Source organism: Pseudoalteromonas sp. S3785 (assembly GCF_005887365.1).
In the GTDB taxonomy this organism is placed as follows: Bacteria; Pseudomonadota; Gammaproteobacteria; order Enterobacterales; family Alteromonadaceae; genus Pseudoalteromonas.
In genome coordinates, this window is sequence record NZ_PNCT01000011.1 from 1 (window position 1) to 93,807 (window position 93,807).

The 93,807-nt window shown below is 41.9% G+C and carries 72 protein-coding genes, 1 tRNA gene, 2 pseudogenes and 1 riboswitch; of the genes and pseudogenes, 28 read left to right on the top strand and 47 right to left on the bottom strand.

Annotation, left to right across the window (positions count from 1 at the left end; all coding sequences use genetic code 11):
• The 13 genes from CWC17_RS03490 to CWC17_RS03550 form a co-directional block, all read right to left on the bottom strand.
• On the bottom strand, positions 1 to 103 hold a 103-nt coding region (locus CWC17_RS03490), incomplete at its 3' end, for a GTP-binding protein (RefSeq protein ID WP_046354627.1).
• Positions 104 to 165: 62 nt separating this feature from the next.
• Entirely contained in the window at positions 166 to 2,280 is a 2,115-nt protein-coding gene (gene fusA / locus CWC17_RS03495; RefSeq protein ID WP_138541477.1) for an elongation factor G, read from the bottom strand.
• A gap of 27 nt (positions 2,281 to 2,307) precedes the next feature.
• Positions 2,308 to 2,778, bottom strand: coding sequence for a 30S ribosomal protein S7 (gene rpsG, locus CWC17_RS03500; protein ID WP_004588211.1), 471 nt, complete (start codon positions 2,776 to 2,778; stop codon positions 2,308 to 2,310).
• A 97-nt stretch (positions 2,779 to 2,875) separates the two neighbouring features.
• Positions 2,876 to 3,250: a 30S ribosomal protein S12 gene (gene rpsL, locus CWC17_RS03505; protein ID WP_002958885.1), complete on the bottom strand. Its 375-nt coding sequence runs from the start codon at positions 3,248 to 3,250 to the stop codon at positions 2,876 to 2,878.
• A 193-nt stretch (positions 3,251 to 3,443) separates the two neighbouring features.
• Positions 3,444 to 7,616 carry a DNA-directed RNA polymerase subunit beta' gene (gene rpoC / locus CWC17_RS03510; protein ID WP_055015584.1) on the bottom strand — a complete coding sequence of 1,391 codons (4,173 nt, stop codon included), beginning with the start codon at positions 7,614 to 7,616 and terminating at the stop codon, positions 3,444 to 3,446.
• Between the two features lie 104 nt (positions 7,617 to 7,720).
• Complete coding sequence (rpoB, locus tag CWC17_RS03515; RefSeq protein ID WP_138612091.1) at positions 7,721 to 11,746, bottom strand: DNA-directed RNA polymerase subunit beta; 4,026 nt, start codon at positions 11,744 to 11,746, stop codon at positions 7,721 to 7,723.
• A 272-nt stretch (positions 11,747 to 12,018) separates the two neighbouring features.
• Positions 12,019 to 12,381 carry a 50S ribosomal protein L7/L12 gene (rplL, locus tag CWC17_RS03520; protein ID WP_004588208.1) on the bottom strand — a complete coding sequence of 121 codons (363 nt, stop codon included), beginning with the start codon at positions 12,379 to 12,381 and terminating at the stop codon, positions 12,019 to 12,021.
• Positions 12,382 to 12,457: 76 nt separating this feature from the next.
• Positions 12,458 to 12,952, bottom strand: a complete 495-nt coding sequence (gene rplJ, locus CWC17_RS03525; protein WP_055015586.1) for a 50S ribosomal protein L10 — start codon at positions 12,950 to 12,952, stop codon at positions 12,458 to 12,460.
• Between the two features lie 321 nt (positions 12,953 to 13,273).
• On the bottom strand, positions 13,274 to 13,978 hold the full coding sequence (gene rplA / locus CWC17_RS03530) for a 50S ribosomal protein L1 (protein ID WP_055015587.1): 705 nt from the start codon (positions 13,976 to 13,978) through the stop codon (positions 13,274 to 13,276).
• A 3-nt stretch (positions 13,979 to 13,981) separates the two neighbouring features.
• Complete coding sequence (gene rplK, locus CWC17_RS03535) at positions 13,982 to 14,410, bottom strand: 50S ribosomal protein L11 (RefSeq protein ID WP_004588205.1); 429 nt, start codon at positions 14,408 to 14,410, stop codon at positions 13,982 to 13,984.
• A 213-nt stretch (positions 14,411 to 14,623) separates the two neighbouring features.
• Entirely contained in the window at positions 14,624 to 15,181 is a 558-nt protein-coding gene (nusG, locus tag CWC17_RS03540; RefSeq protein ID WP_024032045.1) for a transcription termination/antitermination protein NusG, read from the bottom strand.
• A gap of 4 nt (positions 15,182 to 15,185) precedes the next feature.
• A complete protein-coding gene (gene secE / locus CWC17_RS03545) occupies positions 15,186 to 15,563 on the bottom strand; it encodes a preprotein translocase subunit SecE (RefSeq protein WP_004588203.1) in 378 nt (125 codons plus the stop codon).
• Between the two features lie 132 nt (positions 15,564 to 15,695).
• A tRNA-Trp gene (locus CWC17_RS03550) sits at positions 15,696 to 15,772 on the bottom strand.
• Between the two features lie 164 nt (positions 15,773 to 15,936).
• On the opposite strand from CWC17_RS03550, the gene CWC17_RS03555 reads away from it, so the two are divergent.
• Together CWC17_RS03555 and CWC17_RS03560 are read left to right on the top strand one after the other, a co-directional pair.
• A complete protein-coding gene (locus tag CWC17_RS03555; RefSeq protein WP_138612092.1) occupies positions 15,937 to 19,923 on the top strand; it encodes a hybrid sensor histidine kinase/response regulator transcription factor in 3,987 nt (1,328 codons plus the stop codon).
• Between the two features lie 114 nt (positions 19,924 to 20,037).
• Positions 20,038 to 21,171 (top strand): CsgG/HfaB family protein, encoded by a 1,134-nt coding sequence (locus CWC17_RS03560; protein ID WP_138612093.1) that lies wholly within the window; start codon positions 20,038 to 20,040, stop codon positions 21,169 to 21,171.
• A gap of 47 nt (positions 21,172 to 21,218) precedes the next feature.
• Here the strand turns inward: CWC17_RS03560 and CWC17_RS03565 are convergent.
• The 3 genes and pseudogenes from CWC17_RS03565 to deoC all read right to left on the bottom strand — a co-directional run.
• Positions 21,219 to 21,809: pseudogene (locus tag CWC17_RS03565) on the bottom strand (SPFH domain-containing protein); the annotation flags it as partial.
• A gap of 153 nt (positions 21,810 to 21,962) precedes the next feature.
• Positions 21,963 to 22,328, bottom strand: coding sequence for a hypothetical protein (locus CWC17_RS03570; RefSeq protein ID WP_249935882.1), 366 nt, complete (start codon positions 22,326 to 22,328; stop codon positions 21,963 to 21,965).
• Positions 22,329 to 22,341: 13 nt separating this feature from the next.
• Positions 22,342 to 23,085: a deoxyribose-phosphate aldolase gene (gene deoC / locus CWC17_RS03575; protein WP_138612094.1), complete on the bottom strand. Its 744-nt coding sequence runs from the start codon at positions 23,083 to 23,085 to the stop codon at positions 22,342 to 22,344.
• Positions 23,086 to 23,366: 281 nt separating this feature from the next.
• Here deoC and cysG point away from each other — a divergent pair, with 281 nt between their 5' ends.
• The 6 genes from cysG to cysQ are packed head-to-tail and all read left to right on the top strand — an operon-like array spanning position 23,367 to position 30,329.
• Complete coding sequence (gene cysG / locus CWC17_RS03580; RefSeq protein ID WP_138612095.1) at positions 23,367 to 24,794, top strand: siroheme synthase CysG; 1,428 nt, start codon at positions 23,367 to 23,369, stop codon at positions 24,792 to 24,794.
• A gap of 48 nt (positions 24,795 to 24,842) precedes the next feature.
• Positions 24,843 to 25,742: a sulfate adenylyltransferase subunit CysD gene (gene cysD / locus CWC17_RS03585; RefSeq protein ID WP_138612096.1), complete on the top strand. Its 900-nt coding sequence runs from the start codon at positions 24,843 to 24,845 to the stop codon at positions 25,740 to 25,742.
• On the top strand, positions 25,742 to 27,166 hold the full coding sequence (gene cysN, locus CWC17_RS03590) for a sulfate adenylyltransferase subunit CysN (protein WP_138612097.1): 1,425 nt from the start codon (positions 25,742 to 25,744) through the stop codon (positions 27,164 to 27,166). The genes cysD and cysN overlap by 1 nt, the downstream gene beginning before the upstream one ends.
• Before the next feature lie 32 nt (positions 27,167 to 27,198).
• Positions 27,199 to 28,923 carry an SLC13 family permease gene (locus CWC17_RS03595; RefSeq protein WP_138612098.1) on the top strand — a complete coding sequence of 575 codons (1,725 nt, stop codon included), beginning with the start codon at positions 27,199 to 27,201 and terminating at the stop codon, positions 28,921 to 28,923.
• A 33-nt stretch (positions 28,924 to 28,956) separates the two neighbouring features.
• Positions 28,957 to 29,553 carry an adenylyl-sulfate kinase gene (gene cysC, locus CWC17_RS03600; RefSeq protein WP_138612099.1) on the top strand — a complete coding sequence of 199 codons (597 nt, stop codon included), beginning with the start codon at positions 28,957 to 28,959 and terminating at the stop codon, positions 29,551 to 29,553.
• Between the two features lie 5 nt (positions 29,554 to 29,558).
• Positions 29,559 to 30,329 carry a 3'(2'),5'-bisphosphate nucleotidase CysQ gene (gene cysQ / locus CWC17_RS03605; RefSeq protein ID WP_138612100.1) on the top strand — a complete coding sequence of 257 codons (771 nt, stop codon included), beginning with the start codon at positions 29,559 to 29,561 and terminating at the stop codon, positions 30,327 to 30,329.
• A gap of 130 nt (positions 30,330 to 30,459) precedes the next feature.
• Here cysQ and CWC17_RS03610 read toward each other — a convergent pair whose 3' ends face one another.
• A complete protein-coding gene (locus CWC17_RS03610; protein ID WP_138612101.1) occupies positions 30,460 to 30,939 on the bottom strand; it encodes a hypothetical protein in 480 nt (159 codons plus the stop codon).
• Between the two features lie 420 nt (positions 30,940 to 31,359).
• Positions 31,360 to 32,157, bottom strand: coding sequence for an alpha/beta fold hydrolase (locus tag CWC17_RS03615; protein ID WP_138612133.1), 798 nt, complete (start codon positions 32,155 to 32,157; stop codon positions 31,360 to 31,362).
• Positions 32,158 to 32,585: 428 nt separating this feature from the next.
• On the opposite strand from CWC17_RS03615, the gene CWC17_RS03620 reads away from it, so the two are divergent.
• Complete coding sequence (locus CWC17_RS03620) at positions 32,586 to 33,857, top strand: aromatic amino acid transport family protein (RefSeq protein WP_055019520.1); 1,272 nt, start codon at positions 32,586 to 32,588, stop codon at positions 33,855 to 33,857.
• 80 nt (positions 33,858 to 33,937) lie between these two features.
• On the opposite strand, the gene speD is transcribed toward CWC17_RS03620, so the two are convergent.
• The 9 genes and pseudogenes from speD to CWC17_RS03665 form a co-directional block, all read right to left on the bottom strand.
• Positions 33,938 to 34,750, bottom strand: a complete 813-nt coding sequence (speD, locus tag CWC17_RS03625; protein WP_004588193.1) for an adenosylmethionine decarboxylase — start codon at positions 34,748 to 34,750, stop codon at positions 33,938 to 33,940.
• 88 nt (positions 34,751 to 34,838) lie between these two features.
• The gene (locus tag CWC17_RS03630; RefSeq protein WP_138612102.1) at positions 34,839 to 35,252 is read right to left on the bottom strand and encodes an OsmC family protein; all 414 of its coding nucleotides are present in this window, start codon (positions 35,250 to 35,252) and stop codon (positions 34,839 to 34,841) included.
• Positions 35,253 to 35,402: 150 nt separating this feature from the next.
• A complete protein-coding gene (locus tag CWC17_RS03635; protein ID WP_055015599.1) occupies positions 35,403 to 35,750 on the bottom strand; it encodes a DUF3802 family protein in 348 nt (115 codons plus the stop codon).
• A gap of 140 nt (positions 35,751 to 35,890) precedes the next feature.
• Positions 35,891 to 37,360, bottom strand: coding sequence for a succinylglutamate-semialdehyde dehydrogenase (gene astD / locus CWC17_RS03640; RefSeq protein ID WP_138541491.1), 1,470 nt, complete (start codon positions 37,358 to 37,360; stop codon positions 35,891 to 35,893).
• Positions 37,361 to 37,376: 16 nt separating this feature from the next.
• The gene (gene astA / locus CWC17_RS03645) at positions 37,377 to 38,393 is read right to left on the bottom strand and encodes an arginine N-succinyltransferase (RefSeq protein ID WP_055015601.1); all 1,017 of its coding nucleotides are present in this window, start codon (positions 38,391 to 38,393) and stop codon (positions 37,377 to 37,379) included.
• Positions 38,394 to 38,477: 84 nt separating this feature from the next.
• Entirely contained in the window at positions 38,478 to 39,683 is a 1,206-nt protein-coding gene (locus CWC17_RS03650) for an aspartate aminotransferase family protein (RefSeq protein WP_055015602.1), read from the bottom strand.
• Positions 39,684 to 40,127: 444 nt separating this feature from the next.
• Positions 40,128 to 41,288 carry an HDOD domain-containing protein gene (locus tag CWC17_RS03655; RefSeq protein ID WP_055015603.1) on the bottom strand — a complete coding sequence of 387 codons (1,161 nt, stop codon included), beginning with the start codon at positions 41,286 to 41,288 and terminating at the stop codon, positions 40,128 to 40,130.
• Positions 41,289 to 41,334: 46 nt separating this feature from the next.
• Entirely contained in the window at positions 41,335 to 41,916 is a 582-nt protein-coding gene (locus tag CWC17_RS03660) for an anthranilate synthase component II (protein ID WP_138612103.1), read from the bottom strand.
• Positions 41,917 to 42,186: 270 nt separating this feature from the next.
• Positions 42,187 to 43,175 (bottom strand): annotated as a pseudogene (locus CWC17_RS03665) (zinc-dependent alcohol dehydrogenase family protein).
• A gap of 299 nt (positions 43,176 to 43,474) precedes the next feature.
• On the opposite strand from CWC17_RS03665, the gene CWC17_RS03670 reads away from it, so the two are divergent.
• Positions 43,475 to 43,714, top strand: coding sequence for an HP1242/YdcH family protein (locus CWC17_RS03670; RefSeq protein WP_138541493.1), 240 nt, complete (start codon positions 43,475 to 43,477; stop codon positions 43,712 to 43,714).
• A 305-nt stretch (positions 43,715 to 44,019) separates the two neighbouring features.
• Here the strand turns inward: CWC17_RS03670 and CWC17_RS03680 are convergent, their stop codons facing one another.
• A complete protein-coding gene (locus CWC17_RS03680) occupies positions 44,020 to 44,847 on the bottom strand; it encodes an SDR family NAD(P)-dependent oxidoreductase (protein WP_138612104.1) in 828 nt (275 codons plus the stop codon).
• Positions 44,848 to 45,151: 304 nt separating this feature from the next.
• Between CWC17_RS03680 and galE the strand changes: the two genes are divergently transcribed.
• The 7 genes from galE to glpD all read left to right on the top strand — a co-directional run bounded on the left by galE (position 45,152) and on the right by glpD (position 54,164).
• Positions 45,152 to 46,165 carry a UDP-glucose 4-epimerase GalE gene (galE, locus tag CWC17_RS03685; protein WP_138612105.1) on the top strand — a complete coding sequence of 338 codons (1,014 nt, stop codon included), beginning with the start codon at positions 45,152 to 45,154 and terminating at the stop codon, positions 46,163 to 46,165.
• 1 nt (position 46,166) lies between these two features.
• The gene (locus CWC17_RS03690) at positions 46,167 to 47,231 is read left to right on the top strand and encodes a UDP-glucose--hexose-1-phosphate uridylyltransferase (protein ID WP_138612106.1); all 1,065 of its coding nucleotides are present in this window, start codon (positions 46,167 to 46,169) and stop codon (positions 47,229 to 47,231) included.
• Positions 47,221 to 48,369 carry a galactokinase gene (gene galK / locus CWC17_RS03695; protein ID WP_138612107.1) on the top strand — a complete coding sequence of 383 codons (1,149 nt, stop codon included), beginning with the start codon at positions 47,221 to 47,223 and terminating at the stop codon, positions 48,367 to 48,369. The genes CWC17_RS03690 and galK overlap by 11 nt, the downstream gene beginning before the upstream one ends.
• Positions 48,370 to 48,388: 19 nt before the next feature.
• Complete coding sequence (locus CWC17_RS03700; protein ID WP_138612108.1) at positions 48,389 to 49,390, top strand: Gfo/Idh/MocA family protein; 1,002 nt, start codon at positions 48,389 to 48,391, stop codon at positions 49,388 to 49,390.
• A 31-nt stretch (positions 49,391 to 49,421) separates the two neighbouring features.
• Positions 49,422 to 50,750: an alpha/beta hydrolase family protein gene (locus tag CWC17_RS03705; protein WP_138612109.1), complete on the top strand. Its 1,329-nt coding sequence runs from the start codon at positions 49,422 to 49,424 to the stop codon at positions 50,748 to 50,750.
• A 207-nt stretch (positions 50,751 to 50,957) separates the two neighbouring features.
• A complete protein-coding gene (glpK, locus tag CWC17_RS03710) occupies positions 50,958 to 52,460 on the top strand; it encodes a glycerol kinase GlpK (RefSeq protein WP_138612110.1) in 1,503 nt (500 codons plus the stop codon).
• 198 nt (positions 52,461 to 52,658) lie between these two features.
• Positions 52,659 to 54,164, top strand: a complete 1,506-nt coding sequence (glpD, locus tag CWC17_RS03715; RefSeq protein WP_138612111.1) for a glycerol-3-phosphate dehydrogenase — start codon at positions 52,659 to 52,661, stop codon at positions 54,162 to 54,164.
• A gap of 87 nt (positions 54,165 to 54,251) precedes the next feature.
• On the opposite strand, the gene CWC17_RS03720 is transcribed toward glpD, so the two are convergent.
• Together CWC17_RS03720 and CWC17_RS03725 are read right to left on the bottom strand one after the other, a co-directional pair.
• Entirely contained in the window at positions 54,252 to 55,202 is a 951-nt protein-coding gene (locus CWC17_RS03720) for a 2-dehydro-3-deoxygalactonokinase (RefSeq protein WP_055015616.1), read from the bottom strand.
• Position 55,203: 1 nt separating this feature from the next.
• Entirely contained in the window at positions 55,204 to 55,962 is a 759-nt protein-coding gene (locus CWC17_RS03725) for an SDR family NAD(P)-dependent oxidoreductase (RefSeq protein ID WP_055015617.1), read from the bottom strand.
• 177 nt (positions 55,963 to 56,139) lie between these two features.
• On the opposite strand from CWC17_RS03725, the gene CWC17_RS03730 reads away from it, so the two are divergent.
• The gene (locus CWC17_RS03730; RefSeq protein ID WP_138541501.1) at positions 56,140 to 56,841 is read left to right on the top strand and encodes a FadR/GntR family transcriptional regulator; all 702 of its coding nucleotides are present in this window, start codon (positions 56,140 to 56,142) and stop codon (positions 56,839 to 56,841) included.
• A 53-nt stretch (positions 56,842 to 56,894) separates the two neighbouring features.
• Here CWC17_RS03730 and CWC17_RS03735 read toward each other — a convergent pair whose 3' ends face one another.
• The 7 genes from CWC17_RS03735 to CWC17_RS03765 all read right to left on the bottom strand — a co-directional run bounded on the left by CWC17_RS03735 (position 56,895) and on the right by CWC17_RS03765 (position 67,976).
• The gene (locus CWC17_RS03735; RefSeq protein ID WP_138612112.1) at positions 56,895 to 59,027 is read right to left on the bottom strand and encodes an alpha-galactosidase; all 2,133 of its coding nucleotides are present in this window, start codon (positions 59,025 to 59,027) and stop codon (positions 56,895 to 56,897) included.
• A gap of 431 nt (positions 59,028 to 59,458) precedes the next feature.
• On the bottom strand, positions 59,459 to 60,937 hold the full coding sequence (locus CWC17_RS03740) for an SLC5 family protein (RefSeq protein ID WP_138612113.1): 1,479 nt from the start codon (positions 60,935 to 60,937) through the stop codon (positions 59,459 to 59,461).
• 81 nt (positions 60,938 to 61,018) lie between these two features.
• Positions 61,019 to 61,780, bottom strand: coding sequence for a SapC family protein (locus CWC17_RS03745; RefSeq protein ID WP_138541504.1), 762 nt, complete (start codon positions 61,778 to 61,780; stop codon positions 61,019 to 61,021).
• A 12-nt stretch (positions 61,781 to 61,792) separates the two neighbouring features.
• Positions 61,793 to 63,319, bottom strand: a complete 1,527-nt coding sequence (locus CWC17_RS03750; protein ID WP_138612114.1) for a tryptophan halogenase family protein — start codon at positions 63,317 to 63,319, stop codon at positions 61,793 to 61,795.
• A 173-nt stretch (positions 63,320 to 63,492) separates the two neighbouring features.
• On the bottom strand, positions 63,493 to 66,237 hold the full coding sequence (locus CWC17_RS03755) for a TonB-dependent receptor (RefSeq protein ID WP_138612115.1): 2,745 nt from the start codon (positions 66,235 to 66,237) through the stop codon (positions 63,493 to 63,495).
• 186 nt (positions 66,238 to 66,423) lie between these two features.
• Positions 66,424 to 67,398, bottom strand: a complete 975-nt coding sequence (locus CWC17_RS03760; RefSeq protein ID WP_249935884.1) for an aldose epimerase family protein — start codon at positions 67,396 to 67,398, stop codon at positions 66,424 to 66,426.
• A 188-nt stretch (positions 67,399 to 67,586) separates the two neighbouring features.
• Positions 67,587 to 67,976, bottom strand: coding sequence for an acyl-CoA thioesterase (locus CWC17_RS03765; protein WP_055015625.1), 390 nt, complete (start codon positions 67,974 to 67,976; stop codon positions 67,587 to 67,589).
• A gap of 36 nt (positions 67,977 to 68,012) precedes the next feature.
• Between CWC17_RS03765 and CWC17_RS03770 the strand changes: the two genes are divergently transcribed.
• Positions 68,013 to 68,717 (top strand): 2OG-Fe(II) oxygenase, encoded by a 705-nt coding sequence (locus CWC17_RS03770; RefSeq protein ID WP_138612117.1) that lies wholly within the window; start codon positions 68,013 to 68,015, stop codon positions 68,715 to 68,717.
• 75 nt (positions 68,718 to 68,792) lie between these two features.
• Here CWC17_RS03770 and CWC17_RS03775 read toward each other — a convergent pair whose 3' ends face one another.
• The 7 genes from CWC17_RS03775 to CWC17_RS03805 all read right to left on the bottom strand — a co-directional run bounded on the left by CWC17_RS03775 (position 68,793) and on the right by CWC17_RS03805 (position 81,715).
• Positions 68,793 to 70,028, bottom strand: coding sequence for a cysteine desulfurase-like protein (locus CWC17_RS03775; protein WP_138612118.1), 1,236 nt, complete (start codon positions 70,026 to 70,028; stop codon positions 68,793 to 68,795).
• A 9-nt stretch (positions 70,029 to 70,037) separates the two neighbouring features.
• The gene (locus tag CWC17_RS03780) at positions 70,038 to 70,670 is read right to left on the bottom strand and encodes a 2OG-Fe dioxygenase family protein (RefSeq protein ID WP_055015628.1); all 633 of its coding nucleotides are present in this window, start codon (positions 70,668 to 70,670) and stop codon (positions 70,038 to 70,040) included.
• A 220-nt stretch (positions 70,671 to 70,890) separates the two neighbouring features.
• Positions 70,891 to 75,069 (bottom strand): PKD domain-containing protein, encoded by a 4,179-nt coding sequence (locus CWC17_RS03785; protein ID WP_138612119.1) that lies wholly within the window; start codon positions 75,067 to 75,069, stop codon positions 70,891 to 70,893.
• 234 nt (positions 75,070 to 75,303) lie between these two features.
• Positions 75,304 to 77,901 (bottom strand): bifunctional aconitate hydratase 2/2-methylisocitrate dehydratase, encoded by a 2,598-nt coding sequence (gene acnB, locus CWC17_RS03790; RefSeq protein WP_055017734.1) that lies wholly within the window; start codon positions 77,899 to 77,901, stop codon positions 75,304 to 75,306.
• Positions 77,902 to 78,208: 307 nt separating this feature from the next.
• A complete protein-coding gene (locus CWC17_RS03795; RefSeq protein WP_055017733.1) occupies positions 78,209 to 79,267 on the bottom strand; it encodes an OmpA family protein in 1,059 nt (352 codons plus the stop codon).
• Between the two features lie 334 nt (positions 79,268 to 79,601).
• Complete coding sequence (locus CWC17_RS03800) at positions 79,602 to 81,008, bottom strand: protein adenylyltransferase SelO (protein WP_138612120.1); 1,407 nt, start codon at positions 81,006 to 81,008, stop codon at positions 79,602 to 79,604.
• A gap of 2 nt (positions 81,009 to 81,010) precedes the next feature.
• Complete coding sequence (locus CWC17_RS03805) at positions 81,011 to 81,715, bottom strand: DNA-3-methyladenine glycosylase I (RefSeq protein WP_138612121.1); 705 nt, start codon at positions 81,713 to 81,715, stop codon at positions 81,011 to 81,013.
• A gap of 194 nt (positions 81,716 to 81,909) precedes the next feature.
• Positions 81,910 to 82,106: riboswitch (Lysine riboswitch) on the top strand.
• A 128-nt stretch (positions 82,107 to 82,234) separates the two neighbouring features.
• Between CWC17_RS03805 and dapA the strand changes: the two genes are divergently transcribed.
• The 5 genes from dapA (at position 82,235) to CWC17_RS03830 (ending at position 87,451) form a co-directional block, all read left to right on the top strand.
• On the top strand, positions 82,235 to 83,119 hold the full coding sequence (gene dapA / locus CWC17_RS03810) for a 4-hydroxy-tetrahydrodipicolinate synthase (RefSeq protein WP_138612122.1): 885 nt from the start codon (positions 82,235 to 82,237) through the stop codon (positions 83,117 to 83,119).
• 15 nt (positions 83,120 to 83,134) lie between these two features.
• A complete protein-coding gene (locus tag CWC17_RS03815; RefSeq protein WP_138612123.1) occupies positions 83,135 to 83,875 on the top strand; it encodes a 2,3,4,5-tetrahydropyridine-2,6-dicarboxylate N-succinyltransferase in 741 nt (246 codons plus the stop codon).
• Positions 83,875 to 85,080 (top strand): PLP-dependent decarboxylase, encoded by a 1,206-nt coding sequence (locus CWC17_RS03820; protein WP_138612124.1) that lies wholly within the window; start codon positions 83,875 to 83,877, stop codon positions 85,078 to 85,080. Before CWC17_RS03815 ends, CWC17_RS03820 begins: the two co-directional genes overlap by 1 nt.
• A gap of 5 nt (positions 85,081 to 85,085) precedes the next feature.
• Positions 85,086 to 86,207, top strand: a complete 1,122-nt coding sequence (locus tag CWC17_RS03825) for a succinylglutamate desuccinylase/aspartoacylase family protein (protein WP_138612125.1) — start codon at positions 85,086 to 85,088, stop codon at positions 86,205 to 86,207.
• Between the two features lie 209 nt (positions 86,208 to 86,416).
• Positions 86,417 to 87,451 (top strand): phospholipase A, encoded by a 1,035-nt coding sequence (locus CWC17_RS03830; RefSeq protein ID WP_138612126.1) that lies wholly within the window; start codon positions 86,417 to 86,419, stop codon positions 87,449 to 87,451.
• 69 nt (positions 87,452 to 87,520) lie between these two features.
• Here CWC17_RS03830 and CWC17_RS03835 read toward each other — a convergent pair whose 3' ends face one another.
• The gene (locus tag CWC17_RS03835; RefSeq protein WP_138612127.1) at positions 87,521 to 88,414 is read right to left on the bottom strand and encodes a bifunctional GNAT family N-acetyltransferase/hotdog fold thioesterase; all 894 of its coding nucleotides are present in this window, start codon (positions 88,412 to 88,414) and stop codon (positions 87,521 to 87,523) included.
• A 431-nt stretch (positions 88,415 to 88,845) separates the two neighbouring features.
• Between CWC17_RS03835 and CWC17_RS03840 the strand changes: the two genes are divergently transcribed.
• Positions 88,846 to 89,547: a spermidine synthase gene (locus CWC17_RS03840; RefSeq protein ID WP_138612128.1), complete on the top strand. Its 702-nt coding sequence runs from the start codon at positions 88,846 to 88,848 to the stop codon at positions 89,545 to 89,547.
• On the opposite strand, the gene dtd is transcribed toward CWC17_RS03840, so the two are convergent.
• Together dtd and CWC17_RS03850 are read right to left on the bottom strand one after the other, a co-directional pair.
• Positions 89,544 to 89,981: a D-aminoacyl-tRNA deacylase gene (gene dtd, locus CWC17_RS03845; RefSeq protein ID WP_138612129.1), complete on the bottom strand. Its 438-nt coding sequence runs from the start codon at positions 89,979 to 89,981 to the stop codon at positions 89,544 to 89,546. The two genes, CWC17_RS03840 and dtd, sit on opposite strands and share 4 nt — an antisense overlap.
• The gene (locus CWC17_RS03850) at positions 89,982 to 90,884 is read right to left on the bottom strand and encodes a virulence factor BrkB family protein (RefSeq protein WP_138612130.1); all 903 of its coding nucleotides are present in this window, start codon (positions 90,882 to 90,884) and stop codon (positions 89,982 to 89,984) included.
• Between the two features lie 85 nt (positions 90,885 to 90,969).
• On the opposite strand from CWC17_RS03850, the gene CWC17_RS03855 reads away from it, so the two are divergent.
• From CWC17_RS03855 to CWC17_RS03865, 3 genes are all read left to right on the top strand, one after another.
• On the top strand, positions 90,970 to 91,626 hold the full coding sequence (locus tag CWC17_RS03855; RefSeq protein ID WP_138541523.1) for a DUF2959 domain-containing protein: 657 nt from the start codon (positions 90,970 to 90,972) through the stop codon (positions 91,624 to 91,626).
• A 126-nt stretch (positions 91,627 to 91,752) separates the two neighbouring features.
• Positions 91,753 to 92,844: an MBL fold metallo-hydrolase gene (locus tag CWC17_RS03860; protein ID WP_138612131.1), complete on the top strand. Its 1,092-nt coding sequence runs from the start codon at positions 91,753 to 91,755 to the stop codon at positions 92,842 to 92,844.
• A 63-nt stretch (positions 92,845 to 92,907) separates the two neighbouring features.
• Complete coding sequence (locus CWC17_RS03865; RefSeq protein ID WP_138612132.1) at positions 92,908 to 93,639, top strand: CBM9 family sugar-binding protein; 732 nt, start codon at positions 92,908 to 92,910, stop codon at positions 93,637 to 93,639.
• Positions 93,640 to 93,807 lie beyond the last annotated feature (168 nt).

Below are 93,807 nucleotides of genomic sequence, written 5' to 3' on the forward strand. Positions count from 1 at the left end.
CGTTAGTGATTGCTGCAGTTAATGTAGTTTTACCGTGGTCAACGTGGCCGATTGTACCAACGTTTACGTGCGGTTTTACGCGTTCAAACTTTTCTTTTGCCATCTTAAAAAATTCCTAATTAAGAAATTAAAGCCTGACTCACTATTGAGCCAGACGAGCTAAAATCATATAACAGCGCGAGCTGAAATTATTGTATCTGCAACCTGTTTAGAGGCTTCAGCATACTTCAAAAACTCCATAGAGTAAGAAGCACGGCCCTGTGTTGCAGATCGTAAAGCAGTTGCATAACCAAACATTTCAGAAAGAGGAACTTGGGCATTAACTTGCTTAAGTCCACCTATTGCATCTTCCATGCCTTCGATTATGCCGCGACGACGGTTAAGGTCGCCAACTACATCACCCATGTTTGAGTCAGGAGTGATTACTTCAACCTTCATCATTGGCTCTAAAAGTACAGGGTCAGCTTTAAGCGCCCCCGCTTTCATTGCCATTGAACCTGCAATCTTAAATGCCATTTCATTCGAGTCTACATCATGGAATGAACCATCATATAGAGTCGCTTTAACGCCAAGTAAAGGGTAGCCAGCCAGTACACCCTGAGACATTTGCTCTTGGATACCTTTGTCTACCGCAGGGATAAATTCTTTAGGAACCGAACCACCTACAGTTTCGTTAACGAACTCATACGTCGGCGCTTCATCTTCCGAAATATCCATCGGTTCAAGTTTAACCCAGACGTGACCATACTGACCACGACCACCTGATTGACGTACAAACTTCCCTTCAACTTCAACAGTTGAACGGATAGCTTCTCGGTATGCAACCTGCGGCTTACCAACGTTACATTCAACACTGAATTCACGTTTCATACGGTCGACAATGATATCAAGGTGAAGTTCACCCATACCAGAGATTATAGTCTGGCCTGATTCTTCGTCAGTTTGTACACGAAAAGACGGATCCTCTGCCGCTAGTTTACCTAGTGCAATACCCATCTTATCTTGGTCAGCGATTGTGCGAGGCTCAACCGCAACAGAGATAACTGGCTCTGGGAACTCCATACGCTCTAGCGTAATAATAGAGTTCGGATCACACAGTGTCTCACCTGTTGTTACGTCTTTGAGACCAATAGCTGCCGCAATATCGCCTGCGTGCACTTCTTTGATCTCTTCACGTGAGTTTGAATGCATCTGTACGATACGACCAAATCGCTCACGCTTACTTTTAACTGGGTTATAAACCGCGTCACCCTGTTTAACAGTACCAGAGTAAACACGGAAAAAGGTTAAAGTGCCAACAAACGGGTCTGTTGCAATTTTAAATGCAAGTGCAGCAAACGGCGCTTTATCATCAGCTGGACGTTCTTCCTCAGTTCCATTTTCTAGGATACCTTGGATTTGTTTCACTTGTGTTGGTGCAGGCATGTATTCAACAACGCCATCAAGCACAGCTTGAACGCCTTTGTTTTTAAATGCACTACCACACGTAATGGGAACAATTTCGTTCGCTAATGTGCGTTGACGTAAGGCAGATTTAATTTCTGCTTCACTTAACTCTTCACCTTCTAAGTACTTATCCATTAGTTCTTCAGAGGCTTCAGCTGCACTTTCAACTAAATGAGAGTGCCACTCTTGAGCGAGCTCTTGAAGTTCTGCCGGTATTGCCTCATAAGAGAAAGTCATACCCTGGTCCGCTTCGTTCCAGTTAATGGCTTTCATTTTTATAAGGTCAATAACACCTTTAAAGTCGTCTTCAGCGCCAATAGGCAACTGGATTGGAACAGGCGTTGCTCCAAGACGAGATTTCACCTGGTCAACAACCGTTAAGAAGTCAGCGCCAGTGCGATCCATTTTATTTACGAAGATCATTCTCGGAACTTCGTATTTGTTCGCTTGGCGCCAAACTGTCTCAGTTTGCGGCTGTACACCTGATGAAGCACAAAGAACAACTACCGCACCATCAAGTACACGTAAAGAACGCTCTACTTCGATAGTGAAATCTACGTGTCCTGGCGTATCAATAATATTGATTCGATGGTCGTCAAATTGCGCGTCCATCCCTTTCCAGAAACACGTTGTTGCAGCAGAAGTGATTGTGATACCACGCTCTTGTTCCTGCTCCATCCAATCCATAGTTGCGGCGCCATCATGTACTTCACCGATCTTATGGGAAAGACCTGTGTAGAACAGAACACGTTCTGTTGTGGTGGTTTTGCCTGCATCTACGTGAGCTACTATGCCGATATTGCGGTAGCGCTCAAGTGGAGTTGTACGTGCCATATGATCCTCTTAAAGGTTAAGGACAGATTACCAACGGTAATGTGCGAATGCTTTATTCGCTTCAGCCATACGGTGAACGTCTTCACGTTTCTTAACCGCAGTGCCTTTGTTGTCAGCAGCGTCAACGATTTCTTGAGCTAAACGTAAGCCCATAGATTTTTCGCCACGCTTACGTGCAGCGTCTACTAACCAACGCATACCTAATGCGTTGCGACGTACTGGACGTACTTCAACTGGAACTTGATAAGTTGAACCACCAACACGGCGAGATTTAACCTCTACCTGTGGACGGATGTTATCAAGTGCAGATTCAAAGATTTCTAGGTGCGACTTGCCTGATTTCTCAGCAGCCACGTCTAGCGCACCATAAACAATTTTTTCAGCAGTAGATTTCTTGCCGTCTAACATTACGATGTTAACGAATTTAGCAAGAAGTTCCGATCCGAACTTAGGATCTGGAAGAATTTTACGTTGACCTATTACGCGTCTTCTAGGCATTTTGTATCTCCGGTTTATTCAGGTTTGTCCTTTTGGAACAATCACCCAAAACAATAATTAATAATATTTAGTGCTTGGCCTTACTAACGGAAAACAATTAGCCTTTAGGGCGTTTTGCACCGTATTTAGAACGAGCTTGACGACGGTCGCTAACGCCTGCACAGTCAAGTGCACCACGTACAGTGTGAAAACGCACACCTGGTAAATCTTTAACACGACCACCACGGATTAGGATTACACTGTGCTCTTGAAGGTTATGACCTTCACCACCGATGTATGATGTTACTTCGAAACCGTTAGTTAAACGTACACGAGCTACTTTACGTAACGCTGAGTTTGGTTTCTTAGGTGTAGTTGTATATACGCGAGTACATACACCACGCTTTTGCGGACACGCTTTAAGCGCAGCTGAGTTACTTTTAGTAACCTTGCTACGACGTGGCTTACGCACTAGCTGGTTAATAGTTGCCATTTAAATAGCTCCTGAAATTAAAATTACTACTGAAAAAAATAAAAAAATCCGCCCTTTTTACAAGCTTGTAACATACATGCAAGTAAATGGGTGGCGGAATTTTAATGAGCAAAGTTTAACCTGTCAACCTAAACTCATCGTAAGACAGTAGATAACTGTCTTACGATTTATTAATCTGTTGATTAATAAGAGTTTATTGATTTCCAGATAAATCTGCGTTCAGAGCATCTGTTAGTGCTTGAGTTGCCTCTTCTGCACTTACTGTTTGCTCTTCAACAACTTCACCCTGCTTGCGGCGAGCCATACGGTCTTGGTGATACGCAAAGCCAGTACCGGCTGGGATCAGACGACCCACAATTACGTTTTCTTTCAGACCACGAAGCTCATCGCTCTTACCATTCACGGCGGCATCTGTAAGAACACGTGTTGTTTCTTGGAAAGACGCTGCTGAGATGAAAGATTCTGTTGCAAGTGATGCTTTCGTGATACCCATAAGTTGTATTTCAAACTTCGCTGGGATCTTACCTTGTTTTTCAAGGTCACGATTAGCGATATTAACGCGAGCTACTTCAATTTGCTCACCCGCTAAGAACTCAGTATCACCGCCGTCAAGGATGGTACATTTACGTAGCATCTGACGAATAATTGTTTCAATGTGCTTATCATTGATCTTAACGCCCTGCAAACGGTAAACCTCTTGCACTTCGTTAACAATGTAGTTAGCAACATGAGTCACACCACGTAGGCGTAAGATGTCATGTGGTGATTCAGGACCATCGGCGATAACTTCACCTTTAGACACTTGCTCACCTTCAAACACGTTAAGTTGACGCCACTTAGGAATCATTTCTTCGTAATGATCGCCTTCAGCAGGTGTAATAACTAAACGTTTCTTACCTTTAGTCTCTTTACCGAAGCTAATTGTACCTGTGATTTCAGCTAAGATAGCTGGATCTTTTGGCTTACGTGCTTCAAATAAGTCGGCTACGCGTGGTAGACCACCCGTGATATCACGAGTTTTCGAACCTTCTTGCGGAATACGTGCAAGTACGTCACCTGGGTTTGCTGTAACGCCATCTGTCACTTCAATCGTAGTGAATGAAGGTAGACGTGTTTCCTGCAAGCCGCGCTCTTCACTTTCGATGATAAGCTTAGGCTCTTTCGCATTTACTTTAGCAAGGTCTTTAACAACTACACGGGTTAAGCCGGTTAGTTCATCAGTTTGTGCTTCCGTATTTGAGTCATCAACATCGCTGAACGAGATTTTTGACTTATGCTCAAGAACGATTGGGTGACTATGCGGGTCCCAAGTAGCAACGATGTCGTTACCTTGAACTTCTGCATTGTCTTGTACTGTTAGTACCGCACCGTAAGGTACTTTATAACGCTCTTTTTCACGACCGAAGCTATCAATGATAGTGATTTCAGTTGAACGTGAAGTAATTACAATCTTACCGTCGGTATTAAGTACATACTTAGCGTTATGTAATTTTAACGTACCGTCAGTTTTAACTTGTACATTGTTTTCAGCTGATGCTCTTGATGCCGCACCACCGATGTGGAATGTACGCATCGTAAGCTGTGTACCCGGCTCACCGATTGATTGTGCCGCGATAACACCTACTGATTCACCTGCGTTGATGATATGACCACGTGCAAGGTCACGACCATAACACTTAGCACATACACCAAAGTCGTTATCACATGTGATAACAGAACGTACGCGAACTTCATCTACTGAGTGCTCTTCTAAAAGGTCACACAGTTTTTCATCAAGCATTACATTACGCTCTACTAATACAGTGTCTGTATTAGGAATAAGCACAGGCTCAGCAACAACACGACCTAGTACACGTTCACGAAGCGCTTCTACAACGTCACCACCTTCAATAAGCGGTTTCATTGTTAAGCCATCTTCTGTGCCACAGTCATCTTCGTTGATTACCAAATCTTGTGCAACGTCTACTAGACGACGCGTTAGGTAACCTGAGTTAGCTGTTTTAAGTGCTGTATCGGCAAGACCTTTACGCGCACCGTGCGTTGAGATGAAGTACTGTAGTACGTTTAGACCTTCACGGAAGTTAGCCGTGATTGGCGTCTCGATGATTGAACCATCTGGACGTGCCATTAGACCACGCATACCTGCTAGCTGACGGATCTGAGCGGCACTACCACGAGCACCTGAGTCGGCCATCATAAACACTGAGTTAAATGACGGTTGCTCTTCTTCTTCACCTTTAGCATTGATAACCGTGTCTTTTGACAAGTTGGCCATCATTTCACGTGATAAGTTTTCATTTACACGTGACCAGATATCGATAACTTTGTTGTACTTTTCACCAGCCGTTACAAGACCTGATTGGAATTGTTGGTTGATTTCAGTTACTTCAGCTTCAGCTGATTCAATGATTGATGCTTTAACTGGTGGGATAACTAAGTCATCGATACCAATTGAAACACCTGACTTCATTGCGTAGTGGAAACCGGTGTACATAACTTGGTCAGCAAACACAACAGTGTCTTTAAGACCTAGACGACGGTAACACTCGTTTAATAAGCCAGAAATCTGCTTTTTACCTAATGCTTGGTTGATTGACTCAAACGGCATACCTTTAGGTAAAATTAGAGACAGAATTGCACGACCAACAGTAGTGTCGATAAGCGTTACAGTGTCTTCAACAACACCTGCTTCGTTAGTGATTGACTGACTAATACGCACTTTAACGCGTGCGTGAAGTTCTGCGTTACCACTACGGTATGCTTTTTCTGCTTCTTTAGGATCTTTAAATACAATGCCTTCGCCTTTCGCATTAATGCGATCGCGCGTCATGTAGTAAAGACCTAATACAACATCCTGTGAAGGAACGATGATTGGCTCACCATTCGCTGGAGATAGAATGTTGTTAGTAGACATCATTAGTGCACGAGCTTCTAACTGAGCTTCAAGCGTTAACGGTACGTGTACCGCCATTTGGTCACCATCGAAGTCGGCGTTGTAAGCCGCACAAACTAATGGGTGTAAATGGATTGCTTTACCTTCAATTAGTACAGGTTCGAACGCTTGGATACCTAAACGGTGAAGTGTAGGTGCACGGTTAAGTAGTACTGGATGTTCACGAATTACCTCGTCTAGTACATCCCATACTTCCGCTACTTCGCGCTCTACCATTTTCTTAGCAGCTTTGATTGTCGTAGCCATGCCGCGACGCTCTAATTTGCCATAGATGAATGGTTTGAATAGCTCAAGTGCCATCTTCTTAGGAAGACCACATTGGTGAAGCTTAAGTGTAGGACCAACCGTGATTACAGAACGGCCAGAGTAATCTACACGCTTACCAAGTAAGTTCTGACGGAAACGACCTTGCTTACCCTTGATCATATCAGCAAGAGATTTAAGCGGACGCTTGTTAGAACCTGTAATTGCACGACCACGACGACCGTTATCAAGTAACGCATCTACCGCTTCTTGTAACATACGTTTTTCGTTGCGTACGATAATATCTGGTGCAGCTAAATCTAATAGACGCTTAAGACGGTTATTACGGTTAATAACACGACGGTAAAGGTCATTTAGATCAGATGTCGCAAAACGACCACCGTCTAGTGGTACTAATGGACGTAAGTCAGGTGGCAATACTGGAAGTACTGTCATGATCATCCACTCAGGGTTATTACCTGATTGGTGGAACGATTCCATTAACTTAAGACGCTTAGTGATCTTTTTACGCTTAGTTTCAGAGTTAATTGTTGGTAACTCTTCACGCATTTCTGCAATTAGTTGGCCAAGATCAAGTTCACGAAGCAAGTCTAATACTGCTTCTGCACCCATCTTCGCTTCAAACTCATCACCGTGCTCTTCAAGCGCATCTAAGTATTCTTCTTCACCTAATAGTTGACCACGCTCAAGCGTTGTCATACCAGGCTCAGTTACTACGAATGATTCGAAGTAAAGAACACGTTCAATATCACGAAGTGTCATATCAAGCATTAAGCCAATACGAGACGGTAATGATTTTAAAAACCATATATGTGCTACTGGGCTCGCAAGGTCGATATGACCCATACGATCACGACGCACTTTTGTAAGTGTAACTTCAACGCCACACTTCTCACAGATCACACCACGGTGTTTAAGGCGTTTATATTTACCACATAAACACTCATAATCTTTCACTGGGCCGAAAATACGGGCACAGAATAAGCCATCGCGCTCAGGCTTGAAAGTACGGTAGTTAATAGTCTCAGGTTTCTTTACTTCACCGTATGACCATGAACGAACCATGTCTGGTGAAGCAAGACCAATGCGAATTGCATCGAATTCTTCGGTCTTATTTTGTTGCTTCAGAAACTTAAGTAAGTCTTTCACCTTAGCTCTCCTGTCGGAGTTAATCTTGAGGGCGGATAACCTCGCCCCTACATTCTATTCAGCCGTAACAGATGCTGCAGGGTTAACTGCAGCATCTAATTGGCTTAATTTTCTTCCAACTCGATGTTGATACCCAGTGAACGGATTTCTTTCAACAATACGTTGAACGATTCTGGCATACCTGGTTCCATCTTATGGTTACCATCAACGATGTTTTTATACATCTTAGTACGACCGTTCACGTCATCCGATTTCACTGTTAGCATTTCTTGTAGCGTGTAAGCAGCACCGTAAGCTTCAAGTGCCCATACTTCCATCTCACCAAAACGCTGGCCACCGAACTGTGCTTTACCACCCAGCGGCTGCTGAGTAACAAGGCTGTAAGAACCAGTTGAACGTGCGTGCATCTTATCGTCAACCAAGTGGTTAAGTTTAAGCATGTACATGTAACCTACAGTTACTTGACGTTCAAACTGATCGCCAGTACGGCCATCATAGAGTGTAACCTGACCACTTCTTGGGTATCCACCAAGCTCTAGCATGTCTTTGATTTCGTCTTCTTTAGCGCCATCAAATGCAGGTGTAGCGATTGGTAAACCACCTTTTAAGTTATCAGCTAAACGACGAATTTCATCATCAGAGAAGCTAGCAATATCTACTTCTTGACGAGATTCACCGATTTCGTAAGCTTGCTTGATGAATTCACGTAGCTCGTGTAGCTCACGTTGCTCCTTCATCATTTCCTCTAAGCGCTCACCAATACCACGTGCAGCTAGACCCATATGTGTTTCAAGGATCTGACCGATGTTCATTCGTGATGGTACACCTAGTGGATTTAGTACGATATCTACCGTACGACCTTTATCATCGTATGGCATATCTTCTACTGGTACGATAGTCGAGATAACACCTTTGTTACCGTGACGACCCGCCATTTTATCACCCGGTTGGATACGACGTTTAACAGCTAGGTATACTTTAACAATCTTAAGTACGCCTGGTGCTAAGTCATCACCTTGAGTAATTTTACGACGTTTGTTTTCAAACTTCTTATCGTATTCAGCTTTAAGCTCATCGTACTGTGCAGCTAGTTGCTCAAGTTCAGCTTGCTTGTCTTCTTGTGCAAGACTTTGAGTAAGTAGCTTTTCAGCATTTAGTGACGCTAAGTTGTCTTCATCGAAGCCTGCTGAAGCTAGTAGCTTGCGAGCACGGTCTAAAACACCGGCTTCTAGAATACGGAACTCTTCATTGAAGTCTTTCTTCGCTTCGCGAAGCTGCATGTCTTCAACTTCTAACGCACGCTTATCTTTTTCAACACCATCACGGGTGAAAACTTGTACGTCAATTACAGTACCAGTTACAGAGTTTGGTACACGTAAAGAGCTGTCTTTAACGTCAGACGCTTTTTCGCCGAAGATAGCACGTAGTAGCTTTTCTTCAGGTGTTAATTGCGTCTCGCCTTTCGGAGTCACTTTACCTACTAGGATATCGCCGCCTTTAACTTCAGCACCAATATAAACAACGCCTGATTCATCAAGCTTGCCTAGCGCAGACTCACCCACATTCGGGATATCTGCAGTGATCTCTTCAGGACCTAATTTAGTATCACGGGCAACACACTGTAGTTCTTGAATGTGGATAGTCGTTAGACGATCTTCTTCAACTACGCGCTCTGATAGTAAGATTGAATCCTCGAAGTTATAACCGTTCCATGGCATGAATGCCACGCGAAGGTTTTGACCAAGGGCTAAGTCACCTAAGTCAGTCGAAGGACCATCTGCTAACACGTCACCACGAGTAACCGGTTCACCAACCATGCATGTTGGTTTTTGGTTAATACATGTATTTTGGTTAGAACGTGTGTATTTAGTAAGGTTGTAAATGTCGATGCCCGCTTCACCAGGAATACGCTCATCATCATTTACATTTACAACGATGCGGCTAGCATCGGCGTACATTACATCACCACCACGCTTAGCAACAATCGTTACACCAGAGTCTTTCGCTAGTGTTAACTCAATACCAGTACCTACTAACGGCTTATCCGCTTTCAATGTTGGTACTGCTTGACGTTGCATGTTTGAACCCATCAATGCACGGTTAGCATCATCGTGTTCTAGGAACGGGATAAGTGCTGCCGCTACAGAGATCACCTGTTGTGGTGATACATCCATATATTGCTGATCCATGCGGCCCATAAAGGTTGATTCACCTTTGTGACGACACGGGATAAGTTCATCAACAAACTCATTGGTTTCGGTTAAGTTTGAGTTCGCCTGTGCGATAACAAACTGACCTTCTTCAATGGCTGATAAATAATCAACTTCATCAGTTACTACACCATCTACCACTTTACGGTAAGGTGTTTCTAAGAAACCGTAATCATTTGTACGTGCGTACGTAGATAACGAGTTAATTAGACCGATGTTTGGACCCTCAGGAGTCTCGATTGGACATACGCGACCGTAGTGAGTTACGTGAACGTCACGTACTTCAAAGCCAGCGCGCTCACGTGTTAGACCGCCCGGACCTAATGCAGAAATACGACGCTTATGCGTTACTTCTGATAGCGGGTTATTTTGGTCCATAAACTGTGATAACTGAGACGAACCGAAGAACTCTTTAACCGCTGCCGAAATAGGCTTAGCGTTAATAAGATCTTGTGGCATGATCGCGTCAAGGTCACCTAAGCTTAAACGCTCACGTACAGCACGTTCTACACGTACTAGACCAACACGGAATTGGTTCTCAGCCATTTCGCCAACACTACGGATACGACGGTTGCCTAAGTGGTCAATATCATCAACATCGCCTTGACCGTTACGAATAGCAATTAATACTTTCATAACAGATACGATGTCTTCTTTGCTTAATGTGCCAGGGCCTGTGTCTGTATCATAACCAACACGGCTATTGAACTTCATACGACCTACAGTAGATAAGTCATAACGTTCTTCTGAGAAGAATAGGTTCTCAAATAAGGCTTCAGCCGCGTCTTTCGTCGGTGGCTCGCCTGGGCGCATCATGCGGTAAATTTCTACTAATGCTTCTAAACGGTTGCTTGATGAGTCAATATTTAATGTATTTGACATGTAAGCGCCGCTGTCCACTTCATTGATGTATAACGTATCAATTTTAGTGTGACCTGCTTTAACCAATTCAGCCATCAACTCTAGCGATAGCTCGTCATTAGCGTTTGCAATAACTTCACCTGTTGACTCATCAACATAGTTTTTAGCTACAATACGGCCAATGATGTACTCATGTGGTACTTCTAATTGATTAATGCCTTTTTTCTCGATGCTCTTGATGTGGCGTGCCGTAATACGACGACCGCTTTCAACCAGTACTTCACCGTCTTCGCCTTTGATATCAAAAGCGGCAGTTTCACCACGTAAACGTGAAGGCACAAGTTCCATAAGAACTTTACCGTCAGTTACTTCAAACGCAGTGGTGTCGAAGAACATATCTAGGATTTCTTCGCTAGAGTACTCAAGTGCACGTAAAATAATAGACGCCGGTAATTTACGACGACGGTCTATACGTACATATAAGTTATCTTTTGCATCAAATTCGAAGTCTAACCATGAACCACGGTAAGGAATAACGCGTGCGTTATATAATACTTTACCCGATGAATGGGTTTTACCGCGGTCGTTATCAAAGAATACACCAGGGCTACGGTGTAGCTGAGAAACGATAACACGCTCTGTACCATTGATTACAAAAGTACCGGTATCAGTCATGAGCGGAATTTCGCCCATGTAAACTTCTTGCTCTTTAATGTCTTTAACTGTGCCTGGAGCTTCTTTGTCCATAACTACAAGACGCAGTTTCACGCGAAGTGGAGCAGAATAAGTCACACCGCGAATTTGACATTCTTTTACATCGAATACTGGCTCACCAATACGATAACTTACGTATTGAAGCTCAGAATTTCCCGAGTAGCTTTTAATAGGGAACACAGAACGGAAGGCTGCTTCCAAACCATGATCGCCATCAGCGTCTGGGACTAAGAATTTTTTAAACGATTCTAACTGTGTCGACAGTAAGAAAGGTATATCCAAAACTTGTGGACGTTTACCAAAATCCTTACGGATACGTTTCTTTTCAGAATAAGAGTAAGCCATGGGGTTCCTCAGCTTGCTGATCTTTGACCCGACCTGTTCTTGTAAGAACAGACTTAACTGGCATCTATGCCAAGATTTACAACATTTAATTGTTGTTCTAATTAACTCCGCCCCTGCAACACTAGCAAACTATAAAGCGTTGAAAGTAAAGAGAAAATCAGATTTTATTTGAGCTACAGGAATACATAACTCTATAGCGCAAAAAGGCCGGTGATTAAATAATCACCAGCCCTTGCCTGATTACTCAGGCAGCGAACCTAGCGTGAGCTAGATTACTTAACCTCAACTTCAGCACCAGCTTCAGTAAGGTCTTTTTGAAGTGCTTCAGCTTCTTCTTTAGATACACCTTCTTTGATAGGTGCAGGAGCAGCTTCAACAAGCGCTTTCGCTTCTTTAAGGCCTAGGCCAGTTGCGCTACGTACAGCTTTGATTGCCGCAACCTTGTTAGCGCCAGCGCCAGTAAGGATTACGTCAAATTCAGTTTTCTCTTCAGCAGCTTCAGCAGCAGGACCTGCTACCATAGCAGCTGCAGCAGTTACGCCGAATTTTTCTTCCATTGCTTCAACAAGAGCAACAACGTCCATTACTGACATTTCAGCAATCGCGTCAAGGATTTGGTCTTTAGTTACAGACATTACAAATTTCCTAATAATTAACGGACTCTAGGTCCAAATAAATTTTACACCGAAAGGGAGGTTAAACAGCTTAAAATTAAGCAGCTTGCTCTTCTTTCTGTACACGTACTGCTTCAATTGTTTTACACAATTTGCCAGCAGACGCTTCTTTCATAGCGCTCATTAAGCGTGCAACAGCTTCATCGTATGTAGGTAATGTAGCAAGCATTGCTGCATCTACAACATTTCCTTCAAAAGCGGCCGTTTTAACTTCGAATTTCTCATTCTTTTTCGCGAAATCTGAGAAGATACGCGCAGCAGCACCTGGGTGCTCTGATGAGAAAGCGATTAAGCTTGGACCAACTAACGAATCAGATAGACATTCAAACTCAGTACCTTCAACAGCACGTTTTGCTAGAGTGTTACGAACAACTTTCATCCATACACCAGCTTCACGCGCTTCTTTACGAAGGGCTGTAATTGCGCCTACTGTTACACCACGAGAATCTGCAACAACTGCAGAAAGAGCACCATTGGCTGCTTCGTTGACTTCAGCAACAATTGCTTTTTTGCCTTGAAGATTTAAAGCCATGGGTGTTACTCCTGGTTTAATGGGTCGCCGACACTCGGCTTCCCTGTTTTACTCTTCCCTACCAAAAAACTGATAGAGATGCTTTTTACGGCGAGAGCCAGAAGAGATTAGGAAAATCTATCTGGGGATTCACACCGTCTACGTAGGTAATATTAAGGCCGAAGCCGCCTACGGTCTTGGACGGAAGCCCAATTTATCGCATCACTCAAGAGCTTAGCGAAATTATGGACTTCAACCCGAATTCTTTACTTGTTAAACAATAAATTATTCAACAAAATGGCGCAAAATTATAGTACAAATTTCACGCCATGTAAACACCTATTAAGCTACAGAAGTGCTTAACGTGTTTTGGTCAACAGCAACACCTGCGCCCATAGTTGTAGAGATGGTTACTTTCTTAACGTAAACACCTTTAGCTTGAGAAGGTTTAGCCTTCTTAAGCGCAACGATTAGAGCTTCAAGGTTTTGTTGAATTTGCTCAGCAGTGAAATCAACCTTACCGATAGTAGTATGGATGATACCATTTTTGTCATTACGGTAACGTACTTGACCTGCTTTCGCATTTTTAACTGCTTCTGCAACGTTAGGCGTTACAGTACCAGTTTTAGGGTTAGGCATAAGACCACGTGGACCTAAGATTTGACCTAGTTGACCAACAACACGCATCGCGTCTGGTGATGCAACAACAACGTCAAAATCCATCTCGCCTTTTTTAACTAGTTCAGCAAGATCTTCCATGCCTACTAATTCAGCACCGGCTTCTTTTGCAGCTTCTGCATTAGCGCCTTGAGTGAATACAGCAACACGAACATCACGGCCAGTACCGTGAGGTAGTACAGTTGCACCACGAACGTTCTGGTCAGATTTACGAGCGTCAATACCAAGGTTAACAGCAACGTCAACACTTTCTACGAATTTAGCTGTTGCTAATTCTTTTAAAAGAGCAACTGCTTCATTGATTTCGTAATCTTTAGTTACTTCCACTTTTTCGCGGATAGTACGCATACGTTTAGTTAATTTAGCCATTTCTTAGTCCTCTACGTTCAAGCCCATCGCACGCGCAGAACCTGCGATAGTGCGAACCGCAGCGTCCATATCAGCCGCTGTAAGGTCAGCTCGTTTTGTCTCAACGATCTCTTCAAGTTGAGCACGAGTTACTGTGCCTACTTTTTCAGTGTTAGGACGGCCTGAGCCTGATTTGATACCAGCAGCTTTCTTAAGTAAGTAAGCAGCAGGTGGCGTTTTCATATCGAACGTAAATGAACGGTCACCGTAAACAGAGATCACTACAGGAACTGGAGCGCCTTTTTCGATAGACTCTGTACGCGCGTTAAACGCTTTACAGAATTCCATGATGTTTACACCGTGTTGACCTAGTGCAGGACCTACTGGAGGACTAGGATTAGCCATACCAGCGGCAACTTGTAGCTTGATTAAAGCTTCAACTTTTTTAGCCATTATAAATACCTCATTTGGTGGGTCTTAGCCTTGTGCGCGCGAGGACGCGTACTCTAACGGCTTCCCAGTTTAAAAATTGGTTTCGTACTTTTTGCGAGCAAAAATAAATTTTTGCCTTAATACAAAAAGGCCGCTGATTATAAGTTAATCAGCGGCCTTTTTCAAGCTTCGTGCCAAAATTTAAGTAAATAAAGGCGAAGCTTTTTTAATCAATTACTTATCTTGTTCAACTTGACCAAATTCAAGTTCAACCGGTGTAGAACGACCAAAAATAAGTACCGACACTTTTACGCGGCTCTTTTCGTAGTCAACTTCTTCAACCACACCGCTAAAGTCAGCAAATGGACCATCAGTAACACGAACAACTTCACCTGGCTCAAATAATGTAGCTGGTTTAGGTGCTTCAGCGTTCTCTTGTAAGCGGTTAAGAATGCGTTCTGCTTCTTTAGAACTAATAGGCGCTGGACGGTCAGACGTACCACCAATAAAACCCATTACACGTTCAGTACTGTTCACTAAGTGCCAGCTTGCATCGTTCATGTCCATTTGTACTAGTACGTAACCTGGGAAGAATTTACGCTCAGATTTACGCTTTTGACCGGCGCGCATCTCAACAACTTCTTCTGTTGGTACTAATATTTCACCAAAGCTCTCTTCAAGACCTTCGATTTTAATGTGCTCTGATAACGTTTGCGCTACACGCTTTTCGTAACCAGAGAATGCTTGTACAACGTACCAGCGTAATTTAATTTCTTTGTTCTCATCCGACATGGGATCAGATCTCCAATCCAGTTAAAAAGCCTACAGCGCGGAATAAAATGCCATCTAATCCCCAAAGGATAAGCGCCATAATCACTGTTGCAACCATTACGATTAATGTCGTGTGGGTAGTTTCTTGACGCGTTGGCCAAACAACTTTGCGTACTTCAATGCGTGCTTCTTTAGCAAATGCTAAAAAGTCACGGCCTTTAGCGGTTTGCGAGGCAATACCTAAACCTGCTGCTATAGCAACCACAACGCCAATTGCACGTAGTAATACAGACTGATCTGCAAACATGTGATTACCAACAACTGCGCCTGCAAGTAGCGCGATTGCTACTAACCACTTTACCGACTCCATCGCACTTGATGGTGTTTCTACATTCGTGCTCATAATATTATTACCTTAACTACAGACACAACAACCCTACACAACGGCAGGGTTAATCCATTAAAATCTAAACTTAAAAACAGACTTATTTAAACCGATTTTTAACCCCAGACTTACTCAACTTATGAGTAAAAATGGCAGGGGCGGAGAGATTCGAACTCCCAACCGTCGGTTTTGGAGACCGCTGTTCTACCAATTGGAACTACGCCCCTGCAAAGTGGATGCCTATTATACTTACGCAAATCATTAACACAAGCCTAAAAGATACCCACTTAGCAAAATCTCTTTAATGCACTAATAAATCCATCTTAACATTGATTAAAAAGCCGTTTATGATTGTACTAATTTTAGGGAAATACACCACGATAGGATATCCGTGAACACACTTCTAACAGTTATTAAATATCATATTATTTGCACTCTTTTACTCTGCCATTGTGGTGTTTTTGCAAAACCTATCTATCTCGATACTTACACAAGCGAACAAGGGTTATCGCAAAACTCCATCACCTGCAGCACAACAGATAACGCTGGGTTTTATTGGTTTGCCACCCAAGGAGGATTAAACAAATTTGATGGCTACGAATTTAAGCATTATAAATTTGACCCATCCCAAAATAGTATTTCAGGCAACTGGATTACTGATTGTTTTAACTTTTCAAACAAGTACATATGGTTTTCTACAGCTGCAAATGGGTTAAATTTATTGGACACTGAAACAGGTAAATTCAAAGTATATAATCAGTTTTCTGCACCCGCCCTAAGCAACTCAGCTATTTTTTCAATCACCTCACAAGACAAAACAACACTTTGGATTGGTCATGATAAAGGCCAGCTTAGTCAATTAAACACAAAAACAAATAAAATAAAGCTATTTACCTATCCAAACTTACAACAGGCAAATATCGAATTTAAAGACATAATGTTTGGTCAACAAAATACTCTTTGGTTGGCAAGTAATATAGGGCTTATTAAGTTCGATACTATAACTGAGAAGTTTACACTCATAGCCAACAGTCCTAAACAACTTTGGCGTTTGAAAAACGCCCCTGATAACCAAATATTATTAGGAAGTAAAATGGGCCTTGCCTCGTTTAACCCCACGACCGCTGAATTTCATCATATTGAACAATTAAAAGATTATTGGGTAACAGATATACTATTGGATGATGAACACACCTTATTAGTTAGCACTTATGGACAGGGTCTATTCAGTCAATCATTTACCTCTTTATCAAACAACAAATTTGAACAAGTATCCTACTCGCCATCAGAAAAACATGGTTTAGCCAATGACCATCTTTTATCACTTTATCAAGACCCAACAGGAATCATTTGGATAGGCACAGATGGTTATGGACTGCATCGGTATGACAAAAAACAATCCCAGTTTGGCCACCAAAAACATTTGTCCAATGACCCAACGTCTATATCACATGATTTCGTAAGGGCCATACTCAAAGACAGCCGCAATACTCTGTGGATAGGTACACGCGATGGGCTAAATAAACAGACACCAAAAGGCTTTAACCGTTATAAAGTTGATAACGCACAGGACAAAGGTTTTACTAATAGTAATATTTTCAGCCTTTATGAAGATAGCAAGCAGCGTGTTTGGATAGGTACATATGGCGGGGGGTTGTTGCTGTATAATCCAATTGATGACAGTTTCTCTTCATTTACTGTGCAAAGCCATAAACTTAGCAGCAATCGCATATATGCTATTACTGAAGACGACAGCGGCAATTTATGGCTTGGCGGCAATAATGGTTTAACTCGGTTTAACCCTGATACGCTTAAAGTAACGCATTTTAAGTACGATAAACAAACTAATAGCATTTCAAATAACACTATTTTTAGTATTACATATGACACTCACAATAATGTTGTATGGGTAGGAACGCGAGAAGGTTTAAATAAGCTCTCTATAAATGACGAAACATTTACACACTATAAAAGCCATTTAAATGAGCCTAATAGTATTACCCATAATATGGTTACTTCTTTATATTTAGAGGACAAAAACACTCTATGGGTAGGCACATTCAACGGGTTAAACAAATTAGACATAGCGACGAATAAGATAATAAAAATAACTCAATTTGACGGTTTAATTAATGAAAATATTTTTGCAATAAAACAAGATAATAGTGGCAACTTATGGCTAAGTAGCAATCAAGGCTTAACTCGCTACTCTGATGGCACGAAACAGATGCTGCATTTTTTACCCGCTAATGGGGTGCAGCATAATTCCTTTATTTTAGGAGCCGCTTTCAAAGCAGCCAATGGCGAACTTTTCTTTGGTGGCATTAATGGTTTTAATCAGTTTTATCCGTTATCACTTTCTCTCTCATCATCACCACCAGAGCCTGTTATTACCGATTTACTTATTTATAACCAGCCAACATCATCCGCGCAATACAGTAAAAGTAAAGAGTTAACTCCTAAGCTGATAAACTATACCAGTGAGCTTTTTCTAAAAGAAAAAGAAGATGTGGTTGGTTTTAAGTTTTCTGCACTGAAAAGTGCTGCAGCCCCCTCACAGTATCAGTATGCCTATAAATTAAAAGGGCTTAACAAACAATTCATATACGCAGACCAAAGCCAAAGGCAAGTGAATTACTCCTTACTTCCTGCAGGAAATTACAAATTAATTTTAAAAGCGAAAAGTCAATACGGTCACTGGAGCAACGATAAAACCGTGCTTAACATTACAGTGGTTCCGCCATGGTGGAAAAGCAAAGCAGCCTACGCAAGTTACATTTTAATTGTACTTGCATTAACTTGGTTAATTATCGCTTTAAAATATAGAGCAAAGGTAGCAGAACAAGAACGAAAAAAAGAGCAAGAGCTTAGCTATTTAAAAACACAATTATTAGATAACGTAAGTCACGAACTAAAAACCCCTTTAAGCTTAATAATGGCGCCTCTAGCAACTCTTAAAAAGCGTCATACTGATGACGATACCCAACAAAAACTGGCAATGATTCACCGCAACACTCAAAAGTTATTAAACCAAATAAATCAGCTTTTACAATTAAGTCAGCGCCCAAGCACAATGATCCAGCATGTTTCACCTTACCCATTAAAGCCACTTATTGCTCAAATAATTGAAGACTTTGCGCCTTTATTTGAGCAAAAGGCAATTGAATTTAAACATGAAGATTTAACCTCGCAAGAGTGCTATATAACCTTGGAACATGAGCATGTAATTTCAATTATTACTAATCTTTTAAGTAATGCACAAAAGTACACATTAAATAATGGGCACGTATCGTTAACACTTTCGCAAAAGAATAAGGAAGTTGTTATCTCTGTATCTGATACTGGCGTAGGTATAAAGCCACAAGATAAGGCGCGTATTTTTGAACGATTTACCCGTGTCAGTCCTATAAAACAACATGGCAATGGTATTGGCTTAGCGCTCGTAAAACAATTAACGCAGCAATATGGGGGTACAGTCGCTGTAACAAGCGAAATTGACCAAGGCAGTTGTTTTACAATTTCATTGCCTACTGCGTGCCCTTCTGTAACGCGCTATATTCCTATGAAAGAGTCCATAAAGCCTTTAAATAAGCATAAGATCCTAATTATTGAAGATAATGAGGAAATGCGAAGTTTGCTTACCTCTATTTTCTTTGAGCGCTATAAGTGTATGAGCGCACATAATGGTGAAGACGGCCTAATCTTATGCAAAAAAGAAATGCCTGATTTAATAATTAGTGATGTCATGATGCCTGTTATGGACGGCTATCAATTTATTTCAGCACTGCGCAACGATATAGCTATAAGCCATATTCCTACTCTATTGCTTTCAGCAAAAGCCGATACAAACAGCAAGTTAAAAGGTTTAGATTTACTAGCAGATGACTATCTAAGCAAACCTTTTGAACCTGAACTTTTACTTAGTCGCGTTCAAGGGCTTTTAACAATCAGAGAAGTTCTTAACCAACACTTACAAAAGCAGCTACCGGCCTTATCAGCATCGGTTAAACTCGACCCACAAATGGTACAAAGTAAAGATTATGAGTTTACCGAACGAGTTAAAACAGTCGTAAAAGAAAATTACTATAACGAAGAGTTTAGTGTTGAAGACTTTGCCGATTCGCTATGTTTAAGCCCAAGGGCTTTACAATTAAAAATGAAAGCACTCTACAATTTAACCCCGAGTGATTACATTCGAAATACACGCCTAGAGCTCGCTCAATCACTATTGAGCGAGAGCGACCTTGCCATTGGATTGGTAGCACAAAAAGTGGGGTTTAGTTCACAAAGTTATTTTGCTAGGTGCTTTAAGGCAAAGTACCAAGTCTCACCTAAACAATTTCGCGATAAACATACAAAATTTCGTGTGTGTGACTAAGATTTTCGTTTTAGTACTATTTTTAACTTATTGATTTAAATACATTAACATTAATATATAAACATTGAGGGAGTAACACATTCTCCCTTAAGCATATTAATTAAGGACAGTCATATGTTAAAAATGCCTAAAAAATTACTGCTAACTACGCTATTAACAGGCGCACTTTGCGCTTGTCAAAGTACATCAACAAATGTCACTTCAGGTCAAAACTCCCCCAACATAAACACAGTAGCTAAAGAGCAATATAATGGGCCCAAAGCACGAATAGCTGTTGCCCGCTTTACAGATAAATCGAACGACTCAAGGTGGTGGAGAAAAGAAATTGGCGAAGGGATGGCTGATCAGCTTACAACGGCGCTTGTTACAACTAACCGTTTTATAGTATTAGAGCGCCAAGCTTTAGATGCCGTATTGTCTGAACAAGATCTAGCAACCTCAGGTAGAGTAAGCGCTACAACAGGTGCAGCATATGGTGAAATTGAAGGGGCTGAAATTGTTGTTGTTGCGGCCGTAACAGAGTTTGATGATGGTAGTTCCGGTGGCAGTGTTGGTTCAGGCGGCTTTATTGGTGATGTATTTAGTTCTGTATCAGCAGGGTTTTCAGGCACACATATGGCAATAGATTTACGCCTTATAGATACTCGCACATCACGTATTTTAGCAGCCACAAGTGTAGAGGGCGGCAGTACCGATTTCGATTTTACAGGCGCCGCAACAAACTTTGGTGGTTCATTGGTAGGTGGTAATATAAGCGGCTGGTCTGACACACCTAAAGAAAAAGCACTTCGTGAAGTTATCATCAAAGCAGTAGAGTTTCTGGAAACAAAAATTCCTGATACTTACTATCGTTACAACAGCAATAACACATTAGCATCGGGTTACACTGCCCCACCGCCACTAAAAGTAAGTAAAGTAAAAGCTATAAGCAAACCTGTTGATGATATAAAGGTACCAAATCATAGAATGCCTCATTATGAAAAAATGGACTTAGCCATGTCACGCTTAAACTTAGTGTGTTTAGGCTATCTAAGAAACCAGCCCAACTACGAAGAATTTGAAACGCAAGACGTAGAATACGACCGTAAAACAGTCATTGCTCTTCGAGAATATCAACAAGAGAATAAACTCGACGTAACAGGGCTTGCTGATGCCGCTACTAAAAAGTCTTTAGACGATTCTGAATGTATAGCTAAAAGCAATAAATCTGGTCTTGATAGCTTAGGTAGTATGTTTAAAGCCTTTTAGTAACAGCAACTTGGGTAGCTATAATTTAGCTACCTAAGTCCCTAGGCTTAATTAGCGCCTTTTACTAGCGGCACGCCATTGTTACCCACTGGAATATAAACGGTAGTATGGTTTGGCGACTCAGCCATTTTTACCTGCGCGTTTATAGCTTCATGTTGTAAATAATTTGCTGTGAGCGTTGCGTTAATAATTTTTTGGGCTTGGGCAATACCTTTTGCTTCTTCCACTCTTATTTCAGCATCTTTGCGGGCTATTTCTTTTTGTGTTTCTTTTTCTGCTAGTAGTTGCTGCGCAGCAAGTTTTTTCTCTACAGCGTTTGCGACAATGGCTGGGTAATTAATATCTCCCACTACTACATTTGCTAATTTAAAGGGCGTTGATGATAAATAAGTTTGTAAACGCAGGCTAACTTCTTGCGCTATTTTTTCGCGGTTAGTTTTCAGCTCACCACTGTCGTACTTTTGCACAATGTCACGCACATAAGTTCTAAACGTTTCACGCACAAAGCGTTTATACCAATTCTGTGCGCCATACTCTTCTACAACTGTTTTAACCGAGCCACTTTGAATACCTATTACTGCATGAAAATCAAATTTAATATTTAAATCATCATTAGCAAGTATCCTAAATGTTTCAGTCTATACCCAAACCACCTCAGGATGCAGAATTCAGCGTTTCACAGGGGCTTAATATCAAGGCGTTAATTCGCAAGAATGGCACTCCCTTTTAAGAAGTAACAACGATGAGAGTAAGTGCCTGTGAAACGCCCGACGGGTTGGTTTAAAAGCGATTTATACTGCGTTATTAATTTTAACAATAGAACCACTATTACTTGCAATCAATGCCTTGCCTAAATCGCTTTTAATTCCAACTGAAACTCGTATCTTGAGGTGGTTTGGGTATAAATTAGGCCTCATATCAATGTTTACCACTTCATTACGAAGTAAAGAAACACCATAGTTAGCAGGCCCTTTCATGGTGCCTTGATAGCCCCCTTCGCCAAATATTCTTGGTTTTTCGTACACATACCCTTCTTCACCCGCTGGCGTGCTTGGGTTAGTACATGCCGTTAAGCCAAACCCGACAACCCCGGCCAAAATGGCACCTTTAGCAAAGTTATTAACCAGCGTTTGCATCCCTGAATTTCTTGGTTTCATTCTATGTCCTTAGTTATTTTTCTAATACTTTATATACATTGCTTAGTAAGCTTGAGGCACCAAACCTAAATGTAGCGGCTTGTAAATAATCCTCGCCCATTATTGAGCGTGTAAGTGCTAGGTATTCACTTGCATCACTTACAGTTTTAACACCGCCAGCGGCTTTAAAGCCCACTACTTTACCCGATTTTTTAATAGTATTAAGCATCACGCTTGTGGCTTCAAGCGTTGCATTTACAGCTACTTTACCTGTGCTAGTTTTTACAAAATCAGCCCCACCTTGAATCGCTAAGTTGGTTGCTTTAGCGATTAGCTCTTCAGTTTTAAGCTCGCCACTTTCTATAATTACTTTTAATTGCGCTTTTGTACCACAGACTTTTTTACTTTCAGTTACATACTCGAGCACTTTGCTGTGCTCACCCGCAATAAGCGCTTTATAGGGGATCACTAAATCTATTTCATCGGCACCACGCTCAATAGCAATTAGCGTTTCGTTTATCACATCGCTCAGTGGCGCATCACCACTCGGAAAATTTGTAACCGTTGCTACTTTTACATGGTTAAGTTCACGCGCAGCTAATGCTATTTTTGCATCATCTACAAAATCGCTGTAAACACATACCGCAGCCGGTGTACCCAATTGTGGGTTTATACTATTTACAAGCTGCTGAATATCGTTTGAAGTATCAGCTGTATTAAGGCTGGTTAGGTCCATTAACGAAACCGCTAAGTGTGCGTCGTTGAGTTGTTCAGTCATCAGTAACCCCTTTAGGTAGGCGATAAATTAGGTTTAGCATCATAGTAACAAATTAACGTAATCTCGCTATAGCTCATAACCAAACACTATAAGCACAATATTGTGCGTGTAACTCGCCTTAATCCCCTATAGATTAAGCCTTAAACCTAAAACGACCACCCATTATAACTTTTGGTTATATAAACTTGGTTTTAATTATTTTTTACTTACTAATGCGCGCTATATTCTGCCATCTGCTCAATAGCGTTTTATTTTAGATTTAACTTAGAGGTGTTAACCACGTGCAGTATTTACCTATCTTTACCAAACTCGACAACAAACCCGTGCTGGTTGTTGGCGGTGGAGAGGTTGCATTACGCAAATGTCGCGCGTTTTTAAAAGCCCGCGCAAATGTAACCTTAGTGGCACCTTGGTTTTGTGATGAACTAAAAGAGCATGCACACAACAATGAAGTAACGCTTATTGATGCCTATTTTGATGAGTCGCACCTTGATGGCAAAATGCTGGTTATAGCAGCCACAGACTTAGACGAAGTAAACAATAATGTATTTGAGCTTGCAAATGCGCGCAACGTGTTTGTAAACGTGGTTGATGACCAGCCTAAATGTACGTTTATATTCCCATCAATAGTAGATCGCGACCCAATCACCATTGCTATATCAAGTGCAGGCACCGCACCAGTACTTGCACGGCGTTTACGTGAAAAGCTCGAAACGTTAATCCCACAACACATTGGCCCACTGGCTACTTTAGTTGGCAGCTTTAGAGATAAAGTAAAACAGCGCTTTAAACACTTTGCCGACCGCCGCCAGTTTTGGGAAGGCGTGTTTGATTCATCAGTCGTGAGCAAAGTACAAACCGGTAATATCGATGCAGCACAAGCGCAGCTAGAACAAATGCTTGATGCCAAAGCAGAGCCAGAGGGCGAAGTGTATGTAGTAGGTGCAGGCCCTGGCGACCCTGAGCTTTTAACCCTTAAAGCACTGCAATTAATGCAACAAGCTGACGTTGTTGTATACGACTACTTAGTGTCAGATGAAATTATGGAATTAGTACGCCGTGATGCCGATTTAGTCTGCGTAGGCAAACGTTTAGGCGATCACAGTGTAGCCCAAGAAGATACCAACCAAATGTTGGTTGATTTTGCCAAGCAAGGCAAAAAAGTGTGCCGCATTAAAGGCGGTGACCCCTTTATTTACGGCCGTGGCGGTGAAGAAGTACAAGTACTGGCTGCCAATAACGTGAATTATCAAATAGTGCCAGGTATTACAGCAGCTGCAGGTTGTAGTGCATATGCAGGTATTCCGCTTACGCATCGCGACCACGCACAAGCTATACAGTTTGTAACGGGGCACTGTAAAAAAGATGGCCAAGAGCTTGATTGGCAATCGCTTGCTAAAGCGCATCAAACTTTAGCAATTTATATGGGCGTTATTAAATCGCCACATATACAAGCTCAGCTGTTAAAACATGGCCGCAGTGCAACTACACCCGTTGCCATAATAGAAAACGGCACGCGTAAAAACCAACGTGTTATTACAGGGCAATTGGGTGAGCTGGCAGATTTAATAGAGCGCAACAGTGTTGTATCGCCAGCCTTACTTATTATTGGCGAAGTAGCCGCTCTTCACTCGCAGCTTGCGTGGTTTAGCCAAAACGAGCAAACCAGTAGCTTTGCTCAGCCGCTCACTGGTGTATCAAATACATAATTATATTTACCTTAATCACTTTTAATCATTTTAGTAGGACGACTAACAATGGCTTTAACTCACCTTCAGCAACTTGAAGCTGAAAGTATCAAAATCATGCGCGAAGTCGCCGCTGAGTTTGAGAACCCAGTAATGCTTTACTCAATCGGTAAAGACTCGTCGGTACTTTTGCACTTAGCGCGTAAAGCATTTTACCCTGCAAAAATTCCGTTTCCGTTATTACACGTAGACACCAACTGGAAGTTTCGTGAAATGATTGAATTTCGCGATCGCCTTGCAAAAGAATACGGTTTTGACCTGCTGGTACACAAAAACCCAGAAGGCATGGCTATGGGTATTAGCCCGTTTGAGCATGGCTCAGGTAAACATACCGACATAATGAAAACCCAAGGCTTAAAGCAAGCGTTAGATAAATACGGCTTTGATGCTGCATTTGGTGGCGCACGCCGCGATGAAGAAAAATCTCGCGCTAAAGAGCGTGTTTACTCGTTCCGCGATAAACACCACCGTTGGGACCCTAAAAACCAGCGCCCAGAGCTTTGGAATACCTACAATAGTCAAGTTAATCCTGGTGAGAGCATTCGTGTATTCCCACTATCTAACTGGACTGAGCTTGATATTTGGCAATACATTTACCAAGAAAACATCGAAATGGTACCGCTTTATTTAGCTAAAGAGCGCCCAGTGGTTGAGCGCGATGGCACCTTAATTATGGTTGACGATGAACGTATGCCACTTGAAGAAGGTGAAGTACCGCAAATGAAATCGGTACGTTTTCGTACTTTAGGCTGTTACCCACTAACCGGTGCCGTTGAATCTACAGCTAGCAACCTAACTGAAATTATCGAAGAAATGCTGTTATCTACGTCGTCAGAGCGTGAAGGCCGTGTAATCGATCACGACTCAGCAGGATCAATGGAGAAGAAAAAACGTGAGGGGTATTTCTAATGTCTACCAATACTAACGACACTATTAACGAAGTAAAAGAAATTGGCATAGACGCCTACCTAGCACGCCAACAAGATAAAAGCTTATTACGCATGCTTACCTGTGGCAGCGTAGATGACGGTAAATCAACACTGATTGGCCGCCTTTTACATGACAGCCACCAAATTTATGAAGATCAGCTTGCAGCCCTTCATAAAGATAACGAAAAAGTAGGTAACGCAGGCGAAGAACTCGACTTAGCGCTACTCGTAGATGGCCTACAAGCTGAGCGTGAGCAAGGCATTACTATTGACGTAGCATATCGTTATTTTTCAACCGCTAAGCGTAAGTTTATTATTGCCGACACCCCAGGGCACGAGCAATACACACGCAACATGGTAACAGGCGCATCAACCAGCGATGTAGCCATTATTTTAGTTGATGCTCGCTATGGTGTGCAAGTACAAACTAAGCGTCATAGTTTTATTTGTGACTCGCTCGGTATTAAACAGTTTGTGGTAGCAATTAATAAAATGGATATCGTTGATTTTGACGAAACCGTTTATGAAAAAATTAAAGCCGACTACCTTAAATTTGCTGAGCAACTTAACGTATCAAACATTAAGTTTGTACCTATGTCGGCGCTTAAAGGCGACAACGTAGTAACACGCTCTGCACATACGCCTTATTACACAGATAAGCCATTGCTTGAGCTTTTAGAAGACTCACCAGCGGCCGAAACCGATACCGGCTTTGAAGCACGCTTACCAGTGCAATATGTAGTGCGCCCTAACTTAAACTTCCGTGGTTTTCAGGGCACATTGGCATCAGGTAAATTACAAGTTGGCGATGCAATAAAAGTATTACCGTCGGGTAAAACATCAAGCATAAAAGAAATTGTGACCTTCAATGGCAACCTAGATCACGCAGAAGCCGGCCAAGCAATTACCGTTACCCTAAATAGCGAAATTGATATTAGCCGCGGCGATGTCATTGTGCCGCAAAGCTCAAATGCAACGGTTACTAACCTTATACAAGCTAAACTTGTGTGGATGCACGAAGAGCCGCTGGTACTAGGTAAAAGCTACAACATTAAACTAGGTAGCAAAAATACATCAGCCGTGGTTAAAAAGATTGACCACACTATTGATGTAAATACCTTAGAGCACGGCACAGCCGATTCACTTCAGCTAAACGAAATTGCCATTGTTACGCTTGAGCTAAGCGAAACAATATTAGCTGATGAGTATCACAACAACCACGAAACTGGCTCATTTATCCTTATCGATCGTTTATCTAACTTAACGGTTGCCGCAGGTATGATTGAGCAAGTACTAAAAAGCGAAAAACAAAACAACGATTTCAGCGACTTTGAAATTGAGTTTAATAGCTTAGTACGCAAGCACTTCCCACATTGGCAAGCGCTTGATATTTCAAAACTGTAAGTATAAAAAATGTCTGTTAGGAATATAAAAGCATGGTAGAGCAGCTCGTTTTAACAGGCATTATGCTTACCTTAGTTGGGTGCCTTTTTGGCACCCGCATTAATCCAGCCTGGTTATTTGTAAGCGCTATTGGTACAGGTTATTTAACTGGCCTGATTGACCTTGAAAGCATGCTAGTAAACTACGCAAACCCGTCGCTCATTACTCTTGTGCTATTAGTGCTGGTTTCAATCGCGATTGAAAAAACTACACTCATACAACAGCTTTCCCAATCGTTATCTAAAGGGAGCTTAGTAAAGTCGGTAACAAAGCTTGGTTTATCAACCGCGTTTTTGTCATCATTCACTAATAACACCGCGGTTGTTGCATCGCTTATTACCGCCATAAAAGACAACCCAAATCATTCACCCTCAAAGCTACTCTTACCGCTGTCGTACACTGCTATATTAGGCGGCACCATTACACTTATTGGTACATCAACCAATTTAATAGTGAACGGCTTTGCTGTGGATGCCGGCATAGCACCACTTGGCTTTTTTGATTTTACCTTAATAGGCATTGGCGCATTAAGTGTGGGCCTTGTTACTATTTTAGTGATGCTCAAATACCTGCCCGACAACGGCAAAAACGCGCAAGAGGTTATTCCCTTTTATTTAGAGGGTAAAGTGCAGGCAGGCTCTAAGCTTATTGGCCGTACCGTAGAAGAAAACGGCCTACGCGAATTAAAAGATTTATTCCTCGCCGAAATTATTCGTGGCGATGAGCGTATATACGCAGTAACACCTCAGCAAATTATTAGACAAAACGACGTACTACTGTTTGTTGGCGACATTAAATCTGTTCCCTTATTAAGGCGCTTTGACGGATTAAAAGTGGTGCACGACAACCACGAAAAAGACATAGAACACCTAGTGGAAGTAGTGGTAAGTCAATCCTCTAAATTTATTGGCAAAACCGTAAAAGAAGCCCGTTTTAGAGAGCAGTTTCATGCTGCGGTTATTGCCATTCGCCGCGGGCACGATCGCTTACAAGGCGGCCTTGGGCAAGTGCAATTGCAAGCTGGCGACTCTTTAATACTCGCCCCAGGTAAAAACTTTTATTCTTTACCTAATCTAAACCGCGAATTTGTGTATATATCGGGGTTTGATTTACAAACACACTTAAAACCTAAGCAATCTAATATTGTATTGGCAGGCTTTGCTGCGGTATTAGGGTTAAGCATTGTAGGTATAGTCCCCTTAGTAAAAGGCCTACTGGTGTTACTTATTGGCTTACTGCTTAGCGGCACAGTTAAACTAAGCGAAGTAAAACGTCGTTTTCCCATTGAACTACTTGCCGTCGTAGGCAGTGCCATAGGGCTTGCTAAATTAATGATAGAAACCGGACTTGCCGGGCAAATATCAAGCGCTCTATTTATGGTATTAGGCGATTTTGGCCCGTATGGCGCGTTTATCGCCATATTTTTGTTGACCGTATTATTCACCGAACTTATTACTAATAATGCCGCAGCTGCGCTTTCATTCCCTGTGGCTTACTCGCTAGCCGTGGGTTTTAATGTAGATCCGCTACCCTTTATTATGGCGGTAGCGTTTGGCGCATCGGCCAGTTTTATATCGCCATTTGGGTATCAAACAAACCTTATGGTTTATAGTGCGGGCAACTACCGCTTAAAAGATTACATAACAATGGGCTTGCCCCTTTCTATTATTTATTCAATCACGGTATTAACCCTGATCCCGCTCGTATTTCCGTTTTAATACGGGCGCTTAAAGTACAAGAGACTCACCACTATGGATGAAAATATTGTTTGGCATAACTACGCAACCACTAAGTCACAGCGTAGTGAGCAAAAAAAGCATAAACCGGCTATTTTATGGTTTACCGGTTTTTCTGGCTCTGGCAAAAGCACTGTAGCGAATGCACTAGAAGCCGCGCTTAACCAACAAGGCGCGCACACCTACTTGCTTGACGGCGACAACGTACGCCACGGCCTATGTAAAGACTTAGGCTTTAGCGACGAAGATCGTATTGAAAACATACGCCGCGTTGGCGAAACCGCAAAACTAATGACCGATGCAGGCTTATTAGTGCTTACTGCGTTTATTTCACCATTTAGAGCAGAGCGCGACATGGTGCGTAACCTTGTCGACGACGGCGAGTTTATTGAAGTATTTATAGATACCCCGCTTGATGTATGTGAAAGCCGCGATCCTAAAGGCTTATACAAAAAAGCCCGCGCAGGAGAGATAAAACACTTTACTGGCATCGACTCAAGCTACGAAATCCCAAGCAACCCAGAAATAATTTTAGATACCAGTAAAAACACCCTAGACCAATCGGTTACACAACTGATAACGTATCTAAAACAAAAGCATATTATAGGTTAACCCCAATGAACCAAACCGAGCTACTAGAAGAAACCCTCATCCTTGCCCGCAAAGCAGGCCAAGCCATAATGGGGATTTACGAAAAGGACTTTAACGTTGAATACAAAGCCGATGAAAGCCCAGTAACCGACGCCGACTTAGCAGCTCATAAAGTGATTGTGGCAGGGTTAAAACAGCTCACCCCCGACACACCTATACTTAGCGAAGAAAGCGCTGATATAAGCTGGGATATTCGTCAAACATGGAAAAGCTACTGGTTAGTAGACCCCATCGACGGCACTAAAGAGTTTATTAAAAAGAACGGCGAATTTACCGTAAACATAGCGCTTATCGAAAACGGTAAACCTGTACTGGCTGTAGTTGATGCGCCTGCACTTGGCGTATCGTACCTTGCAAGCGATGCCATTGGTGCGTTTAAAGACAAAGGCGATGAGCGCATTGAGCTTAAAGTAACTACCAAGCCTAATAAAGGCCTAATACGTGTTGTAGGCAGCCGCTCGCACCCATCACCTGATTTAGCCGAGTTTGTAAAACGCTTTGACGACGTTGAAATGGTGTCAAAAGGCAGCTCACTAAAATTATGTTTAGTGGCCGAAGGCAGCGCCGATATTTACCCACGCTTAGGCCCAACGTGTGAATGGGATACGGGCGCAGGCCATGCAATCGCCGAAATAGCCGGTGCCAAAGTGACTAAGCTTGATGGCAGCCCGCTTATTTATAACACCAAAGATGAGTACTTAAATCCGTATTTTGTAGTGAGTGCGATAGAAGAGTAAGAGCAGTTTTGAGTGGTTAGCTATCAGTTGTCAGCAAGACAAGTGATAGCTTTAGCCCTGTATATTATCAATAGGTGACCACTACACATCGAGGAGACTATTTTTTATTGTAAAGCGCTTGTTGTATGCTTTAGTCAGCAAGCTTATTTCTGTATCTTCGCAACTTTCTTAATAAGTGTTCAGGATCTTCGTCTGAGCCTTTAGCTCTCAAATATTCTTCGGCTACTTCATATTGCGAACGTTTTTTCTTACTAATAGCTTCCATAGATAACGTCATTTCTAAAAGTTTAACGTCTTGCTTTTTTGCTTCTCGCCCAGAAAAGTTTCCAATGCCTTTAATGGGCTTTCCATAAAATGATTCTTCAAGATCAACTTTACCCGCTTGTAACATATACACCTCATAAATCTCTGATATTTTTAGAAGTAACTCAGGTGGTGGGTAAATCCCAAATTCCATAAAATATGCAAGTTTACCAAGTGGATTTTCCGACTCTAAAGGTCGCTCTCTTTCTAAATTTAACTCACTATAAAAGTGCTTATTAAGGTACCCCCACGCGTCCTCTAAATCATTAATAGTTTGCTCATTAATATCTAGATATTTACTCTTCATAGCCAACCTTTAAAATATTAATGTAAAAATGAGAGCAGTAACTATGCTACCTAATATATTTAAAGCTAATATACCACTTGGTTGCTCATACCACTTTATTGAATTATTACTCATATTATTGCTCCTTAATTAGTTTGAAAATTATTATTGATTAAATAAATCCAATAAGTAAGGACACTCAAGCTTCTAGATATCCGTTATCACACCAACTTAGACTAAAATTTGAAAAACTATAACTAAAATAAAGTAAGAATTGACGGAAGCTATGAAATGTGGGGCTTCACTTCGCTCGGGCAAACCTACGATTTGATATAAAACCTAATTTATAAAATACTGCTCTATAGTTGGGTTTTATTACTTTAGGTCTTGTTTTGAGTTTATGGCTAACGGCAAAAAGAAAGTTCTACCCCTTCTACATCCTTAACGATTTTGCTGGGCGATAAAAGCAAGCGAGTGCTGGTTGAATAAGTCAGGGCGGTCTACGTTACAAACATGGCCACATTGGTGAATAGTTTGCAGTACGCTATTTTTATGGCGTTTTACCATGTCTTTAACAGGACCAAGGAACATATGATCTTCTTTACCCATAATGTAAAGGATAGGTATATCAATGTCTTTTTCTTTGAAGTACTGCATTAAGGGGTTTACGTCCATGGCTAATTTAAACCACTTTATAAACTCTTTTTGGCATAAGCGTTTTGCTTCGCGAACAAACAAAAGTCGAGATTCTTTATGGCGCTTTTTGGGCATCATAATAAAAGCAAATAAACGATACAGCCACATATAAGGCAAGAAGTGTTTAAACGTATTCCCTAAATAAACCAGTGTATTACTGCGCGTATTAAAGCGAGTAACCGCTCCACCTAGCACCATACTAGAAACATATTGCGGCGCAATTTCAGCAATATTGCGAATAAGAATAGTGCCCAATGATATGCCAACAAAGTGTGCGCTAGGGATATTGTTATGATCTAACACATCGATAATGTCTTTAGAGACCTTATTAAACGAATAATTATTATCTACAAAGTTTTGTACTAAGTTATTTGATTTACCGTGCCCACGTAAATCGAGCAGCAATACATTATATTCTTTTTTATAGGCTTTAAGCTGACGAAACCAAATTGCCGAACTCCCCCCTGCGCCATGCACAAATACAACCCATGTTTTACTGGTATCGTGCGGGAAAGTAGTATGAAAAAGAATGTCTTTGCTCATTGCAGTTAGCGGCCTGTTTACTTCGTTTGGCATATTTAATTGCAGGAAGTATAACGGAGTTTAGTATAAACCTCCTATGAAGTTCGGCTCAATGGCTGCTACTTAGCAGATTTTGTGAGCAAGCTTTGATATTAGTTGGAACCAATAAAAATGGCGCCCCTATTTTTACGTTATTACAACCGCCTATTTTTGCTTTAACGCTTGAATAACACTATGGGCGTGTTGGGTTTCGCTTCGCTCTACCCAACCTACAAACTGTGCTGGTTAGCATATTTGTTTAATTTTACAGCGCTGTTTCGTATTCATGACACTTTTGCTGCAACGGCGTCTAATTAATTAGTCTACAAAATGCCACAAAACATGAAACTTTTAGCTAAAAACTATATTCTTGCGCGCGATTATTATTTAAATAATGGATGAGCACACACATGACACCATCACAAGATGCAACGCTTTCAAATGCATCACAAACAGGTGAACACACACCTACTTCTAAATGGAACCTGCACGATACGCAGTGGACGTTAAGCCTTTTTGGTACCGCCGTTGGCGCGGGCATTTTATTTTTACCTATTAATATTGGTATTGGGGGTTTTTGGCCACTAATTATTTTAGCCTGTTTAGCCTTTCCAATGACCTTTTTAGCACACCGTGGCTTGGCCCGCTTTGTGTTGTCGTCTAAAAACAAAGATTCAGATTTTACTGATGTTGTTGAGGAGCACTTTGGTGTAACGGCAGGTAGGTTAATCTCTTTATTATACTTTTTATCTATATTTCCCATTTTGCTTATTTACGGCGTAGGCTTAACCAATACCGTAGACAGCTTTATGGTTAACCAAATGGGCCTTGAGTCACCTTCTCGCGTGTTGCTTTCGGGTGTATTAGTTGCCGGTATGATTAGCCTAATGATGGGCGGCGAGCGCTTAATGCTTCGCGCGTTCGCTATTTTGGTGTATCCGCTTGTGGGTATTTTATTTTGCTTATCGCTTTATTTAATACCCAGCTGGCAAATGCCAGATATGAGCCTCCCAGAGGCAGGCAGCTTTACTAAAACGCTGTGGTTATCTATTCCTATCATTGTGTTTTCGTTTAGCCATGCGGCGGCTATTTCAAGCTTTGTGAACGTGCAGCGTGGGCATTATGGCGATCAGGCCACTAATAAGGCTGAGGCTATTTTAAAGCGCACTAGCTTACTGCTTATTGTATTTGTACTGCTGTTTGTGTTTTCGTGCGTGCTTTCGCTTACTAGCGAGCAAATGGCTACTGCTAAAGCCGCGAACGTATCGATTTTATCTTACCTTGCTAATATTACTAGTAATTCGTATATCGCGACTCTTGGCCCGCTGGTTGCCTTTATTGCGATTACGTCATCCTTTTTAGGGCACTTTTTAGGTGCACGCGAAAGCTTTACCGGTTTGGTAACTAAGCAAACAAGCTTAAGTGCAAAAGCAGCCGACAAAATTGGCGTACTTATTATGTTTTTTGCTATTTGGTTTTGCGCGGTTAAAAACCCAAGCATTTTAGACATGATGGATCAGCTCTCTGGCCCTATCATTGCGATGATTTTATTTATTATGCCTATGATTGCCGTGTACAAAGTGCCTGCGCTGAGTAAATACCGCAACCGCTTAAGTACCTTGTTTGTACTTGCTGTGGGCTCACTGGCCGTATGTGCGCTTATTTACAGCATGCTTAATTAAGCGAATTGCTATAAATACCCCCATTAAAAATGGCGCTCATTGAGCGCCATTTTTTATACAATTAAATTGCTTTAAACTGTTTATTCTGCGTCTGGTAGGTTACGACCGTAGAATATTTCCTGCATTTCGCGGGTTAGCTTAGAGCGAATTTCTTCTTCTTCTTCATCCGACAACTCATCAGTCGATAGGCCGAACAAGTAAGTGTTTAAGTCGGTTTCTTTTAACATCATTTTAGTGTGGAACAGGTTTTCTTGATACACATTCACGTCCATCATTTGGTACGCTTCTTTGGTATCTTCTGTCATGAAGTTTTGAATCGAGTTAATAGCGTGATCAATGTAGTGCTTAACGCCGTTTACGTCGCGAGTAAAACCACGTACACGGTAGTCAATAGTTACTACGTCTGACTCTAGGCTATGAATTAAGAAGTTTAACGCTTTAAGTGGCGAAATAATGCCACAGGTAGATACTTCAATATCAGCACGGAATGTACAAATGCCATCATCAGGGTGCGCTTCTGGGTAGGTATGTACACAAATGTGGCTTTTATCTAGGTGCGCAACAACAGAATCGGGTAATGGGCCTGGCGCTTCGTCAGCATCGTAATTCTGCTGCTCTTCTACCGGCTCTTCAGACACCAAAATAGTCACACTTGCGCCTTGTGGTTCATAATCTTGGCGCGCCACATTTAAAATGTTAGCACCAATAATATCAACAACATCACCTAGTATGTCGGTTAGTCTATCTGCACTGTACTGCTCGTCGATATATTCAATATATTCTTTACGCTGTTGCTCGGTCTTTGCGTAGCAAATGTCGTAAATACTAAAGCTTAAACTTTTGGTTAAATTATTAAAGCCATGAAGTTTAAGTTTATCGAAGGGTTTGTTCATGATAAACCAACCTATAAATTAGTGAAATCTGCACCTGCAGAATGAAAAGTTCGCGGATTTTATACGAATTTTCCTCACGGAAAAAGCGTTATTTTCCCTGTTCTTGCACAACTTCGTGGCTGTGGGTAATTTCTACTGTTTTATCAAGCATTAAAGCAACAGAACAATACTTTTCAGCAGAGAGAGAAACCGCCCTCGCAAGGTGTTTTTCCGATACATTATTGCCTGTAACAACAAAGTGTAAGTTAATTTTAGTAAATACACGAGGCGCTGTTTCGGCGCGCTCAGAGCTTAGCTGCACTTGCACATCCGAAAAATCCTGTTTGGCTTTTTTTAAAATACTTACAACATCTACCGACGAGCAACAGCCAACCGACATAAGTACCATTTCCATAGGGCTTGGTGCAGCGCTATCGCTACCAGCATCAAAAACGACATTGTGATTAGAATTAGAACGGCCAATAAAGGTGTCGCCTTCAACCCATTTTACATTTGCTTGCATGTGATTATCTCTAAAAAAAGTTTTATTGATTGTATAACAATCTGCAACGATACGTGAACGCTGAGATTAAATTTAGTGGTGTTATTAATAAGGCGAGAAGTAATAGGAGCGCAGCAATTAGGTCGCACTGCGCTGTGTTAACGGGTAACGTTAAGCGGTTTGTGTGACCGCGTTATCAAATAGATTTTTAATAAGCCCAGCAAACTCGTCTATAAATGCGTGCTGTTCAACCGTAACGGGCTGAGAGGTTATGCTGCTTAGTACTTCTTGTAAGTCGTAAACAATACCGTCTACCTCGCGCACTATTTGGCTGCGTTGCTCGGTATTAAGGTTTGTGTGTTGCTCACAAATTAGCATCACGTTTTGCGCTATAACGTCTTCTATGAGTTCCATAACGGTTGGCGCACCGGGTTTGATTTCGCCTGGCTTCTCAAATAACGCTAAATTTTGAGTTAGATACATGATCAAGTCATCGTACCCTTGCCTGTCTAAAACCATTGTGATTTTCACCTTTGAATAACTAATTGCATAGATTTAAGCAGAAAGCGCCACTAATTACTAGCTTTGCACGATACCAATACAAAAAAAGCAGCCTAAGCTGCTTTTCTCATTCTTTATAACTACAAATAGAATAGTAATTAATCTATTTTTAAGCCTGGGCTTAGTGTTGCTGGCATCGTTACTTTTTCAAGCTCTACCGAGGCAACAGGGTATGCGCAGTAGTCGGCTGCATAATATGCGCTGGCTCTGTGGTTACCCGATGCGCCAATACCACCAAATGGGGCTGCACTTGATGCGCCTGTAATTGGGCGGTTCCAGTTAACAATACCGGCACGAATACGACGTAAAAAGTGATTGTAGTCGGCTTCGCTGTCGCTTAATAAACCTGCTGATAAACCAAAGCTGGTGTCGTTTGCTTTATCAATTGCGTGGTCAAAGTCATCAAAGCGGAACACTTTTAATAATGGGCCAAAGTGCTCTTCATCTGGGAAGTTGCTAATTGCTGAACACTCAATAATACCCGGTGTTACAAAGCCTGTATTGGCTGTGTGCTCAAGCTCTACTAGTACTTCACCGCCAAGTTCAACCAACTCATTTTGTGCTTTAACCATGCCTGCTGCAGCCGCAGATGAGATCATAGAGCCCATGAATGGTTGGTCTTCATCATCGTAGTTGCCGACTTTTATGGCTTTAGTAGCCGTAATAAGGCTTGCTAAAATGTCATCGCCTTGTTGGCCTTTAGGTAAAAATACTTTACGTGCACAGGTACAACGTTGGCCGCTTGAAATAAACGCCGATTGAATAATATCGTGTACCGCGGCTTTAGTATCTGCCACATCTTTAATAATTAGTGGGTTATTACCACCCATTTCAAGCGCTAAAATTTTACCTGGCTGGCCTGCAAACTGCTCATGTAAAATATGACCCGTGCGCGAAGAACCGGTAAAGAATAAACCATCAATGCCTTTATGCGCAGCAAGGGCTTTACCTGTTTCTACTTCACCTTGAACAAGGTTAATTACACCGGCAGGTAAACCCGCTTTTTCCCATAGTTTAAGGGTAAGCTCAGCAACCATTGGCGTAAGCTCAGATGGCTTAAATACCACAGTGTTACCGGCTAAAAGCGCTGGCACAATGTGGCCATTTGGTAAGTGCCCAGGGAAGTTATATGGGCCAAATACAGCCACTACACCGTGTGGTTTATGGCGGATCATCGCACGCCCCACTGGCATAGCGTTTTCAACGTCGCCGGTGCGCTCTAAAAATGCTTTTTCAGAAATGGCAATTTTACCTACCATAGCGCCCGCTTCTGTACGCGTTTCCCAAAGCGGCTTACCCGTTTCTTGAGCAATCGCTACAGCAAGTTCTTCGCTGTGCTCTTTAAGGGTTGCCGCAAAGGTTTTTACTACCTCTAGGCGCTCATTAAAGCTTTTATCAGCCCAGCTGTAAAATGCTTCGCGCGCTGCATTAACCGCGCTATCTACTTGCTCTGCAGTCGCTGAAGATGCCTGCCAAATAACGTCGTTATTTGCAGGGTTTACTGAATTAAATGCATTGCCTTGGCCTGGTGACCACTGACCATTAATAAATTGTGCAGGATGAGTCATTATACTTTCTCCTTAATTAAACTGGGGTTGCGCTTACGGTGTCGCCCGATTGAAGCTGTAGGGCATCGGCTATTGCTTGCGATAAAATAAGGCTGCTTGCACGCTCATCAAAGCTAAGCGCTGCAACCGTTGCACGGTAGTTTTCTAACTCGCCGTTAGCGAGCAGTACCATGGTATCGCCTGACGCTTCGCCTATTTCTACTTTAAAGTCTTTCGCATTACGAATTGTGGCAATGTTATCTACTTTTGCTTCTACTGTTGGACCAGCATCAAAAATATCGACGTAACCATTGAAGGTAAAACCTTCATTTTTTAATAGCTCAATAGCTGGGCGCGTGTTGTCGTGTACTTTACCAATCACCGCTTGCGCATCTTTGCTTAGCAAGTTTACGTAAATTGGGTATTTTGGCATTAGCTCAGCAATAAACACTTTTTGGCCTATACCTGTTAGGTAATCGGCGGTTGGAAAGTCCATTGAAAAAAAGTGCTCTTCTAGCCACTGCCAAAACGGGCTGCTGCCATTTTCGTCAGACACGCCACGCATTTCTGCTATTACTGTTTGTGCAAAACGCTGCTCATGTTGTTTTATAAACATAAAGCGCGCTTTTGAAAGAAGTTTACCGTTACAGTTTTTACGGTATCCATCTTTCAAAAATAAGGTACATAGTTCTGTCGCGCCGGTGTAGTCGTTACATAGGGTTAAAATATCAACCGCTTTGTATACATCGAGCGTGCGTGATGAGTGAATTACTTTACTTAAGTGGTAATGATAAAACGCATCATCAAGCCCTACTGCAGCTTCAATAGCTGAAGTACCCACTACTTCACCGGTTTCGGTATCTTCAAGAACAAACAGGTAGCCTTCGTCACCAGGTTGTGACGTTTGTTTAGCAAATGAACTTACAGAATGGTCAATTTTCTTTTGCAGTAACTCTTCGTTTAACGGCAAAGATGTAAAACCATGGCCCGATTCGTGGGCAATTTTTAATAACGCTGCGTAATCATTTTGCTGGATTGGGCGAAGGATCATCATGAGTCCGCTTGCTCCCTTATCAATAACGGTAAATAGAATATGCAGGGCAAGCAGGCTTGCCCTTAATAAGGTGGTTTAACGCGTTTAAGCGTTTACTACGCTTGCGACTGCTTTTTCAAAACGCACCATACCTTCGCGAATATCCGCTTCGGTGATTACTAACGATGGCGTAAAGCGTACTACATCGGCACCCGCTACAAGCGACATAAGTCCTTGCTCGGTAGCTGCTACTAAAAACTCTTTTGCACGGCCTTTGTATTGCTCGTTAACGGCTGCACCAATTAATAAACCTTGGCCACGAATTTCGCTAAATACATTGTATTTTTCGTTTACCGCGTTAAGAAGCTCGTTAAATAATGCCGCTTTTTCTTTTACGCCCGCTAGAACTTCAGGGGTATTTACAGTATCAAATGCGGCTTCAGCTACGGCACACGCCAGTGGGTTACCACCGTAAGTAGAACCATGAGTACCTACTTTTAAGTGCTGTGCAATCTCGGTAGTAGTTAGCATAGCGCCAATTGGGAAACCGCCGCCAAGAGCTTTAGCTGATGTTAAAATATCAGGCACTACGTTTAAACCTTGGTATGCGTATAGCTCACCAGTACGGCCAACACCTGTTTGTACTTCATCAAAAATAAGTAGTGCATTGTGTTTAGTACATAGTTCACGAACGCCTTGTGCAAATTCGTCAGTTGGCGAAATAATACCGCCTTCACCTTGCAGTGGCTCCATCATTACTGCACATGTTTTGTCGCTAATTAGCGCTTCAAATGCAGCTAGGTCGTTGTAATCACAATGTACGATGTCGCCAGGCTTAGGACCAAAACCATCTGAGTATGCAGCTTGGCCGCCTACGGTTACGGTAAAGAAAGTACGACCGTGAAAGCCTTTGTTAAATGAAATAATTTGTGATTTTTCAGCACCAAATTTATCCAGTGCAAAACGACGTGCTAATTTAAGTGCCGCTTCGTTTGCTTCTGCGCCCGAGTTTGCAAAGTAAACTTTTTCTGCAAAGGTCGCATCGACCATTTTTTTAGCTAAACGTAGCGCAGGCTCGTTAGTCATTACATTTGATAGGTGCCAAATTTTTTCGCCTTGCTCTTTTAACGCACCTACTAATGCAGGGTGGCAATGGCCAAGACAGTTAACAGCAATACCACCGGCAAAGTCGATAAATTCTTTACCTTGTTGATCCCATACGCGAGAGCCTTCGCCTCGAACAGGAATAACGCTTGAAGGCGCGTAGTTAGGAACCATTACGTGATCAAATAATTCGCGATTTACTGTCATTTTTTTTCCTCTTAATTGTGAGCAACACAAAACATCAAAATAGGTGTTTGGTTATAAATGTAACCAAGATATTTACGCACTAAATAGCAAAAGGTTGAGCGTAAAACTGCCTTGTGGTTCAATTTTCAGGCGCTCATTATTTCAGATATTTGTGGTGCTGTCTCGTTAAAAACTTTCATGCAGGCCTTTAAAATAAAGGCCTTGGGATATTATTTCATAGATAGTGAATAACTATTTGCATAGAAAATAAATGTCACTTTTTAAGAGTTATGCCCCTATGCAGTGAGTCGCGCCTGACATTAAGTGCTTAAAGTAAGGTGTACTTATGAAGATGTTAATGAATGAATAGTCGCAAAAAAATTAACAAAAAATTCAATAGTTAATGAAAATTTGCCGCCACCAGCCGCAAATTACCGATATAAGGACCAGTCAATAAGCTGCTTTTTAGTCAATTTGAATAGCTAGGTTGGTAAAATTGCTTGTTTCGAGGACTTTTAGCTCATTTTTAGTGAAGCCGTGATACGAAAACCACGCATGTATTTCATCTTGCTCAATAAGTTGATGTTGTTTTAGGTTTAAGTATTGCGAATAGCATCGCGCTTTTAACATGACCTCACTCATAGGGAAAACATCACTACTTTGCTCAACACCATGAGCAAGTTGCGCCATCACGTGATTAAACGGTAAAGCCTTAAAAGCCATTTTGCGGATTACTTTAGCACTTAACGCAAGCGACTTAGTGCTTAACAACGTAGTTAAAAATAACGGATCTGGCTTTAATTCCATCAAGGCCGTGTGTAAGTCTTTTTGTTGTGCTTCGCGTGCTATTTGCACCTTGCGTTGCCATACCTGTTCAAACGTTTTTAAGTACAAGCGCACTAAAGCTATGCGCCCTACATCTATTAGCATGCCCAGAGTAAAAGCATGTATAGGGTTTACATCATTCAGCTCTGCAATTTTTTGTGCCGCTATTGCATTAGCCATGGCAGCATCACGAAGGCGGCGCTTTAATAATGGAAATGGCTCGGTACTATGTGGCATCCAGTGGCGCACAGCAAAAGTGGGGATAACTAATTGCAGGTTATCAAGCCCAATATAACGCAGTGCAAGTGCGGGGCTGTCTACTTTTACTGAGGTACTTTTACTTCGTTGTTTTCGATAGTAAGGCAGGTTTACTAATGACACTAATTCACGGCCAAGCCAGCTGGAATCATTTACCAATGGCTCTAAACGCCCCACACTTGCCGACTTAGCCGCTAGTATATCTAGCATGGTGGCCACGTTATCTTCTATACCTATGGTGTTTTGAATAACAGCATCCATATCTTCTAATTGCTTAAATATGGCTGTTTCAATTACTTTATGAAGTTGTTTACTCGCTTGTGCTCGGTACTTGTGATGCGCAGTACTACTTTGCTGGCGTTTATGCTGTGCGGCAACTTCTACTTCTAATAAAGTGCGTTGCTTTATGGGTTCACCATAATCAATTTCTAGCGTATGAATAAAGCCAATTTGTTGATGTGCAAAGCTATGGCCAAGCAGCAAATCGTGAGCACGCTGGTCAAGCATGGAGGCTATTCGCTTTTGCGACGCAAGTTCAGTCATAAAGTCCATTCAGTATAAGTGTTACCATTCGGTGGTTACTGTAAGGTTAGAAGCGAGATAAAAAGTTAGCAAGCAATTCGAGCCCTTGAGTAGTTAAAATAGCCTCAGGATGAAATTGTACGCTTTCAAGAGCAAGCTCTGTGTGAAGTAGCCCCATAATTTCGTCAAACTCGCCTTGCTCGGTTTGGCTCCACGCAGTAATGGCTAATTCACTTGGTAAACTGTGTTTTTCGACCACCAGCGAGTGATAACGACACACAGTAAGCGGGTTTTCTAAACCGGTAAATACCCCTTTATTATTATGAACAATAGGTGAGGTTTTACCATGCATAACTTGCTTAGCACGTATAACCTTGCCTCCTAGCGCTTGCGCTATGGTTTGATGCCCTAAGCAGATACCCAAAATAGGGTAAATGCCTTTTAGTTGCTCAACGACATTGAGTGACACACCCGCTTCGTTTGGCGTACAAGGCCCCGGAGAAATAACAATATGCTTGGGGTTAAGTTGCTTAATTTGCGCAACCGATATTTCGTCATTACGCTTTACCAGCACCTCTTGGTTTAAGCGCTGAAAATATTGTACTAGGTTATAAGTAAACGAATCGTAGTTGTCGATCATCAACAGCATTACACAACGACCTTATTTAAAATGGAGTGCTCTATGCTCACATATGTGGCTTTTAAAATGAGCAGTATAAGCATTTATAATGCCTATTCTATCACTAATAATTCCCCAACATACACTAGGGCGTGCTGCGCTTTAGTGATTAACACTACTGGGCCCGAAAAGAGAATACGTAAAGGCTAATTTGTTATATTAGAAATGTTCGTATTTATGTGCAGATAAAAAGCAGGAAATAAAAAAGAAAAAGCCGGCGAGTATGCCGGCCTTAATAATTTATTGTACAGAAATAACAACTTTACCCATGGCTTGGCCACTTGCTAAGCGATCATGCGCTTTAGCTGCGTCTTCTAAACTAAAGTCTTGTTCGTCAAGTACAGGGCGCATACCGCCTGCTTAAACAATTTGTGCAAGTTTAGTCAGTTTTTCGCCGTGGTCTTGACGGTTAAAGTCGTGGATCATTGGAATAAGCATAAAGATTACGTTTAACGATAACCCTTTAAAATGTACTGGGCTTAAATCTACTTCTAATAAAGAAAGCGTTGTAGATACCTGAGCATTTAGCTTTGCTGCAGCAAATGAGTTAGTCAGGTTACCGCCACCTACGGTGTCAAACACCATGTCAAAGCCCGCATTATTAGTGTGCTTTTCAACATACTGCTCTACGGTTTCGTCTTTAAAGTTTATGCCTGTAGCACCAAAGCTTTCTATTAGTGCTAGTTGCTCTGCGTTACCGCCCGTTGAGTAAACATCAGCGCCAAAATGCTTAGCTAGTTGTACTGCTAAATGGCCTACACCACCTGCGCCGCCGTGTACTAATACTTTTGGCCTGCACTTACACTTGCTCGTGTTAAGCCTTCAAGTGCTGTAATACCTACAAGTGGAATAGCGGCTGCTTCTTTCATGCTTAGGTTTTTAGGTTTGTGAGCGATTAAGCGTTTATCAGCAAGAATAAACTCAGCAAGTGTACCGGGTAAATCGCCTAGGCCCCCAGCACAACCATATACTTCATCACCTACTGCAAAGTCTGTTACGCCTTCGCCAACAGCTTCAACGGTGCCTGCAAAGTCCATCCCTAAAATGCCCGGTAGTTCTGGAGCAAAGGGTAAGTCAGCACCCATTTGACGTATCATCATATCAATTGTATTTACGCTTGTTGCCGCAATACGAACTAACACATTACCTGCTGTTACTTGTGGTTTTGCAACCTCAGTTGCTACAAATTCGTCAGTGCCACCAAAATTATTAATTATCATTGCTTTCATGGGTATTGCCTCTGTTATCTGTTGATAAGTCATTATGTAGTGAAGTTTCATTGTAGACACCCGCTTTACAAATGATAATAAGGCTAAATAAACAATCAGTTTCAAAATAATATTGATAATAGTGTTTAAATATCTCCCATCCTTTTTAAAAATAGGGATTAAGGCAAACCCTACCCAGTCGTTGCGCTATACCCATTTAGGTTTGCTGTGGTTGATTTATGGTGGTGTAAACCCCAGAGTAATAAGTGAAAAGGTAGTAATTCACTTAAATAACTCATTTATCCTACTAAGGAGCGACTATGTTAGGCGAAGACCACTCACTGACCAATGACTTTCCACAGTACCTAAATACCATTGCAGAGCTAAATAAAAGCGACACAGAATTTGCCAAAAAGGCAGATAAGTACGACAAGCTAGATAAAGAAATACGCACTTTAGAGCTTAAAGATGCGCCCATTAGCGATGAGCAAATGAATCAGCTAAAGCATGAGCGTTCAGAATTAAAAGACTGGTTATACGAGCGTTTACAGCAAGAGTAATATTGCACAAAAAAAAAGAGTTCACCGTTAGGTGAACTCTTTGACGATCAACAAAGGGTAAAACATTTAATACCAATTCGCATAATTAAGTGGTCTATTTTGAGGATGGATAAACATGTTGATAGCAAGGCAAAAAATTCGCTATTTAGTTGTTCTAAATGAGAATTTTTTAACGCAGATAGCGACACGTTTAGCCCCTGAAAATGATTAAGTAATATTGCGAATTGGTATAAAGCACATATCGGCTTTATAAAAAACGACTAGGTCTTATTAGGCATGAGTAAAATTTTCGCGTTAATAGCCCACTAGCTATCAGCATTTAGCTGAGTAAGCAGGCTATCTAACGTATCAACTAACTGCTGATTTTTATCCGGGTTGAGCGCATCTGGGTGCGGCGGTGTAAAGCGCTCTGCATCGTTATCGAAATAAAGGCCAGTGGCATCTTTAAATTCGTCACTTAATGCGGCACGGCAAAAAATATCGGCACCTAGTTTTAAGTCGCCACCAGCAAGCCCGTAGGCATCTTTTACCATTTTACTACCTAGTAACGACTTAGGGTTTACCGCAACGACTAACGGCCCGTTACCTTTAAGTGCTAAACCTAAGTGACGCGACCACATAGTGATAGCCAATTTGCTTTGCGCGTAAGCTGCGCTATCTGACAGTGGCTTTTTGCCCACTAACGAGTCAAAGTTAACGCTGGTTTGTGCAGCCGATGACACGTTAACCACACGTGATTGCGTGTTCATTACAGGCAGTAACGCTTTAGTAAGTAAATAAGGCGCTAACGTGTTAACCGCAAAACGTGCATCTAGCCCATCTGCAGTGGTGATATTAGGCAATTTATATACGCCGGCGTTATTAATAAGTACATCGAGTGTTTTATTCGCGTTTTGTAAGTCGGCTAACACTGATTGAGCTAATGTGTTTACTTGCGCCATATCGCTTAAATCAGCAATGTAGGTCGCTGTGCTTGCTTGCGGGTAATCAGCGTTTAGGCTTGCTTGTACGGCCTTTAACTTGTCTTGGTTGCGCCCGTGCAATAATACAGTATGCCCTTTTGCTAACAACATTTTAGCGGTCTCTAGGCCAATACCGTCGGTGGCACCGGTTAATAAAATTGTTTTTTTCATGTTGATCAATCCTTCTCTATTAAGACTAGCCCATTGCATTAATGCCAAATTACACAGGCATTAACTCACTGCTATTTGTTTATATTAGCACCCCTTTTAACGACTAATAATTAGTGACTCAGTAGAATCAGTTTATAGAATTAATTGATAAACCTAGGCGTCTTTATTAAGTAGGCATAGCACTGCGCCTTTGCTAGGGCGAATTTTAAGCGTTTATTTGAAATAACGAGCAATCATAACTATTGTTTTTAAATTACCTTAATAGTAGTATTTATCATACAAATACACTTTTTCGAGAAAACACATGAAAGTTTTAGTTACAGGCGGTATGGGTTATATAGGTAGCCACACATGTATTGCCCTTCATGAGGCAGGCATTACCCCAGTTATTTACGACAACTTATCTAACGCAAGCCCCCTTGTGCTTGATCAACTCGAAAAAATTACCGGTACTCGCTTTGAGTTTATTTTAGGTGACATTCAAGACGAGCAGCAGTTTAAACTTGCCCTTAAACACAGCAAGGCAGAGGCTGTATTTCACTTTGCAGCGCTGAAAGCGGTAGGTGAATCAACCGAGCAACCACTGCGTTATTACCAAAACAATGTGTCGGGCACATTAAGCATGCTACAAAACATGCAAGAGGTAGGCGTAAACCATATTATATTTAGCTCATCAGCCACTGTGTATGGCGAGCCAGATTACCTCCCTATTGATGAAAAACACCCTATACGCGCTACTAACCCTTACGGTTGGACCAAAGTTATGGTTGAACAAGCCATGCAAGACGTATGTAAGGCTAACAGCAAATTTATGGGTATAGCGCTTCGTTACTTTAACCCAGTAGGTGCTCACCCAAGCGGTTTATTAGGCGAAAGCCCAAATGGTATTCCAAATAATTTAATGCCTTTTATTGCCCAAACTGCGGTAGGCAAACGTGAGGTGGTTAATATTTTTGGTGACGACTACGACACTAAAGATGGCACTGGCGTGCGCGACTATATTCACGTTTTAGATTTAGCTAAAGGCCATGTAGCAGCCTTTATGCAGCACAAAACAGATACTGCCTTTCATGCTTATAACTTAGGCACAGGGCAAGGTTATTCAGTGCTTGATATGATCAACGCTTTTAGCGCATCAGCCAATAAAGATATTCCTTATAAAATTGCACCGCGCCGTGCAGGCGATATTGCCTGTAATTACGCCGATGCCACAAAAGCGCAAACCACACTTAACTGGCACGCAGAACTAACACTGAGCGACATGACAAACGATACATGGCGCTGGCAAACTAATTACCCAAGTGGGTTGGAGAGTTAACATGGCTTTATTAGAAAGTACTCACAGACGTAAAAACCCGCTAACGGGGCGTTGGGTATTAGTATCACCGCATCGTAATAATCGCCCGTGGTTAGGTGCTACAGAAGCAGTAAACGAAAGCGTGCTGCCAAAACACGATGAAAGCTGCCCACTTTGCCCTGGCAACACCCGTGCAAATGGCGATAGCAACCCAGATTACAAATACACCCATGTATTTAAAAATGACTTTGGCGCCTTGACACCTAATGAAAGCGAGCAATCGCAAAGCTTAGCGTCAGACAGCGATTTATTTATTGCTGATGAAGCAAGTGGCGAATGCCGCGTTATTTGTTTTTCGCCAGAGCATAATAAAACGCTGCCAGAGCTTGAGCACGATGCCCTACACGAAGTTGTAAAAACCTGGAAAGACAACTACACAGAACTTGCACAGCACTATGAATGTGTTCAGGTATTTGAAAATAAAGGCGAGATAATGGGTTGCTCGCAACCTCACCCCCATGGCCAAGTATGGGCTCACTCGCACTTATCAACCGAAATAGAAGCCGAAGATGCGCAGCAGCTTGCTTATTATAAAAAGCATGGCAGCGCAATGCTTGCCGATTACGTGCAAAAAGAGCAAGCAGATAAAACCCGCGTCGTATTTGAAAACGAGCACTGGCTTGTTGTAGTGCCATTTTGGGCTGCATGGCCGTTTGAAACACTGCTTGTAACTAAAGATAACATTCAAAACTTTAGCCAGCTAAACGATGCGCAAACAGACGCTTTAGCACAGACACTAAAAGTATTAACGACTAAATACGACAACGTATTTAATTGTAGCTTCCCGTATTCTATGGGGTGGCACAATGCCCCCGCTAATCGAGGCTCAGATGAGCAACATTGGCGCTTACATGCTCACTTTTATCCGCCGCTACTTCGCTCTGCCACCGTGAAAAAACACATGGTTGGCTACGAAATGCTAGGCGAAAGCCAGCGCGATTTAAGCGCAGAAACAGCTGCCTCTATTTTACAAGCAGCCAGTACCACACACTACAAAAAAACAGCAGGACACACAGATGACGCTTAACGATTTTCAACAACACTTTTTATCACTGTACGGTGCGCCTGCTCAAGGTATTGCTGCTGCACCTGGGCGTGTAAACCTCATTGGCGAATTTACCGATTACAACGACGGCTTTGTATTTCCGTGCTCGTTAGAGTTTCGTACTCAAGTTATGTTTAAACAGCGCGACGACAACATAATTACCGTGCATTCGTTAAATTACCCAGGCGAAAAAGATAGCTTTAGTGTTGATGAAGACATCAGCGAAGGACAATCGCAATGGGGCAACTATATTCGTGCCGTGGCATTTGTATTAAAGCGTGCAGGCCACACTTTACGTGGCGCCGATTTACTGATTGACAGTAACTTACCACAAGGCAGTGGCTTATCGTCATCAGCCGCATTAGAAGTAGCCATTGGTGGTATGTTTAACCATATTGCACAACTTGGTTTAAGCGAAGAAAAAATTGCATTACTAGGCCAAGAAGCCGAAAACGACTTTATGCATTGCCAATCGGGCATTATGGATCAGCTTATTTCGGCAAAAGGCGAAAACGGTCATGCGCTTTTAATTGACTGTGAAAACCTAGCCACTGAGTCTGTAAAAGTACCGGATGATTTAAACATTGTTATTGTTAACTCAAACTACCCACGTAAGTTAGTAGATAGCGAATACAACCAACGTCGTGTTGACTGTGAGCAAGCAGCTGCAAAAATGAACGTAGCCACGCTTCGTAAAGCAACCATGGCTACGCTTGAAGCAACAAAAGATGTATTAAGCGAAAACGAATACAAGCGTGCACACCACGTAATTAGCGAAAATGAGCGTGTAATTGCAGCAACTAAAGCGCTGCAAAATAACGACATTGATACGCTGCGCGAGCTAATGGCGGCATCGCACCAATCGCTTAAACATTACTTTGAAGTAACCGTGCCAGCGACCGACGGCCTAGTCGAAATTTGTAAAGAAGCCATGGGCGAGCGCGGCGCAGTACGTATGACCGGCGGCGGCTTTGGCGGTGCGATTGTATGTTTATGCCGTGATGCAGAAGTCCCTCTTATTAAAGCAGCAGTTGAACAGCACTACTTTGAACGCTTTAACTTAAATGCCGACATTTACGTATGTTCAGCAGGTTCAGGATTACAAATTACGTCTTTTTAAACATCATTAAGGAATAAGCATGGCAAAGGTTAACTGGGGTATTATTGGGTGTGGCAATATTGCTCACACCTTTGCTAAAAGCATTACGCATTGCGCTAATGCACAGCTTATTGGCGCTGCATCGACCAGCGAGCAGCGCGCAAATGAATTTGCCACACACTATTGCATTAAAGGCTATGAGAGCTACCAAGCTCTTATGCAATGCCCACACATTGACGCCATTTATATTGCCAATACCCACGAGCAACACTTTAAAACCATTGCGCAATGTTTAATGCACAATAAGCATGTACTCAGCGAAAAACCCATTACGGTTAATGCACAGCAACTCACTACCCTTAGCCAGTTAGCCGAGCACCAAAACTGCTTTTTAATGGAAGGTGTATGGATGCGCTTTTTACCTGCCATAGTAAAACTGCAGCAGCTATTAAGCGAGGGCGTAATAGGCAAAGTACACAGTGTGAATGCCAACTTTAGCTTAGCGGGCAACTTTGCTGACTCGCACCGCTTAATGAACCCAGCGACCGCAGGTGGCGCATTGCTTGATTTAGGTATTTACCCTATATCAATTGCCGATGTGGTATTTAATAAAGCCCCTGAGCAAATTAAATCATTAGTACATAAAAGCACGACCGGCGTAGATGAGCGCAGTGTAACCCTTATAAATTACGGCCAAGGGCAATTTGCGCAGCTTAGTAGCGCATTACAACAAAGTGGCCCTACCGAAGCATGTGTTTTAGGGGAGCACGGATATATTCGCATTGCTGACTTTGTCGGTGCACAGTCGTTAGAGCTTCATTTAAACGCACAACAAGTGCAGCATTTTGACTTTAGCTTTAATGACGATGAAAACTTTAAATTTGAAATTGCTCACGTTAGCGAATGTATTTTACAACAACAAACACAAAGCAATGTATTACCACTGAGTACCAGCCTGCGGGTAATGCACATAATGGATACGCTTCGTGCGCAGTGGCAGCTTAAATACAGTGCTAGCGTTGAAACCCATGAGCTAGATTAATAATAAAAAATACACACAACAAGGATACACAATGACAAGCACACACACTTTAAAGGCGCTTTCAAAAGCCTTACTGCTAGCGACTGGCTGCTTAACAGCAAGTACTGTTTTTGCAGCTCAAAAAACGCCTGAGCAACTCTACCCACCTTTAACCAGCGAAGTACTTCCTGAGCTTGCTGCAAAAGGGAATTACAGCGTTGGCGTACAAACGCTTAATTTAGTAAATCCCGCACAGTTTGACCCTGCAACCCAAGCTCAAAAAGATCGCCCCCTAAAGGTAGAAGTGTGGTACCCGGCAGGAAACAGTGCAAACGCTCCCTTAACCAGCTACAGCGACATAACCCGTACAGGTAAAGCGTTTACCTTACAAGCTGATGCCATGCGCGATGTAGCTATAAATAACAAAGAGCACTATCCCGTTATTGTGCTCTCGCACGGGTATACCGGCTATCGTACAATTATGTATTACTTGGGCGAACATTTAGCATCGCACGGATACATTGTGGCAGCCATAGATCATACCGACTCAACCAATGCCGATGTTGATTTTAAAAATGCGCCGTTTTCGGGCTTTTTTAGTACCCTTATTAACCGCTCACGCGATCAGCAATTTGTACTTAACTACTTTAACGAACAAAATAACTTTGCCAGCAAGCAAGTAGATAACAAAAACGCAGGCATAATTGGTTACTCTATGGGTGGTTTTGGCGCAGTTAATACAATTGGTGGCTGTTATGATTTTAACGAGCAAACTACCGCCATGTTTACCGGTATAAAAGACCCTGCACAAATTAAACAAGTACAGCAATTACTCAATAGCTGTGCTGGTGGGCAATATAAAAACCCACAAGTAGATACACGCATAAAAGCTATGGTGGCCTTTGCGCCTTGGGGCGGGCAACATAACTTATTTAATGCCAGTGCTATGCAAAACATAAAAGTGCCTTCGCTTTATGTAGCGGGCAGCTTAGACGATATATCCGGTTATGAAGGTATTAAACACCTTTATAACCAAACGGGCAGCAAAAATAAGTACATGCTTACTTACAAAAACGCCCGCCATAATATTGCGCCGCACCCTGCACCTGCTATTGCCAAACGTAGCAGCGAATTAGATATAGGCCATTACTACGAGCCATCGTGGTCAATGCGCACCCTAAACGAGGCCAACAAACACTTTGTACTTGCTATGATGGATTGCCATGTAAAAGGCATTACCAGCCAATGTGAATATCTAGACTTACCACAAAACGGCGACCAAGCTATTGTTGATGGTAAGCCACTGCCACAATGGCACGGGTTTGATAATCGTTTTTCTACTGGTATGGATTGGCAACAAGCTAAACCACACACCAAGTAATATTAAGCTTTAAGCGGCTATTTTTATATTTAGCCGCATACGCACTTAAAATAATGCTGCTATAAAACACCTGTTATTTAAAAGAGTTAGCAAATAAAAACAGCGTGCTTATTTTTTAAACGGCTATTTTAAGAAAAAATCATTGCCATTAATCTTAGTTAAAGGCAATCTAGTCATATATAAGATAAGATAAATAACACAAATATCATGTCAAAATACATACTCTCAATTGATCAAGGAACCACAAGCTCTCGGGCCATCTTGTTTACAAAAGATGCAGACGTTTTTGGCTCAGCACAACAAGAATTTTCGCAGCATTTTCCGCAAAATGGTTGGGTAGAACACGACCCTAACGATATTTGGCAAACAGTGCTAAGTACCAGCCGCGAAGTATTAGCAGATAAAAACGTAAACCCTGAAGAAATTATTGCCATTGGTATCACCAACCAACGTGAAACCACCTTAGTGTGGAACAAAAAAACCGGCAAACCAATTTATAACGCCATTGTGTGGCAAGACCGCCGCACCAGCGATTACTGCGAAAGCCTAAGCACTGACGAGCTTTGCCAAACCATAAGTGATAAAACCGGCTTACTGCTAGACCCGTATTTTTCGGCTACTAAAGTACGCTGGATTTTAGACAACGTAGCAGGTGCACGCGAACAAGCCCTTGCAGGTGAACTGGCTTTTGGCACAGTTGACACCTATTTACTTTGGCACCTAACGGGTGGCAAAGAGCACCGTACCGATGCAACTAACGCATCACGCACTATGTTATTTAATATCCATACCCAGCAATGGGATCAAGAGTTACTCGATTTATTCGAAATTCCTGAATCTATGCTGCCGCAAGTCATGGACTCAGCCGACGAATTTGGCTCAACCAGCGACGATATTTTTGGCGCGCCAATACGTGTGTGTGGTATTGCCGGCGACCAACAAGCAGCCCTTGTGGGCCACGCATGTTTTGAACAAGGCATGGCGAAAAGCACCTATGGTACGGGCTGTTTTTTAATGCTTAATACCGGCGAAAAAGCGCTTACCTCTGAAAACCGCTTACTGACTACGGTTGCTTATAGATTAAATGGCAAGCCAACTTACGCCATTGAAGGCAGTATTTTTATGGCAGGCGCCACTATGCAGTGGATTGTTGAAGGCTTAAAACTATTAAGCCATGCCGGCGAGAGCGAATCGTTAGTAAAAGATGTACCGCTCGATCATGGGGTATTTTTAGTGCCTTCGTTTACAGGTTTAGGTGCGCCCTATTGGGACCCAAATGCACGGGGCGCTATTTTAGGTTTAACGCGCGATTCAGGCATTAGCACCATTGTTGCTGCGGCGTTGCAATCGGTTGGATATCAAACCAAAGACTTACAAAAAGCAATGGAGCGTGATGGCCTACGCCCAAGCGTGTTAAGGGTTGATGGCGGTATGGTTAAAAATAACTGGGTACTTGCCTTTTTATCAAACATTTTAGGCGCAACCGTAGAGCGCCCAACAGTGACCGAAACCACCTCTTTAGGCGTAGCATACTTAGCAGGCCTACAAACCGGTGTGTATGAGTCAACGGAGCAATTAGCAAAAATGTGGACCTGTGACCGTCGCTTTGAGCCAGTTATGAGCGCTGACGAGCGTAATGATTTATACGCAAAATGGCAGCACTGTGTAGCGCAAGTTCGTTTATCTAGTGACGATTGCCAACAGCAGTAAAAACTAGCCGCTAATTAAGTTGGCGGCTTATCAAACATAAATAAAGTCAGCTAAATAGCGCGTTGTACGCTGTATGTTTTAAAAAGATCAGGATTAAAAATTAACACACAAAAAGCGCGGTTATCTATTGTCAAATAAGAGCCGCCGCTTTATGATGTTATATGTCTTATTTATATTACAAATAAAAAGGTTAGCTCGGTGGAATTAGCAGATAACGAATACGACTTACTTGTCGTCGGTGGCGGTGTAAACGGCACTGGAATAGCAGCTGATGCAGCAGGCAGAGGATTAAAGGTGCTTTTGTGCGAACAATCAGACCTAGCCAGTGCAACGTCTTCAAATAGTTCTAAGCTGATCCACGGCGGTTTACGCTACCTTGAACATTACGAATTTAGATTAGTAAAAGAAGCACTTGCAGAGCGTGAAGTGCTGCTTAAAAATGCCCCGCACATTATGTGGCCGCTCACCTTTAGGCTACCGCACCAATCGCACCTACGCCCAGCGTGGATGATTCGCATTGGCTTATTTATGTACGACAACCTAGCCAAGCGCGAAACACTTGCTGGTTCGCGTGGCATTAAGTTTGGTGAAAACAGCGTATTAGAACCTTCAATTACAAAAGGGTTCGAATACTCAGATGGCTGGGTTGATGATTCACGTTTGGTAATTTTAAACGCCCTAGCCGCTCAAGATAAAGGCGCGACCATTGCTACGCAAACCAAATGTGTCAGTGCAAAACGCATTGATAGCCAATGGCAGGTAACGCTTGAGCAACAGCAAACTAAGTCGCAACAGACGATTAAAGCCAAAGGCATTGTAAATGCCGCAGGTCCGTGGGTTGCTAAACTATTTGACGAAGCCCTGATAGAAAAGTCACCTCAAAATATTCGCCTTGTAAAAGGCAGCCACATTGTAGTGCCGCGTATTCACGATGAAAAACAAGCGTATATTTTACAAAATAAAGATCAGCGTATTGTGTTTGTTATACCGTTTGAAGATGATTACTCACTGGTAGGCACCACCGATGTTGAACACAAAGGCGCAGCGCAAGATGTGAAAATCAGCGATGAAGAAATCGATTACTTAATTAATATTACTAACAGCTACTTTAAAAACCACATTAAGCGCGAAGACATAGTACATACCTTTTCGGGTGTGCGCCCACTGCTTGATGACGAGTCAGTTAATGCACAAAAAGTAACGCGAGATTACAAGTTAGAGCTATCAAGCGAAGGCAAACACACACCCCTGTTAAGTGTGTTTGGTGGTAAAATTACTACCTACCGTAAACTTGCCGAAGCTGCGGTGAATAAACTTGAAGAGTTTTACCCGCAAATGAGTGCAGCGTGGACTAAACACAGCGCACTGCCTGGTGGCGATTTTAGCTCGGTAGAAGCACTCACTAATGAGCTTAAAACGGTTTATAGTTGGTTACCAGAGATCACTCTTAAACGTTTTGTACGTACCTACGGGACTCGTGCAAAATTAATTTTAGGCAATGCAACCCAGCTAAATGATTTAGGCCAAGACTTTGGCCATGGCTTATTTGCAGCAGAAGTCGATTACTTACTAAACGAAGAATGGGCGGGCAACGCTTACAATATTTTATGGCGCAGAAGTAAACTAGGCCTGCGTTTTAATGACGCGCAAGTGGCCACGCTTAATCATTATATTGCGCAAAGCCAAGGGGCTAAAACAGCCTGACAGCAGACTACAGCCAATTTCCCCCTTACTTAATTTAAGAACTAGCCCACAATAATTGTACATTCAATATTGGGGGCTTTTTTATATTTACTTGGTTTTATTACTATTAAATAAGTAGTTAAAACCACTTAACGTAGCCTCTTTCACGTCAAACTCTAAACACTGCACACCAATGCAATTTAACGCATGGGTAAAACAGGTATTTAGTTGCTCTGTGCCAATAACCACCACTTTAGAGTTATTCACTAATTGCCATTCGCTAGCATGGCGTGCTGCGCGTACATCACTACCTATTAACACGCCCGACAAATACGCCTTGGCTTGCACTGGTGTTAACTCTTTTGAAAGCTGGCGCGTACGGACACTAAAAATACCGTGCGCCAAATTACCGCTGTCACTGCCTAGGGTAAGTTCACAACCTTGCTCAAAGGCATGCCAATCAAACTCCCCTGCCTCACAATCGTTAGGAATAAGTACACTTTGATGGCATAGCAAGTCGTATAATTCGCCCGTCATTGCGGTTTTAAAACAGATAATATGGCCATCTTTTAACAGCACCCATTTAGTATGGGTACCGGGTAAACAAATGAGTACCTCACCGTGCTGATAGGTCGGATTTTGTTTTAAAAACCCTAAAATTTGCAGTTCTTCGCCGCGCATTACATCAAATAAATTGTTTTTTAATGTACACTTTGTGCCAGGCAAGGCACTGACTTTATTACCTGCGCAATCAAAGTTAATTGCGCCACTGAGTAGGCTTTCGGGGTTTATAGGGCACGCCAAATAAGGGGTCTCTTTCCAGCCAATACTTGAGGTGATTTGCCCAGCCATATAAATAGGTAAAACGCCGTATTCGCTGGTCCATGGTGCAACGACACCAATTAAAGTGTGTTCAAAATTTTGTTTATCTCTAATCACACCTGGGCCATCGCGCTGAGCAATTAACGTTAATTGCCCTGTGGTATTTACGCTGCATAAATAAGCGCGTAAATGACTCGTGCCCCAATCTACGGCTATAAAAAGGTTTAAGTGCTGCAACTTAGAGCCTCCCACCGTCAATTTTAATGCCTTGACCTGTGATCATACTGCTTTCGTCGGCAGCTAAAAAAAGTGCCAAGTTAGCCACATCTTCAGGGGTTACTAACTTTTTAAGTGCCATGGCTTCCATCCACTTCACTTGCTCTTCTTTAGTAAACCAACTGGCTAATTGGCGGTCGGTGGCAACCCAACCCGGCAAGATAGCATTTACTCTTATGCCAAACTCACCATAATCGCGAGCAAGTGCCTTAGTCATGCCGATTAAGCCAGCCTTTGCTGTAACATAACCCGCCATTTGCGGCTGCCCCATAATGGCATTAATAGAGCTAAAATTAATAATACTCCCCGCGCCTTCGCTTTTCATAAAAGACATAGCAACTTGCGAGGCAAAAAACGCCGGATTTAAGTTAATTTGTAGGCATTGGTCCCAATCTTGGACAGTAACATCTTCACTGGCTTGGCGGCGGTCGTTGGCTACATTGTTTACCAGAACATTGATAGCCCCTAGTTCAGCGCATGCATCTACCAAAGATTGCTGCAAAGCATTTGAGTCGGTAACATCAACCTGTCTAAACCATAATTTAGCGTTAGGCAATGAGGCAATAAGAGATTGAGCAGCGTCGTTATTAATATCTATAAAGGCTATTTTGGCAGACTGAGCGGCAAATGCTTTTACCATTGCTCGGCCAATGCCTGAAGCCCCCCCAGTAATAAAAACAACTTTGCCAGAAATACTGGGGTACTGAGCGTGATTATTCAAATGCGTTTCTCCATAATACAAACTGCTTCTCTTAGTACTTATAATTATTTGCTAAAGAGATTACTATTACAGCTGTGTTAAAATACTTGCCTTTAGCAAAGTTTATAACATATCCTTTCGTACATTAATATGATATATGATATATAATAAAGCAATAACTCACTCGGATACCGCTCAATGAAAAGCCAACCTCGTCAAAACTTAACACAACAATTAACCCATGATTTAGGCTTTGCAATTGTGCGTGGCGTATACCCAGTTAACGAAGGCCTGCCCTCAGAAGCTGACCTATGCGTAAAATACGATGTGAGTCGCAGTGCCACGCGCGAAGCAGTCAAAATGCTCTCTGCTAAGGGCTTAATATCTTCTCGTCCTAAACAAGGTATTCGCGTACTGCCAGAGAGCAGCTGGAATATGTTTGACACCGACGTATTGCGCTGGATTTTAAGCAGTAAACCGTCACTTTCTTTATTAAAAGAGTTTACACAAGTACGTGTAGCACTTGAGCCACAAGCTGCCGCCTTAGCTGCTGAAAATGCCAGCGCCGAACAACTTGCTGAAATAGACAACGCACTTGCCCGTATGGCCGATGCAGATCAAGGATTAGATGACCCATTAGAGGCAGATATTGCTTTTCATACTAGTATTTTAGTGGCCAGTAATAACCGTTTCTTTGTGCAGTTAACAGAATTTATTAGCACCGCGCTGCGCGTAAGTATTCGCTATACCAATCATATTAAAGGTGTGCCAGGGGCAGACGTTGCAAAGCACGCTGACATTTTAGATACGATTAAATCGCGTAACCCGCAGCGCGCTAAACAAGCAGTAGAAACCATTTTAGAAGAAGCGCTTGAGCTGATTGAGTCTAAACTCGATTAATAATTTTTCGAGCAATTAAAAAGGGAGCTAATGAGCTCCCTTTTTACTGCTTGCTATACTTTAGTAAGCTCAAAAATAAGTGATGTTTGCGGGAATGAAATTGGCATTTGTAGGCCAAATTCCATCAACGCTTCACCGGTAAATGTTTGTCCGTTAACAGCCGCAATAGATGAAGGACGGTATTCTTCAAATTTAACAGGCCACACTAAATTAAGTGTGTACTGCGTATCTGCATCTAAACCAACAAAACGAAGCTTATTAGGCGCAGTGCGCGGTGTTTCGCGTACACTGTTATACGCAAATAACGCTTTTGATTTTTGCTCGTTGATTAAACCAAAGTTAATTGATAAATCGTCACTATCTAGGCGATACAAATCGGCTGCATGAATAAAGTCACGGTGCTCTTTGTGTAGCGCAATAGCTGCTTTAAGCGCATTGTATTCGTGATCGGTCAGTTCCCGTGGGTCCATTTCAATGCCCATGTGGCCAAACAGTGATACCGCAGCACGCATTTCAATACTGACATTACGCCCTGTGATATGACAATCACGCGGGCCTACGTGTGCACCCATAACCGACGATGGAAAGAAGAAAGAACAACCACGTTGAATTTCAAGACGGTCAAGTGCATCGTTAGAGTCTGACGTCCATACACGATCTGTGTGTGCAAGCACGCCGTAATCTACACGGGCACCGCCTGATGAGCAGCTTTCAATTTCAAGGCCTGGGTGCGCCGCTTTAATGCGGTCAATTAAACGATACAGTGCCAGTGTTTGCTGATGCACTGCAGGCTTGCCTGAGAAGTTACCCGCGTGGTTAATATCGCGGTTCATATCCCATTTAATGTACTTAATTGTTGGGTATTCAACTAAAATGTCATCAATCGCTTTGTATAGGTATTCAACAACCTCTGTACGCGTTAAATCAAGCACCAGCTGGTTTCTAAAGCTAAGTTGTTCGTTATTTTCTGAGCCTAATACCCAATCAGGATGAGCGCGGTATAAGTCACTGTCAGGGTTTACCATTTCAGGTTCAAACCAAATACCAAACTCCATGCCTAAACTGTTTACATGATCAATCACTGGCGATAGGCCGTCTGGATAAATTTCGTAATCTACTGTCCAATCACCTAAGCCTGCATAATCACCACGGCGGCCTTTAAACCAACCGTCGTCTAGTACAAAACGCTCAATACCTAATGGCGCTACTTTATCGGCTAATTGCTTTAGCGTGTCTACATCGTGGTCAAAGTAAATGCCTTCCCATGTGTTGTAATGCACTGGGCGTGTTTTTTCGCGCTGTGCTTGGCTAAGTAAGTTAGCTTTAACAAAACGATGAAAATTACGCGACAGCGCACTAAAGCCGTCGCTCGAAAACGAGCCATAAATACTTGGGCTTTGATACGTTTGGCCTTTGGCAAGGGTAAGCTCGCCAGGTAATAATAACTCACCCATTTGCACATAGCGGCGCCCTTCAGGTAGTAGCTCAGCGCGCAGCTTGTTATTACCGCTCCAACCTAGATGAAAGCCATAACATTCGCCCTGCTGCTCACCTGCACCTTCAGTGTGTACTAATAAACCAGGGAATACATCGTGCGAGGTTTTACCTTTACGGTTTTCGCGTACAAAGCTGCCGAGCACTAAATCAACCGATTGACGTTGGAATTCGTTTGACCAACGTCCTTCAAAGCTTACTAGCTTGTTCATGCTATCGGGTAATTGGAACGTGGGTGCGGCGCAAAAATTAACGCTTAGCGGTGCCTCATTTAAATTAGTTAAAACCGTATGCGCACTTAGCACATCGGTGTGGCTATCAAGCGTAATGCTGTGCACAACTTCAATACCGCGAAGCTCATCTACGCTTACAAATTCAAGGGTTGACTGTGAAGGCTGGCGAACTTCTTTAAGCTTTGGCCCAACTGACCAAGCAATAGTGTCGTTGCTCAACTCTAAGCCAGGTGCACCAGTAAAACCTTCACCTAATAGCGGAGAAAGAGAAATAGGTGCTTCTTCAACCACGGCACATTTTACTTCCTGACGAGTCGCAAGCTGAGTTAGCATTGTTTCTGTTGTTTGCTCAGATAGGCGCTTACCAAAATAAAGTAATGCCGGTGTTTTGCTCTGGCAGTCGAAAATAACGGTGCTGTTTGCGCTGTCTAATCGAAAGAATGGTTTAATATCGGCCATGATTCTCCTGTCCTCTTTAATGAAGATGAGTTTAATACGCGAGTACATTATATGTGTGCTTACTCGCCGCTTACTGCATCAAATTGCAGTCAGTGATTTTAAAATAATAGTATATATCATACAAATTACTTTTAGATAGTGTTTACGGTGTAATTTAGCCAATATTATTACTGGCTGTACCAGTCATTAACTTAAACAGCGGTTAAAAAATTTAATAACACCTTCAGCAATATTTATTTAGCAGACTTTCAGCCAGAGCAATTCTGTAATATCTCTGCGTAGTTAGCGCTCAAAGTCGCAACGAGTGATAGGTGGATTTTCTACGTGTAGTGTAGGTTAATTTAATAAATAAAAATCGGCCTAAGTTACCTTAGGCCGATTTAGTAATGTGTTAACTGGTAATAAAAAGTAATGTAACTTTTTACTGCTGGTTATTTTGGTGCGTGCACTTGGGGCGTATCTTCAATAACGGGAGATTTACCCGACCACTGTGCATTTAAACCAAACACTACTTTATTAACAGTTAGCGCAAAGGCTACACAAACAATAAGTGTAATTGGCATTAAGTGAATATAGTGTAGTTCCGTATGTAGCGGCGAGTTTTCAAATGTCAGCATGCCATACATAACAACACCTAAAATAACCGCGGCAATACCTGCACGCGCATCCACATTTTTAAACAATAAGCCCACGACAAAAATTGAGAATATAGGCATACTTAATAAGCCGTTTAACTGTTGTAGTAAGTTAATAATGCTGTCGGCTTGCTGGTAAATAGGCACAAGCACAAGCGTTAAACTAGTAAGTAACAACGTAACGTAGCCACTTAGCTTTACTACACTTGGTTCTTTATTAAAGTATGCTTCGTGAATATCACATACATATAATGCAGTTGCAGAGTTTAATAAGCTGTTATAAGTAGAAAGCACTGCTGCTGCCATTGCTGCAGCAAACACACCCGTTAACCATGCGGGCATTACGTCTCCTACAATTCGGCCATAAGCTGCATCGCCAATGTCGCCATACAGTTTGTACGAAATAATACCCGGTAGCACCACAATTGCCGGAACAATTAAAAAGCGAATACCCGCTGCTGCAAATATCCCTTTTTGCGCTTCTTTAACGTTTGGCGCAGCCATTGCACGCTGGGTAATGGTTTGGTTAGTTCCCCAGTAATACATTTGAATAAAGATCATACCGGTTAAAAGCGTAGGCCATGGGATTGGCGAGTCATCGTCACCAATAAGGGTTAAGCGCTCTTGTGGAATGTCGCTAAAGTCGTAATCAATCGCATTAAGCGCTAAAAATACAACCAGTATTGCCATACCTAGCACTAACAACCCATTATAAGTATCTGATACAGCAACCGCGCGTAAGCCTCCAAAAAATGCATAAATAGCGCCTACCAATGCAAATGCGGTCGCTATGTACATTAGCGGAATATCAACTTTAAACATGGTTTGCATAAATAGCGCACCAGAATATATAACCGCAGGCATGTAAATTAGTGCGTTACCTAAAAAGAATAAGCCACCAATAACAGCGCGAATATGCTTATTGTTGTAGCGTTTTTCTAACAGCTCCGTGGTGGTTGTACAGTTATATTTGTAATAAACGGGAATAAATACTTTGGCTAAAATAATAAGCCCTAAAATAGCCGCTAATTCCCACCACACGAGCAAAGCCATTTGATTGCCATTCATGCCCACCAGCTGGTCGGTACTTAAATTTGTGAGTGTAATTGAACCTGCAACAAACATCCAAGTAAGGCCACCGCCCGCTAAAAAATACTCTTTTGTTTGATTATCACCACTATTACGGTTTTGGCCTCGGCACTTCCAATATGTAAGCCCACCAATTAAGGCGGTTACAAAGAAAAAAACCACCAACTGCAAAATGTTGTCTGACATGTGTGTGTCTCCAGCGCGTTAAACGCAATGTCTGTCTATGTGAACGTATTAGCCTATGAAGGCTAAATAATAAATTGCACCTTACAGTGCGTGAGCATCTCGACTTAGTTCTAACTTAATTTGCTTTAATGGCATAAGTTCAGGATGCTGGTTATGACGCTTTACTAACGCATTTAACTGAAACAACGAAATAAGCATGCTGTTAAGTACGCTTAGGTAACCTTGTTTGTGTAAATTGGCAATGGTATCGCTGTCTAAAGTTTGCAGTTTATCTTCATCAACAGTGCTCAAACCTTGAATAGTTTGCGCATCGCCTTGTCCAAACTGCAAAACAATATCTATGTTTTTGATAAGCCCTAAGCGGGCAATTTCTTGGGTAAATTGATACGTTTGGTAATCATTTTTTAAATCGTTTTCTAGTAGCTTTTGCTGCGCACTTAAATACAGGCTTGGGTTGCCTTTGGCATCAAATAGCGGCTCGCCTTGCTGCGTGTTAACGGCTGAGCTTTGCTCATCAATAGCAATAAAGTAATCACTGCTATTTGCCTCACGAGTGAGTAAATAAAGCGGCTGGGTTTGCATGCACACAGGCGTATAAAGCGCTTGCCATTGATTGTTACTCACAAATAAACTTTGCTGAGCACTAAAGCTGGTTAAGCCCGAGATAGTGTAGCTGCCGTTGTGTGCATTACGCGCTAAAAAAATAGGTAAATCGCAGGCAGCTTTTGCTACTTCGTTTGCACGTAGATTGACTAAATGCTGTGTTTTTGCGTATTCAACACCCGCATTAGGGTTAATTTTTATTGTTTGGTGTTGAGTATTTGATAGTTCACTAATTGCCATAGTTACACATCCTTAAACTGGGTTAGCCGCAAGCCACTGCTCAATATAAGCACGGTGAGGCGGCAACGTTTGCAACATCTGCTGTGTAAGCTGGCTGTTACGTTCAATTATTTGGTTTGCTTGCGCATCGTTTGAGTACAAATACGCTTGCTTAGTAAAGTCGGGCTTAAAGCCCATACCGTATAAAACATACTGGTAACTGGCGGCAGGAAATAGCTCTAATGCGCCATGAAAATCTTGAATAAGTGGCCCACGTGCGCCCCAAAGCAATAAGTCTTCTTGTAAGCTTTGCGGAATGCTTTGCGGTTGTACGTGCGCTTGCCAATAAGGCTCTGGACGCTTAGTTAGCATGTAATGTAGTTTTAAAAAGTCGATAATACGCTGCCAGCGATAATCCATTTGCTCATTAAAGCGCTTTGCAACTATTGGCATTACTTGGGTATCGGCTGGCATATGCTCTGCAACAAAGCGAGAGGAAATTTCAACCAACATAATGGCGGTTGCCTCAAGCGGCTCTACAAACCCTGCCGACATCCCCACTGCAACACAGTTTTTGTTCCAAAACTTTTCTCTGTAACCCGACTCAAAACTTATTTTTCGGGCGGTTAAGCCTTTAGCAGCATCACCTAAATAGTTACGTAAGTTTTGCTCGGCTTCTTCATCTGATAAGAACTTGCTTGAATATACATGCCCTACTCCCCGGCGATGCGTTAGGCCTATATCCCAAATCCACCCAGCATTTTGTGCGGTGGCAATGGTGTGACTGGCCAGTGACTCATCGCCTTCTTCGTAGGGGACTTGCATAGCTAGGGCGCTGTCGTTAAATAATACGTGGTCCATTTTTTTAAATGGCACGTTAAGGGCTTGGCCTAATAACAGCGATGAAAAACCCGTGCAGTCTATGTATAAATCGGCGTTTATGGTGCGGGTTTGATCTTTTAAGGTAAGGGTGTTTATAGCCCCGCTTTCATCAAGCTTTACCTGATCAACGGTGCCAATAATATGCTCAATGCCTAGTTTGCTCTTACAATGTTGCTTTAATAACTCCGCAAAGGCACCGGCATCTAAATGATATGCATAATTACAATTAGCTTGATACTCGCCTTGTGCAATGCCTCTTGGAGCTAAGTTTGCTTCGCAAATATCGTGCTGAAAATTAGTTTGCTGAGCAAAGTTTTCAACATTATCTAAATAGGGGGCTAAATCTATACGGCCGTAACCTAGCGGTACCGTAAAGGGATGGTAGTAAAAATCGTTGTTGCCATGCGTCCAGTTTACAAATTTACCGCCTTGTTTAAAGGTGGCATTACAGGCTTTAAATACGTCCACTTCTCGCAAACCAATTTGCTGAAGCGTGTTTTTCATCGTGGGCCAGGTACCTTCACCTACACCAATTGTTGGAATATCAGATGATTCTACCAACATCACTTTTAAGCCATCACCCTTATTACCTTGGTGATACGAAGCGATAATTGCAGCGCTCAGCCATCCTGCTGTACCGCCACCAATTACGGCGATTGTTTTTATTGCTTTATTCATAACGGACTACTCTTTGAGTACTTTATTGATAACCGATTAGGCAACAAATGCCCTTTCGGGCATTTGTTTAAATTAGTCTCATTTTGTGCAAATTAGCTACTAACTTTATTAGTAACAGTACTTATTATGCACTGCAATGAAAACTAAGAGGCAATCGCTGCCTCTGCTATCAATTAAAACGTACCGCGAATACCAAACGCGTAACGTGAGCCATTATCTTCTACAGAGTAGATTTGATTAGCAAAACGGCCCGTTTGCACTAGCTCTTCTTCAGTAATGTTGATGCCTTCGGCAAAAATAGTGAGGTTTTCGTTGATATCGTAGCTTGCACTAATATCCCATTGACCGTACGTTTCTACGTTCACTGGTTCGCCGTTAAAGCCGTTATCAACTAAGCGTAAAAAGCCTTCACGGTTGTTAAATGCAACACGTGCCTGCCAATTATCTTGCTCGTAAAACAATACTAAGTTTTGCGAATCACCTAAGCCTTCAAGGGCAAATGTTTGTGAAGTATCAGAGCCAACACTAATGTCGCTATCTACTACTGTGGCATTAGCAATAAAACCAAAGCCGTTTTCAAACATATGAGTTACACCGATTTCGTAACCCGTTACCGTTGCAGACTCACCATTTTGCGGGCGGCTCACAGTGTAAACTTCTGAGCTACCGTTAAGCTCGGCATCGGTTTGGTCAGTACAGGTTGTACACGCAAAATCAGGGCCTGTACGGTCAGTCATGTCGTATGTTTCGTCGCCGGTTAGGGTAACAATAAAGTCATCCACTTCTTTACTAAATACGGCAAAGCTAAATAAGTTAGCATCGTTGTAATACCACTCGTAAGAGATATCCCAGTTTTCAGACTGGAACGGCTTAAGAGCTGGATTACCACCACTTGCTGTTAAGTTTTGACGACGAGGCTCGTTAAACGTGGTCGCAGGTGATAACTGTGACATAGTAGGACGAGTAATACTGTCGTACGCTGCAAAGCGTAAAATCATGTTGTCTTGCAGTTCAAGCTTAACGTTAAACGACGGAAGTAAGTTTGAGTAACTTGTCCCTTCTTTAATGTCTGTTGCCGGGCCAAATACGTTTTGGAATAAAGTGGCATCAGAGGTAGGAATAACATCACTGATAAAACTTTGTACAGCAGCTACTTCAATATCTGTTTCTGAGTAACGTGCACCCATGTTAACTGTTACTGGCATATCAGCTAGGTCAAAACCAATGGTAAAGTCCATGTAAAGGCTAGTGATATCTTCGTTAATTGTGTAACGGTTATTTTGTAGTGTTGGCTCAACAGGGAAACCTTGATCAGCTAGGTAATCAAGCATTTTGTCGCCGTCGTAGCTATAAAATGTATCGATTAAACCTGGGAAGTAGTTACTTGCTGAATACGCTTCAAAATCAATTTCATCAAGTGGTGCTTCAGTGCCGTAACCACAAAATTGACATTGGCTACCAAAAATTTGGAAGCTTGATTTTTCACGTTCTTGACGATATGCACCAAAGTTAATGCGATCAACTGGGCCTTTATCTGGTACGTATTCAAAATCGGCTTTAATTTCGGTAATTTCATCTTCATCAGTAAACTGGTTACCAATTTCGTTGTAGTGAAGACGCGCAAGGCTTGCATCTGGCAGCGAGCCATTTTCAAAGCCATCATGCTGTACGGTAGGAACGCTACCAGTGCCATCAAAGCTGTAGCTGTTAATAATACCCACTACGTTAAAGCGGTCGTTACCTGCACGGTCGTTTTCAGCTGTTGAGCGAGACACGTCAAATTTTGCTTTTAATGACTCGTTTACTTGCCAGTCAACGTTAACGCCAAACGCTTTGTTAGTTACATCACGCGAGTTACGTGTGTGCGATACAAAGTCGGTTGCTGGGTTGCCACTGGCGTTACCTAAACCTACTTCTTGCGTAAAGGTAAGCAAGGTGCCCGTTTCTGGGTCGATTGTTGCGCTACCTACGCGGTCTGGTTCAAACCAAGACGCTAAATCGCGCACTGATGAGTCCACTTCAAATTTTGAAATTAAACCATCTACGGTAATAGTAATATCGTCAGACGGTGCATATTGTAATACTAAGCTTGCATTGGTACGTTCGCGGTCTTGCTCATCTACAACTTGGTCCCAGTTACGTGGGATGTATGCATTGTCGTATAACACGCCATCTTGTGGGTTTGAAATTGTTTGTCCACCGCGCCAACCCGCCGTTAAAATTTGGTTGTTTTGCAGCTTACGTTGTTGGTTAGTGATGGCAAAAAGCACACCAAGCTTGTCGTCGTTAAACGTATTACTTACTAAAAATGAAGCCGATGGCGATACTTCTTCAGAAAGGCTTTCGTACATACCTTTTACTGAACCAATTACGTGTAAGCCACCAAAATCGAATGGACGGGCTGTGGTTACGTTAACCGTACCCCCAATGCCACCTTCTTGAAGCGTTGCACTGTTACTTTTATAAATATCTGCACCGGTGATTTGATCTGCTGCTAATACATCAAAGTTAAATTCACGACCCGCGCTGTCTGTTGCAATTTGACGACCATTTACAAGGACCGTATTAAATTGTGGACCAAAACCACGAATGGTTACTGCTTGCCCTTCACCACCACTACGGTCAATGGCTACACCTGTGATACGTTGCAAAGACTCTGCGACGTTTAAATCAGGAAATTTACCAAGATCTTCTGCTTTAATCCCATCGGTTACAACATTAGATGCTTTTTTATCTAACATTGATGAACGTAAGCTGCTGCGAATACCCGTTACTGCGATAACCTCAACATCCTTATCTACTGTCGGTGTGTCGCCTTCAGCGCCTTGAGCTGCAACGTTACCGCTTGCCAATATGCCTGTAATAGCAATACTGAGTGCGGTTTTCCTGTTGAACGATAACTTATTGTTAATTATCATTTTTTAAAAACTCCTGATTGTGTGTAGTCATTTTGTTGTTGTGCGGTGTGTATAGCTTCAAATACTATTTATAATATAAATACTTTAAATTGAGCAAAAGTGCAACCTTTTCCTTAATTATGGCTATCTTTTTGTTACGTGTATTTTTCTTTTTGTTTTCTTTAATTTAACAGTGGAATTAGTACGTTATTGTGTAAATGAAAAAATTATTTGCTGAGAATATTCTTCATCCGGCAATAAATTAGCTTTAGGGAAATCGCTTCTGTTTGCTGCATTAGGCCAGTTTTGTGCCTCTAAGCATACGGCCTGGCGGGCTTTAAACGGGGAGCCTACAAAATTTGCTGTATAAAGCTGCATACCAGGTTGGGTACTTTTAAGGGTTAAATTAACACCCGTGTGTGGCGAGGTTAATATAGCCATAGTTTTTAAGCGGCTGTCACCACTAAAAATATAGCAATGATCAAAGCCACTGCCGGCATTAAGTTGCGCATGCTGTGCACACAATGCATCGCCAATGCGCTTAGGGTTGGTAAAATCAAAACAACTGCCCGAACCATCTTCATGATGGGCAAGCGGTATGCTGTTACTATCGATAGGTAAATAGGTTGCGGTATTTATTTGCAGCAGGTGATCGTTAATACTCTCACTGCCTTCAAGATTAAAATAGCAGTGGTTGGTAAAGTTAACGAGGGTTTCTTTATCGGTTTTGGCTTTATAAGAAAGTATAAGCTCACCGTTACAAGCGGTTATGGTTTGCCAAACGTGTAATTGACCAGGAAAGCCTTCTTCACCATCTGCCGAGCAATAATAAAGCTCCACTTCATTACTGTTTTGTTTAGTGACTTGCCACAGTACTTTATTAAAGCCTTTTTCGCCGCCATGTAAGCTATTTGGGCCATTATTTGCTTTAAGTTGGTACTCTGTGCCTGATAATACAAAATGTGCGTTTTCAATACGATTTGCGTAGCGCCCGACTGTTGCACCTAAATAAAATGGGTTTTCTAAATAATACTGTGGGTCGCTCACTGCGAGCGTCATCTCTTGGTTATTAAACTTTATGCTTTTGATAATAGCGCCAAATGGCAATATTTCCGCAGTTAAGCTATTACCATCGCTAAGCGTTATCACCTCTAACGGTTTATTGCCAGTTGTAGATGCCACATTCATTCTCCATAAACTACCTGCTCAACAGTACCTGTTATAGCGGTGCAACAATATATAATATAAATAGTATATAAGTGAGGAGCGTAACTCAATCAAAATACGTTAAAAAAACAGCTATAAAAATTTACAGCTGTCGCTTGTGGTTTACATAACCGCTCCTCGTTGCGTGGAGTACATACACCTAGTTAAATTAGGTGCTCGTTAAGTGCTGCGACTTCTGCCTCACTTAAATTTTGCTTAGCTTTGTTTTTAAAGTTATAACGCACTAATACCGTTTTACCCACAACACAGCATTTACCTTGCTGCCACGCCTCTTGCTTAATGGTAAAAGAGCTATTTCCTATATGCTCTACAGAGGTTTTGACAGTGACTTCGTGGCCATAAAATAACTCCCCTACAAACGATGCTTCTATTTTAGCGATGATCAGTTTCCAGTCGTGTGGGTTTAGATCGGGAGTAAAAAATTTAAAAATAGGGACACGTGCGGCTTCAAACCATACTGGTAGTACGGTATTGTTAATGTGTCCGAGTGCATCTGTTTCGCTAAAGCGCGGCATCACTTTTTCAATAAACATAAAAATCCAAATAATAACTAAATAAAAAGGTAAATCATGACGGACTTTATCCACGTTATTGATAACGCGTTAAGCGATGATTTTTGCGATAATTTTATTACCACATTCTCTAACAGCCCGCATGTAAAACAAGGTGTAACTTCTGGTGGTGTGGACTTAAAAAAGAAAGACAGCCACGACCTACAACTAAACGCTTACCCAGAATACGCACAACAATTAAAGCATATTCAGCAAACCACTGCACAGCATGTTTTTAACTATGTAGAAGCCCACTTTTTTATGTTAATTGGCGTATTTGGCTTAAAAGTTTACCACCCAAAAACGGGGGATGTGGTGGATTTAACACAGGATAACTTTGACGAAGTGGGCAAACCCCAACTCTCTGTGCTGGTACAGCAAATATTTAGACTTGGGAACATTCAGGCGCAAAAGTACGAAATAAATAAAGGCGGCTACCCTTACTGGCATAGTGAAGTGTATCCACAACTACAACATAATGAAGCGCTGCACCGTGTATTATTATTTATGTTTTATTTAAACGATGTAGAGGAAGGTGGCGAAACAGAGTTTTATTATCAAAAACGTAAAATTGCGCCTAAAAAAGGCACTATGGTCATTGCCCCTGGCTACTTTACGCACACCCATCGAGGTAATAAGCCGGTTTCGAACGATAAATATATATTAACGTCATGGGTGCTATTTAATCGTGCAGAGCACATATACGGTACACCTAAGAGCTAGCTCCTAAGTAATCAACCAATAAAAAAGCCATAAGGTTTTTACTTATGGCTTTTAAAATACTTGCTGGATAAGGCTTTAGCCCAATAGCTCATCAAATAAATCAAATAACTTATCTAGCTCTTCGGTAGTGTTATAATGCATACAACCAATACGCACTACACCGCCTTTATCAAGCACACCTAATTGCTTACATAAGCCTTGTGCATAAAAATTACCATCCCACACACAAATATGCTGTTTGCCTAAAAACTCAGACACCTCACGCGGCTCTAACCCTTCAAAGGTTAAAGCAAATGTAGGCGTACGTCCGTTTAAGCGCTCAAGGTCATCAATGCCAAATAGCTTAATACGCGGGTAATTTACTAAACGCGTTAAAAAGTACTCACTCAGCGCCATTTCGTGCTGCTTTGTTTTAGCAAACGCCGCAGTTAACTTTTCACGGCGTGTATGGCTGTCGTCAAGTTCGCTAATTGCAGCAATGTAATCTACAGCGGCAATAAAACCAGCTAACGCTTCAAAGCTTTGCGTGCCTGTTTCCCATCTGCCTGGTGCTACATCTTTAGCTGGTTCTACTTTGTAAGGCGTAAAACCTTCAAGATGCTGCGTTTTACCGTACACCATGCCTAAGTGAGGGCCAAAAAACTTATACGCTGAACAGGCCAAAAAGTCGCAATCTAGGGCCTGCACGTCAACAAGCTCATGCGGTGCATAATGCACGGCATCAACGTACACTAATGCGCCTACAGCATGAGCAAGCTCTATAATACGTTTTATATCGTTAATAGAACCTGTGGTATTTGAAGCATAAGTAACAGCCACTAGTTTAGTATTTCTGTTTAATAAGCTTGCAAACTGCGCCATATCTAAGCTGCAATCAGCCTCGTTAATTAAAGCTGTTTGAACTTTAACGCCTTTATCTTGCGCTGCTTGCTGCCATGACGATACATTTGAGAAGTGATCAGCGTTAGTCACAATAATCTCATCACCGGCTTGCCAATCACGCGAAATAGCGCGACTAAAGCTAAAGGTAAGGCTGGTCATGTTAGGGCCAAACACTATATTTTGTGCACTTGGCGCATTCAGTAAGTCGGCCGCTGCTTGGCGCGCATTGGCCATTAACTCAACGGTTTTATCACTTGAAAAAAACGCACCGCCTAAGTTTGAGTTGTAATGCCCTAAATAAGCAGTCATTTCATTTAGAACAGACTGAGGTACTTGAGAGCCACCTGGACCATCTAAAAATATTGGCGATTTACCATCAACAGTTTGTATTAATGCAGGAAACTGCTCACGTAATTGCGCTATGTTCATGAGCACTCCTTAAGAGGTAAGTACAAAACAATCCAGGTAACCTGGCTTGCTTGCATCTACTTTGTTCATTGGCGTTGCATTGTGCCAAACTTGACGGTCGTTTATTAGTGCAAACATGCCGTCTTTAATTTCCATTTTAAAACACGGTTCGGCTTGCTTGTGTTCGTATACTAGCAGCTCACCGCCTTCTAGGTTTTCGTGAGAAACACCACACACACAAACATGGTCAAAGCCATCTTGGTGCACGCCTTCAGGTGCCGCTGGCGTATCGCTATCAATAGCAAGCATTCTAAATTGATGTATTTCAATATCACGGCCTTCATCAATGCCGGTAAGCTCACAAAACTCACTTACAATGCTTTTCATACCTTCTGACTCAAGTAAGCTTTGCTCTAAGTTTTCATAAGTACGCTCAACATTACCCTGAAAGGTATTGATAGAATCGTCTTGAACAAATGCTTTGGCAGCTTGTAGTTTTAGCTCACCATTTTGAAATTTAATTACCGAGTAACGACGCTTACGAAATTCACCATCTGCATATGGATTCGCAGGTAGGTTATCAAAAGAAGGCTTAACCAAATCAATATTTGCTTGGTTAATAAAACGTAGTTGCAGTAAATTCTGGTTGTTTAATGCAGTCATAAAATCTCGCTTAAAATAATGAGAATATTAAAAGAGATTTTAATGCATGTGTGGAGGATTTTCTGAGCATAAATTGGGATGTAAAAGATTAAAAGTTAAATTTTAAGATCTAAAACTCTAGTTTATTGAAAATTTAATTCAAAAAAATTGGCTACACTGCGTAGCCAATTTATTAAATTTAATCACCGCTCTAATTTTAGCCCGAAACTATAGAGCGTATTCACTCCATTAGTTCAAATGCGATATTAATATCGCAGCTTTGCGCCAAATAATGAACCGTGTATGTATTGTCTTCTAAAACGCCATCACACCCGCTTATAGACTCTAATTTATAGCCTGCATTTGCAGAAATATTAAAAGTTAACGTATCGCCATGAAAGCTTGTGTAGTTTTCAACGCCGTTATTTACTACACCATTACCATCTGAATAAACTGTAACATCATACCTTGGCTCAAAAATCGTAAAGGTCACCTCTTCTTGACTTTGACATGCTGTACCTTGTAAATACTCACAAAGCACTATCTCATCACGATCATTTGAAATAAATTCAATCACCTTGCTTTGACCGTCTTGCTCGTAGGTAAACTTACCTTCGAGTAATTCAAGTGATGTAACTTTAATATCGTTTTTCCAAAGCTCGTACCCATCCACATAGTAAACTCCCCACTTTACGAAGTTCTCACCACTGTGCTCGTAAATTTCAAAAGGGATTTCATGCTCATAAAACTTATCAGCCCTTGTATTTTCAATATAGTTCTCAAAGTAAAGTGACGCATAAGAAAAATTTTCTTCTCCCGTATTTGTATCAAAAGCTCTAGATACACGCTCAACCACTTGGTAGTCATCATTGCGATTAATAAGCCTATAATCCATTGTGAAGTCAATCAAACACGTCTCTAAAGTCAAATCACAATCGGAGCCGTATGTTCCTGTTAGTTGGTCATACTTTCTGCTTCGACTAAAGTTTCCTTCTTTAAACTCACCTTGAATGGAGCTTGTAAAAAAGGTGAAGAACACTTGGCCATCTTCATATATTTGTAGCTCATCCCAAATGGTCTCTAAGTCATGGCCTTCTTTAAATAAATGACGCCCAGTAAAGTTACTCGGGGTAATTTCTTGCTCTTCTTGCCTTACCATTATGGCAACATTTATTTGCTTTTCATCTTCATACTGGCTTTGCATAATTACTTGATAGCCAAGGTCTATATCCTTAGTAATATAGATATCTTCAACGCTATCAGAAGTCGTAATTTTAAGTCCTACTGCTGTTTGCTGCCAAGAAAAGCTTTCTGTTTGCGCTTCATCTATAGTATCGACTACGCTACCTGTTCCATCATCATTTAGCAGTAATTCCTTAACGGTACTTTCAGATGGGATATCTAACGACCAACTACCAACCAAATCGCTTGAGGTTAAATCAATTTGAGGCACTACTGAATCAAATAACTTAACATAGCTATCACTGTGCCACTCTTCAACTAGTTCCTCGTTACGAAACTTACTTAAACTTTGCGTCATTTGGTACCAGCCGTTACCTAAATCGAAACGTTCCTTTAGTACAATACTGGTCATTACATCTTTACGTCTAACTTCTACTTGAGTGCCATTTTCAACTTCATACGCAACACTTTCATTTAATACATACTCATCAGAAAAATAAACTCTAATTTCGTCAAAATATTTAGACCAAGTGATCGCAACCTGGTTATTGCCAGTAAATGCGCCCTCTTCATTTTCATTAAGCTCTAATTTGAACGAGGTAGAGGTAAAGTAATCAGGATTATTAATTAAAAATTGCCCTGATATTGTTTCTGGCTTTTCCACAAAGGTCGCATTAATTTCGCAGTCACTGTGTCCACTAAAGGCAATATAATATTCTCCCTCAATATAACCTTCGCATCCCTCTATTGAGTCAACTTCATAGCCCTCATTAGGCGCTATATTAAAACCGACCAGCTGAGCAAAAGGCACCTCTTGAACTGCTGGCTGTAGTTGACCAAAATCATTAGATACAGCTGTTAAAGTCACTCGTGGGTTTTTAGATTGATAGACTGTTTTATCGTTCTGTGTACAGCTACTACCTTGTTGGTAATTACAAATAGTGTATGTTTCACCATCACCACTAACAATTTCAAAAAGCCATGTTTGCGAATTTTTTTGATATTCAATGACACCTTCATTTAACTGCGCTTCATACTCGATACCATCGATTGTTATCGTAAATGAGCCGTCATCGTAATTTACCCTGATTCGATCTTCTATTACTTGCTCGCCAGTACTTTTATAAAGATTAAAATTGCTTTGTAATAAGTAGGGCGTAAACTCAGAATAGCTTAGTTCTTTACTGTACTGATAAATAAGTAAACCTTTTTGGATATCATACATATCCCCGTCAGGAGAAAACCATTTGAACTCTCTTAGTAAGTAATATTGACTGTCTTCTACTGCAATGATGTCATGGGTTACTTCGCCGCTTAAGTAACAGGTTTCATCGAACCCTTCACAACTGCTCACAGTATAGCCATTATATTCATAGCGGCGCCTAGTTAGTTTTCCATCCTCAAAAACCCCTTGGTAAGACGTTGTGCCGAGCCCTAACATTATTGTGCCATCGGCAAACACGTTCATATCATAAAGTTGTGCCGTACCAACAAAGCCTTGCCAACGCCCAACTAAATCGTCATTCGATAAAGACACCGCTTCTCTTTTTATCATTAAGCCATATTGGCTATCAGCTGGGTCGGCTGATGTAGTATCTAATGAAACTAGCTGATAGCCTGCTTTTAGATCTTTAGTAAACCAAAAATTTGTTGTTCCAACGCTACCGTCTTCATCATAGGTCACTTGTAATTTATTATTAGTCAGCTCCCACTCAAACGGGGCCGAATTATCACTTAAAACAACGCCTGTACCATCCTCGTAAAAAGCAATAGTCTCTAGGTGGCTAATGAAATTACGGCTTTCTGTTCGCTCCATTTCCCACTCACCGACAATATCTTCGACGGTCAAACTTAAGGTTTTACTTTTAAGAATAAGGTTGGTGGTTTGTATTTCTTGTTTGTTACGCGCTTCAATGCTGTTTTCGTAGACTGTAATATCACTTTTAATATCTATTGTTTTAAAAACATCGTTTTCGCCGAGTACTTGCAACGAGAATGAATTTAAATGCTCATCATAAACAGTTTCAACATCGTCTTCGACTTGGGAGTATTTATTAATAAGTACAGGAGACTGTAAATTAACTTCAATTTTACCACTTACTTCTTCCCACGTTACTGAGCTACCCGTAACTGCATGATAGTGACCAGTGCCATTTTCGTTTAAGGTTAAGTGGCTAGCGGGATTTGCATAATAACGCGGAGAATTAATTATATATTCACCAACCAACGGCTCTTTTGAGCCTGTTACTAAATCTTCATCTTCTTTAATTTCGGTTTTTGTTTGCTCTATTAAATCGGGATCTTGCTCATTAACGTCCTCTTCAAACTGCTCTGCTGCTTCTTCGTTAGTTACTAAATCTAGAGTGCTCTCTACGCCCTCAGGCAGCTCGTAATTAGGGTTATCTACAATAATTTTAATCAGGCTCGCCAGCTGTACTTTTTCATCTGCATCAACATTTAAAAGTGCATTATCTAGCTCATCTTCACTTGTCGGTTCATCACCGCCTCTTACAATCAGTGCATACTCTGCTGTTGTCACGTTAGTAGTGTTAACGCCAAAGTTTTCATCGCTGTCTAAAATGCCATCATCACCTGCCTGCGTAGCTAACTTTTTAACAGAGCTAAGCTGAGAGATAAATTCAACCCCAGGATTTAAATCATCCCGCCCTTTAGCTTTAACTTTTACTAGGGTTTGTTCTAGGGCTTCATCGACATCTAATACTATTGTGTAGACACCATTTTCATCTGCTGTCGCTGAATAAACTTCATCACCTATTATTATTTCTACACTTGCATAACTAATTGTATTATCGGTGATTAAGCCATTAAGCGTAACGGCCGTTGAGTTGCGTTTAATTAATACTTGATGAGTAGCGCTTGTTGTTGCTCCATCATTATCCTCTACAGTCACTGTAAAATTAACGGTTACATCTTCTGTAATGTCGGGTGAAAGATAAGTGATTTCATTTGAGTTTGGGTTTTGTGCGCTGAGGTTTAAAGTGGAATCGTGCTGCCAATAATAATTCACTATTTGCCCGTCAATGTCTAAAGCGCTGGCAGTAAGTGAAAAACTGGTTTTTTCTTGTATTTCTCCTTGCCCAGAAATTGCTACAGAGGGAGCTAAGTTTACAATTTCGTCGCTATCCTCATCTTTATCAAAACTACAGCCTGATACTAAAAAGCACGCACTCACAGTACTCGCTATTAGTTTTAATCGGCAGTTACTTTTATTTTCCATTATGTGCTCCGATAGTTATTTAATGCGGAGCAAGAAAATACTTGTTGATTGCTCCCTCAATCATTAACAAATGTTATTATCATTTATAGTTGTTCATTTTTTGTTAATTATCAACTTTATTTGCTGATTATTATTCCAACTATTGATTTTTTGGGCTTAACTGCTGAAAGTATTAAAATTTATTTAAACCAATAAAAAAACCCGCCTAAGCGGGTTTTTTAAAACAGATTTAAATTATACAGCTTGCTGAATAATTACGTTGTCTGCTTTTTTAGTGTACTGAGGCATACGGTGGAAGTTCAAGTAACGGTATGTATCTGCAGCCGTTGCATTGATTTTCTCTGCGTATTCTTGGTACTCAGCAGGTGTAGGTAATTTACCTAAAATTGCCGCAACAGCAGCAAGCTCAGCTGATGCTAAGAATACATTTGCGCCTGTACCTAGACGGTTAGGGAAGTTACGTGTTGAGGTAGAAACAACCGTTGCTTTATCAGCAACACGTGCTTGGTTACCCATACACAGTGAACACCCTGGCGTTTCGATACGCGCACCAACACGACCAAAGATACCGTAGTAACCTTCGTCAGTTAGTTGGTCTTTATCCATCTTCGTTGGTGGAGCTACCCAAAGTTGCGTTGGGATACGACCAGTAAAGCCATCTAGTAATTTACCCGCAGCACGGAAGTGACCAATGTTAGTCATACAAGAACCGATGAATACTTCGTCGATTTTCTCGCCAGTAACATCAGAAAGTAAACGCGCATCATCTGGGTCATTTGGAGCACAAAGGATTGGCTCTTTAATTTCTGCTAGGTCGATTTCTACAACGTGCTTGTACTCTGCATCAGCGTCAGCTTCCATAAGTTCTGGGTTTGCTAACCATTCTTGCATTGCAGTAATACGACGCTCGATTGTACGTACATCGCCGTAACCTTCAGAGATCATCCACTTAAGCATAACAATGTTAGACTCAAGGTATTCGCTGATAGACTCTTTAGAAAGCTTAACAGTACAACCTGCTGCTGAACGCTCTGCTGATGCATCTGATAATTCAAACGCTTGCTCAACAGTTAAGTGCTCAACACCTTCAATTTCTAGTACGCGACCAGAGAATTCGTTGATTTTACCTTTTTTCTCTACTGTTAATAAGCCTTGCTTAATACCGTAGTAAGGGATTGCGTGTACGAGGTCACGTAAAGTGATACCTGGCTGCATTTCACCTTTAAAGCGAACCAAAATAGACTCAGGCATATCAAGTGGCATAACACCTGTTGCTGCTGCGAACGCTACTGCACCTGAACCCGCTGGGAACGAAATACCTAATGGGAAACGTGTATGTGAGTCACCACCGGTACCTACAGTATCTGGTAATAACATACGGTTTAACCAAGAGTGAATTACACCGTCGCCAGGGCGAAGTGAAACACCGCCACGGTTCATGATGAAATCAGGAAGCGTATGGTGAGTGTTTACGTCAATTGGTTTAGGGTAAGCAGAGGTATGACAGAATGACTGCATTGTTAAATCTGCAGAGAAACCTAAACATGCTAAGTCTTTAAGCTCATCACGTGTCATAGGGCCTGTAGTATCTTGCGAACCTACAGTGGTCATTTTTGGCTCACAGTATTGGCCTGGGCGAATACCTGCTACGTTACATGCTTTACCAACCATTTTTTGCGCTAGTGTAAAGCCTTTATCAGACACTTCTGTTACTGCTGGTACTTTAAATACGTCAGTCGCACCTAAACCTAAAGAGGTACGTGCTTTGTCTGTTAGACCACGACCAATGATTAGAGGAATACGGCCGCCGGCACGTACTTCATCTAAAATAACGTCTGATTTAAGTTCAAAAGTAGAGATAACGTCATCAGTACCGTGGCGCTTAACTACACCTTCGTATGGGTAAATATCAATTTGATCACCCATATTGAACTCATCAACATTTAACTCAATTGGTAACGCACCCGAATCTTCCATTGTGTTGAAGAAAATAGGCGCAATTTTGTTACCTAAACATACACCACCCACGCGCTTATTAGGTACGTATGGGATGTCATCGCCCATAAACCAAAGCACAGAGTTGGTTGCCGATTTACGAGAAGAACCCGTACCTACAACGTCACCTACGTATGCAAGCGGTAAGCCTTTCGCTTTTAACTCTTCTAACTGTGAAATTGGACCAACTTCACCTGGTTTTTCAGGGTTAATACCGTCGCGCTCATTTTTCAGCATAGCTAAAGCATGAAGCGGAATATCTGGACGTGACCATGCATCTGGTGCAGGTGATAAATCATCTGTATTTGTTTCACCCGTTACTTTAAATACTGTAACAGAGATTTTTTCAGCAACGGCTGGCTTGTTAGTAAACCACTCTGCATCTGCCCAAGATTGGATAATCTTTTTAGCGTGCTCATTACCTGCTTTTGCTTTTTCTTCTACGTCGTAAAATGCATCAAACATTAATAATGTGTTTGATAGACCTTTTACAGCGATAGGCGCAAGTGTTTCGTCATCAAGTAGCTCAATCATTGGGGCGATGTTGTAACCACCTAGCATTGTACCTAATAATTCTGCTGCTTTTTCTTTAGATACTAATGGAGATTGTGCTTCGCCTTTAGCAACTGCCGCTAAAAAGCCTGCTTTGATGTATGCTGCATCATCAACACCTGGTGGTACACGGTTGACGAGTAAATCTAAGATGAACTCTTCTTCGCCCGCTGGTGGGTTTTTAATTAGTTCAATAAGATCAGCCGTTTGCTGAGCATCTAATGGCGCTGGTACGATACCTAACGCGGCACGTTCTTCTACGTGTTTACGATATTCTTGTAGCACAATATTGCCCTCTTGGTGACGTGAAAGTATTCGGTAGCGCCTCATGCGCAAAAAAAGTAACCCAATACTTATAGTATTCTAACGCGGGATTATAAAGCTTTTATGTATAGATGAAAATCCATCCAGCTAAGCAACTGATTATACCGACTATAAATATTATGAATAGTGGTGAGCGCAAATTCTATTTTCGTGAATGTTTGTTAAGTAATAATCATTCTTGTTTAATCTGATTAATATTGCATATGCTGTTTTAAAGGCATAAAAAACCCAGCACTAAGCTGGGTTTTTAAAATAAAGTAAGTAACTATTAACGCTTAACTTTTACACGTTCAATAGATTTTACATGTGCTTCTACACGACGGTTTTCAGCGTGAGCTTCTTTCGTGTTAGCTGTATTTTTAAGACGTTCTTCACCTAGACCAACAGTTGTAATGCGATCTTCAGCAATACCATCTTTAATTAGCTCTTGTGCTACATCATCAGCACGCTTTTTAGAAAGCATCTTGTTGTAGTTTGCATTACCTACCGCTGACGCGTGGCCTTCAAGTAGTACAGTTGTATCTTCGTGCTCTTTTAAAAACTCAGATACTGATGCAATGTCGTCAAAGTAACGTTGACCAACTTGTGCAGAATCATGTGGGAAAGTAACTAATAAGCTAGTTGTTACTTCACGGTCTTCGTATAAAGTACAGCCATCGCCATCAACAGCGTCTGTCATTGGCGTATTAGGACACTTATCATCTTTATCTAAGATGTTATCGTTATCGCTGTCTTTAGGTTCAACAGGAACCTCTACCACTGTGGTAGGTGCTGGTTCTACCGGCTGTGCAGGCATAGAATTTTGGCCAAATAAGTAGTTAATACCAATTTTAGCGCCTACATCTGTGTAACCTTTATCAAGACCTTGATATACCGCAGTTTCAGCGTTTACGAAAAAGCCATCAGTAATAAAGTGTTGGTAACCAACACCTGCGTTTAAGAATGTGTTGTCATCTACTACGTCCATTTCTTTAATACCGAATAGACCGTAGAAAGGACCGCCGTCAAGGTGGTAAAGTGCATCAATACCGTAACGCTCGCCGTCGATATTATTACGATTGCCCGCAGCTTTATCGAACGCGTTAAAGTCCATATCTGCATACTCAAGGCGAGCGCTCCAGTAATCGCTGAAACGGTAACCTGCTTCTACACCCCAACCAGTTGACTCGTTTACGTCAAGGCCAGCTTGAGCGCGCATGTTTTCCCATGACGCATCATAGTAGTCACCAAATGCACCAATATAGAAACCTTCTTCTTTATCAGCAGCGAATGTAGACGCGCTAGTTGCAGCTAACGCAATTGCAATTGTAAGTGATTTTAATTTCATTGTTTTCTTCCCATTTTAACAACTTAGAAAATTGTAGCTAATCAATACTAGCTCAACCAGTTTTGTACACACTACCCGAGCTTTTGTTAATCGATACTTAACGAAAAATAAAGTTTATAAATTTTTTCAACGATCTACAGGCATTCCAACCACCAATTGTAGGTTAAGTAAAAATTTTTACCTAATCTGCAATTAATAAATTAGGGTAATTTATAAATAGTTACTGTTCGTGAATGCGCACAATACCATTGAGCGCCTAACTGCTCAATCATTGTACACTGCATTATTTAAAAATGACTATTTATAATCAAAAACTTACAATTAATTACAATACTTAAGTACCGCAAAAAGTTTGATAGCCCTTGTCATCTTTACCTGTCTCTTGAAAGCGGGCTAAATTAGCTGTTTTATCATAGGGCTTACTCATCACCGTTAAGAAGTCGCTTAGCAGATCGCTCTCGCCGTATTGATTATATTGTGCAAGGATTTCTTCGACGATGTGATTACGTGGAATAACCCTTGGGTTGGCCGCTCTCATTAGGTTGTAGCTGTTTCCATCACACCTTTTTTGCCATAACTGGGCCCATTGCGTTAATTCATCTGGCACTTTGCCACCATTTAGTGACTCGGTAAGGGCATCAAAGGTATTGGTATAATCGAGCTTATGCTCTTGGAATAACAATAATAACTTACTTACAAGCTCCACATCGTCTTCGTTATAACCTGCTAAGCCTAATTTTTGTGCCCACATTTGATTATATTGCTCGTTAAATAACGTAGAAAACTGATTAATTAGCGGCGTCATTAAACTTACAGCTTGTTCGTCATCTTCATCTATCAGCGGTATTAGGCTTTCGGCTAAACGCGCGCAGTTCCAACTTACAATATTTGGCTGATTACCATAGGCATACCGACCTTGCTTATCAATTGAGCTAAACACGGTATCAAAATCAAAGGTATTCATCATTGCACACGGGCCGTAGTCGATAGTTTCGCCGCTTATCAAGGTATTATCAGTATTCATAACGCCATGAATAAAGCCCACTCGCATCCAGCTAATAACCAGCGCTAGCTGACTATTTATAACGGCTGCTAAAAAGTCTAAATAGCGCTGAGCCCCTGCTGATTGAATACTTGGGTAATGGCGTTCAATGGCTAGATCAGCTAGTTTTTTTAATCCCTCTACATCCCCTTGGGTTGCTAAATACTGAAACGAGCCAACGCGAATATGACTACTTGCTAAGCGAGTCACAATTGCGCCTGGTTGCGGTGGATTACGATAAACAGCTTCGCCTGTGCCAACAACAGCCAAACACCGCGTGGTTTTAATCCCTAAGCCATGCATAGCTTCGCTCATAATATACTCACGGATAGCGGGGCCTAGTGCACATCGTCCATCGCCTCCTCTTGAAAAAGGAGTGGCCCCTGAGCCTTTTAACTGAATATCCCACAGCTGATTTTTATCGTCGCTAATAGCACCAAGCAAATGCGCTCGCCCATCACCTAAACGTGGTGAAAAGTGTCCAAACTGATGCCCAGAATAACCCAGTGCCACTGCCTTTACAGATTGCGGCTCGTTGCCTGCAAAAGTGCTAGCACGTAGCTGCGGCTCAACATCTAGATTAAATTTCTCAGCTAACGATGCATTCCACAATAGCAATTGCGGAGCAGCAACACTCGATGGGTTATCCTCTATTGCAAAGTTATCTGCTATGTCTTTGTATCTAGGCACTAATTTCATTATTAATCCTCTGCCTTTTGGCGTATGCCAACTCGGTTATCGCCAACGCTATAGGCCACAATTAAACTAAGTTCTTGCAGGCTTAAACCACTTTGCTTTTGCATTTCGTTAAAAAATGCCTGCGCTGCAGTGAGTGATTTTTTAGTTTGCAGCCCACCATCAATAATTTTATGTGCTCTTAGGTAACTTTCTACGTCTCGTGAAAGTAAAAACGTATCTTTACCGAGCGCTCTTAGGGCATACGGGCCGGTATTTCCACCTAATCGAGCGCCCTGTTTTTTTAAATGTGCCCACAAGCCAATAATATTATCTGTTGGCCACTCAGCAATAAACTTGCTAAAACTGCCATGTTCCTGAGCTATTTCGTGGATCATGTAAGCATTTTCAGGAATCGTTTTCACTTTTTTATAATTACGAATAATGCGCTCATCCGTTGCCTTTTGCTCTAGCATATCGGGCGGCATCATTAGTAATTTATCAACACTAAACTCCCAAAAAACCTCTCTAAAACCCGGCCATTTACTGTTTATTACCGACCAGTAAAACCCGCTTTGAAATACTTTTCGGGTAAATTCTTCAAGCCAATCGTCGTCACTTAATGCGCTTAATGCTTTTTTAGATAAGGGTTTTGCGAGTAATAACTTAAGCATTTTTTCAGAGCCTTTTCGCTCTACAGCTCGCTTATAAATATCGCTAAATTTTTCCATACTTATTAAATACCTCATCACTGCTCATAGGGTTAGTTTACGAGAAAAGCAGCCAATACGTAACCACCCACATTTTCGATGAACTAATCTGTATCCTGCAACTTGACACCTAGACGGCTAAAATGTTTTAATCGCCGCAATTACCCTATCTAAATTGTATTTTGTTAAACCTTTTGCGGTTAAACAAAATACAAAGGGCTAGAAGAGGTGCGTTATTCAGGTAGCGTATGTTAGGAGCGCAAACTCCAGTGAGCATATGTGAGGGGAATACCGCCGAGAGGTAAACGCTTTTGCGAAGCAATTACTTCGGGCGACTAGGTTGAATCCTAGCGACTGTCACCAATAGCTGTTTTAAAACAGCTTATTAGTTTGGTGGAGAGCTTCTGGTCTTAAATAATAAGGCCGTGCGCCCTATTATTTTAAGCCCATTCGCTCTTCGAATACTGTTCGAACGACGTTAATGCGGCTCACATCATACAGCCTCCTTAATATCTCGAACACCTTATAGGTTCGTAAGAGATGATTCACAACTTCAATTTAGACGACTACGCACTGTGGACAGCGCTTGTTACGCCGTTTGATCAACAAGGTAATGTTGACTACGACACGCTCACAACACTTGTTAGCGAACAAGAAGCGGCACAAAACGGTATTTTACTGCTCGGTAGCACAGGTGAAGGCTTAGCCCTTACGCTTAAAGAGCAGCAAGGCATTGTTGAGCACGTGTGCCAATTAAAACCCAGTGTACCGCTTATGGTTGCTGTAGGCGGTAGCAATTTAGCCCAACAAAAAGAATGGGTTAGCTATTGTAATCAGCTACCTATTCACAGTTACTTACTAGGCTCGCCGCTTTATGCTAAACCAGGTGCTGTAGGTCAAACACATTGGTACGAAAGCTTATTAAGCGAAAGCGCACATCCGTGTATGTTGTACAACGTACCTGGACGCAGCGGTGTAAGCATTCCTATCGAAACCATTGAAAACTTAAAAGCGCACCCAAACTTGTGGGCGTTAAAAGAAGCCAGTGGCAACATCACCCAATTTGAAGCATACCGACAAGCCGCGCCTAATTTAGCGCTATACAGTGGCGACGATGCACTTATGCCCTACTTTGCCCAAGCAGGTGCAAAAGGCTTGGTTTCGGTTGCGGCCAATGCATGGCCCTTGCAAACACATGAGTTTGTAAAGCGCAGCCTGAGCGGTCAACACCCCAATTTATTTGCTCAGTGGACCCAGGCTATCAATAGCCTATTTGCTGTAGCAAACCCTATTCCCGTTAAAGTGCTAATGCACCAGCAAGGGCGTTTAAATAGCCCACTGTTGCGTCCACCTTTAACACATCTTGAGTTAACGCAAACCGATTGCATTACCACTGCAAACGACACCATTTTATCTTGGCATTAAATACAGGTTTTTATAATGAGCTGGTTAGAACTACTAAATAATTTAGAATCGGGCGCAGTACGCGCAGCATCACAAAACGAAAGCGGCCAATGGGAAGCTAACGTAGAAGTAAAACAAGGCATTTTAGAAGCCTTTAAAAATGGCACTAACACTGAGTTTGCAGGTGGCTTTGTAGATAAGCATAACCTTGCACCACAAGAATTTAGCACTGAAGATGGCGTGCGTATGGTACCAGGTGGCACCAGTGTTCGCCGTGGTGCATACGTAGCTAAAGGCACAATTATTATGCCACCAGCGTACGTAAATATTGGCGCATACATCGACGAAGGCACTATGGTTGATAGCCACGCATTAGTGGGCTCGTGTGCACAAGTGGGTAAAAATGTACATTTAAGTGCAGCTGTTCAATTTGGTGGTGTGTTAGAGCCAATCGGTGCTAGCCCAGTCGTGGTTGAAGACGATGCGTTTATTGGCGCAGGCTGCGTGATAGTAGAAGGCGTAGTGGTTAAAAAAGGCGCGGTACTTGCACCAGGTGTGCGCTTATCAGCAACCATTCCAGTATACGACTGCGTAAACGAACGCCAGCTTGAAAAAGGCGAGCCAATTCCAGAATACGCAATTGTAATACCTGGCTCTCGCCCTGCGTCTAACGAGTGGGCTCGTGAGCAAGGCCTCAGCATGTCGTGTGCACTCATTGTTAAATACCGCGACGAACAAAGCGATGCATCATTATTGCTAGAAGAGGTTTTACGATAATGAGCTTTTTGAGCACGCCAATCAAAAACGCTGTTAATACGCTTACACAGCAACTTGATACCCCTTTTTTCGTTTACGACTTAGATAAACTAAACGCACACCTTGCGCGTTTAGTTGCACAAACCGATGTAAAGCTTTGGTATGCAGTAAAAGCGAACCCGCTCTCTAAGGTTATTCAATGCCTAGACAACGCCGGATTTAACTTTGACGTAGCAAGTAAAGGTGAGCTTGAACAAGTCCTTGCACAAGGTATTAGTTCGCAGCGCGTGCTCAACACAGGGCCTGCAAAGAGCCCTAAACAAATTAAACACTTTATTGAGCGCGGCGTACGTATTTTTGTTGCCGAAAGCCTCAATCAAGTACGTTGGTTAAACCAACAAGCACAACTGCAAAATACGCAGCTGCAAGTTTTATTGCGTGTGCAACTACGCTGGCCTGAAGGTGAAAAAAACCCACTAGGGGGTGACAGCCTAACTCCGTTTGGGCTTGGCTGCGATGAATGGCAAGCACTCAATACTGGCGATTACCCAGCCCTAAGCTTTGACGGTCTGCATATTTTTCAGTGGGGTAATATGCTTAGCACGCAAAAGCTAAGCGAGCTGTGGTCGCAAATGATTGCACCGCTTACAGCCCTTGCCAGTAACTTAAATATAAACCTTAAAATTTTAGACTTAGGCGGCGGTTTAGGTATTCCTTATACACCAAACGATGCAACACTTGAGTGGGATGAATTAATCACCGCGCTGGCAAAAATTAAAAAAGACGCAGGTGTAGACGAGCTTTGGATGGAGCTTGGCCGCTATGCTGTAGGCGAATGCGGTCATTACGCTAACCCCGTTGTTGAGTGCAAACAAAACTACGGGCAACAGCAAGTTATTTTAATCGGTGGTATTAACCACTTATTACGCCCTGCAGTTACAAGCCAAGACTTTCCTGCAGCGCTACTACGCGAATCAACGGCGCCCGAACAAGCAATGAGCTTATATGGCCCATTATGTACTGCCCTTGATTGCTTGGGCGAGCATACCCTACCAAGCGATTTAAACGAGCAAGACTGGCTGGTGTTTAGCCAATGTGGCGCCTATGGTTTTACCGAAAGCATGCCCTATTTTTTATGCCATGAGCTAGCTGCAGAATACGTATTACAAAATGGCGAGCTCACGTGTGTACGCCAAGCTGAAGATGCCAGCCACTACCTAAGGTAATAAATATGAGCATAACAACACCCATCAGCCAAGAAAACGTTGTAGTCGGGGAAGTAGCAAACGGCTTACCTCTAACTATTCCTGTGTATCGCTTAAAAGGCGATGGCAGCGGGCCAAGCGTTTATATTCAAGCCAATATGCACGGCGCTGAGGTACAAGGTAACGCGGTTATATTTCAGTTGCTAGAGCAGTTAAAGCAGCTAAATTTAAAAGGTGATATTACTTTAGTACCTTACGCTAACCCTATTGGTTGTAATCAAAAATCAGGGGAATTTACCCTTGGACGGTTCGATCCAATTACTGGCACTAACTGGAACCGCATGTATCACTACAACAATGATTTAGTGACCCAGTTTGCCAAAGAGCATAGCCAGTACGACGACGCAGCTTTAAAAAATCACTTTAAACAAGCCTTGCTTGATGAAATAGATACTAAACTCAACGGCCCCGCGTATTTACTCAATACAGGTAAACGCATTGCGCTTAACCTGCAAAAGCTTGCGCACCAAGCCGATATAGTACTTGATTTACACACAGGTCCAATTTCAAGCAAGCATTTATATTGCCCAACCTATGCAACCGACAGTGCCCGCTATTTTAATATTGAACATGTGCTGCTTATTCCAAGCGACTTTGATGGTGCAATGGATGAAGCCAGCTTTTGCCCATGGTGGCACCTAAGTGAAGCACTTGAAGCAAAAGGCAGAGACTTTAATGTACAAGTGGAAGCCTTTACGGTAGAGCTAGGTAGCCAAGAGAAAATAGATTTAAAAGAAGCACACAACGATGCAAACAGTATTTTAAGCTATTTAAATCATAAAAATGTATTGGTAGACGCACCACACAAACCGAGCAATATAACCCGCTACGCATGCCATTTAGATGACTACTATGCTTACTACGCCCCTATTGGCGGCATGGTTGAATATGTAGCCCCGCTAGGTGGGCATATTAAAGCAGGCGAGCCCATTGCACATGTTTTACGCATGGAGCGCTACTTGAGTGAGCAGCCACTACAAACACTTAGCCTCGATTGTGATGCTATTGCAATTTTGCACTTTGCCTCGGCAAGTGTTAACCAAGGCACTGAACTTTATAAGTTTTTTACAAACGTATTTGAGCTATAGCTCACCCTTCTCATTGCGTGAGAGTAAATTAATGATTTAAAAGTTAATTTACATTAGATAAGCGGCTTAGGCCGCTTTTCTTTTGATCTAAACACTACAAGCAAACGTAAATAACATGGTTTAAACGTAAATTCAGTAAAAGTTCACCGTTACAAATGTAAAAAGACGTTATAATTTATAAATCTACCCTACTCTCAAAGGAATAAACAATGAGCTGGCGTTATTGGATTGCACTCACGGCTTTACTTAGTACCCCCTCTTTTGCCCAAGAAGAGATAAAAGAAAACGAACAAGACAACGATATAGAGCTTGTTAAGCAATGTATTTTAAACGAAGTAATTGGTGGCGACGGAAAGCAAACCTTAGACGAACTCCGTCAAAAGTGTTCAGCTCTTGAAGAAAACAAACAACTTACCGCACTTGATAAACGTAAAGCCCGCGAAGAAGTAAGCAAAAAAAACCGTAACGTGATTACACCGCATAAACGTAACTACATTTTGCCACTTTCGTATGTATCGCATCCAAACGATCGCCCGTTTGATGGCTTTGACGAGCTAACCGATGAGCAAGATGGCGAGCCACTTGATAACCTAGAGGCTAAATACCAGCTTTCTATAAAGGTTCCATTATATGATGACTTTTCAGATGACGACCAAGCCATCTACTTTGGTTTTACTTTGCAATCATACTGGCAAATTTATAATTCTGAAATTTCATCGCCATTTCGTGAAACCAATTATGAGCCAGAAATTTTTTGGGTAAATTACCTAGACCAAGAAAACGTACTGTGGGGCGATGAAATGGCCATAGCGCTGGGTATTTCTCATCAATCTAATGGCCGTAGCCAACCTAATTCTCGTTCATGGAACCGAGTTTATGCCAATTTCATTTGGGAAAACGAAGGCTTTGTATTTAGTTTCAAACCTTGGTACCGAATCGCTGAAGACGAAAAAGAGGATCCATTAGAAGCTGATGGTGATGACAATCCTGATATTTACAAATACATGGGTTACTTTGAATTTAGCGGTGCCTACCGCTATCATGATCATGAGTTTAGCTTTATGACACGTAATAATTTAAATTCAGATAATCGTGGTGCAATTCAGTTAGATTGGTCATTCCCTCTTTGGGGTCGTTTACGTGGTTACGCCCAGTACTTTAACGGTTACGGCGAAAGCCTGATTGATTACAACGCCGATATTGAGCGTGTTGGCGTGGGTATCTTGTTGACCGATTTGCTTTAACATTATATGCGCTGCTAAAAAAGCCAAGCATTTTTAAAATGCTTGGCTTTTTTAGTGAACTGTTACCGATTACTTTTTAACAGCAAAAACCCCTTCGAATTCTGCAACAACGTCGCTGCCATCAAATATAGTAACTGGTACTACGTAGCTGGTTTTTCCTTTTGCCTCCAGCTCACCGAGCTTACCTTTACAAGTTTGCACATCAACACAACCACGCGGCTCTTTATTCAGTGGCTTTAAATACTTTATATTGGCATCGGCTAATACAATATTGCCCTCAAGTCCTGCCTCTTTAAGCGCTAAGTACGTTGCGCCCCAACCGGTTAAAGTTGCCAAACTATAAATAGAGCCTGCAAACATAGTATTATGTAGGTTTAAATTAGCGTCTAAATCAGCACGAGTCGTAAATTGCCAATCTGTATAACTCTCTACTTTTATACCCATTGCATCACTAATTGGGATTGATTCACGCCAAATATTTTGCAGTATTTGTGTCCAATCGGGATGGCGAAACCAGCCAGGCTCACTAGGCTTTTGCTTAATCATTTTGAAATGTTGAACATCGCCATACGCTAAGTGGGCTTTTTCTTTTAGCTCATAGCCGTGGCGCTTATAAAACTCAAGCGCACGCTCGCGAGCAAATAACACTAATTCGCCTGCGTTTTGGGTCCATGCTATTTTTTCAAGCTCGTGTAATAAACGGCTACCAATATGCTGGTTACGGTTACCTTCGGCTACGGCCATGTAACGTACTTGCGCTTGCTCATGGTTGTTAAAGTGTAAACGGGCCACACCAAGCACATCACCGTTGTTATTTTTTATAAAGCGATGCTCTGAGTCTTGTTCCATATCGTCTTGTTCAGAGCCACGAGGCTCATTCCAAGGCGCACGTAGTACTTCCCAACGTAATTGATAGTACGCTTGCCAGTCTTCGCTGCTCTGCGGTGTAGTTACTTGAAACATATATACTCCTGTTGTTTTGCCGTAAATAAAAAATAAAGGCTACGGCATGTAATCCAACTGAATAACTCTTTAACCTGCACATTGGTTTTTACATTAGAAAATTAAAGATTAAGTTGGTTGGAATTATTATGGCAAATACCATACTCCATCTTTTAAACACTGCCAATACGACTTTGGTAAGCAAGCGAAAAAATAACTGTTTTACCCATCTCATCAGCTAGTTTATGCTGGGCCTTTAGAGATTGAACATGCACTGAGCGAAGGGTTCTGCCTAGGGGAAATTTACTCTTTGTTGCCTACATGGGTGTAAGCCAGTAGAGTAACGCAGGAGCAGTTACCTAGCCCACTAGGTTACAAATCTCGCGCCGCGATTGAATCGCCCCTAGATTGAACAAACTTTAATCCTGAAAGGTCAACAGGCCCTTAATGTTATGAGCGATTTTATAAACCCTTCAACGGGTGTAGTGAGTAGCCACTTTATTAGCCACAGCCAAGATATTGGGCAACTAGTTTACTGGCATAAATATGCAGGCGATCACATACAGGTTCGCCAATCCGGGCAGCTTCGCTGGCTGCTAATTAACGATACGTTGCAATCGGTGATAGAGCTTAACAATCCACAGCGCTTACTATTTCCACATTTAACCTATTTAGCTAAGCAGTGGCAAACTTTAGCACCACCAAATCATGTGTTAGAACTTGGCCTTGGCGGTGGCGCTATACGTAATTACTTACAATACACTTACCCGCAGGCACACGTAACATCAGTTGAAAAAAATGCAGATATAATTGCCTGCTATACAGATTTTTTCGCTCTTAAAAGCCAAAGTGACGTGCAGTGTGATGATGCACAAAATGTACTTAGCAAAGCACATAACTATGACTGGATTATTCTTGATTTATTTAGCCGGTTAGACGCGCCACGATTTTTGTTTGAACACGCGTTTTATCAAAAAATATACGATGCGCTCAACGCTGGTGGCACGCTATTTATTAACTTTTTATCGCAGCATGAGTCGCAGTTAATTCAACTGCAGCAGTTATTGCTAAATGTATTTGGGGTAAAAGTAAGCCCGCATAAAGTAGCGGGCTTTGTTAATCATATCGTTATTGTTACTAAATCTGATAATTAAACCGATAAGTTAAAGGTAACAGGTCCATCGTTACACAGGCTCACTTGCATATCGGCGCCAAACTCTCCTGTTGCAACACTAATGCCTTGAGCTTTGGCTTGCGTTACAAAGTACTCGTAAAGCGCGTTAGCTTGGCTAGGTGTGGCTGCTGATGAAAAGCTCGGGCGCATGCCTTTTTTGGTATTAGCCGCTAAAGTAAATTGCGACACCACTAATAACTCACCGCCAATATCTTTTAGGCTTAAGTTCATTTTGTCGTTTTCGTCGGTAAAAATACGGTAGTTACTTACTTTATGCAGTAGCTTATCGGCTGCTTGCTCATCATCAGGTTTTTCTACACCTAAAAGCAGTAATATACCTTGCTCTATTTGGCCAATAACTTGGTTATTAACTTCTACTTTTGCGTGTTTTACACGCTGTATTAACCCTTGCATTTAATTAGTTTCCTCGGTTTTTAGCTCATCGTCTATTTCTATTTCTGGTGTTTGCGGCACATGATTAGGGCTGATACAGGCTGTAAATTCAGCTCCTAACAACACCACTACCCACGACAAATACACCCACACAAATAAAATAGGTATGGTCGCAACAGCACCGTAAATCACTTCGTACGAAGGAAAATGACTTATATAAAGCGCAAAGCCTTTTTTAGTCAGCTCAAATAAAACAGCCGCAAAAAGTGCGCCGGGTATCGCTGCTCTTATAGAGACAGGCGTATTAGGCACTAAGGTATATAACATTAAAAAGCCAACCATTGAAAAACCATAAGGCACCAGCTTTAACAAAAAGCCGCTAAACCCAGGGATACCCTGATCGGCAAACGAAACCAACGACACAATATAGGAGGTAACACCAATACTTGCACCAAGTAGCACCGGGCCTAAACTTAACACCATCCAGTAAACAGCAAAAGAGATCATCATTGGGCGTTTTTTCTTAATTCGCCAAATGCGATTAAGCGTGGCATCAACATTACGTATAAGCAGCAATGCAATCGCCGCTAAAAAGCCAATACCCACCGCGGTCATTTGGTTCGCATTGCCAGCAAAGGAGCTGATATGCTCTTTAATAACATCAGACGAGGTAGGTACAAAGTTAGTAAACAAAAAGCTCTCTATGGCTATGCGGGTCGATTCAAACCCCGGGAAGGCCGAAAATATTGCCACGCCTACCGCAATTAATGGTACTAAAGAAAGCAAAGTAACATAGGCAAGGTAGCCTGCATTCACTGTAATTTGATCGTCTATACAGCGGTTAACGTACTGCATCCACCAACCTGGCTGTTGCCTTAAAAAGGAGATAGCTTGCTGTTTATAAAGGGAGAGCTTATCATTCATACAATTGACTTGTGCTAATCGAATTTTGATTATGATAGCAATCAGCACCATAATTTACAGCACTTACTGGTAAATAGGGATCCAAATGAAAAAACAAACATTACTTAGCGCCTCGGTACTGGCCATTACGCTTACCTTATCGGGCTGTCAGTCGGCCTATTATTCTGCAATGGAAAAAGTAGGTGTTCATAAACGCGATATTCTTATTGACCGCGTAGAAGAAACCAAAGATTCACAAGAAGAGTCGCAAGAAGAATTTCAATCAGCACTTGAGCGCCTAACGACCTTAATCAATTTTGATGGTGGCGAGTTACAAGATGCCTACAACCAACTTAACGATGATTACGAGTCGAGCTTAGCAGCAGCTAATGAAGTATCGAGCAATATTAATAAAGTAGAAGACGTAGCCGAAGCTCTTTTTGATGAATGGAGCGATGAGCTTGAGCAATACAAAAGCGCGTCGCTTAAACGCGAAAGCAGTAAAAAGCTAGCCGCTACTCAGCGTCAATTTAGCCAATTACTGCGCTCTATGCGCAGCGCAGAGAGCAAAATGGAGCCTGTGCTATCCTCTTTACAAGATAACGTACTGTACTTAAAGCATAACTTAAACGCACAAGCGGTTGCCGCTATTAAAGGCGAGTTCACTAATTTAAAACGTGATATTCAAGTGCTGATGAACGACATGAATAAATCAATTGCTGATTCAAACAAGTTTATAGAACAAATGAATAACGCAGGCTAAGTGTTTAAATTTGCCTGACAAAGCCTGCATAATGCAGGCTTTTTTGTTACGTTTTGTTACCTTTGAAGCATTCTTCAATTCACCGATGTTGCTATACTTTTATAAAAATAATAATAGAAAACAACAATGAAACTAAAAACCACCAGCCTTGTATTTATTTGTGGATTGCTTAGCGCTTGCGAAACCGCCAATCGCATTGAGGTGATTGCAGGAGAAAACACGCTTACCCCGCAGCATCAAACAGGCGAGCGAAAAGGACGCTTTTATAACCTCTACCCTGGCAAAAAAACCTACCCCACCACCTGCGAAACCGACTGCTACCCACCAAGCCCTAAATTACAATGCAAACAAGACGCTGAAGATTGCCAATTTATTGCTGCGCAAAAGCCAATTAATTTAAATACGGGCTTTACCGTGCGCTGGCTAGGACACGCGGGGTTTATGATCCGCACACCTAACGAACAATACGTGCTATTTGACCCTGTAAAAGAGCAGTTCGACTCACCTGTTGATTTAGCCTTTAGGTTAGCCTCAGGGTTTTACAGGCAACCCGGCGATTGGCTTACACAAAACGAGCTTAAAAACCTAAGTGCAGTGATGTACTCGCATATTCATTACGATCACTTTAATAAAGCCGATATAGAAGAGCTTGGTAATAAACCTCGCTACTTAACGCCATTAGGTATGGCCGACAACTTCCCTACTGGTGGGTATAACATTAGCGAAATGGCCTGGTATGCAAAAACCCTGCTTGATGATTTAACGATTCATGCCCTACCAGCGCACCACTTTAGTAGCCGCGTACTGGTGCCCTTTATTTACGAAGATAACGATAAAGACCTATGGAATGGCTGGTTGCTTGAGCAAAACGGCAATACCTTATTTTTTGCAGGCGACACAGGTTATTCAAAGCACTTTAAAGACATTCAGCAAAAATATGGCGATATAGACATATGCCTATTGCCCATAGCCTCGTATTACAGTGAAGAGAACCCTAAATGGTATCGTTATGTACACACCACACCAGAGGATGCACTGAACGCGTCGCAAGATCTTAACTGCAAAGTAATGATACCGTGGGGTTATGGTAACTCAAGTTGGAAAATGGGCGACCGGACAAGCCATTCAGCACTGTTAAGATTGCTACATATGCACAATAAAATGGCTTCAACCACACCCTTATATATTTTAAACGAAGGCGAAAGTATTTCACTGTAACTCATTGCTGTACTGATTTAGGACGATTGTTATATCTAAATACATATTAACATTGAGAAATTAATGAAAAAACACGCATTAGCTTTAAGCTGTTTATTAAGCGCCCCAGTAATGGCCATTGATGTAGCATACACATCAACCCCAATTACTATTGATGGCGTGTCTGAAAGCGCATGGGATAAAGCAACGTGGCATGATATGCCTCATTTAATGGATGGCACCCTGCCCACATCAGAGGCCGACTTTAAAGGCCGTTACCGCCTATTGTGGGATAAAAACTACCTGTATTTACAAGCGGATATAACTGACGATGTACTTATTGATACGCACCCAGACCCGACCGTAAAATATTGGGATGACGATGCGCTGGAAATTTTTATCGACAGCGATGCCTCGGGTGGGGTTCACCAATTTAACCATACTGCAATGGCTTATCATATTGGTCTTGATAATCAGGCTGCCGATTACGGCCCCGATAAAAAGGCCCATTTGTATACCGACCACCTAATCAGTAACTGGAAGCGCAATACCAAAGCGCCCTATAACATCACCTGGGAAGTCGCTATAAAGCTCTACCCTAACGATTACCAAGAAGGCGCTGTAAACACACCCGTTACGCTAAGTGAAAAACACGTCATTGGATTTATGCTCGCGTATTGCGATAACGATGGCAGCAAGGTGCGTGAGCACTTTATGGGCTCTCACAAAGTACAGCCAGTAAACGGCGACAGAAACCGTGGTTTTATAGATGCAAACGTATTTGGCAAAATTACCCTGCTGCCAAAAAATAAGTAACCACTAACAAAATAATTAAAAAATAGGTTGGGTTGAGCGCAGCGAAACCCAACGAAAAAATATCCCAGCACCAATTACAGATGCTTTGAGTTATCGATTGTTTCAGCTCTGACTCTTTTACTGCTCACTCCCTTCTCTTTGTGCAAATATTTTTTAAGTGAATTATTC

What these genes read in the sequence shown, in the direction of transcription:
- CWC17_RS03745 (WP_138541504.1), bottom strand. Translation starts at nt 61,780, where the DNA reads ATGGCAATTAGTGAACTATCAAATACTCAACACCAAACAATAAAAATT.
- CWC17_RS03655 (WP_055015603.1), bottom strand. Translation starts at nt 41,288, where the DNA reads ATGACTGAACTTGCGTCGCAAAAGCGAATAGCCTCCATGCTTGACCAG.
- CWC17_RS03740 (WP_138612113.1), bottom strand. Translation starts at nt 60,937, where the DNA reads ATGTCAGACAACATTTTGCAGTTGGTGGTTTTTTTCTTTGTAACCGCC.
- dapA (WP_138612122.1), top strand. Translation starts at nt 82,235, where the DNA reads ATGATTCACAACTTCAATTTAGACGACTACGCACTGTGGACAGCGCTT.
- astD (WP_138541491.1), bottom strand. Translation starts at nt 37,360, where the DNA reads ATGACTCATCCTGCACAATTTATTAATGGTCAGTGGTCACCAGGCCAA.
- CWC17_RS03835 (WP_138612127.1), bottom strand. Translation starts at nt 88,414, where the DNA reads ATGTTTCAAGTAACTACACCGCAGAGCAGCGAAGACTGGCAAGCGTAC.
- CWC17_RS03570 (WP_249935882.1), bottom strand. Translation starts at nt 22,328, where the DNA reads ATGAAACCAAGAAATTCAGGGATGCAAACGCTGGTTAATAACTTTGCT.
- CWC17_RS03800 (WP_138612120.1), bottom strand. Translation starts at nt 81,008, where the DNA reads ATGAAATTAGTGCCTAGATACAAAGACATAGCAGATAACTTTGCAATA.
- fusA (WP_138541477.1), bottom strand. Translation starts at nt 2,280, where the DNA reads ATGGCACGTACAACTCCACTTGAGCGCTACCGCAATATCGGCATAGTA.
- rplL (WP_004588208.1), bottom strand. Translation starts at nt 12,381, where the DNA reads ATGTCTGTAACTAAAGACCAAATCCTTGACGCGATTGCTGAAATGTCA.
- CWC17_RS03610 (WP_138612101.1), bottom strand. Translation starts at nt 30,939, where the DNA reads ATGAAGAGTAAATATCTAGATATTAATGAGCAAACTATTAATGATTTA.
- CWC17_RS03785 (WP_138612119.1), bottom strand. Translation starts at nt 75,069, where the DNA reads ATGGAAAATAAAAGTAACTGCCGATTAAAACTAATAGCGAGTACTGTG.
- CWC17_RS03735 (WP_138612112.1), bottom strand. Translation starts at nt 59,027, where the DNA reads ATGGCCGATATTAAACCATTCTTTCGATTAGACAGCGCAAACAGCACC.
- CWC17_RS03705 (WP_138612109.1), top strand. Translation starts at nt 49,422, where the DNA reads ATGACAAGCACACACACTTTAAAGGCGCTTTCAAAAGCCTTACTGCTA.
- CWC17_RS03560 (WP_138612093.1), top strand. Translation starts at nt 20,038, where the DNA reads ATGTTAAAAATGCCTAAAAAATTACTGCTAACTACGCTATTAACAGGC.
- CWC17_RS03820 (WP_138612124.1), top strand. Translation starts at nt 83,875, where the DNA reads ATGAGCTTTTTGAGCACGCCAATCAAAAACGCTGTTAATACGCTTACA.
- CWC17_RS03620 (WP_055019520.1), top strand. Translation starts at nt 32,586, where the DNA reads ATGACACCATCACAAGATGCAACGCTTTCAAATGCATCACAAACAGGT.
- astA (WP_055015601.1), bottom strand. Translation starts at nt 38,393, where the DNA reads ATGATGATCCTTCGCCCAATCCAGCAAAATGATTACGCAGCGTTATTA.
- CWC17_RS03850 (WP_138612130.1), bottom strand. Translation starts at nt 90,884, where the DNA reads ATGAATGATAAGCTCTCCCTTTATAAACAGCAAGCTATCTCCTTTTTA.
- glpK (WP_138612110.1), top strand. Translation starts at nt 50,958, where the DNA reads ATGTCAAAATACATACTCTCAATTGATCAAGGAACCACAAGCTCTCGG.
- CWC17_RS03830 (WP_138612126.1), top strand. Translation starts at nt 86,417, where the DNA reads ATGAGCTGGCGTTATTGGATTGCACTCACGGCTTTACTTAGTACCCCC.
- galK (WP_138612107.1), top strand. Translation starts at nt 47,221, where the DNA reads ATGACGCTTAACGATTTTCAACAACACTTTTTATCACTGTACGGTGCG.
- rpsG (WP_004588211.1), bottom strand. Translation starts at nt 2,778, where the DNA reads ATGCCTAGAAGACGCGTAATAGGTCAACGTAAAATTCTTCCAGATCCT.
- rpsL (WP_002958885.1), bottom strand. Translation starts at nt 3,250, where the DNA reads ATGGCAACTATTAACCAGCTAGTGCGTAAGCCACGTCGTAGCAAGGTT.
- CWC17_RS03635 (WP_055015599.1), bottom strand. Translation starts at nt 35,750, where the DNA reads ATGGTTTTAGACAGGCAAGGGTACGATGACTTGATCATGTATCTAACT.
- cysC (WP_138612099.1), top strand. Translation starts at nt 28,957, where the DNA reads ATGGATGAAAATATTGTTTGGCATAACTACGCAACCACTAAGTCACAG.
- CWC17_RS03690 (WP_138612106.1), top strand. Translation starts at nt 46,167, where the DNA reads ATGGCTTTATTAGAAAGTACTCACAGACGTAAAAACCCGCTAACGGGG.
- cysQ (WP_138612100.1), top strand. Translation starts at nt 29,559, where the DNA reads ATGAACCAAACCGAGCTACTAGAAGAAACCCTCATCCTTGCCCGCAAA.
- CWC17_RS03750 (WP_138612114.1), bottom strand. Translation starts at nt 63,319, where the DNA reads ATGAATAAAGCAATAAAAACAATCGCCGTAATTGGTGGCGGTACAGCA.
- galE (WP_138612105.1), top strand. Translation starts at nt 45,152, where the DNA reads ATGAAAGTTTTAGTTACAGGCGGTATGGGTTATATAGGTAGCCACACA.
- CWC17_RS03855 (WP_138541523.1), top strand. Translation starts at nt 90,970, where the DNA reads ATGAAAAAACAAACATTACTTAGCGCCTCGGTACTGGCCATTACGCTT.
- rplK (WP_004588205.1), bottom strand. Translation starts at nt 14,410, where the DNA reads ATGGCTAAAAAAGTTGAAGCTTTAATCAAGCTACAAGTTGCCGCTGGT.
- CWC17_RS03775 (WP_138612118.1), bottom strand. Translation starts at nt 70,028, where the DNA reads ATGAACATAGCGCAATTACGTGAGCAGTTTCCTGCATTAATACAAACT.
- CWC17_RS03700 (WP_138612108.1), top strand. Translation starts at nt 48,389, where the DNA reads ATGGCAAAGGTTAACTGGGGTATTATTGGGTGTGGCAATATTGCTCAC.
- CWC17_RS03840 (WP_138612128.1), top strand. Translation starts at nt 88,846, where the DNA reads ATGAGCGATTTTATAAACCCTTCAACGGGTGTAGTGAGTAGCCACTTT.
- rplJ (WP_055015586.1), bottom strand. Translation starts at nt 12,952, where the DNA reads ATGGCTTTAAATCTTCAAGGCAAAAAAGCAATTGTTGCTGAAGTCAAC.
- nusG (WP_024032045.1), bottom strand. Translation starts at nt 15,181, where the DNA reads ATGTCGGATGAGAACAAAGAAATTAAATTACGCTGGTACGTTGTACAA.
- CWC17_RS03865 (WP_138612132.1), top strand. Translation starts at nt 92,908, where the DNA reads ATGAAAAAACACGCATTAGCTTTAAGCTGTTTATTAAGCGCCCCAGTA.
- cysN (WP_138612097.1), top strand. Translation starts at nt 25,742, where the DNA reads ATGTCTACCAATACTAACGACACTATTAACGAAGTAAAAGAAATTGGC.
- CWC17_RS03670 (WP_138541493.1), top strand. Translation starts at nt 43,475, where the DNA reads ATGTTAGGCGAAGACCACTCACTGACCAATGACTTTCCACAGTACCTA.
- CWC17_RS03755 (WP_138612115.1), bottom strand. Translation starts at nt 66,237, where the DNA reads ATGATAATTAACAATAAGTTATCGTTCAACAGGAAAACCGCACTCAGT.
- dtd (WP_138612129.1), bottom strand. Translation starts at nt 89,981, where the DNA reads ATGCAAGGGTTAATACAGCGTGTAAAACACGCAAAAGTAGAAGTTAAT.
- CWC17_RS03765 (WP_055015625.1), bottom strand. Translation starts at nt 67,976, where the DNA reads ATGTTTATTGAAAAAGTGATGCCGCGCTTTAGCGAAACAGATGCACTC.
- deoC (WP_138612094.1), bottom strand. Translation starts at nt 23,085, where the DNA reads ATGACTGAACAACTCAACGACGCACACTTAGCGGTTTCGTTAATGGAC.
- CWC17_RS03805 (WP_138612121.1), bottom strand. Translation starts at nt 81,715, where the DNA reads ATGGAAAAATTTAGCGATATTTATAAGCGAGCTGTAGAGCGAAAAGGC.
- CWC17_RS03780 (WP_055015628.1), bottom strand. Translation starts at nt 70,670, where the DNA reads ATGACTGCATTAAACAACCAGAATTTACTGCAACTACGTTTTATTAAC.
- CWC17_RS03595 (WP_138612098.1), top strand. Translation starts at nt 27,199, where the DNA reads ATGGTAGAGCAGCTCGTTTTAACAGGCATTATGCTTACCTTAGTTGGG.
- rpoB (WP_138612091.1), bottom strand. Translation starts at nt 11,746, where the DNA reads ATGGCTTACTCTTATTCTGAAAAGAAACGTATCCGTAAGGATTTTGGT.
- CWC17_RS03795 (WP_055017733.1), bottom strand. Translation starts at nt 79,267, where the DNA reads ATGAAATTAAAATCACTTACAATTGCAATTGCGTTAGCTGCAACTAGC.
- cysD (WP_138612096.1), top strand. Translation starts at nt 24,843, where the DNA reads ATGGCTTTAACTCACCTTCAGCAACTTGAAGCTGAAAGTATCAAAATC.
- CWC17_RS03815 (WP_138612123.1), top strand. Translation starts at nt 83,135, where the DNA reads ATGAGCTGGTTAGAACTACTAAATAATTTAGAATCGGGCGCAGTACGC.
- CWC17_RS03630 (WP_138612102.1), bottom strand. Translation starts at nt 35,252, where the DNA reads ATGCAAGCAAATGTAAAATGGGTTGAAGGCGACACCTTTATTGGCCGT.
- CWC17_RS03650 (WP_055015602.1), bottom strand. Translation starts at nt 39,683, where the DNA reads ATGACAGTAAATCGCGAATTATTTGATCACGTAATGGTTCCTAACTAC.
- rplA (WP_055015587.1), bottom strand. Translation starts at nt 13,978, where the DNA reads ATGGCTAAATTAACTAAACGTATGCGTACTATCCGCGAAAAAGTGGAA.
- CWC17_RS03860 (WP_138612131.1), top strand. Translation starts at nt 91,753, where the DNA reads ATGAAACTAAAAACCACCAGCCTTGTATTTATTTGTGGATTGCTTAGC.
- CWC17_RS03660 (WP_138612103.1), bottom strand. Translation starts at nt 41,916, where the DNA reads ATGCTGTTGATGATCGACAACTACGATTCGTTTACTTATAACCTAGTA.
- CWC17_RS03825 (WP_138612125.1), top strand. Translation starts at nt 85,086, where the DNA reads ATGAGCATAACAACACCCATCAGCCAAGAAAACGTTGTAGTCGGGGAA.
- CWC17_RS03680 (WP_138612104.1), bottom strand. Translation starts at nt 44,847, where the DNA reads ATGAAAAAAACAATTTTATTAACCGGTGCCACCGACGGTATTGGCCTA.
- speD (WP_004588193.1), bottom strand. Translation starts at nt 34,750, where the DNA reads ATGAACAAACCCTTCGATAAACTTAAACTTCATGGCTTTAATAATTTA.
- CWC17_RS03770 (WP_138612117.1), top strand. Translation starts at nt 68,013, where the DNA reads ATGACGGACTTTATCCACGTTATTGATAACGCGTTAAGCGATGATTTT.
- secE (WP_004588203.1), bottom strand. Translation starts at nt 15,563, where the DNA reads ATGAGCACGAATGTAGAAACACCATCAAGTGCGATGGAGTCGGTAAAG.
- CWC17_RS03730 (WP_138541501.1), top strand. Translation starts at nt 56,140, where the DNA reads ATGAAAAGCCAACCTCGTCAAAACTTAACACAACAATTAACCCATGAT.
- CWC17_RS03615 (WP_138612133.1), bottom strand. Translation starts at nt 32,157, where the DNA reads ATGAGCAAAGACATTCTTTTTCATACTACTTTCCCGCACGATACCAGT.